Consider the following 90,221-nt stretch of genomic DNA (forward strand, 5'->3'; position numbering starts at 1 on the left):
CCTTTGGTATCAGGCGGCGCGCAGGCCGCGCACGAAACCCTCCACCTTTTCGTCCAGGGCGTCGGCGCTGCCGCCCAGGGCCAGCAGGTCGTCGCCCAGGGAACACACCGCCGAGCCGTTTTCGGTGACCTGGGTGGCGACGGTGCGCACCACGCCGGCCAGATCGGCGGCGCCATGCGATACCTGGGACAAGGCGCGGTTGATTTCGGCCGTGGCGGCGTTTTGTTGTTCAACCGCCTGGGTGACCGATTCATTGATCCGGGCGAGCGCGGTGATCTGTTCGGCAACGCCTTCGATATCCTGGGCGGCCTGGGCGGTGCTGTCCTGGATCGCGCTGACCTGGCGGGCGATGCGTTCGGTGGCCTGGGCGGTTTGGGTCGCCAGGTTCTTGACCTCGTGGGCGACCACCGCGAACCCCTTGCCCGCGTCGCCGGCCCGCGCCGCCTCGATCGTGGCGTTGAGCGCCAGCAGGTTGGTCTGGCTGGCAATGGTGGTGATCAGGGTCACCACCTCGCCGATCTGGCCGGCGGCGGCCACCATTCCCGAGACCCGTTCGACCGCCCCATGGGCCCGCTGGCCGCCTTCGCGCGCGGCCGCGTTGGCATCGGCCATCTGCCGGCTGATTTCATTGATCGAGGCCGCCAGTTCATTGACCGCCGCCGCCACCGTGCCCACGGTTTGGGCCACACCCTCGGTCGTGGAGAGTACCCGGTCGGACGCCTGGGCGGTATCGGTCGCGCGGGTGGCCACGGTGCCGGCCATGGCGGTCATCCGGCCCACGGCCTGGCGCAAGGCCTTGACCAGGGTATCCACCTGATTTTCAAACTGACTGGCGACGGTGGCCAGCCCCTGGCGGCGGGCTTCCTCGGCGGCTTCGCGGGCCCGGTTGGAGTCTTCTTCCAGCCGCCCACGAGCGATGGCGTTTTCGCGGAAGGTGTGCACGGCACGGGCCATCTGGCCGATTTCGTCGTTGCGGTCGTGGGTTACGCTCACGCTCACATCGCCCTCGGCCAGGCGGTTCATGACCACGGTCATTTCGGTGATCGGGCGCACGATGCCGGTCGCGAGCCAGGCAAGAAGAGCGACACAGACCACCAGGACCCCGAGACCGGTCAGGATCATGGTGTCGCGGGTATGAATGGCCTCGGCCATCACGGCGGAACGGGGCACGCTGAGCAGCAAGGTCCAGGCGTCGGCGGTGCCGGGAAAGGCGATGGGGACGGAAACCCGGATCAGGGGGGCGCCGGTGGCGGGATCGGGGATCGTGTCCTTGTAGGGCTGGCCGGCGGCACTCGCGCGCAAGATCGGCTCCACGGTGTCGCGATCGGCCGGTTTGCCCAGCACGGTGCTGTCGGGGTGGGCGACCCATTGGCCATCCGCCGACAGCACCGCCGCCCAGCCGCTGCCAAAGGGGTGCACGGCCGCCAGGTCCTGCTGGATGGTGGACAAGGCAACGTCCAGGGTCGCCACCCCGCGCGCGGTTCCATCGGGACCAAACACCGGGGCCGATGCCGTGGTCATCATCACGTCGGTGCCGTTGACCGGGTACAGGTAGGGAGGCGTGATGACGGGGCGGCGTTCGCGCCGGGGCTGGCCGTACCAGGAATCGGTCGCGGCCGAGTCGTCCAGGGCCAGGGGCTCGAACCCAAGGGTGTGCTGGTCCTTCTTGAAAAAATAAGGCACGAAGCGACCGGAAGCGTCGGAATAGGCTTGGTTCTTGAAATCGGCGTCGCGGCCATCGAGTCCGTTTTCGTCCCAGCCGGTGCCGCCGCCAAAAAAGGAAGTGTCCATGCCCACGGTTTCCCGGACCATGGTGGCCATGCGCGCGCGATCGGTCAGGCCCTCGCGCAGCCATCCGCTCATGGCCCCCGCCATGGTCCGCGCGGCGCTCAGTGCCCGGTTGATGCTCTGGCCCGCGACCAGGGTCTGCGCGTGAGCCTCCTGCTCCAGGTTGCGAAGGGCCAGGCGTTCTGCCTCGTTCATTTGGGGGAGAATGGCCAGGGTGATGAGGAGGGCAAATCCAAGCACGACGCTTGCGGAAATAACCCCCAGCAATCGGGCGCGCAACGACACGATTCCAGCTCCTTATCTTGATGTCGCAACGATATCCATAAATGGACGTCTTGCTTGCGCCCTTTCCCACGACGGCCGTTATCCTAAAGGCCCGCATATCCTTTGTGGTTTTCACTTTTATGATTTATCCACGTCGTTTTTGTAAAATGGCCGGTGGTGAAGGCGTTGTCGCGGCGGGGCGGCTGGGGTAGTGGTTAGAAGGAACCCGGCGCGATGCCTTTCGCGTGGGAGCCGGTTGTTTCATGTTTTTTCCGCAAGGAGCCCAGGGCCGATGACCGATCTTGACCGCGACGCCGCGCAGGCGTTGACCCTTCTCGACGATCTGGTGCGCCGGGCCATGGCCGGTGGGGCGACGGCCGCCGACGCCTTGTACGTGGGGGGCTCGTCGGTGTCGGCCACCGTCCGCCTGGGCCGCCAGGAAAAACTGGAGCGCGCCGAGGGCGGCGAAATCGGCCTGCGGGTTCTGATCGGCCACCGCCAGGCCCTGGTCGCGAGCGCCGATACCAGCCCCGCCACCCTGGCGACCCTGGTGGAACGCGCCTTGGACATGGCCCGGGTCGTGCCCGAGGATCCGCACGTGGGCCTGGCCGATCCGGCCGACCTGGCCCTGGAACGTCCGGACATCGACGGCTGCGATCCCGGCGAGGTCTCGGTGGAAACCCTGACCCGGCTGGTCGAAACCCTGGAAGGCGAAGCCCTGGCCGTGCCCGGCGTGACCAATTCCGAAGGCGCCGAAGCGTCGTGGGGGCGTTCGACGGTGGCGCTGGTGGGCTCCAACGGCTTTTCCCATGCCTACCATTCCAGCCACGTGGGGCTGGGGGTCGCCGTGGTGGCCGGGCAGGGCACGGAAGGCATGGAAATCGACCATGCCTCGGCCTCGGCGGTCTATCTCGCCGATCTGCGCGACCCGGCGGAAGTCGGGCGCGAGGCCGGCACCCGGGCCGTGCGTCGCCTGGGGGCCACGCGCCTTCCCACCAAGACCCGCCCGGTGGTGTTCGATCCCCGCGTGGCGCGCGGGCTGGTGGGGCACCTGCTGGGCGCCATCAACGGCGGGTCCATCGCGCGCGGGACCTCGTTCCTGAAGGACAGCCTGGGGCAGCGGATCCTGCCAGCCGGGGTTTCGGTGATCGAGGATCCGCACCGCCCGCGCGGCCTGCGCTCGCGCCCCGTGGACGCCGAGGGACTGCCCACCCGCCGCCGGTCCCTGGTTGACGACGGGACCTTGACCACCTGGCTTCTCGATCTGCGCACCGCGCGGGTCCTGGGCCTGAAAAGCACCGGCCACGCCAGCCGTGGCACCGGAGCACCCCCCAGCCCGGGCGCCAGCAATGTCTGGCTGACTCCGGGGCCCCTTTCCCCCGCCGAGCTGATCGCCGGCATTGACGACGGCCTGTACGTGACCGACCTGTTCGGGCAGGGCGTCAATGGCCTGACCGGGGATTACAGCCGGGGCGCGGCCGGCTTGCGCATCGAAAACGGGGTGCTGACCACCCCGGTCAACGAAGTGACCATCGCCGGCACCTTGCAACGGATGTTCGCCGCCCTGACCCCGGCCAGCGACCTGGAACTGCGCCACGGCGTGGACGCGCCCACGGTGCTGGTTGGCGAGATGATGGTGGCGGGGGCCTGAGCCCCCTTGTGAAGAGGGTGGCGGGGGCCTGCGCCCCTTTCAAGGACCGGTTCCGGGGCCCCGCCTTCAACACGCGAATGATCAAGGAGAAGGACCGATGCGGGTATGGCAAGCGGCGCTGGTGGCGGCGGGGATCGCGGTTGGCCTGGCGGGCTCGGCCGGACCGGGACAGGCCCAGGGCACGCCGAAGCTCTTTCAAATGGTGTGCAAGGATGGCCTGACGTTTCATCTGGCCTTGCGCGCGGATGAAAACGGCAACCTGGCCCAAACGGCAACCTTGGTGATGAAAGACCAGCAGCCGCAGTTGCTGGTGCGTGATACCCAAGAACAGGACATGACCTTCAAGAACGCGAATTACCGCTTCGTGGCCGTCAGCGCGCGCAAGGTCTATCAGTTGCACGAGGTGCGCAACGGTCGGGTCATGGCCGTCCACGACTGCAAATAGGGACGGCTCCCCCCGCTTGTGATCCGCTTTTGCCTCCCGGCCCGACAAGCCTGGGGCCGGGAGGGCAGGGCTGCGGTCCTACAGTCGCTTGAGCGGAATATCGTGCTTCTTGAGGGCATAGCCGATCTGACGCGGCGTCATGCCCAACAGACGGGCGGCCTTGGCCTGGACCCAGCCGGCCTTTTCCATGGCCGCGATCAGGCGGGCGCGCTCCTCGCTGTCGCTGGCCTCGCCTGGCCCGTCGTCGATGGTGTCGGGCGCGGCCTGGCGCGGCATCGGCGTCGGCGCGGGCGGGGGCTCCCAGGTCAATGTCGGCTCCTGGGGCGGAGGTTCGACCTCGGTGACCGGGGCGCTGGCCAGGCCTCCGATCGCCTTGCTGGCGCCCGAGCCCTGACGGCGCCACAAGGTCGCCGAAAGGCACTGGTCGTGACGACACGACAGGCCAAAATCCTGGATCACGTCTTGTTGGGCCAAGGTCGCGGCGCGGTAGACGCAGTTTTCCAGTTCGCGCACGTTGCCCGGGAAACTGCACTGTCCCATGACCAGCAGGGCGTTTTCGGCGAAGCGCAGGGTCCGGCCGTTTTCCTCGTTGAACTTGTCGAGAAAGAAGCGGGCCAGCAGGGGAACGTCCTCGCGCCGCTCGCGCAGGGCGGGCAGGAAAATCGGCACGACGTTGATTCGATAATACAGGTCGGCGCGGAAATCGCCTTTGATCACCGCGTCTTCCAGGTCCTTGTTGGTGGCGGTGACCAGGCGGACGTCGACGGACAAGGTGCGATTGCCCCCCACCCGCTCGAACTCGCCTTCCTGAAGCACCCGCAGCAGCTTGGCCTGGAAGTAGGGGGAAATCTCGCCGATTTCATCAAGGAACAAGGTGCCGCCGTGGGCCATCTCGAAGCGGCCCTTGCGCTCGCTGGTCGCGCCCGTGTACGCCCCCTTTTCGTGGCCGAACAATTCGGATTCCAGCAAGGTTTCGGTCAGGGCCGCGCAGTTGACCTTGATGAAGGGCTTGTCGGCCCGGGGGCTCAGGTAATGGATGGCGCGCGCGATCAGCTCCTTGCCGGTGCCGCTTTCGCCCCGCAGCAAGACGGTGGCCCGCGACGGCGCCACCTGACGCACCTGGGCCGAAACCCGTAGCATGGCCTCGGAACCGCCCACCACGTTTTCCAGGACCGCGCCCTTCAAGGGCGGATCGGGGCGGGGCAGGGCCTTTTCCAGGCGGGCCTTTTCCAGGAACAGGCGCTCGCGGTCGGCTGCCACCTTGCGTTCCAGGGCGACGGTCTGGCCGATCAGGTTGCCGACCATGGTCAGGAAGCGCACGTCGTGTTCGAACTGGAAGCGGCTGCTGCCATCGCGGTGGCGTTCGATGGACAAGGTGCCGAACGGGCGCCCGGTGGTCTTCAGCGGCACGGCGATGAGGGACTGGATATCGTCTTCAACCGTGTAGGCCTGGGCGGCGTAGGGGGCGAAACGGTCATCGCCCGCCATGTCGTAGACGATCAGCGGCATGGCCGTGCCGATGACCTCGTTCATGGCCTCCAGCGGAAACGGCGCCTCGCCCTCGCGGGCGCTGCGCATGGACATGCCGGTGACCGCCACGACCTCCAGCGCCCCGTTATCCTCGCGCAAGGTGACGACGCCCCGGCGCATTTGAAGATAGGACGATAATATATTAAGAACATCTCGCAAAGATCGTTCAAGATTCAAGGTCGAGCCCAGGATCTTGCTGATCTCGTACATGGTAATCAAGGCCAGGGATCCATCCGCGCTGCCCTGGTTCGTCGGGCGCGGGGTATAGCCGCTACTGGGTGTGTCGGGCATCTGTGGCGACTCCTTGACCGCCTGCCTGGGGGCTCCTTTGACAAGAGGAACCACCCAGCCTTCCTAGACTAGCGGGTTTCCCTTGCAACGCAACCACAACCCGCGCCCCGCCGGCCGGTTTGGAAAAAACGACCGTTTCGGGTGGCTCGGGGGGGCCGAAGGTGCCTTCATCCGTCCCCACATACGGGGTGGCAGGATTGACGCGGGCGCGATACCCTGCTTTCCATGCCCCGCCATGGAGGCCACCGGGTATAAGGGCGCTAAACGCAAGGCCTCCTCGCCGGAGACCGGCGGCAATCGGGACGGCATGAAGGGCAGCCTTCGTGCGAGTGGTTTTTTCTGCATACGATGTGTCGGGAAATGCAGATGACAGCGAAAGCAGGCGCGTCCGGCGTTCGGGATCCCCTTTCTTCGATGGAAGACGAGGAGCCCCGGTTTCGGTTCGGTATTGGGGCGCGGTTGTGGACAGCCTTTCTGACCATCACGCTTCTGTCCGGGGTGGTGGCCGGGATTGCGTTTCATTCCTACGGCCAGGCCACCACGACCCTGGCGGTGATCACGCAAAAACGCCTGCCCGGGATCCTGGCGATCGCGCGCCTGGCCGAGGACAGCAATGGGTTGCTGACGGCCCTGCCCAACGCCTTGCTGGTGCGCGATGCCAACACCCTGGCCGACCGGTGGCGCGAGGTTGCCCTGGCCGAGGGACGCTTGCACGACGCGGTGCGGGTGGTGGCGTCGCTGCCCGACGCCGATAACTGGTTTGGCGGCTTCAGCGAGCTGTCGGGGCGGATCAGCGCCATCTTGCAGGTGATCTTGTCGGCCTTGCAGGCCAACCAGGAAGCCCAGCGCCTGGTTGCCGCGGAGTCGGTGCAACTGGGCATCTTGCAACAGGAATACCGCCTCATGCTCAACGAGGAGGCGGGGCTGGCGCCGGCCGAGATCCGTTTCCTGGTCATGGCCAACGAGGCCACCTCGATGCTGGGCGAGTCGCTGGTCAGCCCGGACCTGAACCGGGTGACCGCCCTCAACCAACGCGCCCATGAAGTGCTGGAGCGCATGCGCGCGGCCGTCCCCGACCTGCCCGCCGGACCCAGGCGCGAGGCCGCCGCCGGGTACTGCACCCGCCTGGGCGCTCTGGTCGATGGTCCGGCCGCCCTGGGGCGCCAGCGGGCCCTGGCCCTGAAGGCCGCAACCGTGGCCACCACCCAGTTTGATCAGGTGCGCACCCTGGCCGACCAGTTCAACGCGCGGGTCCAGGGGATGCTGGCCGGGATCAAGGTTGGGGTTGATGCCGATCGTCTGAACGCCGAACGGCAGCTGCGCGTTTCCAAGATGCTGATCACCCTGGCCGGCACGGCTGGCCTGCTGATCGCCGTGCTGGTGGCGTGGCTGTACGTGGGGCGTGGCATCGTGGGGCGCTTGAACCGCCTGTCGGCCAGCATGCGCCGCATTGCCGGGGGCCAGCTGAACACGCCCATTCCCATGATGGGGGACGACGAGATCGCGGGCATGGCGCGGTCGCTGTCGGTTTTCCGCGACGCCATGGCCCGCATCGACTATCTGGCCAGCAACGATCCCCTGACTCATCTGTTCAACCGCCATGGTTTTCACGCGGCCGCCGCGCGTCTGCTGGCCGATTCCGGGCGTCGGGCGTTTTTGTACCGGGTCAACCTGCGTCGTTTCAAGGACGTGAATCAGACCTTCGGATACCACACCGGGGACAGCCTGCTGGCCGAGGTGGCGAGCCGTCTGCGTCAGGTGATCCGGGGCGAGGACATCGCCGCGCGCCTGGGGGCCGACGATTTCGCGCTGATGACGGTGGACGATCTGGACACCGAAGCGGCATGGCGGGTGTGCGAGGACATCCGCGACGCGTTGAGCCTGCCGGTGGTGGTTGGACATGTGTCGGTTGATCTCCACCCGTGCATCGGCTTCGCGTGCTGGCCGGCCGATGCCCCGGATCTGGTGTCGCTGGAGCGCTGCGCCGAGCTGGCCGCCCAACGGGCCAAGGATGACACCGGCAACCCGATCCAGCGTTTTGAGCTCTCCATGGCCGAGGACATGGAGGCATCGGCCCGGGTTCGCCAGGACCTGCGCGCCGGGATCGAATGCGGCGACCTGCACCTGCTCTACCAGCCCAAGGTCGCCCTGCGCAGCGGCCGGCTGGTCGGCATGGAGGCCCTGGTGCGCTGGGACCATCCCCGGCACGGGCGCATCAGCCCCGACCGCTTCATCCCGGTGGCCGAAAGCTCGGGCCTGATCATTCCGCTTGGCGAGTGGGTGCTACGCGAATGCTGCCGCCAGATGCAGGTGTGGCGCGCGGCCGGGCTCACCGATTTGCGGGTGTCGATCAACATGTCCCCGGTGCAGGTGTTCAGCCAGGATGTTGCCTCGATGGTGGCGGCGGCCCTGGTTGAAACCGATCTGCCGCCCGAGGTGCTGGAAGTCGAGATCACCGAAGGGGTGTTCGTCCACGACGAGGACCGCGCGCGCCAGCAGCTGGAGGGCCTGCGCGACATGGGCATTGCCCTGTCGATCGACGACTTTGGCACCGGCTACTCGGCCCTCAGCTACCTGAAGCGGCTTCCGGTCAGCATTTTGAAAATTGATCAGTCGTTCGTGCGGGAGATCACCACCAAGCCCGAAAACGCCCGGCTGTGTCGGGCGATCATTGGCGTGGGCCATGACTTCGGGCTGGACGTGGTGGCCGAGGGCATCGAAACCGCCGACCATCTGGCTTTCCTGCGCTCGGAGGGCTGCGATTACGGGCAGGGGTATCATTTCGCCAAGCCGCTGGAACCCGACGCCTTCTTCGAGTTGGCCAAGGCCCAGCCCTGGCTGATCCGCGAGGTACCGTGATGGAGTGGGATCGCCGCACGTTTCTTGCCCTGCTGGGCAGTCTTCCGGCCGGGCTCTGGTTCCGGGGGGCCCGGGCCGACGGGGTCGAACCGCGCGGGCGTTCCCAAAACGTGGTGCGGCCCCGGATCGCCGTGGTGTACGGGCGTTCCGAGGCGGGGAAGTTCGACAAGGGCTTTAATCAGCTGGCCTTCGCGGGCCTGGAGGCCGCGTGCGCGGGGGCCGACGTGGTGGTGCGCGAGTTCGAGCCGGTCGGCCCGGGCGAGGAAGCCTCGATGATCGTGCAGGCGGCGACCGAGGCCGATCTGGTCGTCACCGTGGGGTGGGGCCTGCACGTGGCGGCCAAGGAAGCCTCGCGCCTTAGTCCGTCAACGCGCTTTAGCGTGATCGACGCCGTGGTGGAGCAGCCCAGGTTTCAGTCCCTGGTTTTTCGCGAGAACGAAGGCGCCTTTCTGGCGGGGTATCTGGCGGCCGAGATTTCCAGCACGCGGACCATAGGGTTCGTCGGGGCCTTGTCCACCCCGGTCATCGAGCGCTTCCGGGCCGGCTACCGGGGCGGCGCCTTCCATGCCGATCCAACCCTCACCGTGCGGGAAACCTACATCGGCACGACCGGCGAGGCCTACCACGATCCCTTCAAGGGGCTGCTGGCGGCCGAGCGCCTGATTGAACAAGGCGCCGACATTCTTTTCGCCGCCGCCGGGCGCTCGGGGCTCGGGGTGTACCAGGCGGCGGCCGATCATGGGGTTTTCGCCATCGGCGTGGACGCCAACCAGAATTTCCTTCACCCGGGCACCATGCTGACCAGTGTCGTCAAGCGGGTGGATACCGCCGTGCAGCGGGCGGTGGGGAGCCTGATCGCGGGAACCTGGCGCGAGGGCGTGGTCTCGCTGGGGTTGAAGGAAGAGGGCATGCGGCTGGCCCTGGATGGGTACAACCATGACCTGATCGGCGAGGCCAACTGGGCCAAGGTGGAAGCGTTGCGCACCCAGCTGATCGCGGGTGCCGTGAAGGCGCCCGCTTCGGTCGGGGAGTAGGGAGCGTCGTTGACAAGGTATCCCGTCCCCCCTCGGAGGAGGGCTTCCCCCCTGCCCGGGACCCCATGCCCAGCCCGTGGAAGGAAACAGACAAAAAACGCGGTAATTTTTTTGGTGTTCCATCGGAAAAAGCCCGGGATCGGGGATGGATCGGCTTGGCGAACCGGAAGGGGGGATCCGCCGGTCTCGCGAGATCCCTTACAAAAACTGCTGCACGCGCGGCCACTTTCCCTTACTTTCTGATCAAGGAAGACTCCGGGGACGCCGTTCGTCCCTTCCAGAACGAATGGGGACGCCATGCGTGTTCTTCTAGCCGACGATCATGCCATCATCCGCAGCGCCTTGAAGCTGATCCTGGCCGATGTCGAACCGGGAACCACCTTCGAGGAAGTCCGTGGCTACGAGGCTCTGGAAGAGCGTTTGGCCGGGGAAGGGCCGGCGCTCGACATGGTGGTGATGGATCTGCACATGCCGGGCTTTCAGGGGCTGGCCCAGGTCCGGCGCATTGTCACCGTGGCCATGCCCGCCCCCGTCGCCGTGTTTTCGATGATCGAAACCGTGAGCGACATGCGCGCCGTGCTGCGCCAGGGCGTGCGCGCGTTCATCCCCAAGTCGACCGATGACGCCCTGATCGGGACCTTGTTCAAGCTGGTGGCCCATGGCGGAACCTACGCCCCCGTTCAGGTGGGCGGCGTCGAGGGACAGGCCCCGGGCGAGGCGGGAACGTGGCGTCTGTCGGGCGCGGAGTTCCTGCCCCCCGACAGTCTGGAGGGCGAGGATCCCCGCCTGGGCGCCTTGACCCGGCGCCAGCGCGAAGTCCTGGACCTGATGGGGCAGGGGCTTTCCAACATGGAAATCGCCTCGCGCCTGGGGCTGAACCTGTCCACCGTCAAAACCCACGTGACCAGCATCCTCAAGACCCTGGAGGCGGATAACCGCACCCAGGCCGTGTTGCTCGCGCATGGGCTGGAGGCGGGGGGCTAATCCGCCGACGCGTCGGGTCGGGTTCCCTTCCTTTTGGCAGGCCACACGCCAGAAGCAGTTCCGGTGAGAAAGCCCTCGTGCGGGCCATGAGGTCCGGCGACAGGTTTGTTCGTTCTGGTGCCAGGGCGCCTCACGGGGGAACCGTTTCCGATGACCCGACGCACCGCGGGGCCGTGAATTCAGTCATCCGACCCCAGGGGGCAAGACCAGGGGGCGGGCAGGGGGAAAAAGCATGAGACGCCGGACCAGGCGACGGAGCAGCGGCCGTTTGTTTCATTGGGCCGCGGTGATTGGGTTAAGCGTGGTTGCGCTGCTGGTGGCGGGCGCGGTGGTGCTCTCGATCTGGCACCCGGCCTCCACCTTGAAGGGGCCGGAGGCCTTGCGATGGTCGCCGGTGCGTCATGTGCCCACGGCCATGCCCCTGACGCCCTGGCTCGATGAAACCGGGGCGGCCAAGCCGTTCGAGCGCACCGTGGCCGATACCCGGGTGGCGCTGGAAACCGCGCGGGCGGGGATTGATCCCGATCCCGTGACGCGCGCTTCGCACGTTAATCTGGTGGCGCCCCGTGAATGGCCGCTTGATGAAAGCTGTGGCGGCGTGGCCCGGGCGGGGGTGCTGCTGATCCATGGCCTGAGTGACAGCCCGTTCACCATGCGGGACCTGGGGACGACCCTGGCCACCTTGCCCGAGCGCTGCTTGCTGGTGCGTTCCATCCTGCTGCCGGGGCACGGCACGGTTCCGGGCGATCTCCTGCGCGTCGATGAAAACGCCTGGCGGGCGGCGGTGCGCTATGGGGTCGAGAGTTTCGCGGACCGGGTTGATCGCGTGCACGTGGTGGGCTATTCGCTGGGCGCGACCCTGGCCGTGGATCTGGTTCTCAACGCGAAGCCGACCACCCCGGCCGTGGCCTCGCTGGTTTTGCTGGCCCCGGCGCTGGGCGCGGACAACCGGTTTCCGATCCACAAGATCCCCTTTGGGTTTGACATGTTCGCGGGCGGGCTGGCGCTTGCGGCGGGCTTCGGGCCGGAACGGGACTGGCTGCGGATCGACGAGGATCTGGATTTCGCCCGCTACGAATCCTTTCCGCTGGTCTCGCTGCGTCAACTCATGACCCTGATGGGGGAGACGGTCGCCGCGCCCCGCCCCTTGCCGATGCCGGTGTTCATGGCCGTGGCGGCCGAGGATTCCGTGATCGACACCAAGGCGGCCCTGACCTTTTTCGAAAAATGGGCGACCAGTCCCGACAGCCGGCTGCTGCTGATGGCGGCCCCCGCCACCCTGGCCGCCCGTGCCGACGAGATCGCGCCCCTGGCGGCGGATACGACCCGGGTGGCCTGCGTGCAAGGGGCCGCTCCCCTGGTCGAGGGATGCACGCCCCGCGCGGCGGGTCTGAAGGCGTCGTGTCCGTTTGGGGGTGGCTCGGGAGCCTGCGTGACCGAACTGGGCCACCTGGCTCTTCCCGTGGCGCCAGGCAATCCTCATTACGGACGCGACGGGAGCTACCGGACCTGCCTGGCCTACGCCCATCCCGGGGACGAGGCCCGCTATTGTGGCTGCGCGGCGCCTCCTCAGCGGGCGGCTTCCGCCTTGTGCCAGGGGGTGACGCCCGCGACCACGTCCGTGCGCCTGGGCGAGCCCACCCGCGAGCAGGAAAAAGCGCAGACACCCCTGGCGGTGCGCCTGACCTACAACCCGGCTTATGCCCGCCTGGCCCTGGGGCTGGCTGATTTCTTGAAGTAAGGGAAAAGGGCCAGGCAAGGGGTCTGGCCCCGATCCCCCCGGATGGGACGGAGGCGTTTTCGGTTATGACGGCAAACATGTCGGATGCGCAGACAAGACAGGTACGGTTGGCCACGCCCGACGACATGGGGGCGGTGGTGGGGATGCTGCGCGAGCTGGCCGCGTTCGAGCAGGCGCCGGCGGGCGCGTTGCGTTGCACGGTCGAGGCCTTCGAACGCGATGGCTTCGGCCCCGGGGCGCTGTTCACCTGCCTGGTGGCCGAGGAGGCCGGGCAGGTGGTCGGTTTCCTGATGCTGATTCCCACCTATTCCAGTTGGCTCGCGCGTCCGGGCCTGATGATCCATGATCTTTACATGCGTCCGGAATGGCGCGGCACCGGTTTGGGGCGCGCCCTGGTCGCCCGGGCCATCGCGCTGGGTCGCGAACGGGGGTGCGGTCGCCTGGACGTCAACGTGCTGGGCTGGAACGAGGCGCGTCGTTTCTACGAAAAGCAGGGGTTCGTGGCGCAACCCGATTGGGTGCTTCATCGCCTGACCCTGGAGCCCTGAGGTTCTCCGTGCCGGGGGGCGCGGTCCAAGGTGGCATCCGGGAGTCGGAGGGGGGAAAAGGCGGAAACCCGCCATGCAACTCGAAAAAGGCGTGAAAATACGGTCGTTCCGTGTCCGATTATCGTCCGGACCCGGTTTTTTGAAGGAAAAAGGCTCGGATTCCGGCTCGCGACTCGTCTTTTCTTGATTGAATCGGGAGGTCTGCCATGGCAGATGCAGGCGAACACCCCCCCCTTTCCCCGGCGCGGGGCGAGCCCGGGCCGGGGGCCTCGTTCGGGGCGGGCCTGCGCGCGGCGGCGCCGATCATGATCGGATACGCCCCCGTGGCCATCGCCTTCGGGGCGGCCGGGCAGGCGGCGGGGCTGGGGGCGCCCGAGGTCATCGCCACGTCGGCGGTGGTTTATTCGGGAGCCAGCCAGTTCCTGATGCTGACCGCCCTGGGCTCGGGCACGGCCCTTCCGGCGGTGGCGGCCTTGTGCATTGCCTTGAACCTGCGCCATCTGCTGTATGGGCCGCTGGTGATGGCCCGGTTGCCGGCCGCCGCCGCGGTGCGCTTTTTGTATGCCTTTTCCCTGACCGACGAGGTTTTCGCCTCGACCCTGGCCCGCTCCGGCGGGGGAACGCTGCCGGCGCGGTGGCTTCTCGGCCTGGGGGCGGGGGCCTATGGCGCCTGGGTGGCGGGAACCGCGCTGGGGGTGTTCGTGGGCGATGCCCTGGCCCGCGAGGCGCCGGCGGCGGCCGCCGCCACGGGGTTCGCCTTGCCGGCCCTGTTCCTGGCCCTGGCTTGGCTGAATGTCACCCGCGCCACCGTGGCGCCGATGCTGGCGGCGGCGGCGGCCAGCGTGCCCTTCGCGGTCGTCGGGCGCTCGGGGCTGGCCTTGCTGGCGGGCGGGCTGGCCGGGGTGGTGGTGGCCTGGGCCCAGCGCCGCTTTTTCCGGAAACGGCGGGCGTCGCCCCAGGGGGCGGGCGAGGGGAGGACCCGGCCATGAGCCTGATCCTGGCCATCGTGGTGATTGGTCTGGCCACCTACCTGACCCGGGTCTTGCCCTTTTTGCTGGGGCGTCATGCCCGGCACCTGTCGGCGTGGATGGGGCCCGAGGGGCCTTTCGCGGCGCTGGGGCCCAGCCTGATCGCCGCCCTCGCGGCCCTGACCTGGACCCCGCTGGGGGCCAGGGCCCTGGAAGGCGAGGCGGCGGCCCCGCTGCTGACGGCGCTGGCGGCGACCGTGGCCATGCTGGCCTGGCGTCGCGACGCTGGCCTCGCGGTCGTGGCCGGCGTGGTGGTGTACGCCGTGGTGGCCTTGTTCTGAGGTCCGGTTGGCCGACGGAGGCGTTTTCGGGCAGCCGGGATGCTTGCCGCGATCGGCGGCCGGGGCTACTGTCCCGCCTTTCCACCGGAACAATACGGGACCATCAAGGAGACCGGGCATGGACGTGCTAGAAGATGAGGGCCCCGCCAGCGCCCCCGTGGATATTGATGGCGTTGCCGTCGATCAGCTGCGCGCCTTCGTGGCGCGGATCGAGCGCCTTGAGGAAGAAAAGGCCAACATCGCGAACGATATCAAGGAAGTATACGCCGAGGCGAAATCGAGCGGTTTCGATGTCAAGGTTTTGCGCAAGCTGATTTCCATGCGCAAAAAGAATAAACACGACCTGGCCGAGGAAGAAGAACTTCTGGCAATCTATCGGGCCGCCGTCGGTCTGTAGGGGGAAGGATGGCGATTTTCTTTCGCCCCCTTGCGCGCGCCTGGGTGGGGGGCATGGCGATGGCATGCCTTCTTGGGAGCGCCGACGCCGGAGCGGCCGACGTTGCCCCGCCGTCGGCGTGGGCCCGCGCGAGAACCCCCAGCCCCGGGCCGGCCCAGGTCATCGGCTCGGCCGCCGCCGGGTGCGTGGCCGGGGCCGTCCCCCTGGCCGGACCGGGCACGGCGGCCGGCCCCGAGCTGGTGGTCTTGCGTCCGGCCCGCAACCGGGCCTGGGGGCATCCGGTACTGGCGGCGTTTCTGGCCGATCTGGCCCGGTGGCGCCACCAGACCGGCGAGGGGCCCTTGTTGCTGGGGGACGCGGCGCAACCCCGGGGCGGGCCCATGCCCGCCGGGCATCGCAGCCATATGAACGGGCTTGATGCCGACTTGTGGCTGGGGACCGATCGCCCTCCGCCGTGGTCGGACGCCTGGCTGGCCCAGCCCCGGGCCCGTTCGGCCGTGCGCGCCGACGGGCGCGGGGTCGATCCCCTGGTGTTCACGGTCTCGGTGCGCCGGCTGATTCGCCATCTGGCCCAGGATCCCCGGGTCGAGCGCTTGTTCTTGAACCCGGTCTTGAAACGGGCGCTGTGCCAGGAGGCGGCGAGCGAACCCGGAGGGGGAGCCGCCTGGCTCGCGCGGGTGCGCCCCTGGTGGGGCCACGACAGCCATGTGCATGTGCGCCTCGCGTGCCCGGCCGATTCCCCGTCGTGCCGGCCGGGGCCGCCCATTCCTCCGGGATCGGGCTGTGATCCGAGCCTGGACCACTGGGTGGCCGATGTCACCCGGGCCAGACGGGTGCCCTCCCGCCCCCCGCCGCCGCCGGCTCCTGTCCTGCCGGAGGCCTGCGCAGCCGTTTTGCAGGCTCCGCCCCTTGTACCGAAGGATGAATAAGGGGCGATGATTTGCCCGGGAAGAGTGCTTTTTAGGGTTGCCCAAGGCGGGGAGCCTTGTGTAGAAGGGGGGGGCAAATTTTCAAAAACACCGAAACGCTCTGAGCAGAAAAAGGAGGCACGGGACGTGTCAACGAGGGGAAATGGTCCGTCCGCCATGACAAGGCGCGGTTTCGTGGCCCTGTTCGGGGCTGCAACCGCAACCATGTATTCTCCCATGGCTTTCGCCAGCAAATCAGGGTCCTTCGAAAGGGCCCTTTCTTTTGAGAACATACATACTGGCGAACGTATCCGCCGCATCTATTGGGCAGAAGGCCGATACATCCCCGAGGTTATGCGCGAGTTCGACCACGTTTTGCGCGACCACCGCACCGGTCAGGTGCACCGCATCGACAGCTCGCTTCTGGATCTGCTGTACGCCCTGGGCGGGCGCCTGGAGACCGGCAAGCCCTTCCAGATCATTTGCGGCTACCGCTCCCCCGAGACGAATTCTCTTTTGCGCCAGAAGAGTTCGGGCGTCGCGCGCAACAGTTTGCACATGGAAGGCATGGCGGTCGATATCGCCTTGCAGGACCGCAGCTTGCCGCAGCTGCGCAGCGCCGCCTTGTCCCTTCAGAAGGGAGGGGTTGGATATTACCCCAAAAGCGGATTCGTCCATGTTGACGTAGGCGCCGTGCGCTCGTGGTAGGTCCCGCGCGGGAACCGTGACGCCTTTCTTGCACCGCAAAGTCACGGTTTCCTTCGCGTGCGGATATCAGTACCGTGGCAGGACCCTGGACCCCCGACCGCTGGCCTGGAGGACTGCCCCGTGACCCAATACGACGATGAGTATGCCCGCAAACTGGTGCAGCCGGCGGACGCGGTGGCGCCGTTGAGAAGCGGGACCAATGTCATCCTTTCCATGGGAGTGTCGCAGCCCCCGGCCCTGATGAAGGCCCTGGCCGACCGGGCGCGCTCGGGATCGCTGGCCGATATCCGCGTGTATTACATGCACGCGAGCGCGGCGGCGGTGGAAACCCTGCTGGTTCCCGATCTGATGGACGTGGTTCGTCCGTGTCCGCTGTTCATGAGTGCCCATGACCGGGCCCTGGCCCGCAAGGGCTATGCGGAAGGCAAGCAGTGGGTGCATTACGTGCCGTGCACGTTTCACCACGCGCCCCGGCTGCTCACCGAGCACATTTCACCCGATGTGTTCTTGCTGACGGTTTCACCCATGGACAAGGCGGGCTTTTTCAGCCTGGGCACCAACGCGGACTACGGGGCCACGGTGGTGCGCCGGGCCCGGCGCGTGATTGTCGAGGTCAATCCCAACATGCCCCGGGTGTTTGGCGAAAACCTGCTGCACGTCAGTGACGTGGACGCCGTCGTCGAGCACGAGGCGCCTTTGATGGAAGTCCTGCAAAAGGAAGGCACCGAGGAAGACATCGTGATCGGCCGTCTGATCGCCGATCAGATCCCCGACGGGGCCACCTTGCAGATGGGCATCGGCGGCGTGCCCAACGCGGTGATGTCGTTTTTGTCCAACCACAACGACATGGGGCTGCATTCCGAGCTGTTCAGTCCGCCCATGGTCGAGTTGATTCGCAAGGGCGTGTTGAATGGCCGGCGCAAGAATATCTTGCCCTACAAGCATGTCTACACCCTGGCTTTGGGTGACAAGGCCATGTACGAATTCATGGATGATAATCCCAGTATCGTGGGCTATCCGGTGATCTGGGTGAATAATCCATCGGTGATTCGTAAAAACGATACGATGATTAGCGTAAACTCGGCCATTGAGGTTGATCTGACTGGCCAGATCAACAGCGAAAGCCTGGGGGGTGTTGAATTCTCGGGTCCGGGGGGGCAGCTTGATTTCATTCGTGGCGCCTACGCCTCGAAGGGGGGCAAGTCGTTCATTGCCTTGCACTCCACGGCCAAGGACGGCACCTTGTCTCGCATCGTGCCCACGCTGTCGGGTCCGGTCACCGACCCGCGCATGGAAAGCCATTACATCGTGACCGAATTCGGGTGCGTGAGCCTCAAGGGCCTGACCGTTTCCGAGCGGGCCCGGGCCCTGATCGGGCTCGCGCATCCCAATTTCCGCGACCCCTTGAAGGAACAGGCCCGGGCCGCCGGCCTGTTGTAGGGCAAGGGGCGTTTCCTTCCCGGGAGAGAGCGATTCATGAACCGCGTTCTTGTCGTCGTGCTGGGTCTGGCTCTCGTGGGGCTGGGCGCGTTTGGCTGGGCTGCCTCGACCGGCCGCCCCCTGCCCACGGCCGACCTGTTTCCCGATCCGTCCCCCTTGCCCTTGGATGTGCTGGACGCGCCCGAGGCCGTGGCGGGCACCCCCCAGGCCCTGGCCTGTCCGCCCGAGGCCTGCGCCGACGGCGAACCCGACGTGGAAAGCCCCGTGTTCGCGCTGACTCCGGCGGCGTTGTTCACGCTGGCCCGGTCCACCTTCACCGCCCAGCCCCTGGTCACGGTGCTGGACGAGGATCAGGCGGCCGGGCGCCTGGACCTGGTTCAGCGCACGCCCATCCTGGGTTTTCCCGAGGTGATCCGGGTGCAGGTCGTGCCCGTGGAACCGGCCATCGCCGGGGAAGCCTCCGGGGAGACGCAGGCTTCCGGGGCCAGCGTTTTTCTCCTCAGCCGCTCGCGCGAGGGGGCTTGGGACCTGGGAGACAATGGGGCGCGGGTGCGTTTGTGGCTGGGTGCCCTTGAGCGGGCAAGTCGTTCGCAATGATGGGGTTAGAGGCCGAACCTTTCGTGGATTATTAACCACGGGCGGGTATTCCGGAAGGCAGGCGGGCGCAACGGGGCGCCCCGCCAGCCAACCGGAGAAAAATCCCCATGCCGACCATCCTGCTTTTGACGGGGACCGTGCTGTCCGCCGGGTTCATGGCCGGGATGAGTGCCCTGGGCGAAGCGGCGCACGCTTCCGTGATCCTGGTGGCCCTGGGCCTGGTCGTTCTGCCTTTGCTCACGGCCCGCATGATGGCGCGTCGCGACGGCGGCGAGGCCGAACCGGCGGGCCCGGCGCTGCTGGAGGAATACGAAGCCACCCAGCCGCCCTTGCTGGGCCGGGGAGAACGCCCGTTTGCCTTTGAAAGCCTGAGCGAGGCCCGCCGGGCGGCGCGGCGCCTTCAGGCCGGCACCGGGGTGCTGTATTGCGATGGGTTCCATTTCCTGACCGGGGGGCGCGTGAGCGACCGTGATCTGGCCCGCGCCTATATCCGAGGCGTGTACGCCCTGGTTCCCGGCCAGCCCGGTCGTCCGGTGATTCACGTGGTCGGCCGCGCGCCCGCCGAACCGCGCCGGGTGTGGGGACCGCGCGCCACCCCGCTCGCGTGTCGCTTCGTGGCCGTGCGCGGGTCCGCCGCCCAGGTCCTGGACCACGGGGTGGGTCCCGCGGCTCAAGGGTGGTGACCATGAGCGGGGGCGCGTCCGACGACGACGCGGCGGCCGTCTGGGCCCTGGCCCTGGCCACGCTGGAAGCGGCCGAGACCTGGGAAGGGCTGCGCGCCGACCTGGAGCGCCATGGGGTGCTGCGCCGGCTGGCCAGCGACCAGCGCCAGGCCCTGGCCGAGCGCTGGGAAGCGCGGGTCGTCCGTCAATGGGATGACCAGACCCTGGCCGGCGAGTTGCGCTTCTGGGCCCGGGGTGGAGACCGCCACGCTCATCCCCTGGGGTTCCAGGCGCCCCGTCCCGCCGTGTTGGTGGCGGAGGCCGGGCATCGCGGGTGGTTCGTCCGAATCCTGTCCGGGGGGCGTGTCGTGGTCAACGCACCGGAAACGGAACCGATGGTTCTGTTCGTTGGAACACAAGAGCCGTGAATCGTCCGCCGTCCCCTGGGGAAGGGGGTCGGGACCTCTCGACGGGGGCGAGGATCGATGTCATACCGTCGGTCTGAGTGAAAAAGAAGCGCGGTCGGCTGGGTGGGGTCCGTCGTGGAACGCTGATCCGCTTGATCATGAAGGGGGTGCGCTGTGATCGGGGTGCGGACAGTCTCGGTGCTGATGGTGGCGGGGGCGCTGGGCGCGGTCGCTCCGGCGGCGTGGGCGCAGTCTATTCAAGAACTGCTGCCCCAGGTGGAAAAAACCTACGACAAGGTCGTGGCGGCGGATGCCCGCGTCGAGGCGGCCCGCAACCGGGCCCGCGAAACCCTGGGCAGCTGGTTTCCGACCCTGACCTTGGAGGGCACGGGAGGGGTTGAGCATAACCAACGCCCCTCCATGTCGGATCCGACCTACCAGGCTTGGCAGATGGATGCGGTCCTGACCCAGCTTCTTTGGGATTTTGGCGGCTCGAACGGTCGGATCGAGGCCCAGCGCCTGCTTCTGGAAGGCGCCAGGGCCGAGGCCCAGTCAAGCCGCCTGACCTTGATGCAAGACGCGGTTTCGGCCTATGTCACCTTGATGCGCGCCGAGCGCATCTTGGACTATGCCCGCCAGTCCGAGGAAAACATCCGCCGCCAGACCGGCCTGGAGCAGGCCCGGGTGGATCGCGGCTCGGGCCTGTCCACCGACGTGTTGCAGGCCAAGACCCAGCTGGCGGGCGCCGAGGCGCGGCGCGTCCAGGCCGAGGGCTCGGTGCAGATCGCCCGCAACCGTTTCAAGGCGGTGTTCGGATTCGTGCCCGATGACACGGCCTCGCTGGTGGCCCTGAAGGGCCCCAAGGACGGCGTGCTCCCCGACAGCCTGGACAATGCCCTGGCCATCGCCCTCGACAAGAGCCCGGTCTTGAAGGTGCAAGAAGCGACCGCCGCCGCGCAACAGGCGATGACCGGCAGCGTGCGCGGCGAGCGTTTGTTCCCGCGTGTCGATCTGGTCGCGGCCAACAGCTTGAAACACAACGTGGACTCGCTCAAGGGCGAGAAAATGGAAACCTCGGTCAAGGTGCGGGCAACCTGGACGATTAATCTTGGGCTGACCGCGTTCAACTCGCTGCGCGCCGCCGAGGCCGAAGCCCAGTCGGCGGGGCATACCGAGGCCGATACCCGGATCACGGTCGAGGAGCGGGTGCGCAATGCCTGGCAGCGCCTGGAAACCTCCCGGGCCAACGCGCGCATTCTGGCCAATCAGGCCAATATCGCCGGCGAGTTCCTGGACCTGGCGCGGCGCGAGCGTCAGCTGGGCCAGCGTTCGCTGATCGATCTGCTCTCGGGTGAAACCGCGTTGTTCAATGCCCAGGCCGACGCCTACGCGGCCTCGGCCGATGTCATCATCGCCTCGTTCGCGCTGATGGCCAACATGGGCGAGCTGGACCTGTCGCAGATTGAATAACAGCTCGGGAACGGCTCGGGGCGGGGTGTGGATAACACCGGGAAAAGGGGCGAATAACGGCGCTTGCCTTTTGAATGTCCGCGATTTCCCCGAAAAAACACGCCTGTGGATAAGTCCGGTGATGCCCAGGGAGTCCCCCAGGCAAGGCCGCCGCGTCCTTATCCTGTCCGGGCCCCTTATCCGGGATCATGGCATTCCAGGGCATCAAGCAGGCTTTTCCAGTCGGAAAGCACGCCCGCCGCCCGCGCCGGCGGCGCATCGAACAGACTCAGTCCCGATCCGGCCAGGGTTTCGTAGCGCCGGGAGTCGCGCAGCCGCGCGACCAGGGGGTAGGGCAGGGGCGCGAGGAAGGATTCCAGCCGTGCCAGCGCCCGCGAGGCCGGATGCACCCGGTTGGCCACGATCAGGATCGCGCGCCGGCCCTTGCGAACGGGCTTCAAGGTTTCCAGCAGGTCGAGGAAACGGGCCAGGCCATCCTCGTCGAAGGGGCCGGGCAGGGCGGGAACAACCAGCACGTCCGCCTGGCGAACCACCGTCTTGAGCGCGTCGCGCTCCAGGGCGGCGGGGACATCGACAACCAGGCGGTCGAGGCCGGTGGGCACCGTCCCGGTCCCCGTCAGGTCAATCCCGCGCACGACGGGATGGGCCGGGGGGCGGCGCCGCGTCCAGGCCAGGGCACTGCCCTGCACATCAAGATCCCCCAGCGCGGTGGCGAAGCCACGCCCGGCGAAATTGGCGGCAAGATGGGTGGCCAAGGTGGTCTTGCCGCACCCGCCCTTGGTATTGGCCACGGCCACGACGTACATGGGGCGTCACTATAAGGCGCGATAAGGCGCGCGAACAAGGCTGTCACGACCGCGCCGCAGTCGCGGCGTTGAGAGCCCTCTTCCAAGGGCATCCAGGGCTTCACCCGGTTGCCCCGCAAGCCACACGGGTTTGCATTGGCGCCCTGGGGATGCCATATGGGGAACGCGCCCCTTGGGGGCTTGTCGCGGGCCGGGGTGTTCCCTCCCTAGGGGACACGAGGCGGACAGGCGTTCCCGTTGTCGTTCCTGATCTGACCCCCTGTCCGGGTTCGGGCGCGCCGGACGGGGGCCGGAGTGTTTATATGCCCCTGACCGCCTTGATCGCCTTCCTGCGCCTGGAGGCGTCCGCCGGCCTTCTTCTGGTGGGCGCCGCCGTGCTGGCCCTGATCGCGGCCAATTCGGCCCTTGCCGGGTTCTATGACCAGACGTTCGCCACCCATGTGACCCTGGCCTATGGCGACCTGCGTCTGGACAAGCCCTTGCTCTTGTGGATCAACGACGGCCTGATGGCCGTGTTTTTCCTGCTGGTCGGCCTGGAAATCAAACGCGAGGCCCTGGAAGGCGACCTTTCCTCGCCCGACCGCCTGGCCTTGCCGGGCCTGGCCGCCCTGGGCGGCATGGTGGTTCCCGCCGCCTTGTACCTCCTGGTCAACGCCCACGATCCGGCCCTGGCCCGGGGCTGGGCGATTCCAGCCGCCACCGACATCGCCTTTGCCCTGGGCATCCTTGCCTTGCTGGGGCCCCGGGTGCCCCTGTCCTTGAAAATTCTGCTCACCGCGCTCGCCATCCTCGACGACCTGGGGGCGATCGTGATCATTGCCTTGTTCTATTCGGCCGATCTGTCCACCACGGCCCTGGGGTTCGCGGGCGTATGCGTGGGTGCCCTGATCGCCCTCAACCGCCTGGGGGTGCGGGCGCTCACCCCCTACATGCTGCTGGGCGCGGTGCTGTGGGTGGCCGTGCTGAAATCAGGGGTGCACGCCACCCTGGCCGGCGTGGTCTTGGCGCTGGCGATTCCCCTGCGCGCCGGGGAGGGGCAAGGCAGCCCCAGCCGCCATCTGGAGCACGTTTTGCACCCGTGGGTCGCCTTTGGCATCCTGCCTTTGTTCGCGTTCGCGAACGCTGGCGTGTCGCTGGAGGGCGTGAGCCTGGATCGCCTGCTGGCCCCGGTGCCGCTTGGCATTCTGCTGGGCCTGGTGGTGGGCAAGCAGGTGGGGGTGATGGTGTTTTCGTGGCTGGGCATTCGCACGGGGTTGGCCCGCCTGCCCGAGGGGGCCACGTGGGCCCAGTTCTATGGCGTGGCCCTGCTCACCGGGATCGGCTTCACCATGAGCCTGTTTGTCGGGACCCTGGCCTTTGGCGAAAGCCCCGAGCGGGCCACCGACGTGCGCGTGGGCGTGCTGGCCGGTTCGCTGCTCTCGGGGGTCTTGGGCTATGCCTGGCTGCGCCTGACCAGCCGGGTGCCTGGCAAGGCCTGACCGGCTTCCCCCACCGGGGGACGCGGGGGAGAAACGGAGGGGGAAGGCGCGCGCAGCCCTTCCCCCGCTCAGGCCAGGCGTTCGATTTCCTCTTCGCTCATGCCGGCGGGGACGATGGTCACGGGAATGCGCAGGCGCGAGCCCAACCCGGCCCCGCAGGCCGTGACCAGGGGGCCGGGCCCCTCCTTGCCCCGGCCCGCGGCCAGGACCAGCACCGAAATGCCGGGATCCTCGCGCACCAGCGCCAGCAACTCGTCCACGGGCTTGCCCTGGCGCACGTGCAGCGAGGGCAGGTGTCCCGAGCGGCGGTTGACCTCGGCCGCCATGCGCTGAAGCATCTGCTCGGCCTGTTCACGGGTTTCGTGTTCGACAATCTTGCCGATGAAGGCAAAGTGCTGAAGCTCGGACGGCTCGATCACCCGCAGCAGCGCCACCCGCCCATCGGTGGCCCGGGCGCGGCGGCAGGCAAACGCCAGGGCGGCGCGCATCTCCTCGGTGTCGTCCACCACGACCAGGAAAATACGGGTATGCCCGGGCGGTGTGTCGGAAACGGAAGGGGAGGAAGCGGAGGTCTCCATGGGCGACGTCCTTGGGGGTTGAGGGCAGGCAGACGGGTAGAATATCGCCTCGTCTTGGAATATTTCCAGAAATAAGCGGGCGCCTTTCAAGGCGCCGGCCTCGCCCCCGAGGCGATGACCTTGTGCGTCGCCCCGAAACGAGGGCGGGAGGCCTTCAGCGCTTGCGAAGAACCACGTCGGCCATCCACCCGGCCAGGCTGGCCACGAAGACGGCAAGGAAGCCGTAGAGCACCGGCCGGTTGGTGGCCACTTCCGACAGGTCGGCCCCCACGCCGATCTTGCTGATCACCAGGGGCGTGATCTCGGCGCTGATCACGTGCCCTTCCCGGAAAAGGTAAACCTCGACGATGTAGGGCCCCACCGGGGCGTTGGCCGGGAAGGTGAGGTTCAGGCGAAACAGGCGGTTGCTCAGGGTCTGGATCCGGCCCTGGACGCTGCCGCTGTACAGGCCCTCCTCGCGCTTCAGGCGCAGGAAGGCGGTCCGGAAGCGGGCCAGGATTTCGGGGCGGTAGCGTTCTTCCTCCTGGACCGGCAAGATCAGGTAATCCTCGCCGATCTGGTGGCGGGCCAGCACCTCGGGCCGCGCGAATTCCTCCAGGGGCCGGTTGGAGGCAACCTGGTAGAAGGTGGGCACGTCCTCGAACACCACGCTTTCCCGGTTGGCCCACAAGACCCCCAGGTGGTCCTTGCGGCGCACCACGTGGGTGGCGATGGGCCCGCGCACCACCACGACCACGTCACCCGGGCCATCGGTGGCGCCAAAAAGCAGGACCTCGGTGCCCGAATAGGCGGTGGTGATCGCGACCAGGTGCTGGGAAAGATCCGCGACCAGGGGCTGAACCTGCCCCTGGGCGGTGGCGGGCCCCACGCCCAGCAAGGTCAGGACCAGAACCAGCACCACCCGCCCCATCCGGGACCCTGGCCGGCGGCCAGGGTCGCAAGAGGCAAGGCGAGCGCCGGTTCGCGGGGCCGTCATGACCCCGGGTCCGGCGGCAGGGGCGGCGGGGGCAACAAGCGGCCCTGGTCATCCAGGGCCTTGTCGCGCAGGCGCTGGCGTTCGGCCGCGTCGGCGGGGTAGGTGGGCGCGTACAGCCCCGGGGTCTCGAAGGGATAGCGCACCGGGTAGGGGGCGCCTTCCACCGGCCGGTTGGGGGCCACGCGGGCACACGCCGCCACGGCCACCACCAGCGCCAGGGTCACGACCGCCCCCAGGCGGCGCGGCGGTCTCATGGGGCCGGCCGCGCGAAGCGCTCGCGCGCGGCCTGGCACGCGGCCCGGACCCGTTCGGGAGCCGTGCCGCCGTAACTGGTGCGCGCCTGCACCGAGGCATCCACCGACAGCACGGCGGCCGCTTCCTCGGTCAGGCGCGGTTCGATGGTTTGCATCTCGGCCAGGCTCAGTTCCTCCAGGCCCACGCCCCTGGTTTCGGCCAGGCGGACCAGGCGTCCGGCCACGGCGTGGGCATCGCGAAACGGGGTGCCCAGACGGCGCACCAGCCAGTCGGCCAGGTCGGTCGCGGTGGTGAAGCCCTGGCCGGCGGCGGCGCGCAGGCGCACCGGATCGGCGGTCATGTGGGCGATCATGCCGGTCATGGCGGCCAGGCACAGCTCCAGGGTATCGGTGGCCTCGAACACCGGTTCCTTGTCGTCTTGCATGTCCTTGGAATAGGCCAGCGGCAGGCCCTTCATGACCACCAGCAGGCTGTTCAGGGCCCCGATGACCCGCCCGGCCTTGGCGCGGACCAGCTCGGCGGCATCGGGATTGCGCTTTTGCGGCATGATCGAGCTGCCGGTGGAATAGGCGTCGGGCAGGCGCACGAAGGCGAACTGGGCGCTGGTCCACACCACCAGTTCCTCGGCCAGGCGCGACAGGTGGATGGCGCACACGCTGGCGGCGGCCAGGTATTCCAGGGCGAAGTCGCGATCCGACACCCCGTCCAGCGAATTGGCGCAGGGGCGATCGAAGCCCAGGGCCTGGGCGGTCATGAAGCGGTCGATGGGAAACCCGGTGCCAGCCAGGGCCGCCGAGCCCAGCGGGCATTCATTGAGCCGCGCGCGGGCGTCGGCGAACCGGCCCCGGTCGCGGCCCAGCATTTCGACATAGGCCAGCAGATGATGGCCCAGGGTCACCGGCTGCGCGGTTTGCAGGTGGGTGAAGCCGGGCATGACCGTGGCGGCGTATTCCTCGGCGCGGTCGATCAAGGTGTGCTGCAAGGTCGCGAGCGCGCCGTCCACGAAATCGATGGCGTCGCGAATCCACAAGCGAAAGTCGGTGGCGACCTGGTCATTGCGCGAGCGCGCGGTGTGCAGGCGTCCGGCCGCCTCGCCGATCAGGTCCTTGAGGCGGGTTTCCACGTTCATGTGGATGTCCTCCAGCCGGGTGCTGAAGGGGAAGACGCCGGAGTCGATTTCGGTCAGGATCCGGGCCAGGCCCTGGTCGATCGCCTGACCATCGGCCTCGGTGAGCAGGCCAACCGCGACCAGCATGGCCGCGTGCGCGCGCGAGCCCGCGATATCCTGGCGGTACAGGCGCTTGTCGAACCCGATGGACGCATTGATTGCTTCCATGACGGCGGACGGCCCGCTGGCAAAACGGCCGCCCCAGATGGCGCTGGGGGCGGGTTGGGCGTCGTCGGGGGCCTGGGTCTCGTCGGTCACGCGCGGCTGCATGGAAAGGAATCCGTCTGGTGTTGCAAAGGGGGCCCCGGCAAGGGAGCCGGGGACCAGGCGATCTTGACCATTTCGGGCGGCGATGCAAGCGCGGGTCTGGATCTCCGTCAGACAGCACCGCCGGGCAGGCAGATCATGGTGGCCTGCATGAGGGCGACGGGCACCTCGCGGCCGTCGCGCAGGGCCACGACCTCGGCGCGAACCACGCTCAAGGTCTTGCCCGAGCGATCGACCTGGGCACGGGCCAGGAAGGCCTCGCCCACGGCCGGGGCCAGCAGGTTGATCTTGAACTCGACCGACACCACCGAGGACTCCGCCGGCATCAGCGAATACGCGGCATAGCCGCACGCGGTATCGGCCAGGGTGGTGGTGATGCCGGCGTGAAGATAGCCGTGCTGCTGGCACAGGTCGGCGCGAAAGGGCAGGCGCAAGGTGCAGGTGCCGGGGCCAACCGCGTCCAGGGTCACCCCCAGCAGGCCCATGACGGCCTGTTTTTCGAAGCTGGCTTGAACGCGTTGGGCGAAATCGGGGTCGCTGGGCTCAAGGGGCATGGCGGTCTCCGGTCTCGGGAAGGAAGGAATGGGTGTTCAACACTCCGGAAATAAAAAGGATATCGGAAAAAATCCGTTACTCGGGGTCAGGAAAGGGCGCGGTCGCACCACTGGCAATAGCGGAAATGCCCGATCGGGGTCAGGCGAAATCCCATCCGGGTCACGGCGCCGCTGGGCTGGTACCCGGTGACGAAGACGGCTTCCTCGATCAGACCCTGCTCGGCCAGGGTCTGGGCATGGCGACGGGCCACCTCGATCATTTTTCCCGTGATCTCCTGCATGAACAGGTCCTCGATCACCTTGAGTTCGGCCCGGGTCAGCGAATCCAGGCTGTTCGTCATGGAAACGGTGTCCTTGCTGTCGTCGCGGCACGCGAGCGGGGGGAGCCCCCCCTTCAGGGAGAATGTTTCGGTTAACATCGTGATCACCCCGTTAATATTGGGCTGAAATCTCACGGAATAAGAGGAATCACCAGGTCGGCCGCCACGGCGCCCCCGACCAGGACGACCACGATTGCCGAGGCCCAGACCAGGAAACGCAAGCGCCGGTCGGTCGGGTCGGGCGCGAAGCCTTCGTCAACGGCGTCGGTCCAGTCCACGGGAATGCCGTCCTCGGGCGCCTCGGGCTGATGGGTGGGCGCGACCGGGTCCGGGGCCGCGTCGGCGCCGGCGGGAGACGCCAGCGGCGAGGGCCGGGCCGCCGGGCGCCGGGGCGTGATCGAGGGCTCCTCGTCCGACGGCGCGCGCTGGTCGCGTGACCAGCGGTCAAGGACGGCGCGGGCCGCGAGCGTCGTGGTCTCGGGATCGGTGATGGCGAGTCCGGGCAGGCCCGGGAGCGGCACGGGCGGGCGCAGGGCATCGTGTCCGGGCGGAGGGGTGTCGGCCGGGGGCGCGGCGCGTTCCTCGCGCAGGATCTGCTGCTCCAGGCGCATGCGCGCGGCCTGCTCGTGTTCCAGCACCTCGCGGGTGACTTCCAGGTAGGCCTGGGCCGCCGGCGCGCGGGGGGCGAAAACAACCACCGGCTGGTTGCACGCGGCGGCCTCGGCGACCAGGGGATCCCGGGGCACGTTGGCCAGAAACACCGCCTCGGCGAAATTGGCGCGGATGAGCTTGTCGAAGGTCCTGCTGGTGGGATCGGTGCCGCGCATGGTGATCACCACCCCTTGCAGGGCGAGCCGGGGATTGAAGGCGTCGCTGATGCTTTTCAGGCTGACGCAGGCGTTGACCAGGCCGTCATGGGCAAAGGACTCACTTTGCACCGGCATCAGCACCCCGTGCGCCGCGACCAGCGCGTTGACCGGTAGCAGGCCCAGGGCCGGCGGGCAGTCAATGAGGATGTGATCAACCGGCGGCATCCGGGCCGCCAGGCGCCGGCGCAGAACGTACTGGGGGTGCTGCTGGCCGGTCAGCTCGATTTCAAACCCGGCCAGCGCGCGCGAGGCCGGCAGCAGGAACAAGCCGGGATACGGGGTTTCCCGCCACAGGCTTTCCGCCGGACCATCGCCCAGCAGGAACTCGTAGGCTCCGGGGCCCTGATTGTAAACGCCTCCCAGCGCGGTCGTGGCGTTGCCCTGGGAATCCAGGTCGATCAGCAAAACGCGGCTGCCACAGGCGGCCAGGGTCGCCGCCACGGCGGTCGCGGTGGTTGTTTTTCCCACCCCTCCCTTTTGGTTGTAAACAGCCATGATCCACGGCGCCGGGGTGGCGTCGGCGGCCGTGGGATCGGGGCCGGCACGCAAGGCGGACACGCCCGGCGAGACGGCGGCGGGATCCGGAGACGGAGGGGTCATGACCGGCCTTTTCGTTGCGATGGCGTTCCGGGCGTTGGTGCACCCTTTCGAGGTTTAACGAAATTTCCTCGCGAACGCCAGGGGCCGGAGCGGCGGGGCGGCCCGTCGGTCGGGCAGGGAGGCAAGGTTTCCTCGCGCCAGCAGCCCGGTTCCAGCCCCTCCAGGGTCCACGGGCCGATCGACCAGCGGATCAGGCGCAAGGTCGGCAGGCCCACGGCGGCGGTCATGCGCCGCACCAGCCGGTTGCGCCCCTCGGCGACGCCGAGGCGGATCCAGGTGGTGGGGATGTGGCGCCGGAACCGCACCGGTGGGGTGCGCGGCCACAAGCCGGCGGGTTCGGGGATCACGCAGGCTTCCAATGCCCGGGCCGGTCCGTCGGCCAGGGTCACGCCCTCGCACAGCGCCTTGAGGGCGGCGGGTTCGGGCACGCCCTCGACCTGGGCCCAGTAGGTTTTGGGCATCTTGTGGCGGGGATGGCTGATGCGGTGCTGCCAGGCGCCCTCATCGGTGAGCAGCAAAAGGCCCTCGCTGTCGCGGTCCAGGCGCCCGCACACGTACACATCGGGAACCGGCACGAGGGACGCGAGGGTGGCCCGCTCCTCCTTGTCGGTGAACTGGCTGAGAACATCGAAGGGTTTGTTGAGCAAGATCAGGCGGGCCATGGGATTTCGGTGCGCGAGGGAGAAGGAAGAACAAGGTCAGGCAACGCCGGGATCGGGGGGCGGGCCGTGCGGGCTTCCCGCGTGCCAGCGGGTCAGCAGATCGCGAACCCGGGCCAGCACGCTGGCCCAGTCGCCGGGCATCGGCTGGCGGATCAGGCGGGCGGAAGGATACCAGGGTGTTTCAACGCGTTCGCGGCGCCAACGCCAGTCGGGGGTGAAGGGCAGCAAGATCCACACCGGCCGGTTCAAGGCCCCGGCGAGGTGGGCCACCGCCGTGTCCACGCTGATCAGCAAGTCAATTTCGTGAAGCAGGCCGGCGGTTTCGGCGAAATCGTCGAGGGTCTCCATCACCGGGCACAGGGCCAGGGGGGGCGGGGATCCGGAGTCGGGGAGCGGCGACAAGGCCACGAACGGCGCGACGCAGGCCAGGGGCGCCAGCGCGGCCAGGGGCAGCGAGCGGCGGTGATCGCGCGCGTGCCGGGGCCGCCCGGCCCAGGCCAGGGCCACCCGGGGGCGCGCCAGAGCCTCGACGCGTCCGGCCCAGCGGCGCGCGAGCGTGGGCGGCGGACGCAGATAGGGCACGGGGCCCGGAAGGTCCGTCTCCTTGAGCCCAAGGTGCAAGGGAAGGCGGGAGAGCACGGTAAAGCAATCAAAGGCATGGGCGGGGGGCGGACGGGTGAACACGGCGGTCAGGCCGGGAATTCGTCCCAGCAGGCGGGCGAGGGAGGGCGGGCAGCCCAGCAAGACGGGCCCGCCCGCCCGGGCGGCCAGGGGGGGCAGCAGGCGGCAAAACTGCACCATGTCGCCATAGCCCTGATCGGCGATCACCAGGAGCCGCCGGCCCGCCAGGGGGCGGCCGTCCCAGGCCCGTTCGGGGGGAGGAAGCGGCAGGGCCTTGTGGTTCTCCGGGCGGTTGCCCTGGTCGAGCGCGGCCCAGCCCCGGGCCCAGTCGCCGGCCGTCAGCAAGGTTTCGCCCAGGCCACTGAGGGCCGGGCTCCAGGCCGGCGCGAGGCGCAAGCAGCGTTCGAATCCGGCCCGCGCCTCGTCAAGCAGGCCCAGGTCGTGGGCGGCCCGGGCGTGCTGGTAGGCGAGGCCCAGGTGGGTGGGGCGCCGGGCACTGGCGGCGCGCAGGGTTTCAAGGGCGGCGTGGGGGAGATCGGCGGCGCGCAGGGCCGCCCCCAGGACCGCCAGTCCCTGCCCCTGGGCTTCCCCCTCGTGGACCAGGGCGCGCGACACCAGGGCAAGGGCGCGCCGGGCCTCGCGCCGGCGCAAGGCCGCGATCGCGGCATCCAGCAAGGGGGTGGGGCGGGGAGGAGTCACGCCGGCGCGTCCCCGCGCGGGGCGGCGGCGGCGGGAGCCAGGCTTTCCAGGCTCCACGATCCGGCGCCTCCCTCGCCCAGGGTTTCGGCCAGCCAGGGCAGCAAGGAGGGCAGGGCGGTGGCCAGGCCATGGGGCGGGTTGAGGATCATCAGGCCGGTGCCGGCCAGGCGCTCGCCGGCGGTGACCGGGCGCACGCGCAAGGTGGCGACCAGGGCGGGGCAGGGCAGCGTGGGGGCGAGATCGGCCAGGAACGCGGCCACGGCGGCTTCTTCCTTGAGGGGATACCAGACCAGATAGGTCCCGCTGGCCCAGCGCCGCAAGGCGCCCTTGAGGGCGCGGGCCATGGCCTGGAACTCGTCGCGCTGCTCGAACGGGGGATCGATCAGCACCAGACCACGCCGCTCCGGGGGAGGCAGCAGGGCCTTGAGCACGGCGTAGCCGTCGCGAGGCTCGATTCGGGTGCGGGGATGGCGGCCCAGCAGGGCGGCCAGGGCGCGCGCGTGCACGGGGTGCAGCTCGGCGACCACCAGGCGGTCCTGGGCGCGCATCAAGGTGCGGGCCAGCAGGGGGCTGCCCGGATAGGCGCGCAGGCCCGTGCCCGTTCCGCCCAGGGCGCGCACCGCCTTCAGGTAGGGGGCCAGGGACTCGGGGCACGGTCCCGGGTGGGCGAGAAGGCGGCCGATGCCGGCGGCGGCCTCCTGGGTACGCTGGGCCTGGGGGCCGGCCAGATCGAAGCGCCCTTGTCCCCCGTGGGTATCAAGAACCAGGAACGGCTTGTCTTTCTTGGCGAGGTGAACCAGGCACAGGCACAAGCACGCATGCTTCAGGACATCGGCGAAGTTGCCCGCATGGAACGCATGGTCATAATTCATGGAAAAATCCGGATGTGAAACGGTTTGGGGCGTCGGGCGACTTGGCGCGGCGAACCCACACCGGTAGCATCGCTGATGGAACAATCGCGGGCAAGGCAGGTGGGGGCATGAAAAGCGAGGCACCGAACGCGGCGCGGGCGGGGGCGGCCCCGGTCCTGGACGTCGCCGATCTGCTGGCCGCCGGCGAGGATCTGGACGGACCCGCCCCTGGCGGCGCGCCCGCTTCCGGCATCCCCGTGGCGCCCACGCCCCCCGCGCGGCCGCCGGGGCTGGATCATATCGCCCTGGCATTGCGGGCCGAGCGGGTGCGCGCCTCGCAATCGCCGGTGTTTTTCGCCCAGCGCCAGGGACATGGCGATCCCTCGCGCCTGCCCCTGTTCCTGGTGGGCATGGCCTCGCCCACGGCGAAAAGGGTGCGCGCCATTCTGGCGGCCCATTCCCGGGTGCAGGCGGTGCGCCCGCTGGCCCTGATTCCCGCCTTCATCGATACCCTGGAAGCCTGGGACCGCCATTGCGGCCGGGGCGGCACCTTTCCCGAAAGCCTGGAGTCCCTGAGCGCCGACGATTCGCTGAAGGCCGCCGCCTGGTGGCTCCCCCGCTTGCAACGGGAAGCGCCGGGGTTCGATCACGTGCTGGATGGTCTGGCGCTTGATGCCACCTTGGTGGGCATGGTCCATGTGATCTTTCCGCGCGCGCCCCTGATCGTTTGCGTGGACGACAGCGTCGAGGCCTCGGCGTCGCCCGAGACCCGCCGTCTGCTGGCCACCCAGGCCGCCATGCTGGATCACTGGCGCCAGGTGCTGCCCGGGCGCCTGCACGAACTGAGACGCGAGACACTGCTGGCCCAACCGGTTGAAACCGTGCGCGCCTTGCTGGCCTTCCTGGATGTGCCGGTGGAGGAGCGGGTGTTGAACGCCATCACCGCGCCCGCCGACGGCGAACGGCCCAAAACCCCGGGCGCGGCGGTGGGGGCGGCCGTGGCCCACATCCGGGCCGGTCGCCTCGCCCAGGCCGACCAGGCATTGCGCGACCTGTTGCGCCGGGTGCCGGGGCATCCGGCGGCCGTTCACCTGCTGGGCGTGGTCCGCTTCCGGCAGGGCGATCCGGCCTCGGCCGTGCGCCTGATGCGCCAGTCGCTGGATCTGGTGGGGACTCCGGTGCGCGAGTGGCTGCACAACCTCGCGGTGGCGCGTCGCGCCCTGGAAGGGACTGCCGCGCCTGGAAAGGCCGTGTCCGGAAAGGAGGGCGCACCCGCGCCCAAGGGCCCGCGCGCCGCGCCGGCGGTTCCGGCTGCCGTCGCGGGGAGCGCCCCGGCGCGGCCTCCCGTCGCGGGTCCGGGAGCCGGAGCGGGGCGGGGGACGGCCCAGCCCCCAAAGAATGGCACCCCTGCTTCCGGCGGCGAGGAAGGCGAAACCCTGTAGCGCGGGGGGGCGGAGGCGGCCGATCAAGGACCGGGACCGGACGGTTGATGGCGCCCATGCTGCGCCCGGTCCGGGCCCTGGAGCAACCTGGCCTCAAAGGGAAACAAGCCCCTCTTCCCATGCCAGAACAGCGAGTACCCCCGTATATTCTGCTCAAACAATGGGCAATTCTGCGTTTGCTTTTGAATTAAGCAACCTGGCGTCAATAGTCAAATTTTAGGCGCTTACTATCATGTCCGTGGTGCCTCTCCCCGGCAGGATGGCCGCAACCCGATCGGGTGCGGCCCGTTCTTCAAGCGGCATGAGGTGTCATCATGAACATGGTCATGAACAAACTGGATGCGCTGAACTATTACACAGCAACACGCAAGATAGACCTGAGCTTTCCCAGGCTTGAGTCCGATATTGATGCCGATGTCGTGGTCATCGGTGGCGGATTTTCCGGGATCAATACCGCCCTGGAGCTGGCGGAAAAAGGTATCACTAACATCGTCGTCCTGGAGGGGCGTTATCTCGGCTATGGCGGGACCGGTCGCAACGGTGGCCAGGTGATGGCGGGCATCGGCCACGACATCGAGCTGGTGCGCAAGCATGTCGGGCCCGAGGGAATGGCGGCCTTGTTCGAGATCGCCAATCTCGGCGCCGGGATCATCAAGGGACGGATCGAAAAGTACGGCATTGATGCCGATTTCTGCCATGGCTACGGCTACATGGGGTTCAACGCCCGCCAGGAGCGCACCTTGCGTGAATGGGAAAAGGAGTTTCGCGCCATCTCCCCCGACGCCGACATCCGGATGCTGACCGGGGCCGAGGTGGGAACGATCATCGGCAGTGAGGCCTACAGTTGCGGCCTGCTGCACATGGGGGGCGGACACGTCCACTCCCTCAATTTGTTGCTGGGCGAGGCGCGGGCGCTGGTCGGCCATGGTGGGCGAATTTTCGAAAACAGCCCGGTGATCAAGGTTGACTACGCCGATCGGATCACCGTCCGCACCGCGCGCGGCAGTGTTCGCGCGACGAAGCTGTTGTGGGCCTGCAACGGCTTTCTCAACGACCTTGAACCCGAGATCTCGCCGCGCACCCTCAATACCTATGCCTTTCAGGTCGCCACGGAGCCACTGCCGGAGGACTTGATCCGGCGGATCAGCCCGATCCGGGGCGCATACAGCGACATCCGTCCGGTGATCGACTATTTCCGCGTGACCAACGAAAACCGGCTGCTGTTCGGCACCGCCACCCGGGTTCTGGAGTATGTCCCCAGCGACCTCGCGGCCTGGAACCGGGCCTACATGTTGAAAATCTTCCCGTATCTCGCGGACGTGAGGATTGATCTGGCCTGGGGAGGGCCGCTGTGCTGCGGCGCCAATCTGTTCCCCCAGGTCGGCACCCTGTCCGGCCGTCCCAACGCCTTTTACGTCCAGGGCTATGCCGGGTTCGGCGTCACCCCGAGTCACATCGTGTGCAAGGTGCTGGCCGAGGGCATGAGCGAGGGCTCGGCCCGGTACGATCTGATGGCCTCCATCCCGCACGCGCGGATTTTCGCCAAGGATCAGTTGCGCCCGGCCCTGATGACCGCCGGCAAGGCCTGGCATCAACTGTCCGGGTATTTCACCGGCCGGCGCTGACCGGCCTGATTTCACACCACCAGGAGAGAATGAGATGTTCGCGATCACGCAAGGGTTCTGCCCGTCTCCCCTCGAAGATTGGGGATCCGTCGCCGCGCTGGGTTCGGAAATTCTCGATGGCGACTGCCTGGCTTCGGGCCTGATGGTGCACGGCACCCCCGACGCTCCGGTCAGTTGCGGGTTTTTTGCCTGCACGCGCGGCAGTTTCCGGATGGTTTATCCGTTCAACGAGCACGCCACCGTGGTCGAGGGCGAGGTCACCTTGACCAACGAGGCCACCGGAGAAACCCGGACCTACGGCGTTGGCGACAGTTGGTTCATTGCCAAGGGGACCCCGATTCTATGGCGGATCGACGTCGGGCGTTTCGCCAAGAACTACATGGCGGCCGTCTAGGGTGCATTTCGATCAAACTAGATCAATGAATGCGCTCTAACTTATTGAACTATCGCATTTTCGGACCGCCGAAACGGTGCCATTCCGGCTGAAAATGCTCTGGAGTTTGCCAGGGAAAAGGGGGGCGGCTTTTCGGATAAGTCGAGCGTAAAAACAAATGGTTGGGGCATCGTGCCTGGATCCGGTTCAGCGCGCGATACCCCAAGCCGTCCCCGGCGGGTCCCTGGTCGAGAGGGCGGGTCTCGTGCGCTCGCCGGGCCGCCCCTCCCTTTTTCATGTCAAGCAGAAGGCGACGGTCTGGAGGCCTCGGTCTCCAGGCGGCGGGCGGGGAGGGCCGCCGATCCCGCCTCGTCCCCGGGGCGTGTCTTGCCCCGGCGCAGATCGCGCGGAGAGACGCCGAACCAGCGCCGGCAGGCGCGGGTGAAGCAGGCGGGATCCGCGTAGCCCAGCATCAGGGCCACCTCGGTGATCGGGGTGGAGGTGTGGCGGAGATAGCGTTCGGCCAGGGTGCGGCGCTCGCCGTCCTTGATGGCCCGGAAGCCGGCGTTTTCGCGTTGCAGGGCTCGCTGCATCGAGCGGGCCGACAAGCCGGCGGCCTTGGCCGCTTCGCCGACCCTGACGATTCCCTCGGTGCTGGGCAGGTGGTTGCGGACGATGGCGCGGACCTGATCGCTCAGCGAGCGGCGGTTGCTGTGATGGCGCCGCATCAAGCTGACGTGGTGGAGGAAGAACGAAGCCATCCGCTCGTCGGTCTGCGGGTTGCGCAGGCCGAGATCCTGGCGGCGCAGCAGCAGGACATTCATCGGCTGGTCGAAATAGAGCGGGGCGCCGAACATCGCGGTGTGGGCCTGGGTGGCGGCGGGGGTGGGGTGCTCGAAATGCACTTCCTCCGGCACCCAGGCCGGGCCGGCGATGGCGCGGATCAGCTGGCAGGTGACTGCCATGGTGTACTCCGCCTCCTGGCGCCGGTTGCGGACCCGCTCGTCCTCGATTCGATAGCGGAACACCGCGGCCTCGCCCGCCGGCACCAGTTCGCAGGTGGTCCGCTCCTGAAGCACCCCGACATGCAAGGCCAGCCCGTGCAGGGCGCGGCCGAGATCGGGCGAGCTGGCAAACAACAATCCGACCGGGCCGAGATTGAACGGGCTGGCCCCGCGAGCCAGGCTCAGCCCGAAATCCGGGGCTTCCGCCACCTCTGCCGCTTCTTCCAGGAGCTCGACGTACTTGCGTAGCGGCACCTCGCCATAGGGGTTCATCAGCCATTCCGGCGGGATGTCGTGGCGCCGCAACAGCGGCGACGGGTCGATCTGGCGCGCCTTCAGTCCGTCGATGACATGGTGCATCAGGGAGGAAAGTACCATCGGTTCGGCCGTGGCCATGGTCGTCTCCGCCTCGGCGCCGGACATCAAGTCTATGGCGCCATAAGTCAAGTTCCTGACGTCATCCTCCCATAGGGTCGGGCTTGTGTGAAGAAAAAATAAGCACATTTGCGTCGTGCCTAATTAGTGTGCATACCCTGCCGGGGGGGCTGGCTCCCGCCGTGCCGTCCGAAAGCACGGACCCGATGCAGGTGCCATTCCGGCCCGCGAGCCGGTCCGACGTTTGCAAGGTTGACGTGACATGAACAATTCCAGCCCCGTCGTGGCGATTTCGTCCCCCCTCCCGCCGGTCCATGAACTCCGGCGCGGCGCGCTTGGCGTCGCCGCGATCACCTTCTTTGTCGTTTCCGCCGCCGCGCCCCTGACCGCGGTTGCCGGAGGAGCGCCGATCGCAATGCTTTTGGGCAATGGTCCAGGGCTGGCGGGGGCCTATGCCCTGGTGACCCTGGCGGTCCTGCTGTTTAGCGTCGGCTACACCGCGATGGCCCGAAACATCTCCAATTCCGGCGGGTTCTACGCCTTCACCGTGCAGGGCTGCGGCGGGATTGCCGGCGGCGCGGCGGCCCTGCTCGCGCTGCTGGCCTACAATGCGATGCAGATCGGCATCTACGGCCTGTTCGGGGCCGCCACCTCGGCCTGGCTGCTGGCCGATTTCCAACTAACGGTGCCATGGTGGGTTTGTACCCTGGGGGCGGTGGGGGTGATCGCCGGGCTGGGCTACCGCAACGTGGATCTGTCGGCGCGGGTGCTCGGCTTGCTGGTGGCGGCCGAGTTTCTGGTGGTGCTGGTGCTTGATGTCGCGATCCTGCGCCATGGCGGCGATGGCGGAATCAGCCTCGTCCCGTTTGCTCCGGCCCGCCTGACCGATGGCAGCCTGTCGATCGCGCTGCTGTTTTGTTTCGCAAGTTTCGTTGGCTTCGAGGCGTCAAGCATCTACAGCGAGGAAGCCAGCAATCCCCGGCGCACCATCCCGCGCGCCACCTATCTGTCGGTGATTCTGATCGGGGCGTTTTATACCTTCACCACGTGGTGCATGGCGCTTGGCGCCGGTCCCGACAAGGTCACGGCCCTGCTGGCCGGGCTTGCCGACCCCAACACCTTCCTGTTCTCGCTGTCGGATCGCTATGTCGGTGGCGGCCTCAGCGGGGCCATGCGGATTTTATTCGTCACCAGCTTGTTCGCGGCCCTGCTGGCCTTTCACAACGCGGTGGCCCGCTACTTTTTCGCCCTTGGCCGGGAAAGGCTGCTGCCGCTCTGCCTGGGGCGGACCCATGACGACCACCAAAGCCCCCATTTTGGCTCGGCGGTGCAAAGCGTGCTGGCCCTGGTGATGGTCGTTTTGTTCGCTCTTGCCGGTCTTGATCCGGTTCTGGCGATGTTCTCCTGGCTGACCAACCTTGGTGCCCTGGCGGTAATGGCGCTCATGGCCCTGACGTCGCTCTCCGTGGTGCTGTTTTTCCGCCGCAACCCCCGGCTTGAAACGGGCTGGCTGCGCATCCAGCTGGTGCCGGCGCTGGCCGGGGTCATTCTGGTGGTGATGACCGGGTTGGCCGTGGTCAACTTCGGCCTGTTGACCGGCGCCTCCTCGGCCCTGGCCCTGGCCCTGCCGGCCAGCCTGCTGGTGGCCGCCGGCGTTGGCGCGGTGATGGCCGCGCGGCTGCGTCGGGTTGCCCCCGCGTTCTACGCCGAGCTCGGATCCCATCGGGACTGACATCGCGACAGCAATGAGACCTCATGGCGACGGCCCCGGCTCAACCGCGCCGGGGCCGCTCGCGTTTTCATCGGGTCGGGCGCCATGGCCACGCCCCCCGTCCGAGCCCAGCGTGCCGTGGGCGGGCGACCCGGAGGGAGAGTTTGTCAGGGAAAAGTGGACATCGCTTTTTCCGAAAAGACAAACTCAAACAAATGGATACAGTGTCTGCCCGCTTCTGTCTGAAGCTGACGGACCCTACAGGAGTTGCAGCATGCAGGCCACCAGGGGGTGGCGGACCACGTCGTGCTCGCTCAGGCGGACAATGCCGATTTCGTCGATCACCTCCAGGCGCGAGGCGGTTTCGGCCAGGCCGGAAAGGCCGGGCAGCAGGTCGGTCTGGTCGGGATCGCCGGTCAGCACCATGCGCGAATGCCAGCCCAGGCGGGTGAGCAGCATCTTGATCTGGCCATAGGTGCAGTTCTGGGCTTCGTCGATGACCACGAAGCTGTTGTTGAGGGTGCGCCCGCGCATGTAGGCAATGGGGGCGATTTCAATGGTGCCATCGGCGAGCAGGGCGCGCAGGCGCTTGCCGCCCAGGCGATCGGCAAGCGCATCGTAGAGCGGGCGCAAATAAGGCTGGAGCTTGTCTTCCAAGGTGCCGGGCAGGAAGCCCAGGCTTTCCCCGGCCTCGACGGCGGGGCGCGAGAGGACCAGGCGGTCAACCACCCCGTCTTCCAGGGCTTCCACCGCCCGGGCGATGGCAAGGTAGGTCTTGCCGGTTCCCGCCGGTCCCAGGGCCAGGGTCAGGGGGTGGGTGGTCATGGCGTCGAGCAGGCGACGCTGGGCGTCGTTGTAGGGGCGAACCGTGCGGCGGTAGCTTTGCTCCCGGCGTTCTTCAAGAGGGTCCCAAGAGCCGCCAATGGTGTGGACGGCGGCCGGGGTGTCGGATCGGTCGGCTTCGGGGCGCGGGGAGGGAACGGCACGACAGCGCTTGCCCATGGCGGCCTCTTTGGATGGGAGTGGAGCGAAAGGGGGCAACCGGCGCGAAAAAAAACCTTCCCCCGGGGGGGAAGGCGGCATCGGAAAGGGAAATGGGGGGCGGCATGTCCAGCGATGCCCGAGCCGGTGGCGTTTGCATGCGCACTGGCCCCTCTCCCTTGCGCGCGTTGCTCTCCGGGAGAGAACCTTACCAGAAACAGGTCCCTGATCACGCCATATTTATGCGACGCCTTTGTGAAGGGCACATCATAATGGGTCCACAGTCCTCGATGGGCGTGGTTTGCTTGACTTATTCACTTTTTAGGATGCCTACTTATTGCCCCATTTCATCCATTATCTGCACGCCCCCTGTTCACTGTGCCCAACTCGCTGTAAATTAGATCGACATCGCATCCGTTTTCCAGCGGGAACGGGTTCGGTGTCGCGGCACTAGACAGAGGGAACCTGCGCCATGTCTCTAACCCGCCCCCGGGTATGGCCGGGCCGCCCCTATCCCCTTGGTGCGACCTGGGACGGGCGAGGGGTCAACTTCGCCTTGTTTTCAGAGAACGCCGAAAAGGTAGAGTTGTGCCTGTTCGAAGGCGACGGCGGCCGGGAAACGGCTCGGGTCGCCCTGCCCGAATACACGCATGAAATCTGGCACGGCTATCTGCCCGACGCGCGGCCGGGCCAACGCTACGGCTACCGCGTCCATGGTCCCTACGCGCCGGACCTGGGGCACCGCTTCAACGCCAATAAACTGGTGCTTGATCCGTATGCCAAGGCCTGGGGGGGGCAGCTGGAATGGACCGATGCCCATTTTGGCTACCGTCTGGGCGCGGCGGCCGAGGATCTGACTTTTGACACGCGCGACAACGCTCCCTACATGCCCAAGTGCGTGGTGATGGACACGGCCTTCACCTGGGGGGAGGAGCGTAAACCCCGTGTGCCCTGGCACGAGATGATTTTGTACGAACTGCACGTCAAGGGCTATACCATCCGCCATCCCGACGTGCCCCGACCCCATCGCGGCACCTTCGCCGGCATGGCCGACCAGGCCGTGGTCGGCTACCTGAAAAGCCTGGGAATCACCTCGATCGAGCTGCTGCCGGTGCATGCCTTCGTCCACGATCGCCACCTGGTGCGCAAGGGACTGAGTAATTATTGGGGTTACAACAGTCTTGGGTTCTTCGCGCCCCATTCCGAATACCTGTCCAGTGGCAAGCTGGGCGAATTCAAGACATTCGTTCAGGTCATGCATGATGCGGGTATTGAGGTGATCCTGGACGTGGTTTACAACCACACCGCCGAAGGCAATCATCTGGGCCCCACCTTGAGCTTCAAGGGCATCGACAACGCCAGTTATTACCGCCTGGTTCCCGGGCGCGAGCGCTATTATCAAGACAGCACCGGGTGCGGCAACACCTTGAACATGCGCCATCCCCGGGTCTTGCAACTGGTCATGGATTCGCTGCGCTACTGGGTCGAGGATATGCGCGTGGATGGGTTCCGGTTCGATCTGGCGACAACACTGGCGCGCGACAAAGGAGCCTTCGATCCCCATGCGGGCTTCATCGAAGCCGTGCGCCAGGATCCGGTGCTCTCCACCGTCAAGCTGATTGCCGAGCCCTGGGACGTGGGCGACGGCGGTTATCGCCTGGGGGGATTCCCGCCCGGGTTCGCCGAATGGAACGATCGGTATCGAGATACCGTGCGGCGTTTCTGGAAGGGTGATCGCGGTCAGGTGGCCGAGCTGGCAACGCGCCTGACCGGCTCGTCGGACCTGTTCGACAAACGCGGCCGCTGCCCGTGGGCCAGCATCAACTTCGTGACCGCCCACGACGGGTTTACCCTGGCCGACCTGGTGACCTACAACCACAAGCACAACCAGGCCAACGGCGAGGACGGCCGCGACGGCACCGACAACAACCATTCCTGGAATCACGGCGAGGAAGGCCCCTCGGTCGATCCCGAGATCCAGGAACTGCGCTTGCGGCAGATGCGTAATTTCCTGGCGACCTTGCTGCTTTCGCAAGGGGTGCCCATGTTGGTCGCGGGCGACGAATTCGGACGCTCGCAAAAGGGCAACAATAATCCCTATTGCCAGGACAATGAAATTTCGTGGATCAACTGGGGGGCCCTGGGACCCAAGGGTCGCCAGATGATCCGGCTGGTTCGGTGGCTGGTGCGCCTGCGCAAGCATCACCGGGTTTTCCATCGCAACCGCTTTTTCCACGGGGTGACCTTGCGCGGGACGGACATCAAGGATCTGACCTGGCTTGATGCCCAGGGCCGCGAGCGCTTGAAGCCCGAGCACTGGGCCGATCCCGAGGACCGTTTCCTGGCCTTTCTCATCCGGGGCGAGGCGGGCGACTATTTCGTGACCGAGATGGGCCAGCCCGAGCCCGACTACAGTTTCCTGGTCGCGTTCAACGCCCATCCGCGCGCGGTGGACATGATCTTGCCGCCGCTGGGATCGGGCACGTCCTGGTCCTTGTTGCTCGATACGGCGCGTCCGGGGGTTGAGCGCATCGCGGCCCCCCTGGATGGGCACGCCTACGCGGTGGAAGCAAGGTCCCTTGCCATTTTCCGCCGGGATCCGGGTCCCCACCACGGGGATGACGAAAACAGGCCCTGGGGCTAATTCATACGGGAAAGACGACGCTGATGTCTGACGACTCCTCGGGCGCTTTGCGCCGTCTGGCCGAGCGGGCCGGCCTGCTGGACCGCTATTATGATGCGTTGGGGGCGTACATCGAGGTGCCCGACCGCGCGCTGGTGGCGACCTTGGCCGCCCTGGGCTGGCCCTTGCACGACGCCACCGAGGCCGAACGGATTTTGTCCGATTGGAAAATCCCCGGCCCCGTGCCATTGCTACCACCGGTTGTTGTTCATCGCCGCGCCAGGATCGGCGAGTCCGAAGCCCCGCTTTCGGTTCCCGTGGCCTGGCCGCGTGGAGCAGGGCCGGGGCGCTGGACCGTGATCTGGGAGAACGGGTGCGACCTGCCCCCGGCCGAAGGGCTGTTCGACCCCACCACGCTGCCGATGGGCGAGGAGGGCGCGGACGGGGCCCGTCTTCTGCGACGCCTTGATCTCCCGATCGCAACACCTCCACTTGGATACCACAGGTTGCGGGTGGAAGGCTTTTCCGTTCCCCCCCACGAGATCACCCTGATCGTCGCGCCGGCGCGCTGCTGGCTGCCCAAGGCGGCCGACGGCGAGGATTCGTTGCGCCTTTGGGGGGTAACCTGTCAGGTTCACGGCCTGCGCGGGCGCGCCGACTGGGGCATGGGCGATTTCGGCACCCTTGCTGCCCTGACCCGACTGGTCGGGCGCCATGGCGGCGACGTGATCGGCATTAATCCGGTGCACGCCCTGTTCCCCACCCGTCCCTTGCACGCCAGCCCCTATTCGCCCAACTCAAGGCTGTTCTTGAATCCCCTTTACATCGCGATCAACGATCTGCCCGAGCTGGCGCATGATCCGGTCCTCGCGCCCGACGAAGGGGAACTCGCGGCCTTGCGCGCCGGCGATCTGATCGATAACGCCGCCGTGGGGCCCCGCAAGATGCGAGCCCTGGAAGAAGCGTTCTCGGTGTTCGAGCAGGTGCACCGGGCGTCCCGCTCGCCCCGGGCCGAGGCCTTCGCCCAGTTCGTGGCCGAGGGCGGCTTCTTGCTGGAACGCTTTGCCGTGTTCCAGGTCCTGGCCGAACTGTTCGCCTCACGGGGCTGTTCGTGGCGCGACTGGCCGGCGGAATACCAAGATCCGGCCTCGGGCGCGGTGGCGGCGATCACCGAATCCCACCGCCGTCGGGTTGACTTCCATTCGTGGTGTCAGTTCGAGGCGGACCGGCAGCTTGAGGCGGTGGCCGAGGCGGCCCGGCGCTCCGGGCAGCGCCTGGGGCTTTATCGCGACCTTGCCCTGGGCTCGGATCCCACGGGGGCCGATTCCTGGATGCTGGGCGATCTGCTGGTGGCGGGTCTTGCCGTGGGCGCGCCTCCCGATCCGTGGAACGCGGCCGGGCAGAACTGGGGCTTTTCGCCGTTCCACCCCGAACGGATGCGCGCCGCCGGCTACGAGCCCTTCGCGCGCATGATCCGGGCCAACATGCGCCACGCCGGGGTTTTGCGCATGGACCATGTCCTGGGCCTGATGCGCCTGTTTTGCATTCCCCGGGGCATGGAGGGGCGCGAGGGTGTGTATGTCCGCCAGCCGTTCGAGGATCTGCTGGCGGTGCTGGCCCTGGAAAGCCATCGCGCCCGCTGCCTTGTGATCGGCGAGGACCTGGGCACGGTGCCCGACGGTTTCCGCGACCGCATGGTCGAGGCGGGCATCCTGTCGTGCCGCCTTTTCTATTTCGAGCGGCGCGAGGGCCGGGCCCTGGTTCCGCCCGCCGACTATCCAAGACTGGCCGCCGTCTCGGCGACCACGCATGATCTGCCCACCTTGCATGGCTTCTGGGCCGGGCGGGACCTGGCCTGGAAGCACGACCTGGGTCTGTTCCCCACCCCCGGGATTCGTGACATGGAAAGCATGGAGCGGCACAACGACCGCCCCTTGATTCGCGATACCCTGGCCGCGGCCGGGTGCCCGCTCGCCCCCAGCGAGGGGTTCGAACCGCCGGCCAACCTGGTGCCGGCCGTGTCGGAGTGGCTCGCGCGCACCCCGAGCCTGCTGGTCACCGTCCAGATGGAGGATATCCTGGAAGAACGTGAGCAAGCCAACCTGCCCGGAACCATCGATCAGCATCCCAACTGGCGCCGCCGGCTCGGGCTCTGCGTGGAGGATCTGGACAATGACGGCCGCCTGGAAGACATCGCCCGCCTGATGGCGGCAAACGGTCGGGGCACCCAGGGGAACGGCGCATCATGATGCAATGCATGGGGGGCGGCGAAAGGTCCGTTTGCCTTTCGCGCGCTCTTTTGGGGCTGGTCCTGGGGCTGGCCCTGGCCCTGGCGGTGATCCCGGGAATGGGACCGGCCCCGCTGGCGTATGCCGCCGATTCCCAGCCCAAGGCGGCCGCGGCCGCGGCCGCCGCGCCGCTGCCCGATCGCATGGACGCGGCGAACAAGGCCTGGGACAAGAGCCTGAACGCGATCGAAGCCGCCCTGGGCAAGCCCGGTCTTTCGGGCACCGACAAGGTGCTGGACGACTACGCCGCCCGCCTGCGCGCCATTCGCGAGGACGTGACCAGCCTGAACACCGAGGCCACCCAGCGCGTGGGCGAGACCGAGCGCCTGCTGAGTGCCCTGGGCCCCCCGCCCGACGAGGAGCAGGGGCCCGAACCCGCCGACATCCGCCAGCGCCGGACCACCTACACCACCGATCTGGCCACGTGGCGGGCCCGGGTGGCCAAGGCCGAGGTCGCCAGCACCCGGGCCGAGGCCTTGCTGGGGCGCATCGCCGCCTTCCGGCGCAACACCCTGGTTTCCACGCTGTTCGATCCCACGCCCGAACCCTGGTCCTCGGTCGTGCTGAGCAAGGCCGCCGACGATACCGTGCGCGCGGTGGACATGATCGTGAGCGCGCCGGGTGAGTGGTTTTCCGGAGGGTCGGCCACCGATTCCCGGTCGCGCACCCTGGGGCTGGTGGCGTTGTGGGGCGCGGCCGGCATCGTGCTTGGCCTGGGGGGGCGCTGGTGGGTGCTGCGGCGCTTCGGGCGCCGGGTCACCGAAACCGCCCCCACCTATGCCCAGCGTACCCTGGGGGCCCTGGCCGAGGGACTGGCCAATGGCCTGTTGCCCGCCTTGCTGATGGCGGGAATGATCGCGTGGGCCCAGGTCAACCTGCAAGACGACGACCTGCTGCGCCATCTGGTTTCCAGCACCTTTCTTGCCCTTCTTGTCCTGGTCGCGGCGCGGGCCTTTACCCGTGCCGCCCTGGCCCCGGGGCTGCCCGACTGGCGTCTCACGACCCACAACGATGCCCAGGCCGTCCGGCTCAGCCGCATCATTCAAGGGTTGTCGGTGGTGCTGGCCATCGATGTTTTCCTGCTGTTGCTCGCCGATGACTTCGATCCCACGCCCGAAACGCTGTGGCTGGTGACATCGGGCCTCAAGCTGATGGAAGGCGCCATCCTGGTGCGCCTGTCCGGACGCGATCTGTGGAGCAATGGCATCCATCCCACCGAGGAAGCCGCCACCGGCGTCTCGCTTGCCCATGACGACGACGAAAGCGCCTTGAGCGCCCGTCGCCTGCTGTGGCTGGGGCGCGGACTGGTGTTGCTCACGGCCATCGTGGGCATGCTGGCCGGCCTGTTCGGCTATGGTCGCCTGGGGAGCTTCCTGATCAATGGCCTGCTGGCCAGCTGCGCCCTGATGGGCGGGGCCTTGATCGTGCGCGGGGTGCTGCGGGATCTGACCGGGCTGCTCACCCGGTCGGCCTGGCTGCGCACCCGCCTGGGATGGGGGGAAACCGGCCAGTCACGCGCCGGTTTCTGGATGCGGGCAACCATTGATATCGGGCTGCTGCTGGGGCTCGTTTATCTCGGCGCCCCGGTGTGGGGCGTGCCCTCGCAAGAAGTGGTGGATACGGTTGTCACCTTGCTGACCGGCATCAAGGTGGGCAGCGTCACCATTTCGGTGGTCGACATCTCGGTGGGCATCGGGGTGTTCCTGGGGGCCATGGCCTTCACCCGCATGATCCAAAGCACCTTGCAGCGCAAGGTGCTGGTGCAGACGGGCATGGACCCCGGGGTGCGACACTCGCTAACCACCGGGTTGGGCTATCTCGGGGCCATCGTTGCCTCGGCCCTGGCGGTGGCCACCATGGGCATCGATCTCACCAACGTGGCCCTGATCGCCGGCGCCTTGTCGGTTGGTATCGGCTTCGGCTTGCAAAACATCGTGAATAACTTCGTGTCGGGTCTGATCATCCTGGTTGAACGGCCGATCAAGGTGGGAGACTGGGTGATCATCAACGGCAACGAAGGCCTGGTGAAACGCATCAGCTTCCGGGCGACCGAGCTGGAGACGTTTACCCAGGCGGCGATCATCTTGCCGAACGCCGAAATTCTGTCGCGTCCCTTCACCAACCTGACCCACCGCAACCGTCTGGGACGCATTGATGTCGCGGTGGGCGTGGCCTATGGCTCGGACACCGATCTCGTCAAGAAGGTGCTGCTTGAGGTTATCAATGCCCATGAGCAGGTTTTGCCCCTGCCAGCGCCTTGGGTGGTGTTCAAGGATTTTGGCGACAGCGCCCTGATCTTCGAGGTTCGCGCCTATACCGCCAACGTGATGAACCGGATGTCGATCGCCAGCGACCTGCGCTACGGGATCGATCGTCGCTTTCGCGAGGAGAACATCTCGATTCCGTTCCCCCACCGGGTTCTGGTTCCGGCGGCCGGGTCGATTCTGGCCCCGGTCTCCCTTCCGGCCCAGCCTCCTGGCGCGGTGTCCCCCCATTGGGAGACCGACGAGCCAGACGATTGAGCCCGGTTTGACCCACCTCGCGCAAAAAAAGAAGGGGCCCTCCGGCCCCTTCCCATTTCGCGCAAAAAAGGAAGGGGCCGGAGGGCCCCTTCAAGGTGGTCATGGGATGATAGAGAGCATAGTCACGATGAGCGCGCACGCGGCATCGCACATCATGGTGAGAACCTTACATAACCCGCCGCGTTTCGGAAATGGCGGATTCCCACAAGGCGGAGGTCATCGCCGCTTCGGGGGCGTTTGAGCGCAAAAGGCCAAGGCTGAGCGCGCGGGCCACCGCCTGGGCCGTGGTCCGCGCCGACAGCTTGCGCCGGGCGGAGCGCAGGCGATGTTCAATGGTGCGCTCGGCAAGGCGCAGGTGATCGGCCATTTCGCTGACCTGGCACCCCCGCGCCGCCCACAGCAGACAATCGCGCTCCCGGTCGGACAGCTGCACCACCCGGTCGTGGGGATTAAGCCGGTTGTCGAACAGGGGAAATTTCTGCATGGCGTCGTGAAACAGATACGCCATCAAGATGAGCGATGGCCCATAGTGGCGGGTCAGCTCGTCCCAATCCTCGTCACCGAGGCCGGTGGCGCTGAGGAAGAGACCGCCCGGGCTGGATTCACGCCCAAAGCGCAACGGGACGCTGACCCCATTGCGCACGCCAAAGGCCAGGGCATCGCGCCATACCGCTTCCTCGCGCCTCGCGTGGGTCAGGCGCGTTCGCAGATGGCGCCAGGAGGCCGGTTGATCGAAGCGAAAGGCCCACTGCACCACGATATCGTGACGGAGATGCTCGTTTTGTTCGTACTGGGTCACGAAATCGGCGGGAAAATGGGTCCGGTACAGGGTTTCACGGTGCAGATCGGCGCGCAGGTGGGGTGAAAACACCCCGCCATAGGAGACATGCGGAAACCCCAGACGGTCGAAAGTTTCTCGCATCTGCGTCCAGCATTCTCCCGCCGTCGCGCAATTCCTGAGCCTGGCCGTGAAATCCTCCACCGCCAAGTCCAGAGGGGCTTCCGTGCTGATCCAAAGCTCGCTCACCGCCGGTGTCCATAAGTCATCCACATATCCACTACACCAAGAGACTCTGCCTTCTTGTGGCGGGGCGCGCAAGATCTCCATCGCGGCGCTTGTGAAATACCCTTTGTGCACAAAAAACATGGGATTGAGTTTATCTCTGCGACAAAAAAGCACTTTATGATAGATAATATAAAACAACACCCCTTGAATGATCCCTTTTGGGAGGGGTTCCGACTCGATTTTTTATTATTTGGTACTGTTTTACCGTAAACGAGGCAAAATAAAGCGCCTCCCGCACCTCGCGGCGCGGAGGCGTCAGCGAACCGCGACGGCATCGCTTTCGCCCGTCGCGCTCGCCGCCTGCTCCAGGCGGCGGTACAAGGCCGGATCCAGGTCGTAGACATCGCGGTTGAAGCGAAGCGGCGCTCCCGGCCGGGTGGTGTCGGCCCAGGCGGTAATGTAGGCGAGATGGACGGGAACGCGCCATGCGAGGCGGACGACCCGGGGACGCGGCCCCCGGAAACTCGCCGCCGATTGCCCTGGTCGGGCCGTGAAATGGGCCAGCAGGTAGTCGGCCAGGCCCGCCGGATCTTGCACCCGCACGCACCCATGGCTGACGGCGCGAAACGACCGCGAGAAGACGGCGCGCGAGTTGGTGTCGTGCAGGTAGACGGCGTACTGGTTCGGGAACATGAACTTGACGCTGCCCAGGGGATTGCTGGGGCCCGGGTCCTGGCGCAGACGGTAGGCGCGGGCCGCGTGGTGGGTCCGTTCCCAATCCACGGCATCGCTGGCCGTTTCCGGGGCTGGCGTGCTGGTGCGGGGCAGCACGGTGAACCCCCGGCGCGCCAGGTAGGCCGGATCCTCCACCTGACGGGGGATTACTTCCTCCCGCGCGATGGAAATGGGAACGTTCCAGTAGGGATTGAATTCCATGTACTCGATTTCGTCGCTGAACAGCGGCGTCGGATCGTTCGGCCGTCCAACCGCCACCGGCATGCGCAAGGCCTCGCGGGGGCCCGCGTTCAAGAACAGCTCATATTGCGGCACGTTGACGAAAATATTCACCGCGCCCAGGTCTCGGGGCAGCAGGCGCCAGCGCTCCAGGGCGACGCGGATCTGGTCCACGCGCTCGGTGCCGCCCCGGGTCAGTTCGCCCAGGGACGCGGGGCCCAGGACGCCGTCCACGGCCAGGCCGTGGTGGGTCTGAAAGGCCCGGACCGCCTGGGTCATGGCGTCGTCGAAAAGGGAAGCGTCGCGGCTGGCCCCCGCCGTCAGCTCGCCCAGGGCGATCAGGCGCTGGCGCGCCGCCGCCACGCGGGGACCGCGGTCGCCGGGACGCAGCGAGGGGCCCTCGGCGATCGGGGCCGCCGCCGGGGTGTGGGGGGCGCGGGCCTGCCACCGCGCCAGGGCCGCGATCAGCAGACGGTACTGGGGCGAGGCGGGCTCCAGGGAAGCCAGGAAGGCCTTGGGGTCGGGGGCCGCCGCCGCGTTGCCGATCAGGGTTTCGATCGTCCAGCCCTCTTCGCGGCTCAGCAGGTCGGCGCGCTGGTCAAAAGGCACCAGACGGCGCGTTTGTCCCAACAGGCGGTCGCAGGCGAACAGCACGAAGGCGCGGCTGATCAGGGCGTCGGCGACCAGTTCGTTTTCCGGAGTCCCCACCGCCAGACGAGCGTGAATCGCGTCAAGCTGGTACATGGTCGGATCAAGGCCCTCGGCGGCGGCGGCGCTCAGGCTTGCCAGCACGGCCTTGCCGCGCGGCGAGGCGCCTTCGGCGGTCATCCACACGGGCACGAAATTGCGGGCCGCGTACAGGGGCATCAAGGCCTGGCCCAGGGCATCGGTGCCCAGCGCGGTCACCAGGATGGCGGGCGGAGGCGCGACAAGGCCGGTTCCGTCGGCAAGCCCGGCCGGCGCGCCAGGAGCGGGCGCGGCGGCCGGCACGCTTTCCGGGCTGCTTCCGGGGTCGGCGGTGGTCGCTTCACTGGTTCCCATCCCCAGCGCGGTGGTCAGGAGAATCCCGGCCAGCACAGGCCCGACTCCCGTTCCCGTGCCGGATTTCACGACTCCCCGGGGGCGCCAAACCCGCGACGGGCTTGCACTCGTTTGCATGAACATGGGAAAAGACTGGCGACCGAACCACATGGAAAGCCTCCGAAATACAGACACCCTTTCGCCCACGACCACGGGGGTGCGGGGTATCCGCCGGCGCGGTGTTGTCTCGCTTCCCGGTGCGAGCCGGAAGCGGTTGCTCCACTCTTGCAACAATGGGGACCCACCCCCTCGGAGTCCAGGGGACACGGGAAAACGAGGATCCCAATCGTGCTTTTTTGGCACCATGGTGCCATTTTACAACAGTCTCTTCCTTCCTTTTCCCGCTCTTTGTGGGGAAACGCGCGCTGCTTCGCGCCGCGAGGTGGTTGACGATCCTGTTCCAGTCCCGGCACCTTCGATCGTTGTCATTCTCGTCGGCCTGTTTTTCCCAACACCGGATGATCGGACCCATGATTTCCCTTCGCACCCTGCGCGCCGCGCAGCCCTTGCCCGGCGTCGTTCTGGCCGGTGTCGCGGCGGTGATCGCCACGCGCCTGCGCTACGATCTTGTCGAACCCGAAGCCATGGGAGCCGCGTGTCAGGCGGCGGGGCCGTGGTGGTGTGGCCCCCGGCGGGGCCTGATCATGCTCACGGAATGGAAGATGATCGGCCTGGCCGCGCTGCTGCTGGCCTTGCTGGCCTGGGGGCGCCATCTGCGCCGGGGCGATCCCACCGCGCTGGCGCTGGCGGCCCTGGCGGTGGGCGGGGTCGGGATCGTGCTTTACAACGCCACCGCCTCCACCGCCGCCCTGGTCGCGGCCGGGCTGGTCCTGGCTTTGTACCGCAACCGGGACGCCACGGCCTGAGGGCAGGCCCGGGGGGAGGCGCCTCCCCCCGGAGCGTAAGGACACGAACCCGGCGTCAGCCCTGGGGGCGGGCCGGGAACAGACGCCCGCGCAGGAAGGCCAGTTCGGCCGAGATCGCCTCGCGGCACGCAAACGCCAGCCCCAGGCAGACCACGGCCCAGGCCTGGGACTCGGTGTTCAGCATCGAGTCGATGGTCAGCGGGCCACAAACCAGGATCACCAGGCCCATCCAGGCCTCGGCCGCCGCGCTCGCGGGGCGGTCCCCCGGTTGTCCGCCGGCCGCCCGGGGCCAGGCGAGGCTGAGCATGGGGAGCACGAACGCCAAGGTGAGAAAGTCCCGGTGGCGGCCGTCGGCGGCCATCGCCAGGGCGGCGTAGGTGGCCGGGGCCAGCACCAGCCAGCGCCAGATCAAGGCGAGGCGCGGGGGCAGGGCGGGCAGGCCGGCGCAGGCCCGGGCCAGCACCACGCCACCGGCTCCGGCCAGCAGCCACAGGTAAAGCCCCCAGGCGGTGATCATCGGCCCCATGGCGAAATCCAGGGCCTGGGCGCCGAAGGCCCACGCCACCGATCCGGTGGCGGCGCCCACCAGGGCAAGGCCGGTGGTCCGCGCCTGACCCAGGGGCGAAACGGCCCCGGCCGGAGCGAGGATCAGCGCGAGGGCGAGGCCGGCCAGGGCGGCGGCCGCGCCGGTGCCCCAGTGCGACCATTCGCGCACGGGGCCCTGCAACGGGAACTTGGGAGCCCGGCTGGCGTCCAGGACCCCCCAGAATCCGCCCACCGTACCCTCGGGCCCACGCTTCCAGGGCTGATCAATGCCCTCGATCACGTTGTAGGGTACCCCCAGGGCGTCGGCCTGCTGGGCGAATTCGCGCAGGAACCGGGCCTCGTTGACCAGGGTCGGCGCGGCCTCGCCCCGGGTGCGTCCGGCGCTGGGCCAGCCGATTTCGCCAATCTGCAACGGCTTGCCGGGGAAGGTTGCCCGCGCGGTGTCGATGATGGTGCGCACGTGGGCCTGCACCTTGTCGATGCTCACCGGCGTGGGGTCGTCCCAGTAGGGCAGCACGTGGATGGTCATCAGGTCGACCGCGTCGGCGACCACCGGGTTGCGCCGCCAGAATTCATAGATGTCGGCGTAGGTGACGGGCAGCGTGGTCCGCGCCTTGACCGAGCGAATGATGTCGGCCAGCTGCTCCCCGGTCATTTCCCGGCGCAGCAAGACTTCGTTGCCCACCACCAGCGCCTTGACGGCGTCGGGATGGGCGTGGGCCAGGGCCAGGGCGGCGTCGATCTCCTTGGCGTTGCGCTTGTCGTCGGCGCCGATCCACATCCCCACCAGAACCTTGAGCCCCGCCGCCTGGGCGGCCGGAATCGCCTCGCCCTCGTGGCCGACCGACGAGTAAATGCGGATGCAGTCGGTCATGGTGCGCAGGTGGGCCATGTCGGCGGCGATGGCGCCGGGCGGCAGGGTGAAGCCCTTGTCCTGGGGCGCCGTGTTGCCGTTGGAGGGCGCGTAGGACAGGCATTGCAGGTGTCCGTCGGGAATGTCGGGCATCGCGATCGGCCGGCCCAGCCACGCCCACAGGGCGATGAACAGGACGCCGACCAGCACGGGGCCGCCAACGGTGGGAAGAAGCAAGGCTGGGCGCATGAAGAGGGAAACTCCCCGGGCAAGAGCAAAAGCAAGACGAGACGGCGGGCGGGCGTCCCCATCCCCTGTTCGGGCCGGACGAAAGGCACCGGGGCCTTGCGACGAAGGCCCCGGCTGGAAGCAGGGCGGGGCGGTCCGGCGCGGGTGTGTTTGAGCTTGTCAGGGAAAAGTGGAAACCGCTTTTCCCGAAGAGACAAACTCAAACAAGGGGATCCGGAGTCTGTCCGCTTCAACGGGAAACGGACGGAACTCTAATCGAGGGTGCGCAGGATGGTGGCCAGTCCCTCGACCAGACGGGCGAGGTCCTCGCGTTCGGCGATCAGCGGCGGGGCCAGGGCGATGGTGTCGCCCGTGGTGCGGATCAGGAAACCGGCCTCGTAGGCTTTCAAGAACGCCTGGGTCGCGCGCTGGGTCGGCTGGCCGGGAATGGGGTCCAGCTCGATGGCGCCCACCAGGCCATAGTTGCGGATGTCGATGACATGGGGCAGGCCGCGCAGGGCGTGCAGGCTGTCTTCCCAGAAGCCCGCCAGCTCGGGGCCCCGGGTCAACAGGCCTTCCTCGGCATAGGTGTCCAAGGTGGCGAGCGCGGCGGCGGTGGCGATCGGATTGCCCGAATAGGTGTAGCCGTGGAAGAACTCGATTCCTTCCCCGGGGCCATTCATGAAGGCGTCGTGAATGCCCCGGCTCGCGATCACCGCCCCCATGGGCACCACGCCGTTGGTCAGGCCCTTGGCCACCGTCACCAGGTCGGGGGTGACGCCAAAGGCATGGGTCGCGAACGGCGCCCCCAGGCGGCCGAACCCGGTGATCACCTCGTCGAAAATCAAGAAAATGCCGTGGCGGGTGCACAGCGCGCGCAGGCGTTCCAGATAGCCGCGCGGCGGCAGCAGCACCCCGGTCGAGCCCGCCACCGGCTCGACGATCACGGCGGCGATGGTCGAGGGATCGTGCAGGGCGATCAGGCGTTCCAGATCGTCGGCGAACTCGGCGCCGTGCTCGGGCAGGCCGCGCGAAAAGGCGTTGCGCTCCGGGGCGTGGGTATGGCGCAGGTGATCGACCCCGGGCAGCAGCGGGCCAAAGGCCTTGCGGTTGGCGCCGATGCCCCCCACCGACAGGCCGCCGAAGTTGACGCCGTGATAGCCCCGCTCGCGTCCGATCAGCCGGAAGCGTCCGGGCTCGCCCCGGGCACGGTGGGCGGCCAGCGCGATCTTGAGCGCGGTTTCAACCGATTCGGATCCCGAATTGGTGAAGAACACATGCTCCAGCCCGTCGGGAAACAGGCCGGCCAGCCGGGTGGCCAGCTCGAAGACCTGGGGATGGGCCATCTGGAAGGGGGGGGCGTAGTCCATCTCGCCCACCTGGCGGCGGATGGCCTCGACGATGCGCGGCCGGTTGTGGCCGGCGTTCACGCACCACAGGCCGGAAATGGTGTCCATCACCTGGCGGCCGTCGTGGGTGGTGTAATACAGCCGGTCGGCCCCGACCAGCAGGCGCGGCGCCTTCTTGAACTGGCGGTTGGCGGTGAACGGCATCCAATAGGCGTCAAGATCGGTGGGAACGGGCACAACCATGGCAAGGGCCCTTTGTCGGGAGGGGGCGGCTCTCGGCCCCGGGACCCTTTCGCTTCGGACGGCGTGCGCGGGCCAGGCCGGAGCGAAAGGGGAATACCTGTTGTCCCTGGCATCGGTCAGGGAAAGGAGAGCCCTCGATTTCCCCCAAGGAAAAAAGAGGATATCTCAAAAAAGCTCCACGGTCTGCCCGATCCCCTGCGAGCAAGCGGACCTTGGAGCGTTTTTTGTTTTCTAGCTGGGCGTGCCCGGCCGGCGGCTGCGGTTGTAGTCCAGTTGCTCGCCTGTCAGCTGGAAGCCCACGTAAACGTCCTGGTCGGCGGCGCTGGCTCCGGCGTCCAGGGGAATGCGCACCCGAACCTTTTCGTCGCGCACCACCACCCGGTCCACGTTGGGCGGGAAGGTCGTGGCCACCTCGTAGGTTTGCTTGGCGGCGGGCTGGGGATAGAAGTTGGGAAGGGCGACGAAATAGTCAAAGCGGGTATCGCGCGAGCTGGCGGCCGGCCCCAGCCCGATCGCGAACGACAGCACCATTTCCACCGTGACCCCGGTTTTGTCGTAAGAGCAGGTGCCCTCGTAGCCGGTGACGCGGCCGGTCAGCTCAATGTCGGTGATGTCGCGCCCGGGCCCGGGCCGGAAGCGGGTCATCTCGGCCGTGGCGGCATCAATGCGCACCTGGGGGCAGGGCCTTGGATCTTCGCGCGAAAAAGCCTGACATCCCGTCAGGGCACAGGCGGCGCCCAGAAGCGCGAGGGCGGGCGCGGTACGCAAGAAAGCGAGGGAAGCCATGGGACGGGGTCCGCTGATACGGGAAAAGGAAACGCATGCCTTTGGGATAGCGCAATCGGGGCCCAGGGGCAACGCGGGTTCCCAGGGCCCCCGGAACCTGTTACACGATCGCCTTCCCTTTCGTTCCCGGTTCTTCTCATCAGGCGTCGAGTCGCCCCATGGCCGTCTACACCGAGGTTTTCGACGATGACGTTTCCGCCTTCCTGGCGGATTACGACATCGGCCGTCTGCGTGTCCTCAAGGGCATCGCCGAGGGGGTCGAAAACTCCAACTATCTGCTGATCACCGATCAGGCCCCCTACATCCTGACGCTGTACGAGCGTCGGGTGGATCCGGCCGATCTTCCCTTTTTCCTGGGCCTGCTGCGCCACCTCGCGGCGCGGGGCCTGCCCTGCCCGCAACCGGTGCCCGGCCGCGACGGCGAGCCCTTGCGCACCCTGGGCGGGCGCCCGGCCGCCCTGGTCACCTTCCTGGAAGGGGCGTGGGCGCGCCGGCCCGAGGTTTCGCATTGCGCGCAACTGGGCGATGCCCTGGCCCGCCTGCACCTGGCGGGCCTGGACTATCCGCTCAGGCGCGCGAACAGCCTGGCGCTGGCTGGCTGGCATGGCCTGTTCGAGGCAGTGCGCGAAGCGGCCGACGGCGTGATCCCGGGGCTGCGGGCGCTGGTGGAAACCGAGCTTGCGTTCCTTGATGCCCATTGGCCGGCCGGTCTTCCGGCCGGGGTCATTCACGCCGACCTGTTTCCCGACAACGTGTTCTTTCTCGATGGCACGCTGTCGGGGGTGATCGATTTCTATTTCGCCTGCAACGATTTCCTCGCCTACGATCTGGCCGTGTGCCTGAACGCCTGGTGTTTCGAGGGCGAGCGCGAGTTCAACGCCACCAAGGCGCATCACATGATCAGCCGCTATCAGAAGCACCGTCCCCTTTCCGATGCCGAGTTCGCGGCCCTGCCGCTTCTGGCCCGGGGCGCCGCGCTGCGATTCCTGCTCACGCGCCTGTACGACTGGCTGCACACCCCGCCCGGGGCCCTGGTCCGGCCCAAGGATCCGCAGGAATACGTGCACAAGCTCCGCTTCCATCAGGCGATTGGCGGGGCCGGCGCCTATGGGGTGACGCGATGAGCGGGCCGGAAGCAGGCCCCGGGGAAACGGCGGCCCCGGCGGCCATGATCGACGCCCCTTCGTCGGCGTCCATGGTCGAGATGTTCACCGACGGCGCGTGCTCGGGCAATCCGGGGCCTGGCGGGTGGGGGGTGCTGCTGCGCTCGGGTGCCCATGAAAAGGAACTGTGGGGGGGCGAACCCGACACCACCAACAACCGCATGGAACTGATGGCGGTGATCCAGGGCCTCGAAGCCCTGCGCCGGCCGGTGCGGGTGCGCATCCATACCGACAGCCGCTATGTCCACGATGGCATCACCGGCTGGATCAAGGGCTGGAAGCGCAACGGCTGGATGACGGCCGCGCGCAAGCCGGTCAAGAACGTGGACCTGTGGCAGCGCCTGGACGCGGCCCTGGGCGCCCACAAGGTGGAATGGCAATGGGTGCGCGGCCACGCCGGCCATCCGGAAAACGAACGCGCCGACGCCCTGGCCCGCCAGGGCACCGCCGACGCCCGCCGGCGCTGAGCTCTTTTGTCGGGTGTTCGCGGCCGCCGGGCTTTTCCGGGGCCGTGCCGGACCGGACACCGCGCGGGGGAAGCCTTGCCCCCTCCGCGCGCCGGACCGCCCCTCAGGCCTCGTCTCGTGGATTGATCAAGGTGGTGGCGGGGGAAGCGGCGCCGTCCACCAGGGCGCGGCCGTCCACCACCCGCACCCGTCCCTCGGCCATCAGGCGCAAGGCCAGGGGATAGATCCGGTGTTCCAGGGTCAGCACCCGCGCCGCCAGGGAGTCGGGGGTGTCGTCGGGCGCGATCGCGAGCGCGGCCTGGGCCAGGATCGGGCCGTTGTCCATGTCGGGACGCACCAGGTGGACCGTGCAGCCATGCACGCGCACGCCGGCTTCCAGCGCGCGCTCATGGGTGTGCAGGCCCTTGAACGACGGCAGCAACGACGGATGAATGTTCAGCATCCGGTCTTGCCAGCGTTCCACGAATCCGGCGGTGAGCAGGCGCATGAACCCGGCCAGGCACACCAGCTCGGCCCCCACGTCCACCAGGTGGGCGTGAAGGGCCTCCTCGAAGGCGGGGCGGTCGGCATGGGCGCGGTGATCGATCACCGTGGTCGAAAGCCCGGCCGCCCGGGCCTTGGCCAGCCCCGGCGCCTCGGGACGGTTGGACACCACCGACACCAAGGTGGCGGGAAAGCCGGGCGTGGCGCAGGCCTCGATCAGGGCTTCCATGTTGCTGCCCCGACCGCTGATCAGCACCGCGACCCGCGCCGGCTTGGAAGGGCCGGTCATGCGAACGCCTCCGCCAGGGCCTCGATCGCCACCTGGGGCGCGTCGGCGCTGGCGCGGGGCACCACGGTGCCCAGGTCGAAGACCGTTTCCCCGGCGTCGCTCAGCACGGCGCGGGCTTCATCGACGCGCGCGGCCGGAACCACCACCACCATGCCCACGCCGCAGTTGAAGGTGCGGGCCATTTCGGCCGGGGCAATGGCACCCGCCCGGGCCAGCCAGCGGAAGACCGGCGGCATGGTCCAGGCGCGGGCATCAAGCCGGACGGCGCACGACGCGGGCAGCACGCGCGGGATGTTCTCCCAGAAGCCGCCGCCGGTGATGTGGGCGAAGGCGTGGGCGAGGCCGGCCCGGTGCACCGCGAGGCACGAACGCACGTACAGGCGGGTGGGGGTGAGCAGGGCCTCGGCCAGGGTCTGGCCGGGGGCAAAGGGCGCGGGCGACTCCCAGGCGAGTCCTTCCTGGGCCACCACCCGGCGCACCAGGGAAAAGCCGTTGGAATGAACGCCGCTGCTGGCCAGGCCCAGAAGGCGGTCGCCGGGGCTGACCAGGGCGCCGGTGAGCAGGGCCGAGCGTTCGACCGCGCCGACCGCGAATCCGGCCAGGTCATAGTCGCCTTCCCGGTACAGACCGGGCATTTCGGCGGTCTCGCCCCCGACCAGGGCACAGCCCGATTCGCGACAGCCGGCGGCGATGCCCTTGACCACGGCGGCGGCCACCTCGACCTCCAGGCGGCCGGTGGCGTAATAATCCAGGAACATCAAGGGCTCGGCGCCCTGGACGATCAGATCATTGACGCACATGGCCACCAGATCGATGCCCACCGTGTCGTGACGGCCGGATTCAAGCGCGATCTTCAGCTTGGTTCCGACGCCATCGGTGGCGGTGACCAGCAGCGGATCGTGGTATCCTGCCGCCGCCAGGTCGAAGACAGCACCAAAACCCCCGAGGGCCGCGTCGGCTCCGGACCGCGCCGTCGAGGCGGCATGGGGTTTGATGGCTTGCACAAGGGCATTGCCGCTGTCTATGTCAACACCGGCATCCTTGTAGGTCAGGCCGGACGCGTGGGCGCCGGCATCGGAATGGGAAGTGGAAATGGCAGCCTCGTTGATCGCTTTGATCCCGGGTTTGGGCGCCGGCGGGCGTTCGCCCACCGCGCTCCGACTCCCCTGGACCATAGCGCATGCGCCCAGCAATGCAATCCTGCGTCCGGTCCTTGGGCTCCTCATGGTGCTGGGGCTGGCCGTGACGGGTCTGCCCGGGGCGGTTCAGGCACGCGACGCCTACACCGCCCCCCCCGTCGAGGTTGACGTTTCGGGCGCGAGCCCGGTCCAGGCGCGCCAGAAGGCCATCGACGAGGGCCAAGTCAAGGCCCTGCGCGCCTTGCTGCAGTCCCTGGTCAGCCCGGCCGACCAGGGGCGCCTGCCCTCGGTCGACGCGGCCAAGGCCGATTCCATGGTGGTTGACTTCAGCCTGGCCAACGAACGCACCACGGCCAAGCGCTACCTGGCCACCTTGACCGCGCGCTTCAACGCGGCCCGGGTGGACCAGTTGCTGGCCTCGGCCGGCCTGGGCCATGCCTCGGGCCGCGAGGCCCCGGTGCTGGTCTTGCCCGTGTACCAGGAAAGCCCCTCGTCCCAGCCCCTGCTGTGGGAGGAGACCAACCCCTGGGCGGCGGCCTGGAACCGGGTGGGGACCTTGCGCGAGGGGCTGGTGCCCGTTGTCCTGGCCCTGGGCGATATCGAGGACGTGGCGGTGATCGACGGCCCCAAGGCCCTGGCCGGGGATACCACCGCCGCCGGACGCCTGGCCTCGCGCAACGGCGCGCCCGACGCCCTGATCGTGACCGTCACCGGCACGCCCCAGACCGGCCTGACCGTGACGCCGCGCGCGGCGGGTGTGTTCGCGGGGCTCAAGCCCTTCACGGTGCCCGCCGACCCCAAGGCGTTCGATCAGGCGGTGACGAAAATGCGCGCGGCCCTGGACGACGGATGGAAGGCGCTGTCGGCTGGCCCGGCTTCGGCTTCGTCGGCGGGGGCGGGGGCGGGGGCGTCGGCGACCCCGGGCATCGCGGCCTTTGGCGCGCCGTCGGGGATGCCCACGGCTTCCCTCGCGCCCCAGGTGACCCCGGCCCCCGAGGCCGCTGCCGGCCTGGGCGGCTGGCAGGTGGGAGCCGCCCCGGCACCGGGCGATCCGGCTTCGGGCATGGGGGCCCCCGCGCCGGCGACGGGTCCCGTGGGATTGACCGGCGCCGCCTCCGCGCCTTCCCCGGCCGTGGCGTCGCCCGCGAGCGGAGCCGGGACCCCGGCCGTGGTCCTGGTCCGCTACCAGTCCCTGGCGCAGTGGGTGGACATCCGCCGCCGCCTGCAGGGCCTGCCCGGGGTGGGCGCCTTGTCGTTGCAGGCGGTGACCCGCGATCAGGCCCAGATTCTTCTGCCGTGGTCGGGGTCGATGGATGAGTTGCAGCGCCTGTTGCAAAGCCGGGGCCTGAACCTGTCGCGAAGCGGCGCCCTGTGGACCCTGGAGGCCATGGCCAATGTTCCCGCCACCGGCGTTCCGCTCATGGGAGGGGCCACCCCGCTGGCCCGCTAGGGTCCGTCCGTTTCACGTTGACGCGAACAGACCCTGGATCCCTTTGTGTGCGTTTGTCTTTTCGGGAAAAGCGGCGCCCCCTTTTCCCTGACGAACCCCAGGCATGAAGAATAAAGCCCGGTGCTTTCCCCGGGGCCGGAGGCCTGGGGGGAAGCACCGGGAGGGCAGGATCAGGAGAGAAGTCAACGCGCGGCGTTGGGCGTCCGTCAGGGAACAACCGGCACCGCTTTTTTCGAACCAGAGCGCATTCCGATCAAAACGGATCAGCGAATGCGCTCTAATTTTTTGATGTTTCGCATTTTCGAACCGCCGAAACGGTGCCATTTCGGCTGAAAATGCCCTGGACTGGAACTGGATCACCTTGAGCCAACTTGGCCCAGTTTCAGTCTGATTCCATAAATTTTAGAGTAAGTTCGAGGCTGGGTTGGGCCAAGAAATGGCCCAACCTGATCTCGGATTACTCTAGCGGATCGCCGCCGCGACCAGCGAGGCCACGCCCCGTTCCACGCTGGTCCGTAGCAAGGCGCCAAACAACGCCTTGCCCAGGGCACTGCCCACCGTGGTCGCAAGGCTGCCGGCCAGGGGGGCCAGCGCCAGGCCCGACGCCGAGGGAAGCACCGCCAGGGGAAGGGAGGACAGGAACGGGGCGGGAGACTCCTGGGTCTCTTGCAGCGCGTCCACCTGGGCCAGGATGTCGTCGCCCGACACCCTTTGCGGATCAAACAACACGATCAGACTGTGCGAGCGCGGGTTCAAGGTCACCTCGTTCACGCCGGGGCAGGCGGCCAGGGACCGGCACAGCCGCCGGGTGGGCTCGTCGGATCCAAAAGCCCGGTTCTTCACGCGAAGACGACCCGGAACATGATGCACGTAGGACATGAGCGGCCTCCAGGGCGATCAGGACATCTTGGGTCCGAATGATACGCATTCGCGACTTCCCGGCAACCCCCCATCCCGCGCGGCGGGTCGTTTGATAACCCATAGTCCTGGTAATAGATCTAAGTTCTAGAAAAAAATTCTATCCAAAAGCGCCCGCGAACCGAAAGGGAACGGGTGGAAACGGAAGCTTGATAACCCATTTGTTAAGGGGCCTGCCAACGACCCGAAGGGCCCGAAGTCCCAGCGGCGCCAGGGGTTAGGGCGTGTCTTGGGGCTGGGTGAAAGTAAGGTGCAATTGCGCATTGATGTTGCGAGTGCCTCGTAACCGCAATACCCTACGGAAAGTAAGCGTTTGCCGGATCTCCCGCGACGCAGATGGAAAGACCCCGAGGCATGACTCTTCCTTCTTCCGACCCGGCCCCGCTGACCAGGGAAACCCTGCTGAGCGACGCCCAGGCCGCCCAGGCCCTCCTGGAAACCCTGCGCTGGCCGCGCGGACGGCCGCTTTGTCCCCACTGCGGCTTTCGTCACAGCTACCGTCTGGCCGGGCCGGGTTCGCCCGGGGTGCGCTTCAAATGCGCCCGTTGCCGCAAGCAGTACTCGGTGCGCCGGGGCACGGTGCTGGAACGCTCCAACGTCTCGGAAGGCCGCTGGCTGCTGGCGTTGTGGCTGGCGGTCACGGCGCCGGGGGCGGATCTGGCGCGGCGCATTCATCGGGCGACCGGGGTGAGCCCGAAAACCGCCTGGGCCATGGCGGGCCGCATCGCCGCGCATCCCGACGACCCGGTGCTGGTGGGCCTGCGCCGGGAGTTCGAACGCGCCACGCCCCTGGTTGCCGGGCTGGGGTGGGAAGGCGGTGCCGTGCCCGTGTCGATGTCGTCGAAATCCGTCAGCCTGGGCCGTTTGGAGATGCACCCATGACCGTTCCCGTTCCCTTGTCTCGCGCCCCGGCCCGGACGAACACCACCCAAACCACGCCCGCCGCGCCCGCCAAAAGCCCGGCGGCCGTGCGGGGCAAGGCGATCAAGCGCGAACGGACCGCCGCCAAGAACGCGATGGTGGTGACGCTGGGGCTTCTGGTCTACACCGGGACCGTGCTGGCGGGTGGGCGCCGTCATTCCAGCGACCTGACGCGCAAGGTTCACCTGGGGGCCGGCATCGCCCTGATGGGCGCGGCGTACTGGCACGCAACCTTGTATGGTCCCAACGCCAATCGTTCCGGGACGGCCCGTCCCGCACGGGAGGATACACCATGAGCACGCTTCGGGTGCTGCGTCCGCGCTCCCAGGATCCGGGATGGATCCACACGATCCGGGAGTTGTACGCAATCGACCGCGTTGGCGTTGAATACCAGCCCCTGATCGAGGCGCGCGACGGCGGCTTGGTGGGCTACGAGGCCCTGGCCCGCTTCCAGGATGCCCAGGGCCGGCAGATCCCGCCGGATCGGGTGTTTCAGGCCCTGCATGGAACCGGCGCCGGCGGATTGTGGGTCGCCGAACTGACCTTGAAGCGCCTTCAGATCGCCCATGCCCCCGCCGATGGCCTGGTGTTCGTGAACGTGGATCCGTGCGGGCTGGCCGAGGCGGGTAGCGACGCCTTGTCGGCCCGCCTGGACGAACTGGAACGCGTGCTGGCGCCTCGGCCGGGCGTGGTGGTCGAACTGATCGAAAACACCGACACAACCCATGCGACGGTCGTGGATCAGGTGACCCGGGATCTGGCCGGGCGCGGCATCACCCTGGCCCTGGACGATATCGGGGCGGCCGGGGCCTTCCTGTCGCTGCCCCAGGTGTCGCGGGTTGCGTACCTGAAGTTTGATCGTTCCTGGATCACCACCTGGGACCAGAACGATCCCGGGCACGATCCGGCCTTGCTGGCCGCGCTGCTGTCCTACGCGCGTCAAAGCGGCAAGCGATCGGTGTTGGAAGGGGTGGAAACCCCCGAGCATCAGCGGCTGGCGGTTCAAGCCGGGTTCGATCTGGTGCAGGGGTTCTTGTTTCGCGAGCGCTTCGTGCACGCGACCCAGCCCCTGGCCGCCGAAGCACCGCCCCGCGCCGCCCGTCGGCCGGGGGCGCGGCTGCCCACGCCCGCGTGGGGGCGGGCGCCCCGGTTTTCGTAGCCTCAGGGGCAGGCGGGGTGCTTCTGGCGCAACAAGCCGCCACTGACCGCCTGCACCTGGTTGACCGGCACGTTTTGCGTTTGGGCCGAAGCCTGGTAGGCCTGCATGCGCCGGGCATTGGTGTCGGCGACCAGGGCCTTGACCTCGGGCGAGGGCGCGAGGGCGCGCACCAGGCCATCGGGGGCTTCGCACACCAGGCCCTGGTTGCGCGCGCCGTCCAGGTCCAGGGCCTGGGCCATCGGCGCCAGGGCAACGGCGCCCGCCAGCACGGCGCTTGCGGCGCACGAAATCCGCAACGCCGGGCCGCGTCGTCGGGAAGAGACCAGGGACGGCGGAAGATCATGACGCATGGGAAGGGCTCCTGGACCAGGGCGTGAAGGAACCTCGGACTAGAAAAGGCCCGGGTTGTTCTTGTGCAGTTCTTCCACGCTTTGTTCAAGGCGGATGCGCACGTCTTGCTCGATGCGCACGTTCAGATCGATCCGGATCGGCTCCTGGGGCGCTTCAATGCGCACGGTGGGCTGGCACGCGCCCAGACCGGCCGCGCCGGCCAGGGCCGCGAGGCCATAGCAAACCGAAATCAAGGGGGAGGCAAGGGGGCGCGCCATCGGCATGCGGTTCCTCCGCGAGGACAACTCTTCAACAAAAGGCATGGTGCCTGCCCGGGCCCGGGAACACAAGGGGGCTTGGTCCGGTCGGGATCGGGCACCGGAAGCCAGCCGCGCTTGATCCCGACGCCCGGGGTTCCCACCTTGAGGGCGGTTTTTTCGCCTGTTGTCTCTTCGCCAGATGCTCAAGGAGTTTCCCAATGGAGCAGATCACCCTTGGACGCTCGGGGGTCCAGGCCTCGCGGATCGGTCTTGGAACCTGGGCGATTGGCGGCTGGATGTGGGGGGGCACCGACGAGGCCGCCGCGATCGCCACCGTGCGCCGGGCCGTGGACCAGGGCGTGAGCCTGATCGACACCGCGCCGGTGTATGGCTTCGGCCGGTCCGAGGAAATCGTGGGCAAGGCCCTGGCCGAGGGGGGGATGCGCGAGCGGGTGGTGATCGCCACCAAGGCGGGGCTGAACTGGCAAGACGGCGCCGTGTTCCGCGACAGCCGCCCCCAGCGCCTGCGCGCCGAAATCGAGGACTCGTTGCGTCGCTTGCGCACCGATCATATCGACCTCTACCAGATCCATTGGCCGGACCTGGAAAGCGACATCGCCGAAACCGCCCGCGTCCTGGAGGACCTGCGTCGGGAAGGCAAGATTCGGGCGATCGGGGTGAGCAACTACAGCGTGGCCCAGATGGAGGCGTTTCGCGCCGTTGCCTCCCTCGATACCGCCCAGCCGCCCTACAACCTGTTCGAACGGGGGATCGAGGCCGACGTGCTGCCCCATGCCCGTGAAACCGGCCTGACCTTGTTGTGCTATGGCGCCTTGTGCCGGGGCCTGCTGTCGGGACGCATGCGCCCGGGGCAGACGTTTTCGGGCGACGACCTGCGCCGGTCCGATCCCAAGTTCCAGGGCGACACGTTCCCCGCCTACCTGGCGGCGGTCGAGGCGCTGGCGACCCTGGCCCGCGAGCGCTTCGGCAAAAGCGTGCTGGCCCTCGCCGTGCGCTGGGTGCTGGACCAGGGGCCCACCGTGGCGCTGTGGGGGGCGCGTCGTCCCGAGCACCTGGACGCCCTGGCCGAAATCGACGGCTGGCATCTGGATGGCGAAAGCCGCCAGGCGATCGACGCTCTTCTGGCCCGCCACGTGCCCACCCCGATCGGCCCCGAGTTCATGGCCCCGCCCCTGAAGCGCCCGGCCGGGGTTTGAGGGCACCGCTCAGCCCTTAATCGTCGTCGTACCAGCCGCGATCCGCGCCCTGGTGGCAGGCCGGGCAGTTGACGATGCTGAGCGCGCCCGAGCGTTGCAGCTTCTGGGCCGTGATCTTTCGGTGCTCGCGCCGGAAATCGGGGTTTTCGGTCAGACGCTGGGGCGCGCCGCCGGGTTCGACCCAGGCCATGAAGGAGCGCGCCAGCCCCTGCGGGCGGACATCGCCGGCGTTGGCCGTCAGGTAGGCGCGAATGGCCGCCGTGGTGTCGGCGGGCAAGCTGGCGTTGTCGCCGAAGTGATCGTCGAGGGTGTCCATCATCTTGTCCCAGGAACGGGCTGGCAGGAACGCCGGCTGGAACGCCATGTGGCACTCGCCACATTCCTTGAGCGTGGCCGGATCGGTGACGGGGGGCACCCAGTCCTGATCGGCCCAGGCCGATCCGGCATGAACGGCGACCAGGAAAGCGGCGCCAAGACAGGCTCGAAGCATGGGAAGTCTCCATGGTTGGAAGGGGCAGGGGCAAGGAAAAGGGCTTCGCCCTCGCGGGCAGTCAAAGGGCGAAGCGAGGCGGGGGGCAGGCATCAGGAGGGAAACAAGCCATCAGCGGCTGAGCATGAAGGCCACGAAGTCGCCTTGCTCCAGGGGGGTGCAGGCACGACCCAGCACGGTTTCGCAGTCACGTCCCAGGCGCTTGTCCACCTGCGCCAGATCGGTGAAACGCTCGCGGTTCACGGACGGCGCCATGGGGTCGATCGCGCGGCCGGTCTTGGCGTGGCGGCCCGAGGCGCGCGGGTCCTGGGTGTGGCAGCTCGCGCACGAGGGCAGTTCCGGGTTGGCCGTGTTGCGCGACAGGAACAATGCCTCGCCCCGCTTGGGGTCGAACCCGGCAAAGCCCGGGGTGGCGGCCTTGGCCCGCTCGGTGAACACACCCAGCAACGCCTGCTGGGGGTCGGCGGCCCGGGCCGGCGGGGCGGCGCCCATCAGCGTGGCAAGGAGGCCGGCGGCCGCAAGGGCGGACAGGGCGCGCTGGGGCGTTGCCATCCGGCGCAAACCCTGGGGCAGGCGGGCGAGCAGGGCCACGACGACGGCGACATGGGCCAGAACAACCCAGGGCGTTGCTTCACCCACCGCTTCGTGCAGTTTTTCCAGGCGGTGGATCCAGTCGGCGCCAACGCCGCTCAGGCCCGCCGCCAGCAGCACCCCGATCAGGACGGCGGTCATGAGCGGGCGGACGCGCTGGAACATGGCGCCCCGGGTGAGACGGGCGGGCGCGGCCGCCTTGCCTCCGGGCTGGGGCAGGCGCCAGGGGCCCCGGATCCCGGGCGCGGCGGCCACGATCAGCCGCCCCACCGCCAGGACGGCGAACAGATAGCCCGAGAACTGGTGCAAGGCGTAGGTGTCCTCGTCGGCGGTGACGTAGGCCACGAGGCCCGAACCGACCAACCCCGCGTGCCACAGACGCCAGGTCGCCACCGGATGACGGGAGATCAGGGAAAGCGCGCTCATCGGCCGTTCCCCCCGACCCACGAGGACGCCGTGACGCCCTGGTTGCCCCAATCGTCGTCGTCGTCGTCATCGTCGCGCCCATGGCCGTGGCGCGAGCGGGCTTCGTGGTGCCGGCCGGAGCGGTCATCGCGATCCAGGCGCCCGCCCGCGCCGGGGACGCCTTGCAGGTAGCCATTGCCCTGGGCCGGGGCCGCCTGGACCGGAGCAGCCGGAACCACCGGGGCGGGCGCCGAAACAGCGGCCGGCGGCGCGTACCCGGTGTCGTCGGGGGAGGCGGCGCCGGCCGGAGAGGCGGCGGCGGCCCAGACCCAGGCGGCGGCGCCGATTCCGGCGGTGGCGATCAGGCCCTGGGCGAAGATTTTACCGATCATGACGAAGATCCTTTCTTGCTGGTGTTCGTCGATGGCCGGATCATGGCCTCCCCGCCATGAACCCGTCGTGAGGGGGGCGTTCATTCTTGGTTCATGGAGGGATTTCTAGGGTTGCCCGGGGAGAAAGCCGGCCCGCTTTTCCCGAAAGTCCTTACGATCAACGAGGGAGGGCCTGTCCTCGAAGCAGGGAGGTCCCGCGTGGGACGCATGAAAACAACCGCCCTTGTCCTGGTGCTCCTCGCCCTTGCCAGCGCGCTTCCCGCCCGGGCCGGGAGCGCGGACAAGGCGCGCGAAATCGCCGGGAACGGATGGCGGGACCCCTCCGCGACAAGCCTTCACGCCGACCGTGAGCGCTGGGACGATCACGACGACGATCATGACGACGACGATGACGACGACGACCACGATCAGGACCGGGCGCGGGCGGCGGTGCTGAAGGGCGAGGCGGTGCCGCTTGCCCGGATCATGCAAGACCCGGCCGTGCGCGACGCCGGGCGGTTCCTGGAGGCGGAACTGGATCACCATCACGGCCGCCTGCTCTATCGCCTGCGCCTGCTGGGGCCAGACGGCACGCTCACCCGCCTGATTTTCGACGCCAAGAGTGGCACGCTCCTGGAGCGGCGCCAGGGCAAGCGGAACCGCGATCACGACAAGGAAAGGGACTGAAGCGTGCGGGTGCTGCTGGTGGAGGACGAGCCGGCCCTGGCCGAGTCGCTTTCCCGGGTTCTGACCCGGGCCGGCTTCGTGGTGGATCATGCCGCCGATGGCGAGGAGGCCCACTTCCTGGGCGATACCGAGCCCTACGACGCGGTGGTGCTGGACCTGGGCCTGCCCCGCCTGGACGGGGTGGGGGTGTTGCGCCGCTGGCGGGCCGACGGACGGCGCATGCCGGTGCTGATCCTCACCGCGCGCGGCGGCTGGTCGGAAAAGGTGGCGGGGTTCGAGGCCGGCGCCGACGATTTCATGGCCAAGCCCTTTGAAATGGAAGAGGTGGTCTACCGCCTCAAGGCCCTGATCCGCCGATCCGCCGGGCATGGCGGGCCCGAGCTGACGGTGGGGCCCCTGCGCTACGACACCCTGAGCGGGCGCGCCTGGGTCGAGGGCCGCCCCCTTGATCTGACCGCGCAGGAGGGGCGCATCCTGTCGTACCTGCTGCACCACGCCGGGCGTCCGGTCAGCCGCACCGAAATCATCGAGCACGTGTACGACCGCGACTTCGACCTGGATTCCAATGTCATTGATGTGCTGATCGGGCGCTTGCGCCGCAAGCTGGGCGTGGCCCTGATCCACACCGTGCGCGGCCTGGGGTATCGCCTGGAAGCCGGGGAAGGCGAATGAAAAAGGGGGGGGCGCGCCGGACCTGGTCCTTGCGGGCGCGGCTGCTGGGCGGCGGCGCCTTGTGGCTGCTGGCGGCGGTGGGCACGACCCACGTCCTGCTGGGCTGGGCGATCGACGAAACCCTGGAGCGCACCTTCCAAGACCGCCTGGTGGTGGACCTGGAAAGCCTGATCGCGGCCACCGATACCCGGGACGGGCATCTGGTGATGACGCGGGACCTCTCCAACCCGTTGTTCGAGCGGCCCTTTTCCGGCTGGTACTGGCAGGTGGCGCACGGCGAAACCCTGCTGCGCTCGCGCTCGCTGTGGGACGAAACCCTGAACGCGCAAACCCCGGTTCCGGCCGGCGCGTTGCACGTGCACCAGGAGAACGGCCCCGGCGGGCGGCTGGTGCAGGTGGTGGAACGCGATATCCTGCTGCCCGATCTGGCCGAGCCCGTGCACGTCATGATCGCCGCCGAGCGCGAGACGGTGGAGCAGGACAGCCGCCACCTGCGCACCCTGGTGGCCTTGTGCCTGGGCGGGCTGGCGCTGGGGCTGCTGGGCGCGGTGACGCTGCAGGTTGCCTTTGGCCTGCGCCCGGTGCGCCGGCTGGGCGCTGATCTGGACGCCTTGCGCGCCCGTCCCGAGGCCCGCCTGTCTCCCGATCAGCCGGGCGAACTGGCGCCCCTGGCGCGGGCCCTGAATGCCGTGCTGGATCACGATGCCGACCTGATCGCGCGTGCGCGCGCCCACGTGGGCGCCCTGGCCCATGGCCTGAAGACGCCCCTCGCCATCCTGACGGCGGCGGCCGGCGAGGGGCCGACGGTGCCGGCCGCGACCGTGCAGGCCGAAACCCGGACCATGACCCGGCTGGTGGAACGCTATCTGGCCCGCGCCCGCGCCGAAACCGGATCGGGCAGCGCGCGCGGGGTGCGGGTGGCGGTGCTGGACGCCGCGCGGCGCCTGCAGGCCCCCCTGGCCGCCTTGCACCGCCGCGATCTTGACGTGACGGTGGAGGGCGACGAAAGCGCCTTCTTCGCCGGCGATCCCGACGACCTGATGGAGATCCTGGGCAACCTGATGGATAACGCCTGCAAATGGGCCAACACCCGCGTGCGGGTGCGGGCGGCCTGGGCCGGGGAGGCGGGGGACTTGGTTCTCGTGGTTGAGGACGACGGGCCCGGCCTGGCCGATCACGACCACGCCCGCGCCCTGACCCGGGGGGCGCGCCTGGACGACACCGTGCCCGGCCACGGCCTGGGGCTGGCGATCGTGCACGATCTGGTGGCCTTGCATGCCGGCACCCTCGACCTGGGCCGTTCGCCCCTGGGCGGCCTTGCCGTCACGCTCCGCTTCCCCCCTCCCGGCGTCTCCCGAGCGCGTGGGACGGCTTGAGAAAGGCACGTGGCTGGTTCTTCAAGGGACAGAAACGGATTGAAGTCTGTTGTTCGAGCCTGGATGGTCACCCGCCTTTCCCGTGAAAGGGGGCTTATTAAACATCCATGCCGGCGTTCTGGTCGTTCCGTTGTCCAGGTGAGTGGAGGATTTGCTCTGCCATTTCAACGGCGAGCATGACATCCGATTTTGAAATATTCTCTTTAAGATTATAATCGGCTAATACGCGTAGTGTTCGGAGTTTTTTTAAATATCGTTTAAGCCTGTTCATTCGTGGCGACCCCGGCGGGGCTGATTTAACAGCATCAATCACAATTTTGTGAGTTGCCGAGGCATACTCATAGGCTGGATCGAGGCCAAATTCGTGGCATGCCAAGTGGTAAGCGCCGTAGTAGGCTTGATGCAAGGCGGCGCGGCGGCAGGCCTCCCCCTCCAGCCGTGATAACTTTCTGGCAAGAGTTATCATTTCATTCGGCGTGGTTGGCATCATTCCACCGGATGACTGTCAACCCAACCAGCCCAGGGGCCAGAGCTTCGATTTCGTCGTGAATGTCGTCTTCAAGGCGCAGTAGCAACGCCGGATCCTCGGCCAGGGCTGGCGGAGGGCAGGCCTTGATCACCGGGGTGGAAACCCCGTCCATCATGAAAAAACCGGTTGGTTCGGGATGGAGGTTTCGACGTTTCAAAGCGGCCAAGTACAAAAGAAGAGATTTGCGTTCGGGGGCGTCGAGCGGGTCAATGGTATCAAGAAAAGCGAGTCCTTCCCTGACCCGTGTTTCGATCTGCCGCTGTCCACTGTTTAATTTTTCCAGGATGTCAACGAAGCGCTTCAGGCTTGCGCGCAAGGCGGGTTCCTTGCTCAGGCTTTTCAAACGCCGTGCAGTTTGGAGCAATGCCTTGAATGTCAGGCCGTAGCGGTGCTGTTCCTCCCATTTCGCAAGCAGGGTCTCGGATTTCAGGGGAACTCCTCCCCGGGCCGCCGACAGGGCCTGTTCCACCATCCCCATAGCCCAGGCTTCGAATGCAATGCCGAAGGCGGTAGCTCGGTGTTCCATCTCGGCTAATTCAGGGTCGATTTCGTCCGAGGGTGCCTTGTCATGAATCAAGGTCAGCACCCGTTGCATTGTGGCGACGGGTGCTTCAAGGGAAGGGGCTTCCAATGAACCCAGATCATAACTAGCCAGTTGCACCATATCTAAAATATATCCTGATTGTCCCGGGCTCTCAACGGCAAACAGGGAAGCGGGGGATCGCGGTCCCGGGCTTGCGGCCCTTTCGCCGGGCCGGGGGCGGGGGGTACAGTATCCGCGCGTGTCAAACGCTTGGTGTGATGAACATCCCGGAAAGGGGGAAGCGATGAGTCTGGACTCGGTGCGCGCCTTTTTCGCCGAGAAGGCGCCCGACGTAAGCGTTCTTGAACTGGAAACCAGCACCGCCACCGTTGACTTGGCGGCCAAGGCGCATGGGGTCGAGCCGGCGCGCATCGCCAAGACCTTGTCGTTGCGGGTGGGCGATCGGGTGCTGCTGCTGGTGGCCCGGGGCGATGCCCGGCTCGACAACCGCAAGGCCAAGGCGGTGTTTGGCGGGCGGACCTCGATGCTGAGCCCCGACGAGGCCCTGGCCCTGACCGGCCATCCGGTGGGGGGCGTGTGTCCGTTTGGTCTGGCCACCCCGTTGCCGGTGTATTGCGACGTGTCGTTGCGGGCCTTCGACGAGGTGTTGCCGGCGGCCGGCGCGATCAATGCCGCCGTGCGTCTGGCGCCCGAGCGTCTGGCTGCTCTGACCGAAGCCACCTGGGTTGATGTGTGCCAGGAACCTCCGCCGGCCGCCTGACCTTGATGTCCCCCTTGCGCAAGGCGACGCCTCCATGACCTTTGAACAGGCTCTTCGCTCGTGTTTTTCCCAGTATGCCCACGATCAGGGGCGGGCCGGGCGGTCGGAATATTGGTGGTGGGTGCTGTTTACCATCGGGGTTGCCCTGGTGGCCGGGATTCTGGATGAGGGATTGGGGGGCGGGGTGTTCGGGCTCTTGAGCGCGCTTGCCCTGTTTTTGCCCGGGCTGGCCGTCACCATCCGCCGTTTGCACGACATCGACACATCGGGCTGGTGGGTTTTGATCGGCCTGATCCCGCTGGTGGGGACGGTGGTGCTGCTGCTGTGGACCGTGCGCCCCGGCACCCCGGGCCCCAACCGCTATGGCCCGCCGGTCGTATGAAAGAGAAAAGAGATAAGGCTGGGGAGGCGCGGCCTCCCCAGACCCCACGTTAAATTCTGTCCGCTTTATGGTGAAACGGAGGCCGCGCCTCCCCAGCCTTGTTTCCTTAACCCGAACGACGGGGCCCCTTGCCGGCGCGGGCCAGGGCTCCGGCCAGGGCCGAGCCCAGGGCGGTTTCGCCGGCCCCCGGAGCCTGCTGCGGGCGGGGCTTGGCAGCGGCCGGGCGGCGGGGTTCGGTCGGGCGGCGGTCGGGGCCTTGCGCCTTGCGGTCCTGGCCCGGTTCGTCGGACAGGCGCATGGACAACCCGATGCGCTTACGCTCCAGGTCCACCTCCATCACCTTGACCTTGACCACATCGCCGGGCTTGACCACCTCGCGCGGGTCCTTGACGAAGCGATCGGCAAGGGCCGACACATGCACCAGGCCATCCTGGTGAACGCCAACATCGACGAAGGCGCCGAAGTTGGCCACGTTCGACACCACCCCTTCCAGGATCATGCCCGGCTTCAGGTCGGTCATGCTTTCCACGCCCTCCTTGAAGGTGGCGAGCTGGAAGGCGGGGCGCGGGTCGCGGCCGGGTTTTTCCAGTTCCTTCAAGATGTCCTGGACCGTGGGCAGGCCGAAGGTGTCGTCGGTGAAGCGCGCGGGGTCGAGGTCGCGCAACACGGCGGTATTGCCGATCAACTCGGAGATCGACAACCCTGTGGCGGCCAGGATCCGGCGCACCACCGGGTAGGCATCCGGGTGCACGCCCGAGCGGTCCAGGGGGTCCTCGCCATCGTTGATGCGCAGGAAGCCCGCCGCCTGTTCAAACGCCTTGGGGCCCAGGCGAGGCACGTCGCGCAACTGGGCCCGGCGGCGGAAGGGGCCGTTGGCATCGCGCCAGGCCACGATGTTGCGCGCGAGGCTTTCGGACAGGCCCGAAACCCGGGCCAGCAGCGGCACCGAGGCGGTGTTGACCTCCACCCCCACCGCGTTCACCGCGTCTTCCACCACGCCATCCAGGGCGCGGGCCAGCTTGGCTTGGCTCACGTCGTGCTGATACTGGCCGACACCAATGCTCTTGGGGTCGATCTTGACCAGGGCGGCCAGGGGGTCTTGCAGACGCTGGCCGATCGACACCGCGCCGCGCAGGCTGACATCCAGGTCGGGAAACTCGCGGGCCGCGAATTCCGACGCCGAATACACCGAGGCCCCCGCTTCCGATACCACCACCTTGGTGAGCTTGAGATCGGGGGCCTTGCGGATCAGATCGGCGGCGAGGCGGTCGGTTTCGCGGCTGGCGGTGCCGTTGCCAATGGCGATCAGTTCCAGATCATGGCGCCGGCACAGGCCTTCGAGGGCGGCGAGGCTGCGGTCCCACTGGCGTTGGGGTTCGTGGGGGTAGAGGGTCTGGGTTTCCAGCACCTTGCCGGTGGCGTCGAGGGCCGCGACCTTGATGCCGGTGCGATACCCGGGATCAAGGGCCAAGGTGGCGCGCTGCCCGGCCGGGGCCGCCAGCAGCAGGTCGCGCAGGTTCTTGGCGAACACCCGGATCGCTTCTTCCTCGGCGCCGTCGAACAGGCGCCCCATCAGGTCGAGCTCGATCGCCGGGGCCATCTTGACCCGCCACGTCCAGCGCCCGGTTTCGGCGAGCCAGGCATCGGCGGCGCGGCCCTGGTCGGTCAGGGCGAAGCGGTGCATCACCGCGTTTTCAAACGCGGCGCGCCCGGGGCCGCCGTCGGCCTCGTCCACCGAAAAGGCCAGGGTCAGCACCTCTTCCTTGCGGCCCCTGAACAGGGCCAGGGCGCGGTGCGAGGGGATCTTGTGCAGGGGCTCCGACCAGTCGAAATAGTCGGAATACTTGACGCCTTCCTTCTGCTTGCCCTCGACCACCCGGGATTTGAGGCGGGCGTGGGTCCACAGCCGTTCGCGCAGCGCGCCCACCAGTTCGGCGTCCTCGGCGAAGCGTTCCATCAGGATCTGGCGCGCGCCTTCCAGGGCGGCCCGGGCATCGGCCACCCCCTTGTCGCCGTCCACGAAGCCCCGGGCGGTGGCCTCGGGGTCGCGGGTGGGGTCGGCGAGCAGGGCATCGGCCAGCGGTTCCAGGCCCTGTTCGCGCGCGATCATCGCCTTGGTGCGGCGCTTGGGGCGATAGGGCAGGTACAGGTCTTCCAGGCGCGCCTTGCTGTCGGCGGCTTCGATCTGGGCCTTGAGCGCCTCGCTCAGCTTGCCCTGGGAGTCGATCGACGCCAGGATGACGCCGCGCCGCTCCTCCATTTCGCGCAAATAGCGCAGGCGCTCGTCCAGGGTGCGAAGCTGGGTGTCATCCAGGCCGCCGGTCGCCTCCTTGCGGTATCGGGCGATAAACGGGACGGTGGCGTTGCCGTCCAGCAGCTCGATGGTGGCGCTGACCTGGCTTTCGCGAACGCCAAGTTCGTCGGCAAGGGTCTGGGCAAGGGAACGGCGCACGGGAAATCCTCCGGGCGAGGGCAGGGGAAACGGGGCGCTGATGTAGCGAATGCCGGCCCCGAAAACCAGCCTTGACGCCACGCCAATTTCCCGTCATGCGGCCCCGTGCCGGCGCCTTCCCCGCGTGAGGGGGGGGAGGGCTATCCCCTGCATTTCAGGATCGGCCGGGAAACACCCGGGCGCAGGGGCGTGGGCTGGTCCCGGTGGCGGAGCAGCGTGGAGTCGGGATTGACCCGGTGAATAAAGCGGCCGTACTGGCCAAAGCTGCGGGGCAGGGCGCCCGCGCGCACGGCGGCGGCCAGCCCCTGGGGGTTGGTGACCACCATCCCCCCCAGCACGTCCACCCCATAGGCGTGCAGGCGGTCGGTCAACGGCGTGGCCGGCCCGATCAGGCCGACCGGACGCCCCTGGGCCAGGCGCAGAATGCGCGGCAGCGAGCGGTTGATGAGGGCGGACGCGTTGACCAGAACCCCCCCGCATCCGGGCACCAGGGTATCCATGGCCACCGGGGGGAACTCCCCCGGGCGCGGGTCGGTTTCGATGATGGCGCAGCCGGGCAGCAGGCCATCGACCCCGGGAAAGGCGCCGATCACCACCACCCGGCCGGGGCGTTTTCGAAACAGCCGCGCTCCGTTGCCGCTGTCGCCTTCCAGGTCGTAATGGTTGTAGTGGGCGTTCAAGGCGGCGACGCCCAGGGCCATTTCCAGGGGGTCCCACGACGACACCAGCCCCGCCAGGGCGCGCAGGCTCCAGCGCCCCAGCTGGGGCAGGCGGGGCATCAGGCCACGGGGGTGGCGGGGCAGGTAGGCGAGGCCGGCGCCCCGGGGGCCTTCGACCATGATCCAGCGCGGACCGCACGCGATCTGACGCACCGGTTCCTCGGCCACGCCCAGGGCGAGGTCGCGGTACAGACGTTCCGGGCCCCACCATCTCCACAGCGCCCGGGGATCGGGGGTGAGCATGCTGCCTTCCTGCTGGGCAAAGCGGTGCCATTTATGGATGCACTGCCCGGCGATGGAAGTCAGAAGGGGCATGCCGTGCGAGGATTCCTCTCCCACCGAGGCCCCCAGCGCGTCCATGGCCTGGAGGCAGGCGGAAAAGCGGCTGATGATCAGCAGGTCGGCATCCTCGCGCAGGGCCTCGCGCATCACGCGGCCGGCGGTGTCGCGCTCCAGGCTCAGCGTCTGGCGCCGGCGCAGGTCCAGGACTTCCACCCGCTCGGCGCAGCCTTCGCCGGGCCCGGTGCCGTCCCGCTCCGGCCGGTGCACGTAGCCCGTGATCCGGAAGCCGCGCGCGTTCAGATCGTCGGCGAAGCGGGCCAGCAGGCCGTCCACCCCCTCGCGGGGATCGTGAACCACCACCCCGGGCCGGATCCAGGGGGCCTGAATGGGTTCGAAGCTCCCCGGTGCCACCAACACCATGCCCCCGGCCCGGGGCGCCGGCCCTTCGGCCCGGGGGGCTTGCGTGTCCTGCTGGAGGGCTCTCGTTCCCATCATGCCGGTTTTCCCTTCGGTCTGACTTTACTCCTGGTTTTCCCAAAGCAAGGTCCAGGCCACGCCGGCCCGATGTCGCGGTGCAAGGTGACCCGGCCGGCGGAAGGGGAAAAACCCGGTTAAATCGTACAAAACCGTCCGTTGCTCGGAATGGGGTGTACGGCTTTGAACATTTTTCAAGGGAGTGGCGCGGCGTTACGGTGGAAAACAGGGGCTGGCGCGGCTTTTGCTGAGACAACCAGGGCCCCGCCCCGGTTCCCTCGTTTTCGTCCCCCGGTCGTGGTCCTTTTGCTGCCGTCAAGGAGTCCAGGATGGTCTTCCCCCGCGTTCCCGATCGTTTGCTGCGTCCCCGGCGTCCGGCCGAAACCCGCTTGCTGCTCCTGGCCCGGCACGCCCCCCTGGCCCCGGCCCACCTCAGCCAGGATTTCCCCGGCGATGGCGGCTATCCCAAGTATTACCACCGGGTTTGGAGCGTGCTGGTCGCCCTGGGCTACGACGTGACCACCGCCACCCATCCCCTGGCGGTGCTGGAAGCGGCAAGCCGGGTCGATGGGGTGTTCTCGCTTTACAACCGCATGCCCGGCCCCAACCCCGAGGTCGTGGTGCCGGCCCTGTGCGGGTACCTGGGGGTGCCGGTGGTGGGCGCGCCGGCCAACATCCGCGCCCTTGCCGAGGACAAATGGCTGGCCAAGCTGGCGCTTCGCGCGCAAGGCCTGCCCACCACCTTGGGCGTGCCTTACGCGAGCGAGGCCGAGCTGGCCACCGCGCCCCCGTTTCCTGGCCCGTACTTCGTCAAGAACCGCTTTGGCGCGGCGTCGGAGGGCATCACCGATGACTCGATTCAAGACACCTGGGCCGGGGCGGCCCGGGCGGCGGCGGCGTTGATCGGGCGGGGGATGAGCGTGCTGGTCGAGGAATACGTGCCCGGGATCGACATCACCGTGCCGGTGCTGGGCGGGACCGACCCGCTGGTCCTGGGGGTGGTGTGCCCGGGGTCCGACAAGACCGGGGGCATCATCACCGAGGATCTGAAGCGCGACGATCCCCTGGGCTATGCCCTGGCCTCGCCCGACGACGCCCGCGACACGGCTCTGGCCGGCGATGTCGCGGCGTTGTGGCAGGTCACGGGGCCGATGGACTACACCCGGCTGGATTACCGCTGGGATCCGGCCACCGGCCGGCGCGCTTTCCTGGAATTCAACGTGTGCTGCCACATCGGCCGCAGCGGCGCCATCTGCCTCGCGGCGCGCGCCTGGGGCCTGGATCAGGCCGACGTGCTGGGCCATGTCGTCGAATGCTGCCTTGCGCGGTGCGGCCGGGGAGATCGATCATGATGCTGATGGATCCGGTGCGAACAGGCGATCTTGCCACGCCGTCCCCCGTGCTGTCGGGGGACGCCAAGGGGGCGCGCGGCTGGGATGTCCTGGGCCAGGTCCCCGTGCCCTTGCGTCATCGGGTGCGGGCCGGCGTCGAGGACCTGTTGCGGGCCCGCGCCCTGGCCGGGGATCCGCCCTTGCGCGTCTCCTTGCCCCTGGGCCAGGGCGGGCGCGGGCCCTTCGAGCGCCTGGCCTGGATCCGCGACCTCGACGCCTATCCGCGCCTGCTGGTTTCCAGCGCCGGGGCCAACACCTTCAACCGGCGCTTCCATGCCCGTCATGTCGAGACCGGCGCCTTCGAGGGCGCCCAGCCCGAGGGCGTGGCCGCTCCCTTCGTCGAAGCCGGGCTGATCGATCCCAAGGGCTGGATCGGGGTCTATGCCCTGGCCCCCTACGTGCTGCTCATCGATCACGCCCGCCTGGGCCCGCGCCCGGTGCCCCGGCGCTGGGCCGATCTGATGGAGCCCTGTTACCAAGGCCAGGTGGTGTTCAGCGGCTGGCGCCCCGAGGGCACCCGAAAATGGCGGGCCTTCAACACCTTTCTTTTGTTGTGCTTTGCCCTGGATCATGGCCGGGAGGGGGTGGCCCGCCTGGTGCGCAACGTGCCCACCTTGCTTCATTCCACCCAGATGCCCCGCGTCGCCGGCACCGATGCCTCGCCCGGGGGCATCCATGTGTTGCCCTGGGCCCAGGCCTCCTTGTGCCCGCGTCCCGCCACCACCTCGATCGTCTGGCCCGAGGACGGCGCGCTGGCCTATCCCTTGTGGCTGACCCGCCAGCGCGCCCATGCCCGGCGGGTGGCGGCGCTGACGGATCATTTTCATGGTCCGGCCCTGGCCCGGATCCTGGACGAGAACCTGTATCCGGCCCTGTGCCCGGGCCGGGCGCCCCGGTTGCCGGCCGGGGCCCGCCTGCGCTGGCCGGGGTGGGAGGCCGTGCGTCATCCGGCGAGCGCGCGCGATCTGCGGGCCGCCTGCGCCTTGTTTCACGAAGCCGCCGCCGGGCAGGGAGGGCCGCGCCCATGCGCCTGATCATCGTTGCCGGCCCGCCCTCGGTGGGCAAGACCTCGGTCATCGTGCGCACCGCCGCCGTGCTCGGGCAGGGAGGGCCCCGGGTCGGGGTGCTGAAGTTCGATGCCCTGGCCACCGACGACGATACGGTGTACCGGGCCGCCGGCCTGCCGGTGGTGGCCGGCCTGTCGGGCTCGCTGTGCCCCGATCACTTCTTTGTCAGCAACATCGACGATGGCCTGGCCTGGGGGAAGGGGCAGGGGTTCGATTTTCTGATCGCCGAAAGCGCCGGCCTGTGCAACCGCTGCTCCCCCCATCTGCACGGGGTGCTGGGGGTGTGCGTGGTCGATGCCCTGTCGGGGGTTCATACCCCGCGCAAGATCGGCCCCATGCTGCGCCTGGCCGACGTGGTGGTGATCACCAAGGGCGACATCGTTTCCCAGGCCGAGCGCGAGGTATTCGCCTACAACGTCCGCCTCGCCAACCCGCGCGCCGCTGTTTTGTTCTTCAATGGCATCACCGGCCAGGGCGCCGGGGACCTGGCCTTTCACGCCCGCCTGGCCCAGCCCCAGGATAGCCTGGAAGGGCGGCGCCTGCGCTTTTCCATGCCCTCGGCCGTGTGCCCGTACTGCGTGGGCGAAACGACCGTGGGCCGCGAGCACCAGCGGGGCGCGGTGCGCAAGATGAGCTTCGAGACCCCGGCGGGAGAAAGCGCATGATCGACCGCGTGCTGGACCTGGGCGTGGCCGAGATCGCCGGACGCCATCCGTCGCTGGCCGGCTTCCTGGCCGGGCTCGGGGCATGGGACGACGACCCGGAGCAGCCGTTCGCGGGCTGGCTGGCGGCGGTCGAGGACGCGCGGCTGTTCGACATGGGCATGGAACGCGCCCAGGTCACGGCCCATGTCGGGGCCCTGCTGCGCCAGGTGACCCAGTGGCAGAACGCGCCGGCCCCGGTCATTCATGCGCTGTGCGTGCGCGGCGGTCGCGACAAGGCGGGACGGCCCGAAACCCTGGACCTGATCTTGCGCCCCGGCGACGTGGTGTGTCTGGTCGGCCCCACCGGCGCGGGCAAAAGCCGCCTGCTTGCCGATATCGAATGCCTGGCCCAGGGGGATACGCCCTCGGGCCGGCACGTGCTGGTCAACGGGGCACCCCCCGATCCGGCCTTGCGCTTTGCCTCGCCGCGCACCCTGATCGCCCAGGTTTCCCAGACCATGAGCTTCGTGGTCGATCTCGGCGTCGGCGCCTTCATCACCATGCACGCCGAGTGCCGGATGGTGCCCGATGTCGAGGCCCGGGTGCGCGAGGTGATCGCCTGCGCGAACGCCCTGGCCGGCGAGCCCTTCACCCCCGAAACGGCGCTGACCCAACTGAGCGGGGGCCAGAGCCGGGCCCTGATGATCGCCGATACCGCTTTGCTGTCCGCGTCGCCGGTGGTGCTGATCGACGAGATCGAAAACGCCGGCATCGATCGCCAGAAGGCCCTGGACCTGCTGGTGGCCCGCGACAAGATTGTTTTGATCTCCACCCACGACCCGCTTCTGGCCCTGCTGGGCGGGCGCCGGCTGGTCATCCAGCAAGGCGCGGTGGCGGCGGTCATCGAAACCTCGGAACGCGAACGAACCTGCCTGGCCGCCCTGGCCCAGGTCGATCAGGGCTTGATGGGCCTGCGCGAGCGCCTGCGCCACGGTGGCCGGATCGAGGCCCTGCCCGCGTGGCCGGCCCCCCCGTGACAGGGGGGCGGGTTTCGCGGGGAGCATCGAAAAGCGTGTCCGCCTTTTGGTTCGAAGGACCCTTGCCTTGAATGCGCTTGAGCTTTTACTGGGGCGCCGCTCCTGTCACCGTCTGGTCGCGCCGGCACCGGGCGGAGAGGCCCTGGCCCTCATGCTGCGGGCCGCCCTGCGGGTGCCCGACCACAAGCGGCTGCGCCCGGTTGAATTCATCGTCGTGAGCGGGGAGGGCCTGGACCGCCTGGGTGCCTTGTTCGCCACGGCCGCGCGGGGCGCGGGCAAGGACGATGCCACGGTCGAGCGCGCCCGGCGCATGCCCCATCGCGCGCCCATGCTCGTCATCGTGGCCGCCCGGCCAAGGCCCGACGACACCGTGAGCGTCCTGGAACAGCAGATGAGCGCCGGGTGTTCGGTCATGGCATTGCAACTGGCCGCCCAGGCCCAGGGGTTCAGCAGCGTGTGGCGTTCCGGCTGGCTGATGTTCGACCGCGCGGTGCACGAAGGCCTGGGGCTTGGACCCGGCGACCAGATCGTGGGCTTTTTGTATGTGGGGACGGCGGCGGGCCCCCTGCCTCCCGCGCCCTCTGTCGATCCGGAGGCGTTCGTGCGTTATTTCTAGAGGTTGTCAGGAAAAGGCGGGCACCGCTTTTCCTGACAACCTCCTGGCCCCGGACGGGATCATTCCTGGCACTCAAGGCGTGATGAGGGAAAGGGGCGGCCTTACAGCTCCTGATCGTCAAGCGGCAGGCGGTTGCCGTCGGGGGCGCGCATGACCCGGCGCAGCCACAACGGCGCGCCCGACCCCATGAGGCGCTGGACCGAGGTCACCACCTCGTCGATGTCGCGCACCCGTTCGCTCTTGACCGGGAAGATCTGGTTTTCGTGAATGCGCACGGCGGCCAGGTCGCTCATGCCCAGGGTGAACAAAATGGAACACCCCTTCAAGGAGTCGATGCGCTCGGTCAGGGGATCGTGGCCGGTGCCGTCGTCGTCTTCCATGTCGTCCATGACGCAGGTGCCGGTCAGCCGGCCCATGCCGCCGCCGGGCGGGCGCCGGCCGGATTTGCTAAACGGAATCACGTCGATGAAATCCGCCTCGTCCCGGTTGATGTCGTAAAAAACCATCTGGCGGGCGGTGACGAAATTGGCATCGAGCTTGATCAGGCTGTTGGTGGTCACGGCGATGCGCAGGTGCGGGGTGTCCATGGCAGGGCTCCTTGGGCGCGGTGTCATCAGGTCATGGGTTGATTGGGAAGGACTTCCTCGCGTCCGAACCGGGCTTGGAACGCGGCCGGCAGGCGGGTCGGATCAAGGCTCCGCAGACGCCAGCGGCTCAGCTCGTCGCGGGGCAGGGCGCCTTCGTCCAGGGCCTCCACGGGCACGATGTGCACCGTGTCCCCCACCGGCAGATAAAAATCGATGGGATAGCGGGCCGCGTCGCGGTACATCGGCCCGATGTCGAGGATCAGCCGCTCCGGATCCATGTGGAAACGGGCGTTGTCGCAGTCGAAGCGGCCGTGCCGGTTGAAGGGCATGACCTGGCGGAACTGGTGCAAGGTCCGGTCTTCGTCGGAAAAGCGGCGGATTTCCCCGGTCAGGTCCGCGTACCAGGCCATCAGCATGGCCTCGACATAGGCGTCGGGGTAGGGCTGGGCCGGCGCGGCCACGGCGTAGGCCACCATGTCGACGGCAAGGTCCAGGCCGGCCTCGGTGAGGGCCAGGTCCAAGATGGTCTTGCCCGCCGGAACCTTGAGGATCACCAGCCCCTTGTGCCGTTCGGGGCGCCCCTCGGCCGACAGGGCGACCAGCCGCACCACCCGCAGCAGCCGGTAGACCTGGGCCAGGATCTTGTCGGTCAGCGTGGCGCGGGGCAGCGCCTTGTACCGCTCCCGGGTGCTGATGCCGTCCACCGCGCCGCCCAGGAAGGCGTCCAGCGCGAAAAAGGCCCGGCACGCGGGCGCCAGCCTGGCGGTCCAGGCCCGGGACTCATCCAGGACCGGAGGCGCGAAGCTCAACGCCGCCGGCTTCGAATACAGCTCCAGGTGTCGGTACTCGGGCCGGCGGGTGGCCCCGCCCAGGACGCCCGCCGCCAGAACCTGCACATGATCCATGACCCAGGACCCCAACGCGAAGGAAACAAGGAACCGGGGGGCCCAGAGTCCGTCAGCTTCAGAGGGAAGCGGACAGCCTCTGTATCACTTTGTTCGAGTTTGTCTTTTCGGAAAAAGCGGTGTCCGCTTTTCCCGGGCAAACTCCAGGCCCCCCGGGGTGAGAATCCGGGAGCAGGGGGCACCCGGATCGCTCAGGCGCTTACCAGGTGTTCAGGAGCCACTCGCGGTCCTTGTTGAACTCCATGTGGGCGAAGAAGGTGTTGGCAATGGTTTCGCCCAGCAGCATGGCGCCCTGGTAGCCCATGGTGGGATGGCGGTAGAGGCCGGCCCGGTCGAAGGTCGGGAAGCCCACGCGCACCATGGGAATGTTGTTGTCGATGGCCACGTAGCGCCCCTTCGAGTGCCCCATGATCAGGTCGATCGGGTAATCGGGGTTGGACGCCCGCTTTTCCAGCTCCCAGAGGTCGGCGTTGCACACCACCTCCATGTCCCAGCTGACGCGTTCCTTCATGGCCAGCAGGCGCGGATCCTTCTTCACCTTGTTGTTGTCGTCGCCGAACAACAGCAACACCGGCTCCATTTCCACTTCCATGCAGAACTCGGCCAGGCCAATCACCAGGTCGGGGTGGCCGTAGATCGCCACCTTCTTGTTGGCGAAGAACATGTGGGCCAAGTCCTGCAAGGCATCGATGGCCAGGCCGCGTTCGTGGACCAGCGAGTCCGGAATGGGCTTGCCGGTGATTTCGCTGATTTTTTGCAACATCGCGTCGGTGTTGGCGATGCCATACGGGGTCGGCACCACGTGCGCCGGCACCTCGAACTCGTCGTTCAGGTACTTGGCCGCCGGGGCGCTTTCATAGCGGGCCAGGGCCACCGATCCGAGGGCACCCGAGGCGTGCACGATGTCCTCGACCGTGGTGGCGCCGTGGGTCAGGATCTCCTTGCCCGGCAGCATGGGGGAGTCGAACGGTTCGGTATCCATGAACACCGTGGCGTCCACGTCCATTTCCCGCATGTAGCGCTTGAGCAGCGTCACGTCGCCCGGGTTCACCCAGCCGGGGAACAGGTTCAGCTTGCCGGTCGGCGCCACCTTGTGGGTGACCATGGTCTTGACCACCGCCGTCAGGCACTCGGCGTAGCCGCCGACCTGGCTGGCCTTGAAGCTGGGGGTGTGCACGGGCACCAGATGGATCTTGCGGTCGGGGAACTCCTCGCGCAGCAACTGGTTGCACTTGGTCAGGTTGCCCTCGATGTCGTCGCCGATGACCTCGGTCGAGCAGGTGGTAATGAGCGGGATCACCCGCAGGTCGGGGTATCGACGCGCCAGGGTCAGCACGCCGTCTTGGATGCGCTGATGGCCGCCGAACACGGCCGAGTCCTCGTGCAGCGAGGTCGAGGCGATGTCGAAGTTCTCCTTGAAGTGCTGCGCGAACAGCAGGCGGACGAACATCGAACAGCCCTGGCCGCCATGGACCAGCGGAATGCAATCCTTGATCCCGATCCCGGCGAACTGGGCACCGGCCGGCTGGCAGTCGTACATCGGATTGATGACGCCCGCCCGTTCCTTGGAGGTAATGACGCAACCCATGGGAAGGTTCCTTTTCGTCGTGGCCGCGAGTCGGGCTTAGTACAAGGAGTGATGAAGTTCGCCGTTCAGCGAACGGGTGATGGTGTAGTCCACCAGCCGTTCCTTGAGCCCTTGCATCAGGTCACGGATCTGGGCCGCGCCCGTGTCCTCGATCCACGGGAAGCGCTGACGGATGTCGGCCACCAGGATCTTGGCGTCGGCGTAGAACAGCCGGTCCATGGGGGTTTCCAGGTTCAGTTCCTTGCCGGTCAACATGTCGGTCGCGGTGTTCAACACGCCGTCGATGTTCTCCTGGCGGTCCCAGGAGCGGGAAAAGAACTGCCACAAGCACCGTTCTTGAACGTAGGTGAACAGCTGATCGAGCTTTTCGGTGTTCATTCCGCGGCCTCCCGGATGACGGTACGCGCGCCGCCCCGGATGTCGGTCGCGGCCAGCTTGAGAAGGGGATTTGACTTGGCGTTGTACATATCGCGGGCCATGTTGACGAAGCCCTCGAAGCCCATGTAGGGCCCGTTGTGGTAGGCGTGGCCGTTGATGTACGGAATGTGCATTTTCTTGATCAGCTCGCCGACCCGCGGGCCGGTGTAGATGATGTCCGGCTTCACAAGGTCGATGATCTCGAAGAACTCAAGCTCGTTGCCGTCGTCGATGTAGTAGGTGCCCGTGGAGCCGCGCGCGATCACCTTCTCAAAGTCTTCCTGGTGGCCGAACTTGGACGACATGGCCACCACCTGCACACCCAGGTCGTCCTCGACCGACTTGGTCCAGTGCCACAAACGCGGCCCCCCTGTCCATATCGCCATCTTCGTGCCGGTTAGTCTTTCCTTGTACCAATCAAGCTGCGGCTTCCATTTGGCGTATTCCTCGGCGATCAGGGCTTCGCCCTTTTCCTCGATCCCGAAGAAGGCACAAACCTTGCGGATGCCTTCGGCCATGTAGTTGAAGCCCCAGGTGTCGATGTCCAGCCGGGGAATGCCGTAGCGCTTCTTCAGTTCGTTCGCGATGTAGCCGGCGGAACGCGCGCAGTTGACGACGTTCAGTTGGGCCCGGTGCATGCCGCGCAGGTCGTCATAGTTGGCGTTGCCGGTGAAGTGGGCGATCACCTGAATGCCCAGGCGGTCCCAGTAGCGTTGCAGGACCTCGGTATCACCCTGGATGTTGTAGTCACCGATGAAGTTGATCGTGTACTTCGAGGTGATCTCGGGCTCGACGTTGCCGACTTTTTCGTTCACCCAGCCGATGTTCAGCACGTGGTGGCCCTTGGACTGGGACACGCCGGCGAAACCCGGGCATTCGCAGGTGAAGATATCCACGTCGGGGCGGGCTTCCATCACCTTCTTCGCCACCGCCTTGACGTCGTCGCCGATCAGGGCGGTCGGGCAGGTGGTGTAAACGAACATGCGCTTGATGTGCGGCATTTCGTCGAAGGCTTCGTGCATCGCCTTTTCCAGCCGCTTTTCGCCGCCGAAAACGATGTGGCTTTCCTTCATGTCGGTCGACCACACGTACTTCAGCTGAAAGTGGCCGTTGTCGCTGGGGTAGCGCTTGGTGTGCCACGTGTCATAGGCGCAGCCGATCGGGCCGTGGATCATCTGAATGGTGTCCTTGAGAACACCACCGATCACGAGCTTGGCGCCACAAAACGAACAGCCGCGTTCGGAAAGCGTGCCGGGAATGGTGGGCGCGTTGGAAATGGGCAGGAAATCGCGGGAATCCTCGCCTTCCACCTTCAGGTAAACGTGCTTCTCACGCTCTGGAATATCCTTGTCGCATGTCAGCAGAACCATGGGCATGGCTGGTCTCTCCTTTGTCGGGGCGTTGCCGGAACACCAGGCAACGGGCCACTCTCGCTTGATCGCGGGGAGCGCCAGAGCAAAAGCACACGCCGTGCCAACTCGGAAAAAACCCGGAAAACCGCCCCTCCTGGCCGTTCACGGCGCGCAAGACGCGAAAAGCCGGCCTCGTCCGTTCCCGTTGGTACGATTGATCCCTCAAGCGTACCAATCGGTGCAAGCCGGCGCGCCGGGGGCCCGGGGAAGCGTCCACCCGGGGGTGGCACGCGGGTTGCGTTGTCCGGCGTGTTGTTCATTCCGGAGAGTTGCCATGCTTGATGAGGCCCCCGTTTCCAGCGATCCCTCGGTGTCCGAAGCTCCCTCCTCCTTGCGCATCGCCGTGGCGAGCAAGGACGGCCAGCGCATCGATCAGCATTTCGGCCATGCCGAGGCCTTTTGGGTTTTCGATGTCACGGCCGAGGGCGCCACGCCCGTCGAGCAGCGCGTGATTGCCGATCATGCCCGGGAAGGCGAGGACGCCCGCGATACCGTGTGTCGCATGCTGGGGGACTGTCCCATGCTCCTGGTCGCGCGCATCGGGCCCAATCCACAAGAAAAACTGGCCCGGGCCGGGATCGAGGCCACCGACATGCTGGCCGGCCAGGCGATCGACGAGGCCCTGGTCGCCGTGTTCTCGGGGCGGGCGCGGGCCCTGGCGGCCACGGCGGCGCCGGTGGACGGGTCAACGTTCCGGCTGGTGCATTGCATGCTGCGGGTCGCCGATCTCGACCGCACGATTGCCTTTTACACCCATCACCTGGGCATGCAGGTGCTGGAGCGGCGCGAGCACCGGCGCAACCAGTTCTCCCAGGCCTACCTGGGCTTCGGTCCCCATTGCGCAATGAGCGTGGAGTTCGTGCAGAACTGGACGCGCGAAACCCCCTACGAGTTGGGCGATTCCTTCGGTCACATCGCCCTCGAAGTCACGGGCATCACCGCCTTGTGCGAGCGCCTGGCCGCCGCCAAGGTGCCCATGCCCCGCCCGCCGCGCGCCCAGCGCCACGGGGAAAGCATCGTGGCCTTCATCGAGGATCCGGACGGGCACCGGATCGAACTGATCCAGCGCGCGCCCGAGGAGTAGGGGGCTTTTGTTTCGTCAGTCCGGGGAAAATTCCCAAGAAACGAGCCAGGGAAAAAAGGGGGGCGTTTTGCCCCCCTTGTTCTATCCATCCATGACTTTTTCACGGGTTCGCCCCTGGGCCGATTTTCGGAAGCTCTTGTACGAAATGCCGTGTTTTTCCATGCGCAGGCCCAAAATGCGCCGGGTCAGGCCCAGTTGCTGGGCGGCTTCCGTCATGTTCCCGTTGTGGGTCTTGAGGGCCTCGACAATCATTTCGTATTCCACCGCATCAAGTTTGGCTTCCAGGGTATACCCGAACGTCGTCCCGGTTTCCTCGGGGGTTTGCAGCGAGGGCGGCAGGTTGTAGCCGTGAATGACCCCGTCTTCCGACAAGATCACCGAGCGTTCCACCACGTTTTCCAGTTCGCGCACGTTGCCCGGCCAGTGGTAGGCCATGAGCATGTTGAGGGCCGGGGTCGAAATGCGCTTGATCTCGCGCCCGGTTTCATCGGCGTAGCGGGTCACGAAGTGATCGGCCAGCAAGATAATGTCGCTACCGCGCTCGCGCAGCGGGGGTATGGTGATGGGAAACACGTTCAGGCGGTAATACAGGTCGTCGCGGAAGGTGCCGTCCTCAACCATCTGGAGCAGGTCGCGGTTGGTGGCGGCGATGATGCGCAGGTCCACCCGGACCGGGCGGGTGCCGCCCACCCGTTCAAAGGTTTTTTCCTGAAGCACCCGCAGCAGCTTGGACTGCATGGAGGGGCTCAGTTCGCCCACTTCGTCGAGGAACAAGGTGCCGCCATCGGCCAGCTCGAAGCGCCCCTTGCGCATGGCGGTGGCGCCGGTGAACGATCCCTTTTCGTGGCCGAACAGCTCGCTTTCGATCAGGCTTTCGGGGAGTGCCGCGCAGTTGAACTTGATGAAGGGGCCGTCGGCGCTCTGGCCGTTGTAGTGAATGGCGTTGGCCACCAGTTCCTTGCCGACCCCGCTTTCACCCAAAATCAGCACCGTGGCCTTGGTGCCCGCCACCTTGTGGATCAGATCGTAGACCTCGCGCATCGGTTTCGAGGTGCCGATGATGTTGGAGGGCTTGAATCGCTCCTTGAGGGCGCTTTGCAGGCGCCGGTTTTCGTTTTCCAGCCGCACCTTGTCGACGTTTTCCAGCAAGTACAGCTCGACCGCCGGCGCGATCATCGAGGCGATGGTCGCCAGCACCTCCACGTCTTGCTTGAGCAGGCGCCGGTTGATGTAAACCCGTTCGGCGCTGATGGTGCCCAGCACCTTTTTCTGGTGCACGATCGGCACGCAGATCAAGGAGGGATTGAGGTGGCTGCCGTCCCCGGTTTCGGTTTGCACCCGGGGGCCCACCCCCAGGCCGGGACGCCCGCGCATGTGAGGCACGATGATGGCCTTGCCGCTTTCCACCACCTTGCCGGTCAGGCCCTGGCCGGGCGAATAGAAGCCGTGCGCCTTGTCCTCCTCGCTCAGGCCGAAACTTTCGTGGATGAAAATGGTTTCCGAGGTGCGATCCACCAGGGTGACAATCCCCCGGTTCATTTTAAGCTGGGTCTGCATGACCTGCAAAATCAGGGCAAGCGAGGCGGCCAGGTCCTCGGCATCGGTGATGACGTGGCTGATCTTGAACAGGATCGGCAGCACGCCAACCCGACATTCCCCCGTGAAGCAATGGGTGAAGTCCGCCGTGATGTCCTCGACGTCTATATCAACCGTGTAGTGTATATCCATGTCGTCGCTTCCTTGATCCTGGCCCGTTTGGGGTCTGGGCCAGGGGGGAGGGTTGCAAGGCCCGGGCCGGGCAGCGCGTTGAAGATGCCTAAGTGGCATTGAAGCGCGCGATGGTTTCTCAAGCCGTCGTTATGGTGCCGAGGTTCATAACGACGTTGACAGGCCCCGTTTTCCCTCCCTACTCTTGGGAACGCAAGCGGATCGTGTGCCTTGTTTTCGACATCGGTGTTTTGTGCGAAAGCACGGAGCGCGCGAAAATCAATGGCCCGATTCAGCGTGTCGTTTACGGCATGAGCCGGTCCATCATCGTTGGTTTCCCGCGCCGTGCGCGAGGAGTCCGCCGGGAGAGCCGCTCATGATTTCTTCTTCCTCCGCCCTGCCGCCGCTGCCTTGCCCCCTGGGGGGCGGGATGCCTGTCGGGTGTCTTCCATGCTGAACGCGGCCGTGCGTGTCCTGGGGCCGCGCGTTCGCTCCGGTGCCGGGGCCTCCCCCCGGCCCTGGGAACGGCGCGCCCGCTGGGGCCTGCTGGGACTGGGGGCGGTTCTGGCCGCGCTGTTCGTGCTGTCCTTCACCGTGGGCCAGTATCCGGTTTCCCCGCTGGCCGCCCTGGGGGTTCTGGTCTCGCAGGCGGTGCCCTTGGATCCGTTCTGGCCGCCGCAGGTGGAAACGGTGATGCTGCACATCCGCCTGCCGCGCATCCTGGGCGCCCTGGTGGTGGGGGCCGCGCTGGCCACCTCGGGGGCGGCGTTCCAGGGCGTGCTGCGCAATCCCATGGTCGCGCCCGACATCCTGGGCGTGGCCTCGGGGGCCGGGTTCGGGGCCGCGCTCGCCCTTCTTCTGGGATGGGGGGGGCTCGCGTTGCAGGGCATGGCCTTCCTCGCCGGCCTGACCGCCGTGGGCATTACCTATGCCCTGGGCATGGGACGGTCCCGAAGTGGTGACGGCGTGTTGATCCTGGTGTTGTCGGGGCTGATCGTGGGCAACGTGTTCATGGCCGGGATCTCGCTGGTCAAGGTCATGGCCGATCCCAACAACACGTTGCCGGTCATTACCTTCTGGCTGATGGGCAGCCTCGCTTCCGTGCAAGGGGCCGATCTGGTCCGCGCGCTGGGGCCCATGGCCGTGGGCCTGTGCTTGCTTACCCTGGTGCGCTGGCGCCTGAACCTGTTGTGCTTTGGCGATGACGAGGCCCGGGCCCTGGGGGTCAACGTGACCATGACCCGCCTGGCGGTGATCGCCGCCGCCACCTTGATGACGGCGTGCGCGGTGGCGCTTTCGGGGGTGATCGGCCTCGTCGGGCTGATCGTGCCCCACATGGCGCGCGGGCTGGTGGGGCCCGATTTCCGGGTGCTGCTCCCGGCCTCGGCCCTGCTGGGGGGCGTGTTCTTGCTGGCGGTCGATGATCTCGCGCGGGTGATGACGGTGGGCGAGATCCCGCTCGGGATCCTCACCTCGCTGATCGGGGCGCCGTTCTTTATCATGCTGCTGGTGCGGGCACGCCGGGGGTGGGTGTGAGAGCCGCCCCCCTTCTGGAGGTCGAGGGGCTGGCCTGCGGCTATGGCGCGCGGGCGGTGCTCTCGAACCTGAGCTTCCAGGTCGAGGCGGGCGAGGTCCTGATGCTCCTGGGGCCCAACGGGGTGGGCAAGACCACCTTGTTTCGCACCTTGCTGCGCCTGCTGGCTCCCCTGGCCGGGCAGGTCCGCCTGGGGGGGGACGACGTGGCCCGCTGGCCAGCCCGACGCTTCGCCGCTCAGGTCGGCTACGTGCCCCAGGCCCACACGCCGCCCTTTCCCTTCCGGGTGCTCGACGTGGTCATGCTGGGCCGGGCCGCCCATCTGGGGCCGTTCTCCACCCCTTCGGAGTCCGATATCCGGGTGGCGGAAAGCGCTTTGGGCTCGCTGGGGCTGTCGGCGCTGGCCGGGCGGCCCTACACCCAGATCAGCGGCGGCGAGCGGCAACTGGTACTGATCGCCCGCGCCCTGGCCCAGGCCCCGGCCCTGCTGATCATGGACGAACCCACCGCCAACCTGGATTTCGGCAATCAGGTGGCGGTGCTCGATCGGGTAGGAGCCCTGGCCCGGCGCGAGGGCAAGGGCATCATCCTGACCACCCACGACCCCAACCACGCCCTGGCCCACGCCACCCGCGTGGCCGCCCTGGGGCGCGACGGCTCGTTGCACGTCGGCCCGCCCGATGAGGTGGTGACGGCCGCCTATCTGCATGCGACCTATGGGGTGCGCAGCCGGTTCCTGGCGCTGGAGGATCGCACGGTGTGCGTTCCCGTGCGCCGCGAATGGAACCCATGCGCTCCCCAGGTCTGCGGGGAGACCCCATGACCGGGGCGCGGACAGGGCGCTGGCGGGCACGGGGTCGGCACGGCGGGCGGGCGCTGGCCTTGGGGCTGGTCGCGAGCGTCCATGGCGGGGCCTTGTGGGCGGTTCAAAACGGTGTGCTGGGGGCAAGCGCCCGCCCGGTCGAGGCTTCCACCGCGCCGGTTTTGCAAACGGCCCTGATCGACACCCCCGCGCCTGCGCCGCCTGAGGTCGCGCCCGAACCCGACCCGCCCCCTCCTGATCCGCCACCCGAGCCCGAGCCGCCGCCCCCCGACCCCCCACCGGAGCCG

85 protein-coding genes are annotated in these 90,221 nt (G+C 67.7%); 47 read left to right on the top strand and 38 right to left on the bottom strand.

What is annotated here, in order from left to right:
• Window positions 1-9: 9 nt before the first annotated feature.
• Window positions 10-2,073 (bottom strand): methyl-accepting chemotaxis protein, encoded by a 2,064-nt coding sequence (locus ROR02_RS00405; protein ID WP_147162024.1) that lies wholly within the window; start codon window positions 2,071-2,073, stop codon window positions 10-12.
• A 271-nt stretch (window positions 2,074-2,344) separates the two neighbouring features.
• Here ROR02_RS00405 and ROR02_RS00410 point away from each other — a divergent pair, with 271 nt between their 5' ends.
• Both ROR02_RS00410 and ROR02_RS00415 read left to right on the top strand, forming a co-directional pair.
• Window positions 2,345-3,703, top strand: coding sequence for a TldD/PmbA family protein (locus ROR02_RS00410; RefSeq protein ID WP_147162025.1), 1,359 nt, complete (start codon window positions 2,345-2,347; stop codon window positions 3,701-3,703).
• Window positions 3,704-3,800: 97 nt separating this feature from the next.
• Entirely contained in the window at window positions 3,801-4,148 is a 348-nt protein-coding gene (locus ROR02_RS00415; protein WP_147162026.1) for a hypothetical protein, read from the top strand.
• Window positions 4,149-4,226: 78 nt separating this feature from the next.
• Here the strand turns inward: ROR02_RS00415 and nifA are convergent, their stop codons facing one another.
• Window positions 4,227-5,969: a nif-specific transcriptional activator NifA gene (gene nifA, locus ROR02_RS00420; protein WP_147162027.1), complete on the bottom strand. Its 1,743-nt coding sequence runs from the start codon at window positions 5,967-5,969 to the stop codon at window positions 4,227-4,229.
• A gap of 366 nt (window positions 5,970-6,335) precedes the next feature.
• On the opposite strand from nifA, the gene ROR02_RS00425 reads away from it, so the two are divergent.
• The 15 genes from ROR02_RS00425 (at window position 6,336) to ROR02_RS00495 (ending at window position 21,033) form a co-directional block, all read left to right on the top strand.
• Complete coding sequence (locus ROR02_RS00425; protein WP_147162028.1) at window positions 6,336-8,828, top strand: putative bifunctional diguanylate cyclase/phosphodiesterase; 2,493 nt, start codon at window positions 6,336-6,338, stop codon at window positions 8,826-8,828.
• Window positions 8,828-9,862 carry a BMP family lipoprotein gene (locus ROR02_RS00430; RefSeq protein WP_147162029.1) on the top strand — a complete coding sequence of 345 codons (1,035 nt, stop codon included), beginning with the start codon at window positions 8,828-8,830 and terminating at the stop codon, window positions 9,860-9,862. The genes ROR02_RS00425 and ROR02_RS00430 overlap by 1 nt, the downstream gene beginning before the upstream one ends.
• Before the next feature lie 297 nt (window positions 9,863-10,159).
• Window positions 10,160-10,846: a response regulator transcription factor gene (locus ROR02_RS00435; protein ID WP_147162030.1), complete on the top strand. Its 687-nt coding sequence runs from the start codon at window positions 10,160-10,162 to the stop codon at window positions 10,844-10,846.
• Window positions 10,847-11,078: 232 nt separating this feature from the next.
• On the top strand, window positions 11,079-12,587 hold the full coding sequence (locus ROR02_RS00440; protein WP_246135326.1) for an alpha/beta hydrolase: 1,509 nt from the start codon (window positions 11,079-11,081) through the stop codon (window positions 12,585-12,587).
• Window positions 12,588-12,664: 77 nt separating this feature from the next.
• On the top strand, window positions 12,665-13,135 hold the full coding sequence (locus ROR02_RS00445) for a GNAT family N-acetyltransferase (protein ID WP_170244895.1): 471 nt from the start codon (window positions 12,665-12,667) through the stop codon (window positions 13,133-13,135).
• Between the two features lie 206 nt (window positions 13,136-13,341).
• A complete protein-coding gene (locus ROR02_RS00450) occupies window positions 13,342-14,124 on the top strand; it encodes an AzlC family ABC transporter permease (RefSeq protein ID WP_147162032.1) in 783 nt (260 codons plus the stop codon).
• Window positions 14,121-14,444 (top strand): AzlD domain-containing protein, encoded by a 324-nt coding sequence (locus ROR02_RS00455; protein ID WP_147162033.1) that lies wholly within the window; start codon window positions 14,121-14,123, stop codon window positions 14,442-14,444. Before ROR02_RS00450 ends, ROR02_RS00455 begins: the two co-directional genes overlap by 4 nt.
• Window positions 14,445-14,562: 118 nt before the next feature.
• Window positions 14,563-14,841 (top strand): DUF2312 domain-containing protein, encoded by a 279-nt coding sequence (locus ROR02_RS00460; protein WP_147162034.1) that lies wholly within the window; start codon window positions 14,563-14,565, stop codon window positions 14,839-14,841.
• Between the two features lie 8 nt (window positions 14,842-14,849).
• Window positions 14,850-15,770, top strand: a complete 921-nt coding sequence (locus ROR02_RS00465; RefSeq protein WP_147162035.1) for a penicillin-insensitive murein endopeptidase — start codon at window positions 14,850-14,852, stop codon at window positions 15,768-15,770.
• A 216-nt stretch (window positions 15,771-15,986) separates the two neighbouring features.
• A complete protein-coding gene (locus tag ROR02_RS00470) occupies window positions 15,987-16,457 on the top strand; it encodes a DUF882 domain-containing protein (protein ID WP_246135329.1) in 471 nt (156 codons plus the stop codon).
• Window positions 16,458-16,577: 120 nt separating this feature from the next.
• Window positions 16,578-17,897 (top strand): acetyl-CoA hydrolase/transferase family protein, encoded by a 1,320-nt coding sequence (locus tag ROR02_RS00475; RefSeq protein WP_147162037.1) that lies wholly within the window; start codon window positions 16,578-16,580, stop codon window positions 17,895-17,897.
• A 36-nt stretch (window positions 17,898-17,933) separates the two neighbouring features.
• Entirely contained in the window at window positions 17,934-18,494 is a 561-nt protein-coding gene (locus ROR02_RS00480; RefSeq protein WP_147162038.1) for a DUF1499 domain-containing protein, read from the top strand.
• A 107-nt stretch (window positions 18,495-18,601) separates the two neighbouring features.
• The gene (locus ROR02_RS16525) at window positions 18,602-19,177 is read left to right on the top strand and encodes a hypothetical protein (RefSeq protein WP_170244896.1); all 576 of its coding nucleotides are present in this window, start codon (window positions 18,602-18,604) and stop codon (window positions 19,175-19,177) included.
• A 2-nt stretch (window positions 19,178-19,179) separates the two neighbouring features.
• A complete protein-coding gene (locus tag ROR02_RS00490; RefSeq protein WP_147162039.1) occupies window positions 19,180-19,584 on the top strand; it encodes a hypothetical protein in 405 nt (134 codons plus the stop codon).
• Window positions 19,585-19,737: 153 nt separating this feature from the next.
• Entirely contained in the window at window positions 19,738-21,033 is a 1,296-nt protein-coding gene (locus ROR02_RS00495; RefSeq protein ID WP_147162040.1) for a TolC family protein, read from the top strand.
• Between the two features lie 176 nt (window positions 21,034-21,209).
• Here the strand turns inward: ROR02_RS00495 and ROR02_RS00500 are convergent, their stop codons facing one another.
• A complete protein-coding gene (locus ROR02_RS00500) occupies window positions 21,210-21,839 on the bottom strand; it encodes a ParA family protein (RefSeq protein WP_147162041.1) in 630 nt (209 codons plus the stop codon).
• Between the two features lie 302 nt (window positions 21,840-22,141).
• On the opposite strand from ROR02_RS00500, the gene nhaA reads away from it, so the two are divergent.
• On the top strand, window positions 22,142-23,317 hold the full coding sequence (nhaA, locus tag ROR02_RS00505; RefSeq protein ID WP_147162042.1) for a Na+/H+ antiporter NhaA: 1,176 nt from the start codon (window positions 22,142-22,144) through the stop codon (window positions 23,315-23,317).
• A 68-nt stretch (window positions 23,318-23,385) separates the two neighbouring features.
• Here the strand turns inward: nhaA and ROR02_RS00510 are convergent, their stop codons facing one another.
• The 10 genes from ROR02_RS00510 to ROR02_RS00555 all read right to left on the bottom strand — a co-directional run bounded on the left by ROR02_RS00510 (window position 23,386) and on the right by ROR02_RS00555 (window position 31,758).
• Complete coding sequence (locus tag ROR02_RS00510) at window positions 23,386-23,895, bottom strand: universal stress protein (protein WP_147162043.1); 510 nt, start codon at window positions 23,893-23,895, stop codon at window positions 23,386-23,388.
• 154 nt (window positions 23,896-24,049) lie between these two features.
• Window positions 24,050-24,805 carry a TIGR02186 family protein gene (locus ROR02_RS00515; protein ID WP_147162044.1) on the bottom strand — a complete coding sequence of 252 codons (756 nt, stop codon included), beginning with the start codon at window positions 24,803-24,805 and terminating at the stop codon, window positions 24,050-24,052.
• A gap of 62 nt (window positions 24,806-24,867) precedes the next feature.
• Window positions 24,868-25,125 (bottom strand): hypothetical protein, encoded by a 258-nt coding sequence (locus ROR02_RS00520; protein WP_147162045.1) that lies wholly within the window; start codon window positions 25,123-25,125, stop codon window positions 24,868-24,870.
• On the bottom strand, window positions 25,122-26,564 hold the full coding sequence (gene argH / locus ROR02_RS00525) for an argininosuccinate lyase (RefSeq protein WP_147162046.1): 1,443 nt from the start codon (window positions 26,562-26,564) through the stop codon (window positions 25,122-25,124). Before argH ends, ROR02_RS00520 begins: the two co-directional genes overlap by 4 nt.
• A gap of 107 nt (window positions 26,565-26,671) precedes the next feature.
• Window positions 26,672-27,115 (bottom strand): PaaI family thioesterase, encoded by a 444-nt coding sequence (locus tag ROR02_RS00530; RefSeq protein WP_147162047.1) that lies wholly within the window; start codon window positions 27,113-27,115, stop codon window positions 26,672-26,674.
• Window positions 27,116-27,201: 86 nt separating this feature from the next.
• Window positions 27,202-27,456, bottom strand: a complete 255-nt coding sequence (locus ROR02_RS00535) for a hypothetical protein (RefSeq protein WP_147162048.1) — start codon at window positions 27,454-27,456, stop codon at window positions 27,202-27,204.
• A gap of 110 nt (window positions 27,457-27,566) precedes the next feature.
• Entirely contained in the window at window positions 27,567-28,904 is a 1,338-nt protein-coding gene (locus tag ROR02_RS00540; protein ID WP_147162049.1) for a ParA family protein, read from the bottom strand.
• Entirely contained in the window at window positions 28,901-29,566 is a 666-nt protein-coding gene (locus ROR02_RS00545) for a pseudouridine synthase (RefSeq protein ID WP_147162050.1), read from the bottom strand. The genes ROR02_RS00540 and ROR02_RS00545 overlap by 4 nt, the downstream gene beginning before the upstream one ends.
• A gap of 36 nt (window positions 29,567-29,602) precedes the next feature.
• Window positions 29,603-30,886 (bottom strand): glycosyltransferase family 9 protein, encoded by a 1,284-nt coding sequence (locus ROR02_RS00550; RefSeq protein WP_147162051.1) that lies wholly within the window; start codon window positions 30,884-30,886, stop codon window positions 29,603-29,605.
• Window positions 30,883-31,758, bottom strand: coding sequence for a 23S rRNA (adenine(2030)-N(6))-methyltransferase RlmJ (locus ROR02_RS00555; RefSeq protein ID WP_147162052.1), 876 nt, complete (start codon window positions 31,756-31,758; stop codon window positions 30,883-30,885). The genes ROR02_RS00550 and ROR02_RS00555 overlap by 4 nt, the downstream gene beginning before the upstream one ends.
• A gap of 107 nt (window positions 31,759-31,865) precedes the next feature.
• Here ROR02_RS00555 and ROR02_RS00560 point away from each other — a divergent pair, with 107 nt between their 5' ends.
• The 3 genes from ROR02_RS00560 to ROR02_RS00570 all read left to right on the top strand — a co-directional run bounded on the left by ROR02_RS00560 (window position 31,866) and on the right by ROR02_RS00570 (window position 35,198).
• On the top strand, window positions 31,866-33,179 hold the full coding sequence (locus tag ROR02_RS00560; RefSeq protein ID WP_147162053.1) for a sulfotransferase: 1,314 nt from the start codon (window positions 31,866-31,868) through the stop codon (window positions 33,177-33,179).
• A 326-nt stretch (window positions 33,180-33,505) separates the two neighbouring features.
• Complete coding sequence (locus ROR02_RS00565) at window positions 33,506-34,804, top strand: NAD(P)/FAD-dependent oxidoreductase (protein WP_147162054.1); 1,299 nt, start codon at window positions 33,506-33,508, stop codon at window positions 34,802-34,804.
• A gap of 34 nt (window positions 34,805-34,838) precedes the next feature.
• The gene (locus ROR02_RS00570) at window positions 34,839-35,198 is read left to right on the top strand and encodes a cupin domain-containing protein (RefSeq protein WP_147162055.1); all 360 of its coding nucleotides are present in this window, start codon (window positions 34,839-34,841) and stop codon (window positions 35,196-35,198) included.
• Between the two features lie 278 nt (window positions 35,199-35,476).
• Here the strand turns inward: ROR02_RS00570 and ROR02_RS00575 are convergent, their stop codons facing one another.
• Entirely contained in the window at window positions 35,477-36,559 is a 1,083-nt protein-coding gene (locus tag ROR02_RS00575) for an AraC family transcriptional regulator (protein WP_170244897.1), read from the bottom strand.
• A 259-nt stretch (window positions 36,560-36,818) separates the two neighbouring features.
• Here ROR02_RS00575 and ROR02_RS00580 point away from each other — a divergent pair, with 259 nt between their 5' ends.
• A complete protein-coding gene (locus tag ROR02_RS00580; RefSeq protein ID WP_147162057.1) occupies window positions 36,819-38,288 on the top strand; it encodes an APC family permease in 1,470 nt (489 codons plus the stop codon).
• A 237-nt stretch (window positions 38,289-38,525) separates the two neighbouring features.
• On the opposite strand, the gene ROR02_RS00585 is transcribed toward ROR02_RS00580, so the two are convergent.
• A complete protein-coding gene (locus ROR02_RS00585) occupies window positions 38,526-39,269 on the bottom strand; it encodes a PhoH family protein (protein WP_147162058.1) in 744 nt (247 codons plus the stop codon).
• Between the two features lie 451 nt (window positions 39,270-39,720).
• Between ROR02_RS00585 and glgX the strand changes: the two genes are divergently transcribed.
• Genes glgX through ROR02_RS00600 form a run of 3 tightly spaced genes read left to right on the top strand, consistent with a single transcriptional unit; the run spans window position 39,721 to window position 46,681 of the window.
• Window positions 39,721-41,892 carry a glycogen debranching protein GlgX gene (glgX, locus tag ROR02_RS00590; protein ID WP_147162059.1) on the top strand — a complete coding sequence of 724 codons (2,172 nt, stop codon included), beginning with the start codon at window positions 39,721-39,723 and terminating at the stop codon, window positions 41,890-41,892.
• A gap of 23 nt (window positions 41,893-41,915) precedes the next feature.
• Complete coding sequence (gene malQ / locus ROR02_RS00595) at window positions 41,916-44,120, top strand: 4-alpha-glucanotransferase (RefSeq protein ID WP_147162060.1); 2,205 nt, start codon at window positions 41,916-41,918, stop codon at window positions 44,118-44,120.
• Window positions 44,117-46,681, top strand: coding sequence for a mechanosensitive ion channel family protein (locus ROR02_RS00600; RefSeq protein WP_147162061.1), 2,565 nt, complete (start codon window positions 44,117-44,119; stop codon window positions 46,679-46,681). Before malQ ends, ROR02_RS00600 begins: the two co-directional genes overlap by 4 nt.
• 166 nt (window positions 46,682-46,847) lie before the next feature.
• Here the strand turns inward: ROR02_RS00600 and ROR02_RS00605 are convergent, their stop codons facing one another.
• Both ROR02_RS00605 and ROR02_RS00610 read right to left on the bottom strand, forming a co-directional pair.
• Window positions 46,848-47,732, bottom strand: coding sequence for a helix-turn-helix transcriptional regulator (locus tag ROR02_RS00605; protein WP_307725130.1), 885 nt, complete (start codon window positions 47,730-47,732; stop codon window positions 46,848-46,850).
• Between the two features lie 270 nt (window positions 47,733-48,002).
• On the bottom strand, window positions 48,003-49,718 hold the full coding sequence (locus tag ROR02_RS00610; protein WP_170244898.1) for a L,D-transpeptidase family protein: 1,716 nt from the start codon (window positions 49,716-49,718) through the stop codon (window positions 48,003-48,005).
• Window positions 49,719-50,191: 473 nt separating this feature from the next.
• Here ROR02_RS00610 and ROR02_RS00615 point away from each other — a divergent pair, with 473 nt between their 5' ends.
• Entirely contained in the window at window positions 50,192-50,587 is a 396-nt protein-coding gene (locus tag ROR02_RS00615) for a hypothetical protein (protein ID WP_147162063.1), read from the top strand.
• A gap of 55 nt (window positions 50,588-50,642) precedes the next feature.
• On the opposite strand, the gene ROR02_RS00620 is transcribed toward ROR02_RS00615, so the two are convergent.
• The 3 genes from ROR02_RS00620 to ROR02_RS00630 all read right to left on the bottom strand — a co-directional run bounded on the left by ROR02_RS00620 (window position 50,643) and on the right by ROR02_RS00630 (window position 54,592).
• The gene (locus ROR02_RS00620; protein WP_147162064.1) at window positions 50,643-52,235 is read right to left on the bottom strand and encodes a glycoside hydrolase family 17 protein; all 1,593 of its coding nucleotides are present in this window, start codon (window positions 52,233-52,235) and stop codon (window positions 50,643-50,645) included.
• Window positions 52,236-52,486: 251 nt separating this feature from the next.
• On the bottom strand, window positions 52,487-53,806 hold the full coding sequence (locus ROR02_RS00625; RefSeq protein WP_147162065.1) for an aspartate aminotransferase family protein: 1,320 nt from the start codon (window positions 53,804-53,806) through the stop codon (window positions 52,487-52,489).
• 231 nt (window positions 53,807-54,037) lie between these two features.
• Entirely contained in the window at window positions 54,038-54,592 is a 555-nt protein-coding gene (locus ROR02_RS00630; protein WP_147162066.1) for a hypothetical protein, read from the bottom strand.
• Between the two features lie 158 nt (window positions 54,593-54,750).
• On the opposite strand from ROR02_RS00630, the gene ROR02_RS00635 reads away from it, so the two are divergent.
• A complete protein-coding gene (locus ROR02_RS00635) occupies window positions 54,751-55,716 on the top strand; it encodes a homoserine kinase (protein WP_147162067.1) in 966 nt (321 codons plus the stop codon).
• A gap of 44 nt (window positions 55,717-55,760) precedes the next feature.
• Window positions 55,761-56,222, top strand: a complete 462-nt coding sequence (gene rnhA / locus ROR02_RS00640) for a ribonuclease HI (protein WP_147162102.1) — start codon at window positions 55,761-55,763, stop codon at window positions 56,220-56,222.
• A 103-nt stretch (window positions 56,223-56,325) separates the two neighbouring features.
• Here the strand turns inward: rnhA and purN are convergent, their stop codons facing one another.
• A complete protein-coding gene (gene purN, locus ROR02_RS00645; protein WP_147162068.1) occupies window positions 56,326-56,994 on the bottom strand; it encodes a phosphoribosylglycinamide formyltransferase in 669 nt (222 codons plus the stop codon).
• Window positions 56,991-58,169: a phosphoribosylformylglycinamidine cyclo-ligase gene (gene purM, locus ROR02_RS00650; RefSeq protein WP_147162069.1), complete on the bottom strand. Its 1,179-nt coding sequence runs from the start codon at window positions 58,167-58,169 to the stop codon at window positions 56,991-56,993. The genes purN and purM overlap by 4 nt, the downstream gene beginning before the upstream one ends.
• A gap of 49 nt (window positions 58,170-58,218) precedes the next feature.
• On the opposite strand from purM, the gene ROR02_RS00655 reads away from it, so the two are divergent.
• Window positions 58,219-59,583, top strand: a complete 1,365-nt coding sequence (locus ROR02_RS00655) for a DUF2066 domain-containing protein (RefSeq protein WP_147162070.1) — start codon at window positions 58,219-58,221, stop codon at window positions 59,581-59,583.
• A 462-nt stretch (window positions 59,584-60,045) separates the two neighbouring features.
• On the opposite strand, the gene ROR02_RS00660 is transcribed toward ROR02_RS00655, so the two are convergent.
• Window positions 60,046-60,462 carry a hypothetical protein gene (locus ROR02_RS00660; protein WP_147162071.1) on the bottom strand — a complete coding sequence of 139 codons (417 nt, stop codon included), beginning with the start codon at window positions 60,460-60,462 and terminating at the stop codon, window positions 60,046-60,048.
• Between the two features lie 393 nt (window positions 60,463-60,855).
• On the opposite strand from ROR02_RS00660, the gene ROR02_RS00665 reads away from it, so the two are divergent.
• Genes ROR02_RS00665 through ROR02_RS00675 form a run of 3 tightly spaced genes read left to right on the top strand, consistent with a single transcriptional unit; the run spans window position 60,856 to window position 62,581 of the window.
• Complete coding sequence (locus tag ROR02_RS00665; RefSeq protein WP_170244899.1) at window positions 60,856-61,383, top strand: transposase; 528 nt, start codon at window positions 60,856-60,858, stop codon at window positions 61,381-61,383.
• Window positions 61,380-61,718 (top strand): hypothetical protein, encoded by a 339-nt coding sequence (locus ROR02_RS16780; RefSeq protein WP_218032735.1) that lies wholly within the window; start codon window positions 61,380-61,382, stop codon window positions 61,716-61,718. Before ROR02_RS00665 ends, ROR02_RS16780 begins: the two co-directional genes overlap by 4 nt.
• Window positions 61,715-62,581: an EAL domain-containing protein gene (locus tag ROR02_RS00675; protein WP_147162073.1), complete on the top strand. Its 867-nt coding sequence runs from the start codon at window positions 61,715-61,717 to the stop codon at window positions 62,579-62,581. The genes ROR02_RS16780 and ROR02_RS00675 overlap by 4 nt, the downstream gene beginning before the upstream one ends.
• A 2-nt stretch (window positions 62,582-62,583) precedes the next feature.
• On the opposite strand, the gene ROR02_RS00680 is transcribed toward ROR02_RS00675, so the two are convergent.
• Entirely contained in the window at window positions 62,584-62,931 is a 348-nt protein-coding gene (locus ROR02_RS00680) for a DUF1318 domain-containing protein (protein WP_147162074.1), read from the bottom strand.
• A gap of 39 nt (window positions 62,932-62,970) precedes the next feature.
• Window positions 62,971-63,189, bottom strand: coding sequence for a YnbE family lipoprotein (locus ROR02_RS00685; protein ID WP_147162075.1), 219 nt, complete (start codon window positions 63,187-63,189; stop codon window positions 62,971-62,973).
• A gap of 200 nt (window positions 63,190-63,389) precedes the next feature.
• Between ROR02_RS00685 and ROR02_RS00690 the strand changes: the two genes are divergently transcribed.
• A complete protein-coding gene (locus ROR02_RS00690) occupies window positions 63,390-64,388 on the top strand; it encodes an aldo/keto reductase (protein WP_147162076.1) in 999 nt (332 codons plus the stop codon).
• 16 nt (window positions 64,389-64,404) lie between these two features.
• Here the strand turns inward: ROR02_RS00690 and ROR02_RS00695 are convergent, their stop codons facing one another.
• The 3 genes from ROR02_RS00695 to ROR02_RS00705 all read right to left on the bottom strand — a co-directional run bounded on the left by ROR02_RS00695 (window position 64,405) and on the right by ROR02_RS00705 (window position 66,266).
• Window positions 64,405-64,878: a cytochrome C gene (locus tag ROR02_RS00695; protein ID WP_147162077.1), complete on the bottom strand. Its 474-nt coding sequence runs from the start codon at window positions 64,876-64,878 to the stop codon at window positions 64,405-64,407.
• A gap of 111 nt (window positions 64,879-64,989) precedes the next feature.
• Window positions 64,990-65,895, bottom strand: coding sequence for a DUF1924 domain-containing protein (locus ROR02_RS00700; protein WP_147162078.1), 906 nt, complete (start codon window positions 65,893-65,895; stop codon window positions 64,990-64,992).
• Complete coding sequence (locus tag ROR02_RS00705) at window positions 65,892-66,266, bottom strand: hypothetical protein (RefSeq protein ID WP_147162079.1); 375 nt, start codon at window positions 66,264-66,266, stop codon at window positions 65,892-65,894. Before ROR02_RS00705 ends, ROR02_RS00700 begins: the two co-directional genes overlap by 4 nt.
• Window positions 66,267-66,464: 198 nt before the next feature.
• On the opposite strand from ROR02_RS00705, the gene ROR02_RS00710 reads away from it, so the two are divergent.
• The 3 genes from ROR02_RS00710 to ROR02_RS00720 are packed head-to-tail and all read left to right on the top strand — an operon-like array spanning window position 66,465 to window position 68,980.
• Window positions 66,465-66,932 carry a PepSY domain-containing protein gene (locus ROR02_RS00710; protein WP_147162080.1) on the top strand — a complete coding sequence of 156 codons (468 nt, stop codon included), beginning with the start codon at window positions 66,465-66,467 and terminating at the stop codon, window positions 66,930-66,932.
• A gap of 3 nt (window positions 66,933-66,935) precedes the next feature.
• Window positions 66,936-67,604, top strand: a complete 669-nt coding sequence (locus ROR02_RS00715; protein WP_147162081.1) for a response regulator transcription factor — start codon at window positions 66,936-66,938, stop codon at window positions 67,602-67,604.
• On the top strand, window positions 67,601-68,980 hold the full coding sequence (locus ROR02_RS00720) for a sensor histidine kinase (RefSeq protein WP_147162082.1): 1,380 nt from the start codon (window positions 67,601-67,603) through the stop codon (window positions 68,978-68,980). Before ROR02_RS00715 ends, ROR02_RS00720 begins: the two co-directional genes overlap by 4 nt.
• A 97-nt stretch (window positions 68,981-69,077) precedes the next feature.
• Here the strand turns inward: ROR02_RS00720 and ROR02_RS00725 are convergent, their stop codons facing one another.
• Window positions 69,078-69,470: a hypothetical protein gene (locus ROR02_RS00725; RefSeq protein ID WP_147162083.1), complete on the bottom strand. Its 393-nt coding sequence runs from the start codon at window positions 69,468-69,470 to the stop codon at window positions 69,078-69,080.
• Entirely contained in the window at window positions 69,448-70,173 is a 726-nt protein-coding gene (locus ROR02_RS00730) for a hypothetical protein (protein ID WP_147162084.1), read from the bottom strand. Before ROR02_RS00730 ends, ROR02_RS00725 begins: the two co-directional genes overlap by 23 nt.
• Window positions 70,174-70,336: 163 nt before the next feature.
• On the opposite strand from ROR02_RS00730, the gene ROR02_RS00735 reads away from it, so the two are divergent.
• Together ROR02_RS00735 and ROR02_RS00740 are read left to right on the top strand one after the other, a co-directional pair.
• Window positions 70,337-70,813 carry a YbaK/EbsC family protein gene (locus ROR02_RS00735; protein ID WP_147162085.1) on the top strand — a complete coding sequence of 159 codons (477 nt, stop codon included), beginning with the start codon at window positions 70,337-70,339 and terminating at the stop codon, window positions 70,811-70,813.
• Window positions 70,814-70,847: 34 nt separating this feature from the next.
• Window positions 70,848-71,195, top strand: coding sequence for a DUF805 domain-containing protein (locus tag ROR02_RS00740; RefSeq protein ID WP_147162086.1), 348 nt, complete (start codon window positions 70,848-70,850; stop codon window positions 71,193-71,195).
• 106 nt (window positions 71,196-71,301) lie between these two features.
• Here ROR02_RS00740 and ROR02_RS00745 read toward each other — a convergent pair whose 3' ends face one another.
• Together ROR02_RS00745 and ROR02_RS00750 are read right to left on the bottom strand one after the other, a co-directional pair.
• Complete coding sequence (locus tag ROR02_RS00745) at window positions 71,302-73,647, bottom strand: Tex family protein (RefSeq protein WP_147162104.1); 2,346 nt, start codon at window positions 73,645-73,647, stop codon at window positions 71,302-71,304.
• 140 nt (window positions 73,648-73,787) lie between these two features.
• Window positions 73,788-75,143: a Rossmann-like domain-containing protein gene (locus ROR02_RS00750; RefSeq protein ID WP_218032736.1), complete on the bottom strand. Its 1,356-nt coding sequence runs from the start codon at window positions 75,141-75,143 to the stop codon at window positions 73,788-73,790.
• A gap of 308 nt (window positions 75,144-75,451) precedes the next feature.
• Between ROR02_RS00750 and ROR02_RS00755 the strand changes: the two genes are divergently transcribed.
• The 5 genes from ROR02_RS00755 to ROR02_RS00775 all read left to right on the top strand — a co-directional run bounded on the left by ROR02_RS00755 (window position 75,452) and on the right by ROR02_RS00775 (window position 79,877).
• Window positions 75,452-76,474, top strand: coding sequence for a D-alanine--D-alanine ligase family protein (locus tag ROR02_RS00755; RefSeq protein ID WP_147162087.1), 1,023 nt, complete (start codon window positions 75,452-75,454; stop codon window positions 76,472-76,474).
• On the top strand, window positions 76,471-77,547 hold the full coding sequence (locus tag ROR02_RS00760) for an ABC transporter substrate-binding protein (RefSeq protein ID WP_147162088.1): 1,077 nt from the start codon (window positions 76,471-76,473) through the stop codon (window positions 77,545-77,547). Before ROR02_RS00755 ends, ROR02_RS00760 begins: the two co-directional genes overlap by 4 nt.
• On the top strand, window positions 77,538-78,245 hold the full coding sequence (locus ROR02_RS00765) for a GTP-binding protein (RefSeq protein WP_147162089.1): 708 nt from the start codon (window positions 77,538-77,540) through the stop codon (window positions 78,243-78,245). Before ROR02_RS00760 ends, ROR02_RS00765 begins: the two co-directional genes overlap by 10 nt.
• On the top strand, window positions 78,242-79,261 hold the full coding sequence (locus ROR02_RS00770; protein WP_147162090.1) for an ATP-binding cassette domain-containing protein: 1,020 nt from the start codon (window positions 78,242-78,244) through the stop codon (window positions 79,259-79,261). Before ROR02_RS00765 ends, ROR02_RS00770 begins: the two co-directional genes overlap by 4 nt.
• Before the next feature lie 67 nt (window positions 79,262-79,328).
• Window positions 79,329-79,877 carry an NAD(P)H nitroreductase gene (locus tag ROR02_RS00775; RefSeq protein ID WP_147162091.1) on the top strand — a complete coding sequence of 183 codons (549 nt, stop codon included), beginning with the start codon at window positions 79,329-79,331 and terminating at the stop codon, window positions 79,875-79,877.
• A gap of 101 nt (window positions 79,878-79,978) precedes the next feature.
• Here ROR02_RS00775 and ROR02_RS00780 read toward each other — a convergent pair whose 3' ends face one another.
• The 5 genes from ROR02_RS00780 to vnfD form a co-directional block, all read right to left on the bottom strand.
• Window positions 79,979-80,464: a NifB/NifX family molybdenum-iron cluster-binding protein gene (locus tag ROR02_RS00780; RefSeq protein ID WP_147162092.1), complete on the bottom strand. Its 486-nt coding sequence runs from the start codon at window positions 80,462-80,464 to the stop codon at window positions 79,979-79,981.
• Window positions 80,465-80,490: 26 nt separating this feature from the next.
• Window positions 80,491-81,369 (bottom strand): hypothetical protein, encoded by an 879-nt coding sequence (locus ROR02_RS00785; protein WP_147162093.1) that lies wholly within the window; start codon window positions 81,367-81,369, stop codon window positions 80,491-80,493.
• Between the two features lie 199 nt (window positions 81,370-81,568).
• The gene (gene vnfK, locus ROR02_RS00790) at window positions 81,569-82,957 is read right to left on the bottom strand and encodes a V-containing nitrogenase subunit beta (RefSeq protein ID WP_147162094.1); all 1,389 of its coding nucleotides are present in this window, start codon (window positions 82,955-82,957) and stop codon (window positions 81,569-81,571) included.
• A 36-nt stretch (window positions 82,958-82,993) separates the two neighbouring features.
• The gene (vnfG, locus tag ROR02_RS00795; protein WP_147162095.1) at window positions 82,994-83,335 is read right to left on the bottom strand and encodes a V-containing nitrogenase subunit delta; all 342 of its coding nucleotides are present in this window, start codon (window positions 83,333-83,335) and stop codon (window positions 82,994-82,996) included.
• Window positions 83,332-84,750 (bottom strand): nitrogenase vanadium-iron protein, alpha chain, encoded by a 1,419-nt coding sequence (gene vnfD / locus ROR02_RS00800; protein ID WP_147162096.1) that lies wholly within the window; start codon window positions 84,748-84,750, stop codon window positions 83,332-83,334. Before vnfD ends, vnfG begins: the two co-directional genes overlap by 4 nt.
• Before the next feature lie 310 nt (window positions 84,751-85,060).
• On the opposite strand from vnfD, the gene ROR02_RS00805 reads away from it, so the two are divergent.
• A complete protein-coding gene (locus tag ROR02_RS00805) occupies window positions 85,061-85,870 on the top strand; it encodes a VOC family protein (protein ID WP_147162097.1) in 810 nt (269 codons plus the stop codon).
• A gap of 81 nt (window positions 85,871-85,951) precedes the next feature.
• On the opposite strand, the gene ROR02_RS00810 is transcribed toward ROR02_RS00805, so the two are convergent.
• Window positions 85,952-87,598 carry a sigma-54 interaction domain-containing protein gene (locus ROR02_RS00810; protein WP_147162098.1) on the bottom strand — a complete coding sequence of 549 codons (1,647 nt, stop codon included), beginning with the start codon at window positions 87,596-87,598 and terminating at the stop codon, window positions 85,952-85,954.
• A gap of 429 nt (window positions 87,599-88,027) precedes the next feature.
• Between ROR02_RS00810 and ROR02_RS00815 the strand changes: the two genes are divergently transcribed.
• The 3 genes from ROR02_RS00815 to ROR02_RS16530 form a co-directional block, all read left to right on the top strand.
• Complete coding sequence (locus ROR02_RS00815) at window positions 88,028-89,113, top strand: FecCD family ABC transporter permease (protein ID WP_147162106.1); 1,086 nt, start codon at window positions 88,028-88,030, stop codon at window positions 89,111-89,113.
• A complete protein-coding gene (locus ROR02_RS00820) occupies window positions 89,110-89,934 on the top strand; it encodes an ABC transporter ATP-binding protein (RefSeq protein WP_147162099.1) in 825 nt (274 codons plus the stop codon). Before ROR02_RS00815 ends, ROR02_RS00820 begins: the two co-directional genes overlap by 4 nt.
• Window positions 89,931-90,221: hypothetical protein (locus ROR02_RS16530; protein WP_218032737.1), on the top strand; the 291-nt coding region annotated here is incomplete at its 3' end. The genes ROR02_RS00820 and ROR02_RS16530, both read left to right, overlap by 4 nt.

The organism is Pararhodospirillum oryzae, from assembly GCF_007992075.1.
GTDB classification, from domain to species: Bacteria; Pseudomonadota; Alphaproteobacteria; order Rhodospirillales; family Rhodospirillaceae; genus Pararhodospirillum; species Pararhodospirillum oryzae.

Coding starts and splice junctions, on each gene's coding strand:
- ROR02_RS00410 (WP_147162025.1), top strand. CDS start 2,345: ATGACCGATCTTGACCGCGACGCCGCGCAGGCGTTGACCCTTCTCGAC.
- ROR02_RS00415 (WP_147162026.1), top strand. CDS start 3,801: ATGCGGGTATGGCAAGCGGCGCTGGTGGCGGCGGGGATCGCGGTTGGC.
- nifA (WP_147162027.1), bottom strand. CDS start 5,969: ATGCCCGACACACCCAGTAGCGGCTATACCCCGCGCCCGACGAACCAG.
- ROR02_RS00425 (WP_147162028.1), top strand. CDS start 6,336: ATGACAGCGAAAGCAGGCGCGTCCGGCGTTCGGGATCCCCTTTCTTCG.
- ROR02_RS00430 (WP_147162029.1), top strand. CDS start 8,828: ATGGAGTGGGATCGCCGCACGTTTCTTGCCCTGCTGGGCAGTCTTCCG.
- ROR02_RS00435 (WP_147162030.1), top strand. CDS start 10,160: ATGCGTGTTCTTCTAGCCGACGATCATGCCATCATCCGCAGCGCCTTG.
- ROR02_RS00440 (WP_246135326.1), top strand. CDS start 11,079: ATGAGACGCCGGACCAGGCGACGGAGCAGCGGCCGTTTGTTTCATTGG.
- ROR02_RS00445 (WP_170244895.1), top strand. CDS start 12,665: ATGTCGGATGCGCAGACAAGACAGGTACGGTTGGCCACGCCCGACGAC.
- ROR02_RS00450 (WP_147162032.1), top strand. CDS start 13,342: ATGGCAGATGCAGGCGAACACCCCCCCCTTTCCCCGGCGCGGGGCGAG.
- ROR02_RS00455 (WP_147162033.1), top strand. CDS start 14,121: ATGAGCCTGATCCTGGCCATCGTGGTGATTGGTCTGGCCACCTACCTG.
- ROR02_RS00460 (WP_147162034.1), top strand. CDS start 14,563: ATGGACGTGCTAGAAGATGAGGGCCCCGCCAGCGCCCCCGTGGATATT.
- ROR02_RS00465 (WP_147162035.1), top strand. CDS start 14,850: ATGGCGATTTTCTTTCGCCCCCTTGCGCGCGCCTGGGTGGGGGGCATG.
- ROR02_RS00470 (WP_246135329.1), top strand. CDS start 15,987: ATGGCTTTCGCCAGCAAATCAGGGTCCTTCGAAAGGGCCCTTTCTTTT.
- ROR02_RS00480 (WP_147162038.1), top strand. CDS start 17,934: ATGAACCGCGTTCTTGTCGTCGTGCTGGGTCTGGCTCTCGTGGGGCTG.
- ROR02_RS16525 (WP_170244896.1), top strand. CDS start 18,602: ATGCCGACCATCCTGCTTTTGACGGGGACCGTGCTGTCCGCCGGGTTC.
- ROR02_RS00490 (WP_147162039.1), top strand. CDS start 19,180: ATGAGCGGGGGCGCGTCCGACGACGACGCGGCGGCCGTCTGGGCCCTG.
- ROR02_RS00500 (WP_147162041.1), bottom strand. CDS start 21,839: ATGTACGTCGTGGCCGTGGCCAATACCAAGGGCGGGTGCGGCAAGACC.
- nhaA (WP_147162042.1), top strand. CDS start 22,142: ATGCCCCTGACCGCCTTGATCGCCTTCCTGCGCCTGGAGGCGTCCGCC.
- ROR02_RS00510 (WP_147162043.1), bottom strand. CDS start 23,895: ATGGAGACCTCCGCTTCCTCCCCTTCCGTTTCCGACACACCGCCCGGG.
- ROR02_RS00515 (WP_147162044.1), bottom strand. CDS start 24,805: ATGGGGCGGGTGGTGCTGGTTCTGGTCCTGACCTTGCTGGGCGTGGGG.
- ROR02_RS00520 (WP_147162045.1), bottom strand. CDS start 25,125: ATGAGACCGCCGCGCCGCCTGGGGGCGGTCGTGACCCTGGCGCTGGTG.
- argH (WP_147162046.1), bottom strand. CDS start 26,564: ATGCAGCCGCGCGTGACCGACGAGACCCAGGCCCCCGACGACGCCCAA.
- ROR02_RS00530 (WP_147162047.1), bottom strand. CDS start 27,115: ATGCCCCTTGAGCCCAGCGACCCCGATTTCGCCCAACGCGTTCAAGCC.
- ROR02_RS00535 (WP_147162048.1), bottom strand. CDS start 27,456: ATGACGAACAGCCTGGATTCGCTGACCCGGGCCGAACTCAAGGTGATC.
- ROR02_RS00540 (WP_147162049.1), bottom strand. CDS start 28,904: ATGACCCCTCCGTCTCCGGATCCCGCCGCCGTCTCGCCGGGCGTGTCC.
- ROR02_RS00545 (WP_147162050.1), bottom strand. CDS start 29,566: ATGGCCCGCCTGATCTTGCTCAACAAACCCTTCGATGTTCTCAGCCAG.
- ROR02_RS00555 (WP_147162052.1), bottom strand. CDS start 31,758: ATGAATTATGACCATGCGTTCCATGCGGGCAACTTCGCCGATGTCCTG.
- ROR02_RS00560 (WP_147162053.1), top strand. CDS start 31,866: ATGAAAAGCGAGGCACCGAACGCGGCGCGGGCGGGGGCGGCCCCGGTC.
- ROR02_RS00565 (WP_147162054.1), top strand. CDS start 33,506: ATGAACAAACTGGATGCGCTGAACTATTACACAGCAACACGCAAGATA.
- ROR02_RS00570 (WP_147162055.1), top strand. CDS start 34,839: ATGTTCGCGATCACGCAAGGGTTCTGCCCGTCTCCCCTCGAAGATTGG.
- ROR02_RS00575 (WP_170244897.1), bottom strand. CDS start 36,559: ATGGTACTTTCCTCCCTGATGCACCATGTCATCGACGGACTGAAGGCG.
- ROR02_RS00580 (WP_147162057.1), top strand. CDS start 36,819: ATGAACAATTCCAGCCCCGTCGTGGCGATTTCGTCCCCCCTCCCGCCG.
- ROR02_RS00585 (WP_147162058.1), bottom strand. CDS start 39,269: ATGGGCAAGCGCTGTCGTGCCGTTCCCTCCCCGCGCCCCGAAGCCGAC.
- glgX (WP_147162059.1), top strand. CDS start 39,721: ATGTCTCTAACCCGCCCCCGGGTATGGCCGGGCCGCCCCTATCCCCTT.
- malQ (WP_147162060.1), top strand. CDS start 41,916: ATGTCTGACGACTCCTCGGGCGCTTTGCGCCGTCTGGCCGAGCGGGCC.
- ROR02_RS00600 (WP_147162061.1), top strand. CDS start 44,117: ATGATGCAATGCATGGGGGGCGGCGAAAGGTCCGTTTGCCTTTCGCGC.
- ROR02_RS00615 (WP_147162063.1), top strand. CDS start 50,192: ATGATTTCCCTTCGCACCCTGCGCGCCGCGCAGCCCTTGCCCGGCGTC.
- ROR02_RS00620 (WP_147162064.1), bottom strand. CDS start 52,235: ATGCGCCCAGCCTTGCTTCTTCCCACCGTTGGCGGCCCCGTGCTGGTC.
- ROR02_RS00625 (WP_147162065.1), bottom strand. CDS start 53,806: ATGGTTGTGCCCGTTCCCACCGATCTTGACGCCTATTGGATGCCGTTC.
- ROR02_RS00630 (WP_147162066.1), bottom strand. CDS start 54,592: ATGGCTTCCCTCGCTTTCTTGCGTACCGCGCCCGCCCTCGCGCTTCTG.
- ROR02_RS00635 (WP_147162067.1), top strand. CDS start 54,751: ATGGCCGTCTACACCGAGGTTTTCGACGATGACGTTTCCGCCTTCCTG.
- rnhA (WP_147162102.1), top strand. CDS start 55,761: ATGATCGACGCCCCTTCGTCGGCGTCCATGGTCGAGATGTTCACCGAC.
- purN (WP_147162068.1), bottom strand. CDS start 56,994: ATGACCGGCCCTTCCAAGCCGGCGCGGGTCGCGGTGCTGATCAGCGGT.
- purM (WP_147162069.1), bottom strand. CDS start 58,169: ATGGTCCAGGGGAGTCGGAGCGCGGTGGGCGAACGCCCGCCGGCGCCC.
- ROR02_RS00655 (WP_147162070.1), top strand. CDS start 58,219: ATGGTGCTGGGGCTGGCCGTGACGGGTCTGCCCGGGGCGGTTCAGGCA.
- ROR02_RS00660 (WP_147162071.1), bottom strand. CDS start 60,462: ATGTCCTACGTGCATCATGTTCCGGGTCGTCTTCGCGTGAAGAACCGG.
- ROR02_RS00665 (WP_170244899.1), top strand. CDS start 60,856: ATGACTCTTCCTTCTTCCGACCCGGCCCCGCTGACCAGGGAAACCCTG.
- ROR02_RS16780 (WP_218032735.1), top strand. CDS start 61,380: ATGACCGTTCCCGTTCCCTTGTCTCGCGCCCCGGCCCGGACGAACACC.
- ROR02_RS00675 (WP_147162073.1), top strand. CDS start 61,715: ATGAGCACGCTTCGGGTGCTGCGTCCGCGCTCCCAGGATCCGGGATGG.
- ROR02_RS00680 (WP_147162074.1), bottom strand. CDS start 62,931: ATGCGTCATGATCTTCCGCCGTCCCTGGTCTCTTCCCGACGACGCGGC.
- ROR02_RS00685 (WP_147162075.1), bottom strand. CDS start 63,189: ATGGCGCGCCCCCTTGCCTCCCCCTTGATTTCGGTTTGCTATGGCCTC.
- ROR02_RS00690 (WP_147162076.1), top strand. CDS start 63,390: ATGGAGCAGATCACCCTTGGACGCTCGGGGGTCCAGGCCTCGCGGATC.
- ROR02_RS00695 (WP_147162077.1), bottom strand. CDS start 64,878: ATGCTTCGAGCCTGTCTTGGCGCCGCTTTCCTGGTCGCCGTTCATGCC.
- ROR02_RS00700 (WP_147162078.1), bottom strand. CDS start 65,895: ATGAGCGCGCTTTCCCTGATCTCCCGTCATCCGGTGGCGACCTGGCGT.
- ROR02_RS00705 (WP_147162079.1), bottom strand. CDS start 66,266: ATGATCGGTAAAATCTTCGCCCAGGGCCTGATCGCCACCGCCGGAATC.
- ROR02_RS00720 (WP_147162082.1), top strand. CDS start 67,601: ATGAAAAAGGGGGGGGCGCGCCGGACCTGGTCCTTGCGGGCGCGGCTG.
- ROR02_RS00725 (WP_147162083.1), bottom strand. CDS start 69,470: ATGATGCCAACCACGCCGAATGAAATGATAACTCTTGCCAGAAAGTTA.
- ROR02_RS00730 (WP_147162084.1), bottom strand. CDS start 70,173: ATGGTGCAACTGGCTAGTTATGATCTGGGTTCATTGGAAGCCCCTTCC.
- ROR02_RS00735 (WP_147162085.1), top strand. CDS start 70,337: ATGAGTCTGGACTCGGTGCGCGCCTTTTTCGCCGAGAAGGCGCCCGAC.
- ROR02_RS00740 (WP_147162086.1), top strand. CDS start 70,848: ATGACCTTTGAACAGGCTCTTCGCTCGTGTTTTTCCCAGTATGCCCAC.
- ROR02_RS00750 (WP_218032736.1), bottom strand. CDS start 75,143: ATGATGGGAACGAGAGCCCTCCAGCAGGACACGCAAGCCCCCCGGGCC.
- ROR02_RS00755 (WP_147162087.1), top strand. CDS start 75,452: ATGGTCTTCCCCCGCGTTCCCGATCGTTTGCTGCGTCCCCGGCGTCCG.
- ROR02_RS00760 (WP_147162088.1), top strand. CDS start 76,471: ATGATGCTGATGGATCCGGTGCGAACAGGCGATCTTGCCACGCCGTCC.
- ROR02_RS00765 (WP_147162089.1), top strand. CDS start 77,538: ATGCGCCTGATCATCGTTGCCGGCCCGCCCTCGGTGGGCAAGACCTCG.
- ROR02_RS00770 (WP_147162090.1), top strand. CDS start 78,242: ATGATCGACCGCGTGCTGGACCTGGGCGTGGCCGAGATCGCCGGACGC.
- ROR02_RS00780 (WP_147162092.1), bottom strand. CDS start 80,464: ATGGACACCCCGCACCTGCGCATCGCCGTGACCACCAACAGCCTGATC.
- ROR02_RS00785 (WP_147162093.1), bottom strand. CDS start 81,369: ATGGATCATGTGCAGGTTCTGGCGGCGGGCGTCCTGGGCGGGGCCACC.
- vnfK (WP_147162094.1), bottom strand. CDS start 82,957: ATGGGTTGCGTCATTACCTCCAAGGAACGGGCGGGCGTCATCAATCCG.
- vnfG (WP_147162095.1), bottom strand. CDS start 83,335: ATGAACACCGAAAAGCTCGATCAGCTGTTCACCTACGTTCAAGAACGG.
- vnfD (WP_147162096.1), bottom strand. CDS start 84,750: ATGCCCATGGTTCTGCTGACATGCGACAAGGATATTCCAGAGCGTGAG.
- ROR02_RS00805 (WP_147162097.1), top strand. CDS start 85,061: ATGCTTGATGAGGCCCCCGTTTCCAGCGATCCCTCGGTGTCCGAAGCT.
- ROR02_RS00810 (WP_147162098.1), bottom strand. CDS start 87,598: ATGGATATACACTACACGGTTGATATAGACGTCGAGGACATCACGGCG.
- ROR02_RS00815 (WP_147162106.1), top strand. CDS start 88,028: ATGCTGAACGCGGCCGTGCGTGTCCTGGGGCCGCGCGTTCGCTCCGGT.